Consider the following 115,343-nt stretch of genomic DNA (forward strand, 5'->3'; position numbering starts at 1 on the left):
CACCATTAAGCTGAGGGACGTTGGTCACATTCACTGTTAGCCCTGCTTCAGGCCCTGATTGCCCTGTCGCTTTGACATGGATCCCTGAAGCCGAATCGGTGATGTTTAGTTCAACGGCTGAAGCTGACATTGAAGCGACAAGTAAAGTTGATAGCGCGATTGACTTAAGCATGTTGTATTCCTTCTATGGCTGACTCTTCTTGATTTCGAAACTAAACCGTTTCGTTTTGTTGTTTTTAAATCTAGAATTGATTATTGAAACTGTCAAGGGTATAAAACTAATTAGTTTCGTTTTTATATTTCTGGTTCGGAGGGTGAAGGGTATGAGTCGTCAAGAAGAGAAGAAGCGCCGGGCGATTGAAGCCACGCTGGCGCTATGTGTGAAGCACAGTTACCACGGTACCAGCATGGATACCATCACGGCTGCTACCGGCATGTCGAAAGCAACGATTTACCGCCATTTTGGCTCCAAAGAAGCCTTAATCGCCGAAGCTTTGGCACTCTACAGCGAGCAAACACTCTCCCATTTAACCCAGTTGTTTGATGATCCTGACTTGTCGCTGGAAGAGAAGTTAACGGCCCGCTTTACGACATTAGAGGCCCTGGTCGAAGCCAGTGATTTCAATGGCTGTATCTACCAGCAAGCCTTTAACGAGTATCGCAACGAAGATGAGCGCATTGCCGATGTGTGTGTCTCGTATAAACAAGAGCGAATACGCCTGGTCACCGAGCTGCTATTAGCCCACGACATTAAGCAAGCTAAAGAAAAGGCAACCCGAGCCGAGCTGGTGTTTAACGGTCTGCTGGCCTCGCTGGAAATGGGAGCAGATCCAAAGCTAATGTCACTCGCCAAACAAATGTACTTTGAACAGCTACAGATAAAATTGCCTTAATTTTTTTCTTAGTTATCAGGCGTGAATGACTGGTACATATCAACCACATCTTGATAGTAACCAGACCGTTTAAGGTAAGTTTCGACCTGCTGGTTGATACTCGTCGCAAGGAAAGCACAGACAAACATCCCTTGATCTAGTGAGATCAACTTTGTCGACATCTTTCCTGTAGTATCAACCGCATCAAACCAGCCATATGGCGACTCAATTTCCGGATGCTGCTGCTTAATTGATTGAAGACAAGTTACTGCATCCGTAGGGTTAACCATATAGGACAAAGCCGTCGCATGGGGCGTTCCGGTATTGCCCCCCGCAATAGACAAGCTGAAACGGACCGAGGCCTCGGAAAGTTCAGGTACACCAAATGCAGCATAGCTGTCATCGGTTGTTGCAGCTGAAGATACAAAAGGCATGTTGTTTTGCTCCGAATGACACAGTTGTACCTTCGTCATATCTTCGATAATTGAATAGTCAGGGATAAGCTGTTTTTCGTTGAGCCAAATAGCAGGCAACATGCCCTGGAAATACGCCCCATCCCAAGTCAGCATCGGTTTAAGTGTCTGCTGGTTTACTTCGAATGAGCCGGTATACAGCTCCATATTTTTAAAAGCTGACTGGGGAACAGGGTGACTGGTGCCTTTGGTGATCAAATGGGCCCAAAGCGGGGCCAAGCGGCTTTCATTTGCTTTTCGGTCAATGTAGTAGCCAAGAGGTGCATTGTCCTTGGTAGACCAACCGGCATATAGTAGATCCTTTTTTGGATCATAGAGTTGTTGCCAGCCAGCTACTTGCCTCTGCAAAATATTATCGACTTTATTAACGGCACTGACCGCTAACGCATCATCAGAATCAAGATAAGCTCCCGACACTGCAGCCAGCGCAAATGCCAAATTAGCGTTATCAACAGCAGGAATTATCCCCTCATCCTGAGGCTGTAGTTGGCCATCGACAATATCGTATGGCCAATAGAACAAACCATTCCAGTTTGGTGCGCCAAGTAAAACATCTAATGTTTCATTGATCCTAACAAGAGCTGCTTCATTGCCATTTAAATGAGCCTCAGTCAGGATATTCAGATACAACCCGATCTCGGTGGTATTGACGTAATACTGGGGATCAATATCAGAGCCTGTGACAAACAAGGTATCGTAAGGCACCTTTGCTTGCTCATCGACACCAACTCCATCTAAAAAGAAATCCAAATTGTTTTGTAGCTCTTGCTCAAAACCTGATGGATAAAAGTGCTTTCGCAATACCAACTCGGTAACTTTAGCGCCTTTCGCTTGAGGCGAATGAGATGAAATAGAAGCTCGGGTGTGTTGTGACATAGTCTAAGAATGCTTTACAGAGTCAATCAGAAATTGGCCCGAACATACCATAGGCTTCCCGTAACTCATCTAACCCGATTTATGATTTGTGCCTATACCAACAGTCCTTACAAAAAAAGCCCCTCATACATAGCGTATGAGGGGCGATTTCTATTAGACTAATCAGCTTTTATGATTTTCCTGGCTTTGCAGAAAATTAGAAGCCCAATTTTTCACGTTCTTGACGGTTCATGAACGGGTATGGCGCTTCGAAGTAATCTTCAGGCACATCATAACGCTCACGGGCATTCTCAAGCTCAGTGGTCATCATCGCACGTACTTCTGCGTACTCAGGATCTTCGTAAACATTGTTTACTTCATTTGGATCTTTCACCAAATCGTACATTTCGAAGAAGCCTTTACCTTCATTCTGAGAATAGAAGTCAATCAGCTTGTAGCGATCGCTGCGCACACCGTCATGGCGAGGTACATTGTGTGCACCTTCCATGTAGTAGTGGTAGTAAACCACTGGGCGCTCTTCCTGCCACTCTGCATCAGACGTCTGCCCCTTAAGGACTTTCAGGAATGATTTACCCTGCATTTCTTCAGGTGTCGGCAATCCAGCAGCATCAAGGAACGTTGGGCCAAAGTCCATATTCTGGATCATTGCCTGTGGACGTTGGTTAGGCGCGATCTGACCCGGCCAGCGGATCATAAATGGCATCTTGAAGCCTTCTTCGTACATGTAGCGCTTCTCAGCCCAACCATGCTCACCGATGAAGAAACTCTGATCCGAGCTATAAACAACGATGGTGTTTTCTGCCAGACCACTTTCGTCTAGGTAATCAAGAATACGGCCAACGTTTTCATCGATAGTCATTACCGTACCCATGTAGTCACGCATGAAACGCTGGTACATGTACTCAGTACGGGCAACTTTCAGATCACGTGGAACATTACCCCAACGACGCTTGTACATTGGGTCTTTCATCTTCTCCCAGTAATCGACGTTGACGTCATCGTACGCTTCGTGGAATGCCGCTTTTTGCTCGTCAGTCAGGCGGTTCATCCACTGATCGAAGTGCCAGCGCTGATCGCCGTCCATGCTCTTGATCCATTCTTCACGAACACGGGCTTTCTCAGGCGTCGTCGGTGCAGGTGGGAAGGCGTTGATACCTACCGGCGTCATACCGTATAGCTGCATCCACGCATTCTCTGCATGTTCGCCACGTGTTTTGTAATCGTCAAACAAGGTATCAGGGATCGGGAAGTTATGATCCATGAAAGTCGCCATGTGACGCGGTGGCGGGCGTCGTGGAGTATGTGGCGCTTTGTACTGAACTTTCAGCAAGAATGGCTTATCTTCATCCCAAGACTCTTCAAGCCACTCCAGCGACATATCCGTGATCAGATCTGTCGAGTAACCTTCGATTACTTGAGTTTTACCTTCCTGATCAATGAATTCTGGGTTGTAGTAAGTACCCTGACCACCAGCACCATTCAGTACTAATGAATAACCAAACTCATTAACTGGCGTCGGGTGCATGTGCCACTTACCGATCAGGGCAGTTTCGTAACCACTTTCTTCCAGCAGTTTAGGGAAGATAACCTGATTAGGGTTCCAACGAGAGGTGTTATCAAGCACGCCGTTCTTGTGAGAATGCTTACCAGACATTACCGATGCACGGCTTGGCTGACAAATAGAGTTGGTAACGAAAGCGCGCTCGAAAATTGCCCCTTCATTGGCAATACGATCAATGTTCGGCGTTTGACCTAAAGTCGGGTTGTATGCACTGATAGCCTGGTTGGCATGGTCATCAGAAAAAATAAATAGAATGTTTGGTCTTTCTTGCTCGGCTGCAACACTAGTCATTGCAGACGAAGCCAATAATAAGCCAATCCCCTTCGAAAGGGTTGAGCGTTTAATATTCATATTGTCCTTGCCTAATATAAGATTAAACAACTTGATATCACCAAGCTATTTTTTACTTTTACGCATATCGATAAAACAACAGTAAGTGCTTTTCCATGCACAGACGACTCAGTAAAATAACAGGCCAAACTGACAAGTTAATCGCATCGAGTGAATCATGTCCTTTTACAACTCAAAATATAAACGTTTCGACTGAGAGCGTCAATTAAACAGACTTAAAGTGTGATCCGGGTTAAGTACTATCAATAACATCACGACTTACCTGTAATAAAATGTTTATGGCTGTTAACCGGCAATAAAAACAGCTGTCGAAATTTATATTTTATTAATAAAAAAGCTCCCAACCAATTCGATTGGGAGCAAACAACAATGATGCAAAGATTGAAAATTACTCTAATAAACAGCTAAATACATCTACTACTCGAAATAGTTGTTGTATTTATTGAAGAACTCCATACCTAAGTGCTCAGGCATTGCAGCAATGCCAAACAAAAACGTTGAGAAATCAACACCTTCAATAAAGTCAGCTTTCCACTCCGGCTGATCATGGCTATAACGCCACAAGATTTCATAACCGCCTTCAAGCTCATGTTTAGCATTGATAGTGTTATCACGATAAGTCGAAATCAAATCAGCTTTCGCCCTATCATTAAATGGAATATAACCAGCAAGAATATGAGGAGACACCACTAAATTATGGTTGAACTGACGATCACCTTCGAAATGGAAACGGTCTACACAATAACCATTTGGACAAGAACCTGCACCACTACCCCATTCATATTCTTTTAATTCAACACCTTCAACATCGACATCTCGCCAGAAAGCGAAATCGGCTTTTGCTGAATTCTCAAGTGCAGTAACAAACTCTGGATGATTAGAGAAATCATGCATTAAATAGTTATTGAACAAGAAATTAAATTGCGAAGTAAACCACGTTTTACCTTCTGAAAGAACTGGAATACCGTTATATTCAGCTACTGGCAAGTATTTGGTCGATGCGTACCAAATATCCCAGAACTTTTTCGCATTACTTGCATTAACGGCGTTATCTAAATCTTTCGCCTGCTGGTTGGCAATACCAGCCACAAGCATATATTCATTGAATGCTTTAGTACGGTGCGGCTTAAACGTACCGTCGGTATGCTGGGCTAGGTAAATACGGCCAGTGCGAACATCAGCAATATACTGGGTTAAATCTGTATTGCGGTACAAGAAGTCAGCAAGCTCAGCAATTTCCTTGTTTTCGCTGAAGTAGTTCTTAACGAACAAAGCACCATAAATCATGATAGCACTGTCAACCGGACTCCAATCATCCCCTACAGCTTCGCCCGTTTGCGTATTGTAGAAATGAATAAAGGTGTTAGTCGCGTTCTGTGGAACCGTGAAGTTCGGATCACGACCAGCTAGCTTACGCAGTGTTACCAGAGCAAGCTCTTCCGCTTCAGGCTCCCAGCCATTAGCGTGGCCGATAGTTAGGGCAACCAGACCCATACCTGAGTTGGCAATAGAGCCGACATAGCTACGGTCACCATTTAGGAATAGCTTATCTTCATAGGTGCCATTCTCGTTTCGCAGTTGCTGCCAGTAGGCATAGCCACCGCGGTAAAGGCTATCAATGATCTCTTGATCGCTTTTCACTGATTCGCTGATGACCGTTTCATTCGCTGCTGTTTCAGCGAAAGCCATACCTGGCAGTAGCATGGTACCGATCAGCAGCGCAGCTAACTTCTTTTTCATTTCTATTCCTTCAACTTTAAAAGGGATACGATAAAGTAATCTCTGATTGCAAATATAAACGTTTCGACTAAGTATTCAAATCATAGCGGGGATAGAGTGTGCGATAGGTCACGCGATTTAATTGTTGCAGTTTGTAAATTAAAAAAGGCTTGCCAAACATAGCATGACAAGCCTTAAACAAAACCAATTAAAACATTAGCTTAGTTCTTAATAAGACCGAGTTCACGACGCTCTTTACGATTCATATATACATATGGCACTTCAAAGACATCATCAGGAACCTCATATTTATTTCGAGCTTCTTTCAACTGGTCATGCATCATTTCGCGAACATCTGAGTAATTTGGATCGGCGTAGACGTTATTGACTTCGTAAGGGTCTTTCTCCAAGTCATAAAGCTCGAATTCCCCTTTACCGCCGTTCTGCGAATAGAAGTCAATCAGCTTATATCGCTCCGTTCTCACGCCATCATGTCTTGGAACATTATGAGCACCATGCATGTAGTAATGGTAGTAAACGGCAGGACGTGCTTCTTGCCATTGCTCATCAGACATCTTTCCTTCTAGCAAGGCTTTGAATGATTTTCCTTGCATCTCTTTTGGAATCGTTACACCCGCAGAATCAAGGAATGTCGGCGCAAAGTCGATGTTTTGAATCATGGCATCCGGACGTAAGCCTGCCTCAATATGCCCTGGCCAACGGATCAAGAACGGCATTTTCATCCCTTCTTCATACATGTAACGCTTCTCAGCCCAACCGTGCTCACCAATAAAGAAGCTTTGATCCGAGCTGTAAACCACAATGGTGTTATCAGCAATGCCTGCCTCATCAATGTAATCCAGCACGCGACCTACGTTCTCATCAATCCCCATAACAGTCGCAGCATAATCACGCATGAAACGCTGGTACATGTAACTTAGACGATCTGCTTTTTGCTCGGTAGTGAGATTCCCTCTCTGTCTGGCGTACTTAGGATCTTTTTGCATCTCCCAGTACTCGACATTAATGTCATCATACGCAGCATGCCATGCATCGCGCTGCTCCTTATTCATCCGGTTCATCCATTCTTCATGCTTATTACGCTCACGAGGGTTCATGCTAGCCAACCACTCTTCACGAACCAGCTTGCGCTCTGGCGTAGTTGCTGCCGGTGGGAACGCATTAATACCTACAGGTCCCATACCATAAAGCTGCATCCAAGCACGTTGGGCATGATCACCACGGGTACTGTAATCGTCATGCAATGTTGCTGGCTCAGGGAAGACATGCCCCTTGAACGTAGTTAGGTGTCTAAGCGCTGGACGGCGAGGTGTATGTGGCGCCTTGTACTGGATCTTCAATAGAAATGGCTTGTCAGAGTCCGCATGTTGCTTCATCCAGTCTAGGGACATATCAGTAATAACGTCTGCCGAGTAACCTTCTACAACCGTTTTTTTGCCTTTCTGATCGACAAACTCTGGTTGGTAGTAAGTCCCTTGGCGACCAGAGCCGCTAAGCACGATGGAATAACCAAATTCATTAACAGGTGTTGGCCTCATATGCCACTTACCGATTAAAGCAGTCTCGTAACCTGCTTGTTCTAGCAGTTTAGGGAAAGCAACCTGATTTGGATTCCAGCGTGCTGTGTTATCAGTCACTCCATTCTGATGCGAATGCTTACCTGTCATAACCGAGGCTCGGCTAGGCTGACAAATTGAGTTGCCAACAAAGGTATTGTCAAAAATCGCCCCTTCATTGGCAATGCGATCGATATTTGGCGTTTTCACCAACTCAGAGCCATAAGCACTGATAGCGCGGTTGGCATGGTCGTCAGAAAAAATAAAAACAATATTCGGCTGTTCAGTCGAAACTGGTGCAGCTTCGACGGTTTCAGGCATGGCAACATTCGTAGCCATCAGCACCGCCATCCCCTTGACTAATTTAGAGTATTGAAAATCCATAGGAAGAAGAAAACCTTTTATTTATCATGAACTAACATCAAACATTGTACGTCCAGCAAAGATTTCCCGGTCAAACATTAGCTAAGGACAACAATCAATGTATGCGTGATGAGTGAACACCCTCAATATAAACGTTTCAACAGGCTCATTCAAACCGTTATTTCATTTTTGTGAAGCACGTAAAACAATGTAATCAAAACAAAAAAGGAAACAAGCAGTTATAACTTGAAGAAGTATGAAGAAAATCCGTCAGAGTAAAACAAGAAGGGAATATCAGAAACAATTAGACATATATTTTACGAGCAAAGATCAACTCATAACAAACCTGTAAAATCGATTTCTTTTTAATATTGTGTAATGGTCAGCGCTGCTTTCTGAAGAATAAGTATAGGAAAGTAGTAGTAAACAGCACTTATACAAATCAAAAAAGGAAAGTAGGTGACCCTCCTTTCCTTTTTCATTTTGACTATATGGTGATATTAAGCCCAACGCGAACTTGCATTTCCTGCTTATCGCCACCACTGTAATCAGGTGCATGCGCAGGTGAATGACGTTTATTATCACCATATTGGAAGTTAGCGACCAAACGTAAATTATTATTTATACGCTTGTTATTGTTTACATTAACTCTGACATACTCATAGCCATTCCAATACCTGCCGCTTTCTTCACGGCCAACAACGGCATTGAGCTCAGTTGTAATACCGTAGTAATGATTGAAACGCACAAAAGGCTTCACATTGTAGTTTTTACGGCGGAACTCATAGTCAGAATTATCTACCGTCCCATTGTAAGAAAAGCTAGCACCGTAGTTAATCTGGCGGCTCTGGCGGTATACATAGTTCACATCGGCTGAGTAACCCTGCCAGTTATCATTGTCTCTGTTTTCAGTTCTGTCATAGCGCTCACGCCATTTAAACTGGTAATCCGCAGTTGTTGAAATGAAATGTTGACCATATGTTAATTGTACACCTGGCTTCAATTTAAGTTCTTGGGTTGCGGTACCTTGTGCTTCAACTTGGCGGATATAAACGGGCTCAGCAAACCAACTGAAACTCGGGCTGACCCATTGCTCATAACGAGGAGCAAGAGTAAAACTCACACGTCCATCATTGCTATAACCATTATCACCTTTAACATCGACCCAAGACTCGGATAATACATGACGGAATCTGAAATTCTCATTTATTCGGGTAGAACCATCTAAATAAACAAGTCGATACGATGAGCGCTTAGGAGCATTGTCAAATACAGATTCGTTATAAACTAAACCTGTAAAAAAGTTTGTTCTTCGCTGGCTTGGACTTGAATCAGAACGAACTTGGATTGTATCAATATCACCATCCATATCAATCTGGTAAGAACTTGAATCAACTTGTGAAGCCAAAGCGCCACCAGAAAGCAATATTGTACCTATGCTTAATACCAATTTTTTATTCATTGTAATCCTGCTCTCACGTATTAGATAAAATTATAACTCGCTTGAATTTAATAGTTGATGACTGGGAGTTGGGAATAAGTAACAAAAAATATCTTAGTCTGGCAGCCATCGATTTGTTACGCACAAAGATAAACGTTTCGACTACAAAGTCAAAGGAAGCACTTTTTCGCTAAATTGATGTATAAACCCTTGGTTTGATTAAGATATTCATCAAAACCATGAATTTTGATAACAATTCTAAATTCTCACAATATGAACCAAATCACATGCATAATTTTACACTCATCAATATAATCTTTTAAAATCAACAAGTTGCAATCATCGATTTTTGAGTTAAATTGTACGCAAATATACTCTTAACTTAATTGATAGATTGAAAGCAAACTAATGCTAAGTAAGTAAACCACCAAACTTTAATTGCTAGAAATATGGCTTTAACACGAGTTACATCACAAAATTAATTAAAATCTACCCTATTTTTTTCTTGTTGAGGGGCTGGTGATTGAACCGTTTAAATATCTTATGTATGTTTCACTCAACATTTAATTGAAACGTTTTTACGACACAGGTCTTCTTGGAGATTCCCGCTATGAAAAAAATGATTGCTACCTGCTCTACTGCACTGTTGATGCTTATTTCAAGCCAGGCCCTTGCTTACAACGACCTTTCTCCAAGAGATCAAAAACGCATCTCAACTGAAGTTCATGAGATGCAAGTTTTCCTAGAACTTAGCCAGGGTGATGCAGACAAAGTTAAACAACTAAAAGCGGATATGGCGAAAGCCAATGCCAAGCTAATCCAAGAACACGGACGTGGTACCGATGCGTTCCGCGAAGCACGTAAGCCATATTGGAGAACTTACCAGTCAGGTTTGCATAGCGTCATCAGCCGTGAAGATCTACGCCGCTTTAATGCCTCGAAGAAAGGCTAAACCTGATTACCGAATTCCCCAAAGATTTACATAAAGGTTCCCTACAATGACTTATAAAAAATCCTCTCTAGCTTTATTGATTGCATCTACAGTCGCTTTGACTGGTTGTTTGGATGATAACTACGACTACAGTGGCGGTGGTGGTAATAACGGTGGCGGTGGCGGCGGTGCTACTGGATCTAAGTTAACGGCGCAAGTTCCTCTATATCATAATGATCCTAAATCCCATACTAGCCCTTATATAATGACAGCTGTTGATGTACATGGTATGGAAGTCGATGTCGATGGTCATGAGAACGGCGCTCTTGAGAATATTCAAGTGACAGGTGAGTTCCACAACACGAAACCACTCACAGTAAAAATCACTGACGATAAGGCTTCGCTTGTTTTCAAAGACGGCAAAGAGTATGACATCACAGCAGCTAATAATAGTGCTGATGGCCAAGGCGGTACTGTTCAATTTTATGTAGAAACCAGCCATTACGATATTGGTGAAGGCCCGGAACGCAACAAGGTAATGCTGACCATGGGGAATGGTGAGCAGAGTTATGGCATCGATATTTCAAGTGCCATGGCGGCGGCAGCAAAAACTGAGACAGGTACTGCCCAGTGGATACGTGTTCCTCTAAGCTGCTTCATTGAGCAAGGCCTTGATCTAACAAACGTTGACTACGCAATGGGTATAGAGAGCGAAGGGGCAATTGAGTATAGAATCAGCCAAGCGCGTTTGGCTTCTAACTCAGTACCTGAAGTCACAGGTACCAACAATATTCAAGGTTGTTTGAATAACAATAACAGCAAGATTTTAATCGATGACACAACAAACTTGTACTTACGCTCTCAAGGTGAAGGTGACAGCGATTGGGTAGAAGAAGGTGAGACGCTGAATGTCCGTGTTAATCGCGGTTCCGCTACCAAGCTAACACCATCGTATATTGTTAATGATAAAAAAGTTAGCTTCCAAGGTATCATATACGATGATAAGTTTGTCTCAGACAAACGCAGTACTCTTACGTTTGCAATTGACGCAGGAAGTAATCTAGGAAACATGGATATGTCTCGCCTAGATATGAGTCATTACCTAGATAAAGGTGAGTTACAAATGGCATTTTTCATTCCTGGCGCGGCAACAGTTCCTTCAGGAGATTTAAACCTTGTAGTTTCACTTGAGTCTCCATCAGCCAACACAAGTGGCGAGCCAACGCCAGGACTTCCTATTGGTGGCTACGGCAACTCTGAAGCTGTATCTTATAACCTAACTGAAGCAGGAATGACTCCAACTAAGATCCATCATGTGAGTATCCCTCTACGCGATCTATTTACTAAAACTAACGCCAATACCGGTGCCGAAACCATATCTCTCAACGCATTACAATATGTTGAAAAAATCGTAACTCACATCGAGCAGACTGATGCTAACGGCGACGCTGACTTCTCTCAACTTGCTGGATTAAGATACGGGCTTGCTGACATCAAACTGGTCATGAACCCAACTGGTGAAGAACCAGTTCCAGACGCACAATAAAAACCAATAACACTCTTTAACGGCCATTCCCCAATGGCCGTTTTCTCATTTCGCTCAGGAAACCAATAACATGAACTCAGCTCTGAAAAAGCATGGGATCACACTCGCAGTGGCAACGGCTCTAAGTGGTCCGGCTTTAGCGCAAGAAGCGCCTTCTACCCCGCAACAACCCAATGTACTCTTTATTTTTGTCGACGACATTGGCTATGCCGATATGGGCTTTCAAAACCAAAGCCAGGATATCGTTACACCACACATGGATAAGATCGCCGCAGAAGGTGCGATTTTTTCTGCTGGCTATGTAACAGCATCGGTTTGTGGCCCGTCCCGTGCCGGTTTGATGACTGGCCGCTATCAGCAGCGTTATGGCTACCATGACAACACAGCGCCCTTTATCAAAGAGCCGGGCATTGTTCAGGGCCTCGACCTGAACGCCAAAACCATTGGTAACTACTTCCAGGACGCAGGTTACGTCACAGGCTTTATTGGCAAATCTCACGACGGTGATGCCAAGGAATATTGGCCACACAATCGTGGCTGGGATGAATTCTACGGTTTCAACAACGGTGCTGCCGATTATTTTGTCAGTGGCTTTAATAATATGAATGCCGAAGAAAGGGCCTATTCATCAATCCATCGAAACGATGAACTGGTCGAAGATTTTGATGGATACCTCACGGATATCTTTGGCAACGAAGCGGTTGAATTTATCGACCGCCACCATGACAAGCCATTCTTCCTGTATGTGCCATTCAATGCTTCCCACGGTCCAATGCAAGCCAAGGAAGAAGATCTGGAGAAGTTTGCCCATATCGACGACGAGCTGCGTCGCAAGATGGTCGCCATGACCTATAACATGGACCTCAATATCGGCAAGATGGTAGATAAGCTTGAAGAGCATGATCTGATGGATAACACCATGATCATCTTCATGTCTGACAATGGCGGCAAACCTAATGGTAACGGTTCTTTCAATACCCCATTGAACGGTGCGAAGAATACCTACTGGGAAGGGGGTATTCGAGTACCGACAACCATCACTTGGCGTGGCACTATTCCAGCTAAGCAAGTGATTGACACCCCAATGATTTCCCTTGATATCTTGCCAACAACACTGGCAATGGCTGGTATTGAGCAACAAGAAGAGTGGCAACTGGAAGGCGAAAACTTACTGCCATTGCTAACTGGCGAAGTGACCGAGATGGATGAGCGCTTCCTTTACTGGAAAACCATCAACAAGAGCGCCATTCGTGATAACGATTGGAAACTGGTGATCCATAACACCCTAGTAAAACATCCTAAGCCAGAGCTTTACAAAATATCTGAAGATATCAGCGAAACCAATGACCTGGCCGCCCAGCATCCAGAGCAAGTCGAGCGTCTGCTTGCCGCCTTCGAACGCTGGGATGCCGACAACCAAGAAGCCAAGTGGGGATGGAACCGCAACCTGTTTCCTCATGCCAATGGCTGGCGTGGTCGCAACTAATTTCTTCGAATCTAAAAAACACAATAATTAACGTGGATATTCACTATGAAACACATAATGAAAAAAACCGCTATTAGCATGACCGTTCTCGCGGCACTGGGCAGTGGCGCTGCTGTGCAGGCTGAAACTCCCTCACAGCCAAATGTGGTGATCCTTTTTGCCGATGACCTAGGTTATGCCGATGTGGGCTATCACAACTCTAGCCAAGATGTCGAAACCCCTAACATGGATCGCCTTGCTGCCAGTGGCGCAGCGCTAACCGCAGGCTATGTTACCGCGCCAGTTTGTGGCCCCTCTCGTGCAGGTTTAACCTCTGGTCGTTACCAGCAGCGCTTTGGTTTCCACAACAACACAGGGCCTTTTGTCCGTGAAGAAGGGATTGTTCAGGGTACGCCAGATGAGATGCTGAACAATAACTTCGGTTACTACTTCCAGCAGGCAGGCTATGTCACCGGTATGGTTGGTAAACACCATGATGGCAAACAGCGTAAGTTCTGGCCTCACCATCGTGGTTTCGACGAATTCTATGGCTTCAACAATGGTGCAGCCAACTACTTTGTTGGGCCGCAAAACCAAGAGACAGCCGCTCGCAAGCCGTTCTCTGTGATGTACCGTAATGACAAAGTCGACGACAACTTCGATGAGTACCTGACCGACCGCTTCGGTACTGAAGCCATCAGCTTCATCGAACGCCATAAAGACTCGCCGTTCTTCTTGTACGTGCCATTCAACGGTGTTCATGGTCCTCTTCAGGCAACAGAGGAAGATCTTAAGCGATACGAGCACATCGAGGATGAAAAGCGTCGTAAACTTCTGGCGATGAATTACAATGTCGACCGCAACATTGGCCGTATTCTCGATACGCTGGAAGAGAATGATCTGACTGAAAATACCATTGTCTTCTTCCTGTCGGACAACGGCGGTAAGCCAAAGGGCAATGCGTCTTACAACCTACCTCTTCGCGCCCAGAAAGGCACCTTGTGGGATGGCGGGATCCGTATTCCGTTTGCTGTTTCTTGGCCGGGAACCATCCCTGCAGGCCAGACTATCGAAGATCCAATCATTTCGCTAGATATCCTGCCAACCATGGCAGCAGCAGCCAATATCGACGTTCAGGCAGAGTGGCAACTTGACGGGGTAAACCTACTACCGCTGCTAACAGGCGAAGAGAAAGAGCTGGAAAACCGCTTCTTGTACTGGAACACCAGCATGGCCGGCGCGATTCGCGACAACGACTGGAAACTGGTGATGCCAAACATTCGCAACAAGCGTCCACGTGTTCAGCTGTTCAATATCAGCAACGATATTTCTGAGTCGAAAGACTTAGCGAAAGAGCACCCAGAGCAAGTGAAACGCCTGCAAGAAGCATGGGATGCGTGGGATGCCCAGAACGAAGATGCAATGTGGGGCTGGAACCGCAATATGTTCCCTGTCGAAACGAACTGGCGAAATCTAAACAGCCTTTAAGCCGACAGGTAACTAACCAAATACAAAGGCAGCGCAATGCGCTGTCTTTTTTTACCCGGTTTTATCATTTCGACTACATTCTAGATTCAGCTCACATTCCCAAGGATGCAAACCACGCAAAATTTGTGGCTCGGTAGGCTTTGCGGTAACCTCAAATCAATTCGAAACGTTTATACAAAATAATAAATAAACGCTCTCAACTGGTAGTCAAATCATAGGTTGATGTTTCGCGTTCTAGCCCTTGAAAAGATGCTAAGGCACGTTCTGGGTTAACCCTAAACCTATGCAAATAACGTGAAAAGGTAAGCAATGTCTACATTAAAACAATGCCATGTCATGGCGAAACCAAGCAGCTCAGTATGTAACCTTGACTGCACCTACTGCTTTTACCTTGAGAAAGAAAAACTTTACCCTGAACGCAGAAGCCGCTGGCAGATGTCAGAAGAAACACTCGAGGCTTACGTTAAGCAATATATCGATGCAAACAGCGGTAGCGAAACCATTGAGTTTTCATGGCAAGGCGGCGAGCCAACCCTAATGGGGCTCGACTTCTTCCGTAAAGCGGTAGAACTTCAGCACAAATACCAGCAGAACCACCGTATTACCAATGCCTTCCAAACCAACGGTTTGCTGATTGATGATGAATGGTGTGAGTTTTTCAAACAGAACAACTTCCTGATTGGTGTTTCCATTGACGGCCCTGCCCGTCTACATGACCACTTCCGTGTGACCCGTGCCGGCAAGGCTAGCCACGAAAAAGTCATGGCGGCCATCACCAAGATGAAAAAGCACGGTGTCGATTTCAACACCTTGACCGTGCTAAACAGTGAAAACGTCAAATACCCTGAAGAGGTTTACGACTTCCTGGTCGGTATTGGCTCGACCTTCTTGCAGTTCATCCCAATCGTAGAGCGCGAAGCCAAGCAGGAAACAGAAGAAGGGCTATTCCTAGTCAGCCCTGAATACCAGGCAGAAGCAGACGTAACCGAATGGTCAGTACCGTCACTAGCCTATGGTGAATTCCTTAACCGCGTTTTCGACCGTTGGGTTAAGAAAGACGTCGGCCGTATCTTCGTCAATACCTTCGACTCAACCCTTGCAACATGGTGCAACGAGCCATCAGGCATTTGCGTGCAGTCAGAAACTTGTGGCCATGCCTTCATTCTTGAATCCAACGGCGACATGTATAACTGTGACCACTTTGTTTACCCAGAGCACAAACTGGGGAATATTCACAGCGACCCTATCCGCGATCTGAACCAGACCGACAAAGCCGTTAAGTTCGGTATGGATAAGAAAGACAAGCTCACCCTGCAGTGCCGTCGTTGTCCATACCGCATGCAATGTCATGGAGGTTGTCCTAAACACCGCTTCGCTCGCTCAGAGGCTGGCCAAGAAGGCCATAGCTACTTCTGTGCCGGCTACTATGCCTTCTTCAAGCATACCGAGACCAAGATGAAGCAGATGCGCGATCTACTGATGCGCGGCCGCCCAGCTTCGGACATTATCTATCTCGATCTGCAGAAGAAGATGGCGGCTAACACCTTTACCGGTGGCCGTAACTCCCCTTGTCCATGTGGTAGCGGCAAGAAAGTTAAGCGCTGCTGCCAGATTGTATAAGTCGATTATCACTCAGTAATTAACGAGCCTGTATTCAATGAAGTTAAACATGCAAGGAAACAAGAAAAGGACCTCATTAGCTTTTGCGATTGCAGGCTTGATTTACTCGGGTAATAGCCTAGCAGACCAACAGGTTGAGCCGCCTCGCGAAAACCTGAAAAGCCAGCCAAATGTCATTGTGATCTACACCGATGACCAAGGCTGGGGCGATGTCGGCTATCACGGTTTCGATGACATCCATACTCCCAATATTGATGCGCTTGCAGCCGGAGGCGTCCATTTTCCCCAAGCTTATGTCAGCGCCTCGGTGTGTGGCCCATCGCGGGCTGGGTTGTTGACTGGTGTCTACCAGCAACGTTTCGGAGTTTACGGCAACTTTGCTCAAAACCATGTGCCAAAAAGCCAGCCATTAATGATGGAGATGATGCAGGGTCTGGGTTACACCACCGGCGTCATTGGCAAATGGCATATGGGTGAACCTACAGGCAGACCGAATGAACGCGGGGCTGACTTCTTTTATGGCTTCCATGGCGGTTCGCACAACTACATGTTTTCTGATTCAGAGGAAGGGGGCAAGCCGTGGCTGTCCCCTCTTTACCGTAACACTGAAACAGAGCCGCCGATCCAAGAAAGTAATGGCTATCTGACCGAGTTATTTACCGACGAAGCCGTTTCCTTTATCGAAAACAATGCTGACAAACCTTTCTTCCTTCATGTTGCCCATTTTGCCGTTCACCACCCATGGCAAGTGCCTGAAGGGTATATCGAGCGATTGGAACACCTCGATGTTCATCATGAAGAGCGGCGTTTCTTTGCTGCACAAACATTGGTCTTGGATGATGGCATCGGTGCCATTATGGATACACTGAAATCCCACCAGCTAGATAAAGACACGCTAGTCTTTTTTATGAGTGATAACGGCACGCCTTCCGGACAAGGTTTTGAAGAACCTCGCAAGAAAAAGCGGGGGGAAACAACCATGTCTAGCCCTGGGCCATTTAATGGATTTAAAGGGGATACGTATGAAGGTGGAATTAGAGTGCCATTTATTATTCATTACCCTGCTCAAATAAAACCGGGAATGAAATATGAGCCTATGGTTAGCTCATTAGATATATTTCCGACCATTGCCGCCCGTTTTGGTATTAATAAAATAGAAACAACCACTGACGCTGAAGCTATCCCCTTTGATGGTGTTGATCTTTTCCCTTATTTATTTGGGGAAAAAGAAGGTGAACCGCATCAAACTCTATACTGGCGCAGGGATAATGACTATGCCATTCGAGATGGCCAGTGGAAGCTTGCCGTCAATGATGACAATGGTCCACGCACTATTCGCTTGTTTGATATGGAAAACGACCCGGGTGAGTGGCATGACCTAGCTAACGATAAACCCGATATGGCTCAAGCGTTGAAAGATAAATTTGATGCTTGGGAAGCGACTCTGCCTGTAAATAAACTCAGTGAAAAACCAACCAATCGAAATATTGGCTTTAACGATGGCAAAAGAATAAACGTGAAAGAGTTTAATCAGCAAATGAAATAATGACTCGATACTCTGCCGCTTAATGGATTGTTAGCGGCACCCAACAATATTAAATACCTAATAACCACCCGATAAGGTTTGTGGGAGCCTGCTCATGCCTTCAAGTTCGCGCGCGACGCTGTTTCTCCGCGCTTCTGTAATTACGTTGCTCCTCAACGGTTGTGTCCAAACACCGCAGGAGCACACCGATATTGCGCCCGTTGTTGCACCATCATTCAGTATTTCCGGTGATACACAAGCCGATGAATTCTGGTGGCGGGAATTTAACGATCCGCAACTCAATCAATTAGTCAGTACTGCCCTGAAGTCAAACTTCAGCCTGCAATCAAGTATCGCCCGTGTACAACGAGCAGCAGCTACAGCTGATGTGCGAGACGCAGGTCGATATCCTACTGTCACTGGTGTGGTTGGTAGCAATGTTCGCCGCGAACGTGACTCAATCGGCGGTGAAATTACGCAAGAAACGACAGAAAATCTCAGGCTCAACGCGAGCTGGGAGCTTGATTTATGGGGCAAGAACCAAGCCAGAGCTTCTGCGGCTTATTTCAGTTACCTAGCCAGCGAAGAGCAAATGCAGGCAGCCGCCCAAACTCTTGCAGGAAATATCGCTAGACGCTGGTATCAGCTAATTGAACAACACCAGTCCTTAGCCATACTCGAAAAGCAAATTAGTAACACCAAGATTATTGCCGAGATCACTAGTCACCGCTATCGAACCGGCCAAGGCAGTATTAGTGCCTTGTGGCGTCAGGAACAGCTGCTGGAAAACTTAGAAGCGCAAGAGAAACAAGCCCGTAAAAGCCTGCTGATTCTAGAAAGGCAAATGAATGTCCTGCTCGGGCGCTCGCCAACAACAGCCGTTGACTGGGCCTATTCGACTTTCCCAGCTTTGCCTGCATTGCCGGAAACAGGCTTACCGGCAACTTTATTGGATAGAAGACCCGATGTCAGAGCACTCTGGTACCAATATGAATCCAGCCAACAGGATGTCTCGGCAGCCGCCGCGGCCCGACTGCCAAATATCTCCATCAATAGTTCAGCTGTCAGCAGTGACTGGTCAAATGCCTTTGATATCTGGCGCTTGGATTTGGGTGCGCAGTTAAACGTTCCGATATTTAACGCAGGAAAACTCGAAGCGGAGCAGAAAGTCGCCGAGGCTTCGTCTGATTTGGCCTTCTACAACTACACCCAGGGTGTACTCAGTGCGATAGAGGAAGTGGAAATCAATGTCCTCTCTGAGCTAAGCCAGCAAGAGCAACTCGACTCATTACGCCGCCAAACCCGTCAGGCCGAGAATATTCTCGAGGTCGAATCTATTCGTTACAGCCGAGGTATGCAGGGCTATCTTGATGTCCTCAATGCCCAGGAAAAGCTTTTCACATTACAAAAACAATCCCTGAATGCCCAGCGGCAACTGTTCCTGCGCCGCATTGCCACCTATCAGTCTCTAGGCGGACAACTTATATCTCTATCAGCAGACGGTGCAGTTGAGCTGCAACCAAGAATGGAATCCTGAGCATGACCAGCCCCATCCAACAATCTAATTCCCGAAAATATCTGGCAACAGCGCTCAAACTGTTACTTCCCTGCCTGATCCTGGCTGGCGGAATCTACGCCAGCCACCAGTTTATGCAAGGTAAACCTCACCGCCCTGCTCGTCCCGGCCAACCACCTAGCCGCACCGTTGATGTGGAAACCATCATGCTTAGCCGTGATATCCCACAAATAGTGGTACAAGGCGCGGTCGAGCCCAAGCGAACAATCAGTTTACGCTCGCAGCTCCGCGGTCTGGTTACCACTATGGCAGAAGATCTGGTACCTGGCGGTTATGTAAAAGCCGGAGAAACCCTGCTTAATATTGACCTTCGCGACCACGCCCTGGCCGTAAAGGAAGCACAAGCCACTTTGGATCGTCACCAGGCCCTTTATCAGGTGGAATATGGCCGCCGACGTGCCGCCGAGCTGGAATATGCGCTTTCAGGACAATCATTGGCAGCAGACGACCTTGATTTGGTTCTACGTGGTCCGCAGCTGGCACAAATCGAAGCCGATATCGCCCGTAGTCAAGCCGCCTTACAGCGTGCTGAGTTGAATTATGAACGCACTCGCATCACCGTACCGTTTGATGCACAAATTGTCTCGTTGGATGTTGCAAAAGGTAGTTTGCTACGAGATAACTCATCGATTGCTGAACTTGTCGCCACCGATACGTTTTGGCTACGAGTCAGTGTTCCCGCCCACCAACTGCAATGGATCACCGTTCCCGACAATGGCCGTGCAACCGACTCAAAAGGAAAATGTTTAGGCTCTGCTGTCACCATCCGCAATCCTCATGAGTGGGGACCGAGAGCTAACCGACAAGGTTGCGTGGTCAGCTTACTGCCTACCCTCGATAACAAGGTCAAGTTGGCCCACCTGCTGATTGAGATCCAAGATCCTCTGGCGAGGCAGCCCCAAAATAGTGGCAAACCTAAGGTTCTGCTTAATGCCTTTTTACAAGCAGAAATTGATACCAACCCGTTTGAAAATGTCGCGCGTATTCCACGTCGCCACCTGCAGCAGGAAAGATTCGTCTGGCTAATGGCCGAAGACGGTACCCTTGTTGCCCAACCCGTATCAGTGACCTTCCGTGCCCAAGACTATGTATTGATTGATGATGGCCTAAATGATGGCGATCAATTAATCACCACTCCGCTTCCCGGTGCCGTGGAGGGGATCCATCTGGAAGTTCGTCAAGTCCCTCTCGAGTTTGATCTTTCAACAGCAGATAGTCCTCCGACTGACCCTCAGGTTAGCCAACAAGGAGAGCCAAGCTGATGAAAAACCGTCGCGGTGCTATCGCCTGGATGGCAGGTAATGGAGTGACCCCTAACCTGCTGATGCTGTTCTTTATTATTGGCGGCCTGTTAATGGCGTGGCAAATTAAGAAAGAGGTCTACCCGAACTATCAGCACAACTCCATTCGCATCTGGGTACATTACCCAGGTTCCACCCCAGCAGAGATGGAACAAGGGGTGACCCTGCCGATCGAAAATGCCATCAATGGTATCGAAGGGATCAAGGAGATCCACGGTTGGGCAAACTCCGCAGGGAGCAACCTCACCGCTGAACTGATGAATGGCGTAGATGCCGAACGAGTACTGCGCGAGGTCGAGAGTGCCGTCAATCGGGCCCCCTTGCCCGCCGGGGCCGAAAAGCCACGAATATTTCGCAACGAAACCCGCGATCAATCTTTTGAACTGGTGCTCTATGGTGATGCTGACCTCATTGCCTTGAAAGAGACCAGTACCGAGATACGCAATATCCTATTGAGCTCGCCAGGGATAACCCAAGTAGAAATCGGCGGTTTTTCCAAATACGAAGTGCAAGTCCAAGTCGATAGCCTGACCCTGCAGCAGTATGGCTTGGGACTCGACGATATTGCCAACAGTATCAGTCGTCACGCCATCAACCAGTCGGGGGGACGGCTGGAAACCGCTGGCGGCGACATATTGCTGCAAATTGACGAAAGTCGAGGCTGGGCAGAGGATTTTAGCGATATTGTCGTTATGCAAACCCCGAGCGGCAGCAAGCGTTACTTGGAAGATATCGCCACCATTCGAGATGGCTTTGCCAACCGCCACAACCGTAATTTCTACAATGGCTACCCTTCTGCCAGCATCCGGATCTACCGTATTGCCGATCAAACACCCGTCTCTATTTCAGAGTCGGTCTATGCCCTGATGCCGGAACTAGAAGCGAGCTTGCAACCGGGCATTTCACTGGAAGTCGTCGATGATGACGCGGTGATTTACCAGCAACGCATGTCACTGCTACTCAAAAATGCCTTTAGTGGCTTGATATTAGTACTATTGGTTCTGGCATTATTTCTCGATGTGAGGCTTGCATTCTGGGTGACAGTGGGTATCCCGACGGCTTTCTTAGGCGCAGTGCTGTTCCTGCCAAGCATGGATGTATCGATAAACATGATATCCATGTTCGCCTTCATTATTGCGCTTGGCATCGTGGTTGATGATGCCATCATCGCCGGGGAGAACATCCATGAAAAGATGAGCCAGGGAATGCGCTTTACCGACGCCGCCATTGAAGGGGCAAAGGATATCGCAACCCCACTTACCTTTAGTATCCTTACCAATATCGTCGCCTTTATCCCCATTTGGTTTTTGCCCGGAACACTGGGCCTGACCTTTAAAGTCGTCCCAATTGTGGTCGCTGCGGTATTCATCATCTCGTGGGTCGAAGCGCTGTTTATTCTCCCTGCCCACGTCGCCCATATTGACTATCGTAAGCCTCCCCGTTGGACAAAACCGTTTAATGCAGTGCAAAGCAAAGTCGACGCCGGACTGCAGTGGTTTATACGGCGTATCTACAAGCCAGCATTGAAGCACTTACTCGCTGGTCGCTACATTGTGGTCGCAACAGGGTTTGCCATGCTGATCAGCTCTATTGCCTATATTTCAGGTGGCCATATGGGCTTTACCACCATGCCTAGAATCGAGGCTGAATTTTCTGTCGCCCGCGCCTTTATGCCAGTCGGAAGCTCTGCCGAAGAAGCCGAAATGGTCAAAGAGCAACTTGAAAGCGCAGCAAAAGAGGTCGTTGCGACTAACGGGGGTAAAGCGCTGGCAAAAGGGATCTCGAGCCGGATCTGGAGCCGGGATGGCGAATATGTTGTGATGACACGGATCTTTTTGCAACCTGGCGAAGACCGCGTCCTGAGCACTCGTCAGGTCTCAGCACAATGGCGAGAGCTAACCGGTGAAGTGCCCGCAGCGAATGCAGTGCGTTTCTCAGCTACGGGCAATGGCCCCGGCGCGGATGTCGCAGGGGTAACCTTGGAGCTCACGCACCGCAATACCCATGCACTACGTGCGGCTAGTGAAGAATTAACCGAGATCCTCGGCAACTATGCCGGTATCGTTGATATTGAAAACAGCTTCATGTCAGGTAGTCAGCAGATCCGACTTGCCCTTCGTCCTGAAGGGAAAAGCATGGGACTGACAGAGCAAAGCTTGATCCGCCAGATCCGCCATGCGTTCAGCGGTGTGCGAGCAATTCGCCAGCAACGCGGCAGCGATGAGGTCGACGTCAAAGTGCAGCTGCCTGATTGGCAGCGAGCCAGTGTTTATCATCTTGAACAACTGCCGATCAAAGTTGGCGATCAGTTCATTCCGTTATCGCAAATCGCAGACGTGTACCGTGAATACTCGGCCTCAGCGATCCACCGCCGTGATGGACAGCGCCGTATCAGCGTCAGTGCCGATATTACGCCTTCATCAGAGGCCATGAACCTTACCCAGACGTTGCGCCGTGAGGTACTGCCGGTCCTTGAAGAAAAATACCCGGGTTTGGACATTGGCTTCCGCGGTGATCAAGCCGAGCAAAAAGAGAGCCTGGAGAGCCTAGCTATCAACGGGGCTCTGGTTATGCTGGCACTGTACTGTCTGCTGGCTATTCCGTTCAAGAGCTATACCCAGCCACTTATCATCATGACCATTATCCCGTTTGGTTTGATTGGAGCTGTGCTTGGTCATGTCCTGCTCGGCTATGTGCTGAGTGTAGTGAGCCTACTCGGCATTCTGGCCCTCAGTGGTGTAGTGATCAACGACAGTCTGATTCTGGTAACGGAAGTTAACCGTAACCGCGACGCTGGCAAACCGCTCGTTGATTCAATTGTCAACGGCAGTGCACGACGCTTCAGGCCAATAATGCTGACTACTTTGACCACATTTGGCGGGCTTGCACCGATGATCTTGGAAACCTCCAACCAAGCCCAGCTGATGATCCCAATGGCGATTTCGCTCGGATTCGGCATTCTGTTCGCCACCCTCATTACCTTGGTACTGCTGCCCTGCCTATACCATGCGCTTGAAGATATTAAGGCCTTTTTCCAATTTGGCACCGAGCCACAAAAGACAGCGCTGCACACTGAACATGACACTCACGCGATAGAGGATATTTCCCATGCAGCCTAAGCAAAGTCTGAATCAAAAAATGTCTCGCACCTACAAAATAAAGTATCAAATAGTGGCCCTTGCCGGCTTGTGTATTATGGCTATGCCATTAGATGCTCAAGAAAGAGCAGCTCAAGACGGGCCAGCACAAGACGGACTAAGCGATGAAGAAGTTACCCTGAATCATGTTGCCGCCGAAGTCGACCACGCTTCAGCGCATCCCAGCACTCACAATACGCAACTAGCCAGTAGTGAGTACCAGACGCCATTGCAGCGAAATGACGGCTTAACCACCGCAAACATGAATGATCTAGGTATCGAAACCCAGCAGATCACACAGCTTCGCCAAGACATTGCGGCCGGTAATTACGGCGAAATAGATAGCCTGTTGATCCATTACAAGGGAGAACTCATTGCCGAGGATTACTGGCGCGACGGTGCAATCGATGAGCCGCATTTCATATTTTCCATTACCAAAAACATGCTCTCTAACGCTATCGGCAAGGCCATCGAGCTCGGATACATAGACAGCGTTAACGATCCGGCAATTAAATACCTGTCTATTGCCGACAAGGAGCAACTTGCACCGGGTACTGAAGCCATCACCCTCCATGACTTACTGAGCATGCAATCGGGAATCTCAATTCCGAAGAGCAAAACAGGGGATGCTTTACCTGCAATAACCCGTGAGAATCATGCCTCACTGTACCTGTCCCTCACCGATACAGTTACCCCCGGGCAGACCTTCAAATACCAAGGGGCCGATCCAGATATTCTTAACCATGTACTGTACAACACCACAGGCAAAGATCTTGCGACCTTTACCGATGAGCACTTCTTCAAACCCATGGCCATAGCCAGTGCCCATTGGGAAACATCCGTCAGCGGACTCACCAAAGCCAGCTCAGGACTGCACTTCACCTCAAGAGATTTGGTGAAATTCGGCAAGCTAGTCATTGGCGAAGGCCGGTACATGGACAAACAGCTAATCAATAGTAAGTGGTTACACACTGCAACAACGCCAAAAACAAAGAATGGTAAGTATGGATACTTTTGGTGGACCGAGAACTTCCAATACAACGGGAAGGAAATAAAGACCATCTCTGCCAGAGGAGCCCGAGGGCAGTTTTTGTTCGTCATGCCAGAACTCGACCTTATCGTCGCTGTCACCAGCAGCAATCGAGGCTCCCAGCGTCGTGTGCCATTGCAGTTTGTCCCTGAGTACATAATCCCAGCTTTTATATAATAACAATCTAAGGTAACAGCTATGCGTAAATTAGCACTCGCTCTACTCATCAGTACCCTGTCAGCACAGGGGATTGCTGATACGCTCGAAACTAACAGCACACAACAAAGACAATGGCTAGCCGGTGAGCACCACGCCCATACTCACTGGAGTGTAAAGTGGGATAAATCCACCTCTCCTTGGTCTCCGATCAAAGGTGGAGATAGCAAGCATAGCTATCTCGATAATGCCCAAGCCGCCCAGAAATATGGTCTGAGCTGGTTAGTCAACACTGACCACGGTGGCCCGGAGCACTCAAAATTACTCGACAATAAAGCCTATCCGGAATTATTGGCCGCCCGCGAATCCGTGCCGGATGTCCACCAGTTCTTCGGTATCGAACTTGACGTGCCTGCCGGAGAACATGCCACGGTCATGATGCCTATCAATAGCGATGAGCGCGAAGTACTGGTCAACTTCCAACGCGATTACTCTATTCGCGAGTACCGCAAAGAAACCCGTAACCGTAACAATGTCGAGCACATGCAAAAGGGTATTGCTTATCTCGCCAGCCAAACTGAAAAGCCGATCATCATTAAGAATCACCCAAGCCGCCAGGCAACCGGCCTCAACGAATGGGCAAGGGTAACCCCCGAGAAACTCATGACCTGGCACCAGACCGATCCCGAAGTATTTATCGGCATGGTCGGCACTCCTGGCCACCAGGCGGCCAGAGGTGCCCGGGGTAGTTATTTCAAATATGGCACCTTTAGGGGGGCCGACCAAATGACCGCCGTCGTGGGCGGGGTATGGGATCATATCCTTGGCAACGGCATGCGCTTTTGGATCACATCTTCGGCAGATTCACATACGCATACCAGTGTTGGTGGCCGAGATTTCTGGCCAGGTGAGTACAACAAAACCTATGTCTATGCCCGTAACGAGTCGGCTGACATCATGGACGGGCTCCGTCACGGGCGAAGCTTTATCGTTTTCGGCGACTTGATCAGCGGTCTTAATGCCGAACTGACTGACGGAAATACCGATAAACATACAAACAATAGCGCTTCTCTTGGTGAGACTCTGGTGGTAAGCAGTGACGAAGACAAACTATCGCTGCAGCTAGAACTCAATCTCAGCGAAGGAAAGAATGCCAACGGTGATATTCCGGTATTAAACCGTATCGATGTGATTACCGGAGCCGTTGATCCTGCCATCGCCAAAGAGCCGAACGCCAATAGCACCACTCAAGTCATCCAGCGAATTGACCAGTCTCAGTGGCAGGTCAAAGACAACACCATTGCCTTGACTATCGATATCCCGCGGGAACATCAGAATGGTTATCTACGCCTGCGGGGTACCAGTACCGACATCTTGGAGCCAACAAGGCAGCAAGGAAACCAATACCCTTGGCAAGACTTGTGGTTCTACTCCAACCCTATTTTCTGGCAACAACAATAAATTAAAGAGTATCCTCCATGAAAACATTTACCAAAGCAGCATTGGGCCTCGCCTTGCTGCCCGGCTTGTCAGTCGCTGGCCAGCCTAGTGCTGAACAATTACCAGCAGAAGCCGATACTAACTTCATCGTGGTATTAGTTGACGACCTCGGCTATGACGAATCAGGCTTCATGGGCGCCGATGATATGTTCACGCCCAATCTCGATAAAATTGCTGCAGGCGGTACCCACTTTACCCAAGGCTATGTCACCTCATCGGTATGTGGCCCGTCTCGCGCCGGGTTGATCTCAGGGCGCTATCAAGACCGCCTCGGGATTTGGGGCAACTTTTCTCGTAATGCCAAAATCGGTTTCCCGACCAACCAGCCAATGATGCAAGACCACTTCAAGGCAGCAGGCTATACCACAGCAGCTATCGGCAAGTGGCATTACGGTCATTTCGAAGAAGAGCACAAACCGTGGAATCGTAACTTGGATTACTTCTACGGTTTCCTTGGGGGTGGCCATGACTATTTCAATGCCAATACTCATTACAACGGCAAGAACAACCGCTCACCGATTTATCGCAACGGCCAAATGGTTGAATACCCCAATGGTACCTACCTAACCGACGAGTTCAGCCGCGAGGCCGTCGAATTTATCGAGCGTAACCACGACAAGCCTTTCTTCCTGCACCTTGCCTACAACGCAGTGCACGCCCCTTACCAAGCTCCTGAGCACTATCTAAAACGTGTTGATGAGTTGATGGACGGTGAATTTGCCACCTGGCACCGCCGCGTTATTGCCGCCATGCTGCTGGCCATGGATGATGGCTTGGGCGATATCATGACAACGCTGGAAGAAAAAGGGATCGCCGATAACACCGCCATCGTGTTCTTGTCTGATAACGGTTACCAAACCATTGTTCGCCGCAAGGAGCCGGTTAACCTCGCCGGTAACCCAGCCGATCTCAGAGGCTTTAAAGGCGATACCTTTGAAGGCGGTATCCGGGTGCCATTTGTGATTAATTGGCCGGGTGTTGTCCCTGCCGGAAAGCAGTATACCAAGCCGGTTATTTCGCTAGATATATTGCCGACACTGACACGGAATATTCCTTTGGTCGAAAATACACCTGAGCTGGACGGCGTTGATCTGGTGCCTTTCCTCAACGGTGAAAAAGAAGGTAGACCGCATGAAACGATGTTCTTCCGTTTCTTCCACGATATTGCCTACCGCAAGGGTGATTGGGTACTAACTTGGAATGACCAACACAAAGTAGCCGGCGAAAAACGCGCCAACCGCGAGTTAGTCAAAGAAGAGGTCAAAGCTATGCTGTTCAACCTCAATGATGATGTTGCTCAGCGCCGCGACCTGAGGCATGAAGAGCCGGAGAAATTCCAGGAGCTATTCAACGAATACCTAGATCTTTTAGAAGAATTCCCAGAGCCTGAATTTCCAGCCCTGTTCCAAACCCCTTACACCGTGGAGTTTACAGAGGATTTGTAAGGTTAACCCGTTGATATAATAACGTTAAGTGACGTGGCGGCTTCCTAGCCGATGCCTTCCGGTCGACCTGAGGTTAGCTGGTACTCAGCTAGGAACGCCACTCCTTTTCAGTAAACACTAAAGGAAATTAATGAAAGTCTTCGGTTTATTATGTGGCTGTTTATCTTTAGTCTGTGTTGGAGTGTCAGCGGCCACCTTCCCGGAAGCCCGGTTAGCAAACGACGCCGTTGAAATGGCGATCTATCTGCCAGATGCGGAAAACGGTTCTTATCGCTCTGTTCGGTTTGATTGGTCAGGATTGATTCACTCATTCAAATTTGAAGATATTGAATACTTCGGTCACTGGCGACCAGAACCCATTCATGACCCGGAAAAGCACTTCAGCGTAAATGGGCCGGCCCAGATATTCGATAACTTGGGGTATGGTGATACCGATACTTTTGTTCGTATCGGTATCGGTGTTCTGAAAAAGCCCAAGGGCGAAAAGCGGTTTAACTTCACCCACCCCTACCAGATCCTTGACCATGGTGATTGGCAGGTCCACACCTTGGATGGCAGTGTAGAGTTCATACACACGCTACAGTCAGATACTGGTTACGGCTATCGTTATCAGAAGACCATAAGCCTCAATGAGCAGGGGTTTACCATGGAACATCAGCTGGAAAATACTGGCGAAAAGCCGATTGAAACCACCGTTTTCAACCACCACTTCTTTGTCATTGGCGATCAAAACGTTGATGAACAATACCAGGTGTCTTTTCCTTTTACCCCGAAAAAAGATAAACACGAGCAACGTATCAAGCTACAAAACAATAGCCTCAAGATACTGGATGCCATCCGCGACGATAAACGCCTTTATGTTCCACTCACTGGTTTTGCCAATACCCCAGATGATCATCAGTTCCGTATCCACCACCTTGGGCTAAATCGCGGCATTGATGTTCAGGTAAACCAGCCACTAAACAAACTGGTCGTTTGGGCAAACGATCGCGCGCTCTCTCCGGAGAACTTCATTGAGGTAAATGTTCCCGTCGGTCAGAGCTTCAGTTGGAGCGCAGAATATCGAGTGTATTGATGTCAAATCACTAACACTTTGGACATGGATAGCACTAGTTAAAAGCACCCATAATTAATAGCGACACTTGAATATTTCGCTTGTTAAAAGTTTACTCTTATACCTTAATTGAAAATGAACTGTGCCAGACTCAAAGTCTGGCACAAAGGTCGTCCAAAACTTACAGACTCTCACTAATTCATGAGTACCTGACTCACAGAGAAAGTGCCTCGTCGGTTTGATTTAAACTCAAAGCGCCATTGCCTTGCCGTTTTATCAGCCACAAACCCTTGATTGGCTATGTTTGCGGGTAAAGCTGTCAGTTTCTGCCAATCACCATTGGCATCAAGATATGTCACTATCAATTCAATGGAGTTGAAAAACTCTGTCTGCCCTAGCCGCTCCTCTATGACCGGCTGTATATGTTCAATGTGTTGCGGCTTTCCATAATCAATTTCGAACCACATGTTGTTAGGGTTTCGCGGTGAAGGTAACCACCGAGTCTGGCTGCTTCCATCCAATACTTTGTCTGCAAAATGCGCTTTTGGATGCTGTCCTTTGTCCACATAGTTATTATGGCTCCGCGCAATTGGGAACTCAGTCGCTAGTGGCTTTTCGCTGCTGGCATAAAATCCTGCTTCAAAAAGCTCAAGGCCATAAAAGTCGAAAGTGCCATTGGCTGATGTTTCTAAACGAATTTCAGTTACCCCTGATTCAGTCAAATCAATTTGACCTATGTGCAAATTTAGAGGCTCAGGAAATTCACCCGTCGCTTGCAAGGTAAATGGGTATGCCTTATCACCAACATAGAGGGTAACCTCCTGATCCTGTTCGCTACGATAAGTAGAAACGACATCAAAAACCCCGGTCTGACGTGTGACAGTGGCTTCCCACAACAGCACTTCTTTTTGCCCATCTAAGAATTGGCGAGCTCCGCGGTAAACCATCGCTTTACCATTATAATCTGCATTCATTGCATGCAAGCCAATGTTGCCATCCGGTCCTTGTATTGCGTCTCCCAACGGAAGAATAGTCAGCTCCCCCATGTTGACCCGAGTAAAACCTTCCGTAGCGGGAGTTAAGGTCAGGGTTTGCTCACCCGCCTGCGTAACCGTTATCTCCCCGACAATGGTCGGCGTCGGGTATTTGCGACGCATATTCTGATCATCCGTAGCTGGAATAATCAGGTGGGCCATATTGTCACCCAGTGTTAACTGCATGCGTGATTCATCCGCGTTTCCGTGGAACATCTGCACGGCATAGCGCCCGGGCTTAGCAAAATCAACACTCCAGCTGGCAGAACTTTCAGCCCCTGACCAGTCAGTTAAGCTATTTGACCAACTGTTGTAATGAACATGCTGAGTCTCAGCATCCAGAGAGCGCAACACCATGCCGTCGGCCGTCATCACTCCTGTGACTTCTTCAATGTCCAGCTTGCCGGCTACTTCAAGAACAACCGTTGAACTATATGGATCGGGAGCATTATCCGGGACAGCAATCTTCAGACCTTTGTCATTATGAACAATCTTCAGAGGCGTTTTTTCTGTATCCGCCAAGAGATAGGCTGACAGCTCCTTATTTGCAACACCGAGCACCTGTAGCTCACCATTTTTCGGCCACTCATAAACATGCAGATACAGCGTTACACCATCATCATGTACACGTTGTGTTGTTGCCCCACGAAAAGCTTGTTGGAATAAAAACGGGGTAGCCGTTGTTCCATGAATCGACTCGCCGTTGACTCGCATCCACTTACTAATATCCTTCAGACGGTCAATCGAAGCTTGTGGAAAACTACCATCAGGTTTTGGGCCAATATTAAGTAGGTAGTTGCCGCCTTTACTGACCACACCGGTCAGGTTATGGATCAATTCAGCCGTACTCTTCCAGTCCTGATCTGAGCGGCGATACCCCCAAGTGTTGTTCATCGTCATGCAACTTTCCCAGTATGTATCAAGCTGTGGCACAGGAGGAATAGATTGCTCATGAGTATCAAAATCACCAAAATCGAGTGCGTTTTGACGACTAGCAAGTCGACGGTTAGAAACTATTTGTGGTTGGTTGCCCCAGAGCGTATCAGCCATTGTTTGAACTTGGCTATCTGTGATGTTTTTTGGCATATCCCACCAAAACAAATCTAGCTTGCCATAATTCGTGGTTAACTCTTCAAGCTGCGGGAAAGCCACGTCATTCATGTAGCGGTTAAATCGCTCGGCCCACTTTGAGCGTTCAATTGATGGGTATGGCGAGTAAGAAGCATCCCAGTGTGCCCCACCTTCATCGCCATGGTTTCCCCAATCCAATGATTGGGAGTAATACAAACCAAAACGCAACCCTGCGTCATCGGCGGCTTCTTTCAGCGGGGTTATTGCGTCTTTGCCCCATTTGGTGTCTGTAATCCCCCAATGACTGGCTTCTGTATCGAACATGGCAAAACCATCATGGTGCTTAGCTGTTAACACCATATAAGTCATACCGGCATCCTTCGCCAGTTGCACCCATTCAACAGGGTCATAGGCAATAGGGTTAAACTCTCTCGCCAAATCGATATATTCCTGCGCCGGAATACGGGCGTTATTCCAAATCCACTCGGCATAACGAGGCGAGTCTACTCCCTTGTACTCACCTTCAAACATGGAATAAACACCCCAATGAATGAACATGCCAAATTTGGCATCTCGGAACCAAGCCATACGCTCGTCACGAGTCGCATTGAGATCTTGTCCGGCGGCAATTAATGGGGTCTCACTAGCGTGTAGCAGTGCTGGCTGAGCTAACTGGATTGCAAGTAACCCAGCTAACACAGAGAAGCGAAATGGTAATGCCTGCATCATTTCTTCCTACATTCTATTTTTAACAACGATTTCTGAGAGGAACAATAAACTCGCCGCTTATCAAAAACGGCGAGTATTACTTGGGCTAATTATTTGGTGTTAGACAGACAAGAGTTATTACTCAACCGTTATGGTATCGGTCAAAACAATATTATCCGACGCGTTACCTACCCGGATTTCGTATTTATCACCTAGCATCCAATCTTTGGTTTTCTCATCCCAGTAAGCCAAGTCAGCGATATCGAAGGTTAAGGTAATATCGCGCTTCTCACCGGCCTCAAGCGACACACGGTCGAACGCTTTCAAGCGCTGGATAGGTTTTTCGCTGCGCTCAAACATATCGGTCACGTAGACTTGGACCACTTCATCGCCTGCCACTTTTCCGGTATTTTCTACAGTAACCGTGACGTCGATTTGGCCGTCTTGAGTAACCTTGCTGCCCAGTTTCAAATCAGACAAAGCAAACTCGGTATAACTCAACCCATGGCCGAAGGCCCACAATGGCTCTTTGTCGAAGTACAAGTAAGTACGGCCTTTACTGATGTCGTAATCATTAAAAGCAGGCAAGTCTTTCCACGACTTCACAAAGGTCAGCGGAAGCTTGCCGCCTGGGTTATTTTCACCAAACAAAGTATTGGCAATAGCAGCACCACCTTGCTCACCTGGATACCAACTCTGAAGTATTGCCGGAACATTGTCTTTCAGCCATGGGCTTTCCATCGACGAACCAGACTGAAGAACGACAACGATATTAGGGTTTACCTCAACAACCTCTTTGAGCATATCGGTCTGTTCCCGTGGCAAGCCTTCAGCAATGCGGTCAATCGACTCACGCTCGTAATCAGTCGACAGTCCCATTAACGCAATGACGGCATCCGCTTCTTTTGCAGCGGCCAGCTCCTGCCCTGCACTCGCTGAATTGAGCTGTGGTAGCTGCCAGCCGAACATTAGCTCGTGGCCTTTTGCTCTAGGCAAACGCATTGAGTAAAGCTCAAGCTCATAGGTCTTCTCGCCGTCAAGCTCAATCTCAACCATTGATGGTAGACGCTTATTGGTATCACCATGGCTACGCAGCACGGTTGAACCATTGATGTTTAAGGTAACGTTAGCACCGAGGCTTTCGAAACCAAGGGTATACAGGCCGCTCTGTGGAGGAACAATCGTAGTGGTATAACGGACGGAGTAGCTATTACTGTCTTTGATATCAGCATGAGGTTTGGAAGCGGTCCAATTAAAATCAATATCACCTGCGGTGTTGGACGCTATCGGCTGACCACTAGCTCCGCGATTATTGAAGTAGTCAGCTTGCCAGACCCCCATCCCTTGGGTATCTAGGAGGGTAATGTTATCCATTGGAATCGCGCTTAAGGTATTATTACTACCTTGCCAAGGTACATATACCACCTCGACATCACTGCCTAGGTAATCCTTAATACCACCTAGCGCTGTGACTGGGTTTCTCGGGGTTCCTGAGTACGTGCCAAAGTTGAGCCTGTTGGCGTTAGGACCAATCACCGCTACTTTTTTCAACGCTGATTTATCCAATGGCAACAATGGCGAGCCCTCAACATCTTCGTTTTGCAGTAAGACCATACTCTTTTCAGCAAGCTCAAGTGCCAACGGCTTGAAGGTGGTCATGATCTCAAACGGCAGATCTTTCCATGGTGACATCTCTTCGGGATCGAACATACCCAGTCGCAAGCCGACCCGCATGGTATTTCGGAATGCACGGTCCAACTGCTCTGACGTTGTTTTGCCTTGCTTTATAGCCGTGATGGCTTCATCGCGAAAAATACGGGTATTGTCGAAATCCAATGTTTCGGCATTCAACACCGCCGCCGCAGATTCGACGTAATTGTCATAAATATCGTGACCACGAAAGCCTCGCTCTTCCCAACCTTTGGCGGTCATCAAGATAGAGCCATAATCCCCCAGCACAAAGCCATCGAAACCCCACTCGCCGCGCAAAATATCTTTGATCAGCCAGGTATTAGTCACTGCCGGTTCGCCGTTCAAGGCATTGTAGGCCGTCATGACAATCTGGGCATCGGCTTCTTGGACGACCTGCTTATAAGCTGGGAAATAATATTCCCGCAGTTGCTTCTCAGATATATCCGCGTTGCCATGAAAACGGTTGTGTTCTTCATTGTTAGCGACAAAGTGTTTGGCACCCGCAGCGGTCTTGAGGTATTTGGGGTGATCCCCCTGAAGACCTTTGACATAGGCACTGGCCATGACCCCATTAAGTAGCGGGTCTTCACCATAGGCTTCCTGGGTTCGACCCCAACGGGGATCACGGGCAATATTAATAACAGGGGACCAGAATGTCAGCGGGCCGCGCTTACCGTCTCTGATCACCGGCCCATTGTGATATTGGGCCCTAGCCTCATCCGATACCGCATCACCCATCCGCTTTATCGCTTGGGGAGACCAAGTAGCCGCCAAACCAATTGACTGAGGGAAAACGGTCGCCGCATTACGACGAGGTGCCGCAAGGCCATGTAAAGCTTCGCCGGGCATAAATGATTTTAATCCGTAACGCGGAACACCTTCGTTCCACAAGGTGATCATATTGCCTTTTTCTCTATCGGTTAACCGAGCACTGATATCATCCAAGCGCTCTTCAATCGGCAAAGTATGATCAAAAAAAGCAATATATTCACCGCTCTTCCCGGCGTTGCTTCCGGCACTTACTCCCATGGCAGCAGCAGATAAACTGACGCCAACGGCTAACATTTTCAGTTTCATTTTTGCCTCAATTTAAACGTTTCGACTAAATCAAAGGCTATCAAAAAAGATGTTTAATAACTAATCACTTAACACGTTATATGTCAGTTTTGAGAGCTAGGTTTCCCCTAAAAAAACATAAAAAAAACCTCTCTGGCTTTAGGGCGAGAGAGGCTCCTTGGTACAACAGGCTTTACGTGATAACTACACCGTAAAACGGTTCACTTCACTGGTGAGGGAATGGGCCAGTTTCACAATAGACTCGGATGCCTCTTGACTAGATTCTGAGTCTGCTGCGGTTTTATCGGCCAATGCATTAATTTCAAACACGTTGGTATTAACATCACCAGTCACCACCGCTTGTTGCTCAGCCGCCGAGGCAATCTGGATGTTCTTCTCTGCAATACCGGCAACTGTTTCAGTGATGGCCTGCAATGCTTCGCCTGCCTGCTTAGTTTTGACCGTGCTCTCTCGGGCATATTGATCACCGGATTCCATACGCTCAATGGCATGCTGACAACCGTTTTGCAGGCGAGCTATCGTATCTTGAATATCTTCCGTGGCGCTCTTGGTACGCTGTGCCAGGGTACGAACCTCATCTGCGACCACCGCAAAACCACGACCATAGCTACCGGCCCTTGCCGCTTCAATGGCGGCGTTCAAAGCCAATAAATTGGTTTGATCAGAAATCTCACGAATCGTATCTGACACACTACCGATATCTTGCGAATGCTTGCCTAGCTCATTGATAGCGACTTTGGCTTGTTCAATTTCATCTGCCAAATCAACAGATTGAGCAATTGCTTCGTTAACAACCCCCACACCGCTTTGGGCCAGCTCATCTGATTTCTGGGAAGCTTCAGCTGCTGCCACTGCGCTAGCCGCCACATCACTAACCGTTGCTGTCAGCTCTTCGGTAGCAGTGGCAATTTGTTGGATTTGTGCCTGCTGCGATGCGGCATTCGAGGCCGTCTGTTCACTGAGCTGGGTATTTTGCTGGGAGGCAATATTGAGCTGATTAGCCGAATCGCCAATCAAAGAGACTGTTTGTTGGAACCTTGCCGCAATGTTATTAACCGCATCACCAATGACGGTAAATTCATCCTGGCCCTGAGCCTGAGCTCGGCAAGTCAGGTTACCTTCGGCAATATTATTGGCCGTGGCCTGAAGTTCCTTGAGTGCAAAAACAATGCGACGGATGGTCAAATAGGCGATGCCGATTAACAGTAATGTACTCACAATCAGTGCTGTACTCATACTCCAGACAAAGCTCTGCCCGTCGCTGACCGCTTCGGTATAAGCATCCCTAGCACCAGTTGCACTTAAGTCATTCATGGTATGAAGCAAGGTTTTTAGTTGCTCAATCTTAGGGTTTACCTCGCTGAGCAACAGTACATTGGCTTGCTGGAATTCGCCTTGTTCTAGCAGATCAATAATGACCTCAAAGCCTGAAAAGAACAATTCATCAGTCAGAGAACTCGCCTGTGTGGCTGCCGCCTCAAGGCTTGCTCCCATATTGAATGTCATCAAATCAAAATACAGCGCCTGAAGATCATCATAGCTTTCATAGATCAAATCGATATGCACCGAAATGGGATGATCATGATAGCTGCCGCTAAAAGCATTCGGATCATGCTGTATCGCCAACAGGGAGTGTACCCTAGCCTGTTCTACCCGCTGCTGGATATCGCTAATGGTTATGACCTTTGCCAAATCATCCTCAACCAAGGTGGCGGTTTGATTAGACAACTGACTTAACCCGCTTAATCCTTCATACCCAACAAAGGCAATCGAGCAGAAAGCAATGGCGATAGTGACAACAAGCCGATTGGTGATTTTTCTCGTCCATGTGAATAGTGATGACATAATTATTCTTATTCTCTTCTGTAGGTATTTAATCATCAGGGCTTAGGGCAGAACACGCGGCCTAAGCCCTGATTCGTTGACATACGCAAAGCACGAACAGATGTATTTCGCTCACTCTTACTGGCAAGCAACCTGATAGCTTTCCGGGAAAAGCTCTTCCAGCGTCGGCGCTGGCTTATACTCAAGCGGTAAATTGACCCATTCCTCCCGTGGCGGTACATCGTACTTCGCCTCGAGCTTGCTGATCTCTGCTTTTAGCCGCGCGATCTCTTGCTGGTAGCGCGGATCGTTAATCGCGTTGTTCATCTCTGTCGGATCTTCTTCGATATCGTAAAACTCCCACTCATCGATATCGTAATAGAAGTGCATCAGCTTATAGCGACTATCACGGGTACCGTAATGCCTGGTCACATCGTGCATCGCTGGATATTCATAGAAGTGGTAGTAGAGAGACTGGCGCCAATCCGCAGGTGGTTCGCCATCGAGCAACGGCACCATAGATTCACCTTGGATATCCGCAGGTACGTCAAGGCCCGCATACTCAAGGAAAGTTGGTGCGTAGTCGATGTTCTGCACCAAGTGATCCACGACAGTACCCGGCTTGATCCGATTCGGGTATTGGATCAGCAAAGGCGCACGGAACGATTCTTCATACATAAAGCGCTTGTCGAACCAGCCATGCTCTCCCATGTAGAAGCCTTGATCTGAGGTATAGACAACAATGGTGTTATCTGCGAGACCGTTCGCTTCAAGATAATCAAGCACCTCACCCACAGACTCATCGACCGACTTGATGGTGGCCAGGTAATCCTGCAGATAACGCTGGTATTTCCAGATGGCAATTTCCTCTGCCGTCATATTGGCTTCATTGGCGTTGAACCAATCATTACGGTCTTGGTAGGCTTTATCCCATGCCTGACGCTGCTCCGGAGTTAGACGCGCCAGCAGAAACGGCCAGATATCTTCGCGCCATTCTGTTTCACCCACCCCCTTGGTCATTTTCAAATCATGGCCTTCCTGGGCATCCCGGTAGATTGTCATGGTTTGCATGGCAGCCGCCGCGCGGCCTTCATAGGTGTCGAAATAGTTATCCGGTACTGGGAAGGTGGTATTCTCAAACGCACGCATGTGTTGCGGGGCCGGCATCCAGTTGCGATGTGGCGCTTTGTGGTGAAGCAACAAGGCAAAGGGCTTGTCACTGTGCTGTTGCTCTTCCAACCAACGCAATGACTTCTCGGTGATCAGCTCAGTGGTGTATCCATGCTCACGCTTCACACCCTGGGCGGTAATAAAGTCAGGGTTGTAATACTCCCCCTGATCGTTCAGGACTTCCCAATGATCAAAGTCGATCCCTTCAGGAGTGAGGTTGATATGCCACTTCCCGATACAAGCAGTGGTATAACCATGTTTTTTCAGTAGCCTTGGCCAAGTCGGCTGGTGACCATCAAATAGTTGGCCGTTATGGTTGAAACCGTTTTTATGGCCAAATTTCCCCGTCAGCATGGCGGCTCTCGAAGGGCCACACAGGGAGTTGGTTACGAAGGATTGGTCAAACCGCGCACCGTTTTGGGCAATACGGTCGATATTTGGCGTCGGTGCCAAGTGGGCGATATCGCTGTTGTAAGCGCTCAATGCCCGAATCGCATGGTCATCAGACATAATGTAGATAATATTGGGGCGAGTCGCTGACGGCTCAGCCTGTCTTTCTTTCGTCATGATAGCTGGCTCCATCTGCACCCCGCCGATCTCACGGGGCGCCGTAGGTTGAAAAAAATTAGCCCTTGATGCGGATCAGTTCACCTCAACAGTTGCGCAAAGTGTGGCATTGCAGTCACCACCGACATACAGTTCGACCGTCGAAGGTTCCAGAGCGAAGGTTTTGTTGATGCCGTAGAAACGTAGCTTTTCAACAGGTAACGATAATACGACCTCTTTGGCCTCACCCGGCTCTAGAGTCACCCGACAGAAGTCTTTCAGCTCACGCACTGGTCGTGTAGTTGAAGCCATCTGCTGGCGGATGTAACACTGAACGACTTCTGTCGCAGTTAGCATGCCTTTATTACGCAAACTCACTGTTACATACAAGGTGTCACCTGCCGTCAGATCAGCTTGGCTCAAGCGCAAGTTGGAATATTCAAATTCACCATAAGTCAGACCAAATCCGAATGGGTATAGCGGAGTATCTTTCTGATCTTTGTAAGGCTGGTAGTCTTGGAAATCACGCATTTTGCCAAGTGGCTTACGGGCATAGTACATCGGGATCTGACCGGTACTGCGCGGCACCGACATCGGCAATCGACCTGACGGGGAGACATCACCGAATAGCAAACGTGCGACGGCATGACCTGCTTCGGTACCGGATTGCCATGCGTACAGAAGCGAGTCGGCAAACTGCTCTGTCGCTGCAGACGGTACTGGACGGCCGGTACATTGCACCACAACCAAAGGCTTGCCGACTTCACCGATAGCACGGATCAATTCTTCCTGGCCAGCAGGCAAAGTGAGCTCAGCAACATTGCGAGCTTCACCTGTGCGGCGGTGGCTTTCGCCGGTACACAGGATCACAAGATCGGCACGATGAGCACACTCGACCATTTCATCGGTAAATGCTGCTTCCTCAGTTAACAGTTCAATGGTGCAGTCGAGTTTAGCTGTCCATGCTTTGATGCCTTCATAAATGCTGGTCACATCCTCGGCACGACCGTCCAAACACCAAGAACCTAGGTGCTGACGCTTAGAGTGAGCGTGCGGGCCAATCACTGCGATAGTCATCGGCTTAGCCTCAATCGGCAACACATCATGGTTGTTTTTAAGCAGCACCATACTCTGCTCGGCAACAGTTAGCGCCTGTGCAAGGTGCTCTGGGTGACGCATGACACTCTTGTGCTTGTACTCATCGACATAAGGACGCTCGAACAATCCAGCCTTGAACTTGGTACGCAGTACCCGGCGGGTTGCCTCATCGATATGGGTAATATCAATGGCTTCTTTGTCCAGAAGATCTTGAAGGTGATCTTCATAGGCTTCATTGGTCATCGCCATATCAACACCGGCTTTAAGCGCCTCTGCAGCAGCACCCTCAGCGCCTTTGGCGACACCGAAATAGGCAAGGTCCGAAATGGAGCCCCAATCACTGATCACCATACCATCGAAATGCTGCTCTGATTTAAGCCAACCATTGATCAGCGATTGGCTACCCGAAACCGGCGTACCTCCCAGATCATTAAAACCGGACATAACAGTTTCGACACCTGCCTCAACAGCAGCAGCGAACGGTGGCAAGTAAACATTGTGCAGAGAGTTGTCGGAAATTTCCGTGGTGTCGTAGTCACGACCGCCCTCTGAAGCACCGTAGCCGACAAAATGCTTGGCACATGCCACCAAAGAGTCTTCATCTGCAGGTGAGTCACCCTGGAAGCCCTTTACTACAGCTTTGGCAAATTGGCTGGTTAGATATGGATCTTCACCGCTACTTTCAATAACACGGCCCCAGCGTGGGTCGCGAACGATATCGAGCATTGGCGCAAACGTCCAATGGATCCCGAGCGAAGCCGCTTCTTTTGCGATACAGCGGTATGCATTCTGAACTTGCTCTGGGTTCCATGACGCTGCCTGGGCCAACGGGATTGGCAAAACGGTTTGCTGACCATAAATCACATCGCGGGCAATGATAAGCGGAATGCCAAGGCGGCTACCCTCAACGGCTGCACGCTGGATTTCATTAAGCTGGGCAGGGCTCACCGTTTCACCTGGCGCATTACCGGCCCAAGCCGTATCGGCCAAAATACGCGAGCCCCAATGGCCCTGGCGGATACGCTCAAGGTAAGTATCACGGTTGATATTGTATTCAAGCATCGGGGATTGGCACAGCTGGCCAATTTTTTCTGCCACTGTCATTCGTGACAACAAGTCTTCGACTCTTTCTTCAACAGGTAAAGTACTGTTCTTATATGGGAATTCCATACAATACTCCGAAATCTATTTGTGCGAATTCATCTCAGCAGAGATCATCGAAAAAAGCCGCCCTAACAGGGCGGCAAAAGGTGAAAAATGATTTATTCAAAATCAAAGTAAGGGAATGCTTGGGTCAGAAAATCTTCCATCTCTGCAGCCAGCTCTTCATCACCAGTTTGCCGAGCACGCTGTAACTGTGCGAAGGCGACTTCTGGTACGTATTTGCTATCGAGCTGAACATAGATATCAATGAAGGACTGTAGATCTTCATCAGCAAATTGCGGGATTAACCGGCCTGGCGCAACCAGTGCTTCCTCATAAAAGGCAGGGCGGATGCCAAACAACGCATGCTCCCAGGATTCGATAACTTGCTGGTAACCACCAAGGTATTGCTCGTCGATACGCAGTTCCAGCTTGTTCATTCCTTTAAGCGCAATGACGTAATTTCCCGCGGCTTCTTGTTCTACCGCATAATCGAAATAACTTTTGGACAAGAAATACGCCTTGCCCCACGCCGCCCAATAAGCCACGAGAACAACGGAGAGTAGGAGAACGATTTTTTTAAGCTGAGATACATTCATTACTTAACTCCTACCCCAGTGAACGCCTTGATGAAGTTCTTCTGCATAAAGAAGAAAACAAACACAACCGGTACGGCAATCATCGTCGTCATCGCCCATACCTGTTCGAGGTTGCCGGCAGGAATATCTTGCTGGAACTTAAACAGTGCTAGCTGAAGGGTCAGCATAGAGTCGTCACGGATATACAGTAGCGGCCCCATGAAGTCGTTCCATGCCCCCATGAAGGTCAGAATGCCAACTGTCGCCATCGCAGGGCGCATCATTGGCAGGACAACCTTGAAGAAAATACGCATCTCGCTGGCACCATCAATACGTGCCGCCTCAAGGTAGGCCTCATCGACCTGAGTCATGAATTGGTATAGCAGGAAGATATTATAGGCACTGATCGCCCCAGGGATGATCAGCACGCGATAGGTATTCACCCAGCCCCAGTCATACATCATCATGTACACAGGAATGGTGAACAGAATCGCCGGTACCATCATCGAAGACAGAATCAAACGCAGCCATACTTGGCGACCAGGCATCTTGGTTTTGGCAATTGCAAAGGCCACCATGGCAGACAGCAGACAGTTAAGCACCATCACCGATACCGAAACAAAAATGGTGTTGAAGAAGATGCGCCATAGATTAACGCTGTCAAACACCTCGATATAGCCCTTGGCAGACCACGAGGTCGGCAAGGCATTCGGCGAGTGCATGATCTCTGAGCCCGACTTGAACGAGTTGATGATCATAAAGAAGAACGGGTAAAGCACGATCAGGCTGGCAGCTAACAAGCCGATATAAATGAGCAGCTTACCTTTATTGGAATTATTCATGGTTAGTCCTTACCCTTAGTCAATTTCAACTGAAGCATGGTCAACACGAAAATAACAATCGCAAGCAGTAGACCAATGGTTGACGCTTCACCCATCTTCATCTGTTCGAAACCGGTCTGGTACAAGTGAAGTACAGGCGTGAGGGCCGAGTTGTGAGGGCCGCCCTGCAAATCAAAGTTCATGAATACTTCGGTAAACATCTGCAAACCGTTAATCACGTTGATGGTCATAACAAAGACAATCTGCGGCTTGATCAGCGGCAAGATAATCTTAGTGATCTTGCGCCACCAGGTCGCACCATCAATATCTGCAGCTTCAAGCAAAGAACGGTTAATACTGGCAATACCACCAAGGAAAATAATCATCTGAACGCCGAACCACTTCCAGGCACTGAATACCGCGATCACCGGCATTGGTAACCACTTTTCAAATTTCCAGAAGATAGGCGAACTCAGCACATTCCAATCCATCATTAATGACTGAATTGGACCATTCGGGCCTGCAACAAAGTCAAAGATAATCATTGCAACCGTGATTGATGTCACAACCGGAATAAAAAGAACGGTTCTAAATAGGCTCGATAAAAAAGTAATTTCATTCAGCATCAGGGCTACGCCCATTGCACAGACGAAACTCAATGTGATGAAAATTATCTGATTGAAAAAGACATTAAAAAGAGATTTCCAAAATTTATAATCTGTCGCTGAATCCACCCAATTCCCAAGACCAACAAAGCGGGTATTTTCAGGGTTAAGAATGTTTATATCTAAAAAACTATTTTGTAATGACAAGAAGAACGGGTACAGCATAAATATTATGAAATATGCTACCCACGGCAACATAAACAGGTATGGCACCCAGTAACGTTTTATGTTCATGGCTTTTATTCCATTTAAAAATTAAAATCTTTGGTTGGCTGCAGCTAGGCCTGCAGCCGAATTCGCAATAAAGTAAACCGTTACCGGTGCATTATTTTCTTAACATCTTCTGTAGCTGCGCGAACTGCTTCTTCTGGTGTTAGCCTGTTCATAACAACCGACTGCGAATAGTAATTCAGTATGATGCTCGATACTTCCGAGACCGAAGCATTAGACTCGTTCATCACCACATGCTGTAGCTGGTCGACAAACGGTTTGATGTCCTCTGTTTGGAAGTATGGGTGCTCTTGCAGTGACGCCAGGGTCGGCAAGTTCTGCAGCGCCATATTCGCCTTGAGGTTGAAATCATCTTCCATCAGCAGCTCGATAAGCTGCCAGCTGCGCTCTTCAATATGACGAGTATTCTTAAATACCATCAAAGCTCGGCCATCAAGGTTGGAGTAGTGCGTATCACCTTTTTCACGAACCGGGATTGGGGCAATACCGACATCCTCACCAATCACCATTGGCTTACCTGCTGCGTCCTGCAGGTTGGCACGCCAGGCAATACCGTACTGCGGCCAAATACCGATGGTACGCGAGAAGAAGTTCTGCTCCATTGTCAGCGGGGCAAACTGCTGAAGCTGCTTCATGGTCTCAAGGAATGGCACCATGCCTGCTTCTTCTTTATCGAATACCGGGTGGGTACCGTAGCGGTTAAGTAGTTGGTACTCACCATCGTTGAAGTTGTAATACATTGGTGACAGCATGTTCCAGTACCAACCACCGCTTGCTAGCGCGTCGTTCCACAGGGCAACGCCATGAACCCGGCTGCCATTTGAACGTGCTGGCAAGTTATTAATTTTTTCAGCGGCAACTAACAATTCATCCCAAGTCTGAGGCGGCAACTCTGGGTCTAATCCTGCTTCGCGGAATAGGTCCTTGTTATAAATCATCATTTGCGTGGTAGCGTGCCACGGGATGTAATACTGGCGGCCGAAATGCTTTTCCATAAATTGCGGTTCGATGCGATCTGTCATTTCATCGAAGCCATCGAAATCATCAAGATACATCAAACGACCTAACTTGGCGTACCTCGGTACCATGTAACCAAAAATACCCGCATACACATTCGGATAATCACCAGCTGCCATGCGAGTTTCAAGGTTGCCGTCGTTAGTAAGAATTAATTCAACATCAGGATAACGCTTTTCATATTCGGGTTTAATGACTTCGTTTACAAATGCCATCTGGTCACCCGATGACACCATAAACTCTATTCTTTCTTTGGCACAAACAGAACTTGCCATGGCAACTAAGAGAACTGTAAGCCACTTGTATTTCATTTCGCTATCCTTATAAGGCTATATAAAATCGCCCCAAATCACAAAACATGGCTGTTGCCATGAATATTTCATGGCAACCAATTATTAGATATGTTTTTTGGACCTAAAAGAAAGAATAAATCAAAAATAAAAACTACACGGTTTCTCGTTCAACAATTTGAGTCGGTAGAATTGTCACTTGTTCGATTTCTTCTTCACTGTTCATTGCACTAAATAGCACTTCAACAGCTTTAACACCCATTTCATACTTATGATGAGTAACAGTACTTAATGCCGGTGTCGTTCTTTCAGATTCTCTGATATTGTCAAAACCAATCAGCTTTAATTGCTCTGGAATTTTAATACCATTTTCATTCGCAGCTCGGATAATACCGAGAGCCATTTCATCATTTGCAGAAAATATTGCTTTCGGTGCTTCACCTTGTTCAATAATTTCCTTCATTTTTAAATATGCGTCTTCTTCCGTGAAATCAGATTTAATAATTAAGTTATTATCAAATTTGACATTGTAGAAGCCAAGCGCGGCAATGTAGCCTTCCAAACGTTTCTGGTTGTCGTATGAGTCGTCTGGACCACAGAAGTAATGCACTTGCTTACAGCCATTTGAAATAAGCTGCTTGGTTGCACCAAATGCACCACCGAAGTTATCAATCAAGATGTTGTAGATATGCTCTGCTTTAACTTCACGATCTAGCGCGACAATCGGCAAGTCCTTGGAAGCCACAGATTTAAGGAAATCATCATCGAACGCGTTACTCAGGATAATGGCACCGTCAATCATCTGATCTTTCAGGTAACGGTGAGCCGTTGATTCCGCGCCGCCAAACAGGCTACATGCAATCAAGTCGTAACCCATCTCATGAACTTTACGCTCGATTCCCTGGACTAACTCACTGTAGATTGGACCGAACCAAGAGTTGAAGAAGATACCAATAGCACCCACATTCTTTTGTCTTAAGCGCTTAGCATTGCTGTTTGCTGAATAGTTCAGCTTCTTGGCGACTTCAAGTACATGGTTACGAGTTTTCTCGCTGATACGATCACTGTTGTTAATCGCGTAAGACACTGTCGAAATAGATACTTTCGCTTCTCTAGCGACATCTTTGATTGTAGGCCTCATTAGCTAAACCTTATTCCTCTCACTTAAACCGTAATTAGTTGCAGCCTTGCGTACTAAAAAATAATTTTTTGTATTTGTAGCTAGTTCTCAACGTAAATTATAACGGATCATGTAAAACGTTTCTACAAATCGAAAGTGAGTAACATTGACGCACAACACATAATACGACAGATGATTAGGTTGACACCCCGGAAACCGGGGTGTCAGGCCCTACGACTATAGCCAGATAGTCAGCTCGTTCTGCGTATCTTGCAGCATGGAAGCGACTAGTTGCTTCTCGATTAGCGCACCACCAGTTCGGTAAGCATTTGGCATTAGCGAAATAGCAAGCTCTTCACCATTTAGCTCAACACGTTTCGGTGTGTAAGTACCCTGCTCTGGGTTAATTACCAAGCGGCATGGCTTGCCGTATAGCGTGAAGTCCAGCGTCACTTTACCCATTTGCTTGGCAATCACTGGGTCGAGTACCAAAGACTCGTTATCGAAACGAATACCCAATACGTTACTGATCACCTGGTTGATGTAAATACCAGGGCCGCTTGAGTAGATACGCCAGCCACCTTTCACTGCGACTTCGCCTTTTTTCAGCTTGTCGAAATCACGGTACGCTTCGTAGCGGTCATTGAACTTACCGTCAGAGCTTGAGAAGTAAGCGTTAGACTGACGTACTTCTGCGTTCGGTACAGCCTTTTGAATACCCACAGGGACAATCTTGTACAGGTTCTGCGCAACTTCATCCGCTTTACCCATCTTACATAGTGCTTCGATGAAACGAATGTGAGCGTGACAGTACTGAAGACCTACTTCACGACCAAGGTTTGCAGCCAGTTCGGCACGCTTGAAGTAGCTCTGCTTACCACCTTGGTATTTCGCCATTTTCTCCATCAGGCGCACGCCGTCAGGGTGAACCAGGTTCTCTTCGATAATAGCCATGTGCTTGTCTGCCATCTCTTTGTCGAACGTTTCAGAGATGATAGAACGTGATGCTGGCAGCAGGCGGTACTTGATGCCTGTTTTCTTGTCTGACGGGTGAAGAAGGTACTCAACCTGATCGACGTCTTTGTTCGGTAGGTGGATAAAGCCAGCAATAACACCGTCTTTGATCAGCAGGTTGTTGTAATCCTCTTCCATTTCGATAGCCAGTTTATTGATCTTGTGAACAAAAACGGCGAAATCAGGGTTGCCTTCAAGAGCTGCGCTCAAAGTCTTCAACGCTTGTAGTGTTAGCGGGATAGTCCAGCCACTGACCATGTTTTCACGCAGGGCTTGGTTAGCCGGCTGCAAAGTATCATCCCAGTCACCGTCTCCGTAGCATGATAGCGATGTGCCAGGGATCAGGTTGTCGATGATGTGTTTAACCTGGCGCTCAACGTGAGCAAACAGGGTGTAAGTTTCAGTGGTGAAGGCAAAGCCGTCTTCGATGCTGGTGTATGGCACTTCGATGTTCAGTACATCCAGATCGCCTGTGGCCGTGATGTAATCAGCGATGGCTTTCAAAGGCCAAACTACGATGTCACCGTGGCAGTCTTCCTGCTGGATCTTGGCGTATTTATCGAACATGAACCACTGAGGCCAAGTACCGGTTTCGATATGCTGGTGGCTGTAGATGGTTTTCAGTAGGTCAACCACACGATCATAGCGCTGCATCGACATAAAGAATTCGAATGGGCCCTGAGAAACATCACGCGTACCCCACGCCGCACCAGAGTATTGCTCTAGGCCGTGTGGCGTGCTGTAGTGTACCAATGCGTTGTGGGTGAACCACTGCATAGTGTCATTCAGCTTCTGTGCGTTGTAGCTGTCGTTCTCGAAATCAATGTGGAAGTTATTGATCAGTGCGTGCTGTGAAGCTTGGTATTTTTCAATTTCAGCAGAAAAGTCCAGTGCTAACGGAGCCGTTACCTGTTCAGCGCTCACTGCACCTTGAATCGTCAGGCTTGCTTTGTCTTGTACCTTACCTTGGAACAGTACGTAACGAACACTGTCATCAGCTTTCACTAGCGACACTTCTGCCAGTGAAGCGTCAGGGCGAATCGCGTAGGTCAGCTCAGGGTGAACCGAGTTCATCAGCTCGAAGTCGCCAGAAACAGTCATGTAGTCATCTTTGTGCTCAACCACGACATTGGCATCATTTTCATTGTTACCCATTACCATTTGGTTGGTCACAATGACTTCAAGCGCATCAGATAGATTAACGGTTTCGATATCTAGCTGGATTGAAGAGGTATCCTGCGCACTGAAGCTGGTTACAACGATATAACCTTGCTGGTATTTGTATACCCAGCGCGAGAAGTTAAGACCTGTTTCGTAAGCTGATGGCATTGAAAGAATGCGGAAATCCTCACCTTCCTTCAACCAGATACGCTGACCGCTGTACTTGAATAGGTTCAGCGACGTACGGTCAACACCCAACAGTTTGTTGAAAGAGGTATTGCCAATAACGACATGAGAGTTAAACACACCATACATACCATGGGTTGAGCTCATCACGGCATTTTGGAAGTCCTGGCAGTTACCAGAAGAAACCATGTGACCAGTTGAACGCTCAAGCACACGCTCTTTGGCAGGGAGTGTTACATAACGGCTTTCGCCTTTTTGCTTGCCGTAGAAGAAAGACAATAGCTTGCCGTCTTGCTCTTCTGCAAAGCGACGCTCTTCACCGAAGAAATGTTTGATTTCTTCTGCGCTAAGCTCGTCACCAACAAGAACGTTATAGCCATTTAGGAAGAATGAAGGCAGTGTTTGCTCTGTTGCCGCTGTCATTGCCGGCACTGAATATGCCGCTTTGATAGTTTCAAGATCACCCGCTTCAGCAACATTCGAACCTTCTAGGTTAGTACCGAATGAGATGTAGAATACCGACTGAGACTGCTCTGCCGGAGCCAGTGTAATGTCCGCAGTTTGCAGCGCGACATAACCCATTTCAAACTGAAGTTTTTCGTTTGCTAGTGTTGGCTCAGAAAGTACTACTGGCGTTGGCTCAAAACGGTAGTTTTTGCCAAAGAACTGATAACCATCTGTTGAGTAACCAACAATTGAATCAGTCAGTGAGCCAATTTGAGAGCAAGGGTTACCCGTAGACTGAGGCAGGTTCTGGCGCGAGCAGATAACATAACCCGCTTGCTCTAGGTTAAATACCTGATGGTCTAGGTATTGGCTAACATAGCACTCATTGCTTTTTACGCCGCCTTCATCGGCAAGCGCAAGGTCTTGGCCAAACACCAAATCGTATTTCAGAGCACTTTTTTGCAGGTTTTCTACCTGAGTGGTAAAGAATACTTTTTCAGATTGTGCATCTAGGCTAATTACCACCGTTGCACGGAAAGCTTCTGTGGTGGTTTCCCAGCCAACCAAGCCAGCTTCAGTACGAAAAGTGCGCATATTGTGGTTAAGGTGCATAAGCGGCATGAATGACATGCCAGCGTCGCTTTTAACGCGAATATATACATTTGACAAAGCACCTTCGAATTCACTTGGCTCGTAAAGGTTTACCATTACATTACCAGATTTAATATTCTTCAGAACATTATGCTCAGTAAATTCTAGGTTTAGTAAGCCATTTGAGACTACATGGCTTGAGTCAGAAATAGTGTGAATCATGAAATTAAAATACCTATAATATAAATTTAAAACTGTCTGTTATTCTGTCGGAATAAAAATGTTTTCTTCGGTGCTTCTATCGAAAATATGGCACTTATCCATATTGAAATAAATTTGATGCATGCTTTGTTTACACAATGCAATGTCTGGGTTTACATATTTACAAATCAATTGTTTACCTGCGAAGTTTAGATAAACAAAAGACTCAGAACCCATTTCTTCAACTTCTGTAATTTTGGCTTCGCAGCTGTTGCTCGCTTCACCGATATTAATATGCTCAGGTCGCAATCCTAAAAATACTTCGTGGCCGTTATATTGTTCAGCTCGGGCTTGCTTCGCTTCTGGCAATTCGAATAGATGACCGTCAACTTCAACAGCCATTTTATTAGATTCGGTTTTTGTCAGTTTACCTTCCAGCATATTCATGGTCGGTGAACCGATAAATTCAGCAACAAACTTATTTACGGGTTTGTGGTACAGGTTCATTGGCGTATCAACCTGCATAATGGCACCACGGTTTAGCACACAGATGCGGTCGCCCATGGTCAATGCTTCAACCTGATCATGGGTTACGTAGATCATGGTTGCAGGTTTACCACTCTGCTTAAGTTCATCGTGCAAACGAGAAATTCGCATCCGCATTGAAACACGCAATTTCGCATCTAGGTTTGAAAGCGGTTCATCGAACAAGAAAACTTCTGGCTTACGTACCATGGCACGGCCCAAAGCAACACGCTGACATTGACCACCAGACATTTGGCCCGGCTTACGGTCAAGCAATTCAGTGATTTCCAGCAATTCTGCCGCTTCTGTAACACGGCGATGAATTTCTTCTTTCGACTTCTTGCGAGTCTCCAAACCAAAAGCCAGATTCTGACGCACAGTCATATGTGGATACAGTGCGTAGTTCTGGAACACCATGGCAATACCACGATCTTTCGGTAGGACTGAGTTGCAATGCTTATCACCGATATGAAGATCACCGCTGGTGATACTTTCAAGCCCGGCAATCATTCGCAGTGTGGTTGATTTGGCACAGCCCGAAGGACCAACCAGCACCATGAACTCACCATCCTTGATGTCCAGACAAAAATCATGAACAGCGTGATAACCATTCTTATAAATTTTGTTTATGTTTTGCAGCTTGACCTGGGCCATAACCGTACTCTTCGTAGAAAATTGTTTGTGTTGAAACGTTTCTACAGATAGTAAGTAATGCCCTATTTACTGTCAACAAAAGGTCGCAAATCAGGTACATGGGTCACACTTTTTTGTCAGCCGGAGAGCAAACCGCTTTCAAAAAACACTTAAAACATTAAAAATCAGCAACTTAAACCCAAAATAACCCTTTGTAGCACCGGCTAAATAGGCAAATACACAGCGACAATTAAGCACTATGTTGCTGTTAATTCGGCCATCATTAGTCAAAACTTTGATATAGCTCTAACTTTCTCAACGTGAAATTATTGAAATGGCGCTGCATATTTTTCACTCATTTCGAAACGTTTTATCTGCCGTGAACGATACTAAGAGCTCACGATGAATATATACAGTGTATGGCACCTACAAAAAAGCCCAACTACGTAGCAGTTGGGCTTCTCTCTTACAAAGCGATTAATCGCTAACTATTAGTCAATTAATAACACTGTGCGCTGTGGTTACAGTAATTATCGTCCAGCAACTTTTGCTGGTATACCCGCACATTATCCAACGTTACGAAGCTCTCACCGGTATAACCTTCGTTTTGCTTCATACGGAACACAAGATTCAGCGCCGTTTCACCTGGCCGCTTACGGACTGTCACCGTCATCTCTTCAGGGGTATCATCATCTATAAAGCCAACATCTCGCCAATCCCCCGTTGGGTTAGCACTTGAGTTAGGCGGGCTCTGCGGGTTCTCGATATCGAACTTCACTTCGAATTTCGCATCAGCCAGTTTGCGCTCATTACCCTCACTGACATTAAAACGAATCAAGTAGCGCGTCCCGTCGGGATCACCTGAAATATCGATTTTCCGCTCAACACTTTCCCAGCTTGTATCACCACCGCTTAGATAAAAGTTAAATGATTCACTGCCATTTCCTAAATCATCATTAGCAGAAGAGTGAAGAGCCCCAAAAGATTGTAGCGCTGTGTTACCAAACACAAATTTTCCGTCGCTTTCGGTAAGATACTCAATATGCAGATAGCTGGCATTCGCAGGTTGCTTAATATCCAGCGATACAAGTTTGGCGTCCCAATTACCGAATACGTTACCTGAAGTCACTTGTGTTGCTTCATCAATATCAGCAATATCACCCGTACTAGACCAACTTAAACGCAGTTTCGCACGTCCTGACTCACCTTGTGGTTCAATAAGCGTCGACACACGGTACTGACTGTCTTCAAGTCCATAAGGCAGGTGAACCGCCTGAGTAAGCTGCGCATCACGGCTTAAGGTAACCCCTAGAGCCTTATCAATCTCATGCATACTACCGCCATGATCAGCTGTTCCAGCAAGCAATTGCCAACCCACTTTCGGGTCTTGATCGAAGTTCGGGTTACTAAAGATCACCTCACGGCCTTCTAGTGGCGCGGTAATATTGTGGATACCAACGATATCATCTAGCTCAACCCAATCTCCTTTTGGATCTTCGACGCGGTAATCAACAAAATCCGCATTGACCGGCAATGTAAACGGTGAACGGTGGTAACCAAGCTCATGTTCTTTACCGTCAGCATCAACACCAAGAATCAAACGTGGTGTCATCGTCGAAAAGAGCAGCTGTTGACGCCCAAACTTATCGCGCCCCTGTTTCACATCAGGACGGTAGAAAGTATTTCTAAATGGCTGCACCACGCCTGGCTGAATAGTCTCCGCAAGCCCAATGGCACCGTACCAAAAGTCCGCAATCCCCACGCTCATCTTGTCGTAGTCTGGCATGTTAGCCGACCAACGCATCAGAAGGTGGGCATCTTCATCACCTGCACTGTTCATGGTCTGGCGGCGGCCGTCGCGGTAGGCCATGTAAGCGCCGACAACGGCATCGGTTTTGCCTAGCTGGCCAAAGCCGCTCACCGCAGGGAAATGGATAAAATCATCGGGGTGGTCGGTCGGGCCATCGTTGTAGTAGTTACCGTTCGAGTTAGGGCTATGGCCTGCAGAGAATCCGGCAAAATAGGTAAAGCCCAGCTCATCGGTTTCCGATTGGGTCAGTGCATAGTAGTTATTATTTTGTTCCGCCCACGACTTACCATGGAAGTGGTGGTCCAAAATAAGCGGTCCCCCCATGATAATAAACGCCGAGTGCGATGATTTAATCACTGGCTGATCGAGCAGCTCGTAGTCATAGAGGAAGTTTTCCCTTTCATAGGTGAATTTGCCATAGTTGCGGGTCGCAATGGGATCCTGGGCAGCGGCAATATCCCCGTATAGCCAGGTTTCATTGGACATTAGGCGATTAAGGCGCACCGGGCCAAAGTCATCCGAGTCCCAGGTGATACGCTGCTCTGCCCTTACCACATCCCCAGAGCGCTGGAACACCTGCTGCAGATATTTGGCATAGCTGACAATATTCTGGTTATCTGGGTACATCTCTGCCGCTTTAATCGCGGCAGGCAGGAATTTCATGCTGATGTACACCTGATATTGCGGATTGTTTGAGTTGATTGTTCCGTCGCTGTTGTAGTTTCGAACAAAGTGGCCATCGATACTTTTCTCCCCGCCCTTGCCGTCTTCATGCAAGCCAGCGTGGCGCTTAATCAACAGCTCAATATAGTGCTCAATCTCAGGGTCATATTCCACTTGGTCGGCAACCATCAGTAGATACAGAGCCCAGCCGACATTATCGGCAATAGGCGTGGTATTTGGATTGGTGTGCTCAAGCTTGCGATGCAAAAAACCTTCCGGTGATGCGGAATTGCCTGACATACCAGACGCTGTCAGGCCTTTGATAGCCTTAACGTATTGAGACAGCTCATCGCGCGTCCACTCATCAAAGCTCATCCGCTCATCTTTTTCATCACGCAACATGAAGGCGCTATCATCGACAAACAATAACTGACCATCAGCCGTTAGGCTGAAATCATGCCATGGGGTATCCGACAACAGGTACTGAACCGGTGATAGCTGGCCACTGCTCCGTACTTTGTCTATTGGTGAAAACAGTAGTCCAGTCTTGTCATCATGCTCCACGCTGATATACAGGCCAGCCGCCTCTTCGTTGCCAAAAACCCGGCTGAATGCAACACCCGTCAGGTTCTCTTGCTGGTACACTCGCTGGGCTGAACGGCTATTGTGCGCCAGTTTGTAGATGCTGTTTGGTGTCTGAAGGAATAGATTTCCCGCTTCCATATCTAGGGCAATGTCCTGCACTGAGCCAGTTACCGAAACCTTATCCACGTCCAGCTGACGGCCATTATTTTCGACCTCATAGGCTGCATTGCGATCCGCTTCAATGCGGTAAACCGCTGAGTCGCCACCGACAAATAGAGTCGACGAGAAATAGTTCATGCCGACGCGTGCCACATTGCCCGCGCCGCTTTCCTGCAGAGATAAACGGTGGAAAACGGTCAAGGTTTCGGTATTAGTGTTGTAAGCCAGAATCGCATCATCTTTCTGCCCACCTTCGCTATCACATACAGCCAGATAGAGGAAACGACCTGAAGGTGTGAAGGTCATTCCACACAATGCCGTATCATGGTTGAGGTTCATATCGGGCAGTAGGTCCACGATCTCCGACGCCTCAATACGGTGCTTCAACGCTTGATGAATATCCCTGATTTCGATATTCAAACCTGCCGTGTCAGCAACAGCATAGCTCCCCGCCAATTTTGCTGTTGTCACACTCTGGCTACTTCCGCCATTGAATGACCATGGGCTGATGGACACATCCTGTTCTGGCCATTCCGTATCAGGTGGTAGCGGTCCCGCGTTACCACCACCACCGCTACCTCCTCCACCACAGCCGGCAATGGCTGCAGCAAGTAAACTTATAGAAAACAGTTTCTTATAGTTATTCGTGACCGTTGTTGTCATCGTCACTTTTCCTCTTTCATCACGCTTGGATATAAACGGCAAAACCGGTAACCCTTCGGTTACCGGTTAAATGAATTATTTGAAGCTATCGGGAAACAACTCTTCTAAAGATGGGTTTGGGTGACGCTCTAGAGGTGCGTCTCGCCATTCTTTCAATGGGGGGACTCCGTATTCATCTTGCAATTCAGCAAGGCGGTGAATTAGACGCCCTATTTCTTCTTTGTAGCGAGGGTCATCAATGGCATTGACCATTTCGGATGGGTCAGCCTCCAGATCGTAGAACTCCCATTGATCATCAGGGTTATAGAAATGGATTAATTTGTACCGACCGTCTGATACCCCGTAGTGGCGGGCAACATCATGAAAACCCGGGTATTCATAGTAGTGGTAATAAAGCGCATCACGCCAACCACCATCGCCTTGCCCTGTCAGTAGTGGCAGTAACGATTTACCATGGACGTCTTGCGGGGTCTGCAAACCGGCAAGTTGCATAAAGGTCGGGGCATAGTCGATATTCTGCACCAGCTCATCGACCACTGTACCCGGTTTGATCACGCCAGGAAGCTGCATAACAAGTGGAGTGGAGAAAGACTCTTCATACATAAAACGCTTGTCGTAGAAGCCATGCTCGCCAAGGAAGAAGCCCTGATCCGAGGTATACACCACCAAGGTGTTGTCGCTCAGTCCATTCTCTTCCAAATAATCCAGTACCTCGCCGACGCTTTCATCCACTGCAACAATGGTCGCAAGGTAGTCTTGCATGTAACGCTGGTACTTCCACTCCGCCATCTGTTTTTCTGTCCAGTTGGCTTCATTGGCATTCATGTGATCATTACGGGCTTGATAAGCTTTATCCCATTCGGCACGCTGCTCATCGGTTAACCGCGCAAGCAAATGCGGCCAAATATCTTCACGCCACTCACCCTCACCTTCGGCGACAGTCATTTTGATGTCATGGCCGTCCTGAGTGTGGTTAGCAATCGTCATTGACTGCTTGCTTGCCGCTTTGCGCCCTTCGTAGTTGTCGTAGAAGTTATCTGGCAGCGGAAACTCAACGTTCTCAAACAGCTGAGTATGGCGAGGAGCAGGCATCCAGTTACGATGTGGTGCCTTGTGGTGCATCAACAGTGCGAAAGGTTTGGATTTATCCCGCCCTTCATCCAACCACTCTAGGGTCTTATCGGTGATCAAGTCGGTGGTGTAGCCCATCTCCATAGTCACGCCGTCTGCAGTGATGAAGTCCGGGTTGTAGTACTCACCCTGATCATTGAGGATTTCCCAATGGTCAAAGTTAAAACCATTGGGGATACGGTTGATATGCCACTTACCGATCATGGCAGTGGTATAGCCAGCATCCTGAAGCGCGTTGGGCCAGTTGAACTGGGTGCCATCGAAAATCTGCCCGTTGTAGGTAAAGCCATTTTCATGACCAAACTTACCAGTAAGCATTGCTGCACGACTCGGCCCGCACAGGGAGTTGGTGACATATGATTGTTGGAACTGTGCACCGTTAGCGGCAATGCGATCGATATTTGGCGTCGGAGCCAGCTTGGAAATAGGGTGACCATAAGCGCTCAGCGCTTGTACGGCGTGGTCATCAGACATGATAAACAGGATATTCGGCCGCTCTTGGCTCGCCCCGGAGCTTTGCTCTTCTGCAACCGCAGCATTGACTAAGGGTTGGGTAAATGCCCCTGCGACCAAGCATGAAATCAGCGCTTTTTTCATAAATGATTCCTTTGTAAAAGCCCGTCAAAGACGGGCTAACTTATTATTATTTTTCAACCAGTTCGAAGCTTGCTTTTTTCACATCGTCCGAGGCGGTACCGACAAAGACGTCAAACGAACCGGTTTCTACTCCCCAGCTCATATCGGCGCGGTAAAAGGCAAGATCAGCAGGCGTCAGAGTGAAGGAAATCGTTTTTGACTCCCCTTTATCGAAATGCACTTTCTGGAAACCTTTCAGCTCTTTAACCGGGCGGGTAATCGAGCCGACATGCTGGCGGGTATATAGCTGAACCACTTCTTCACCGGCGTAATTACCGCTGTTAGTAATATCGACAGATACAGTGAGCTCACCATCCACTGTCAGCTCTTCGCTGCTCAGGCGAAGGTCACCGTAGTCAAACTGGGCGTAGCTCAGACCATGGCCAAATGCGTACAGTGGCGTGTTCGGAGAATCATCGTAGCGAGACTTGTAATGCTCCTGGCGCTGGTTCGGGTTATCCGCAAAGTAAGGGCGGCCGGTATTTTTCTCGTTGTAGTAAATTGGCACCTGACCCACAGAGCGCGGGAAGGTCATTGGCAGTTTGCCTGATGGCGTAAAATCACCAGAGATAACATCAGCAATTGCGATACCGCCCATGGTACCTGGGTACCAAGCATGAAGGATGGCGTCGACATTCTCATCAGCCCAGCGCAAATCGTTTGGACGGCCACTCATAACCACCAGCACCATAGGCTTGCCAAGCTTCTTCAGCTCTTCCATCACCTGCTGCTGATTGCCCGGCAAAGTCAGTTCTGTGCGGCTTGATGCTTCACCGGACATGCGCTGCTCTTCACCCATCACCATGACAATCACGTCAGATTTTTTCGCTGCAGCGATGGCACGCTTCATCTCTTTCTCAAGTGACGAATCATCGGCTGTAATACGTGGAACACCGATACCCTGAAGCGCATCGATTTCTTCCTGTGAAGTGATATATTCGTAGCTTGCACCTTTGGCGTAGTTGATCTTGACGTTTTTACCAAAACGGTGCTTGAACCCTTCCAATACTGTCACTGGGTGCGACTTGCGATCCCCCGCGGCAGCCCAGTTACCAATCATGTCAAACTTGCTGTCCGCCAGTGGACCAATCAAGGCGATAGACTGAATTTCGTCGTCTTTTAACGGTAGCGTCTGGTTGTCATTTTTAAGCAGAACGAAAGACTTACGTGCAACATCGCGTGCTGCATTTTGATTTTCTACACTGAGGATTTCACGCTCGGCGCGAGATTCATCATTGTAGCGGTATGGGTCTTCGAACAGACCAAGACGCCATTTCATCTCGAGGATTTGGCGAACAGCTGTATCAACTTTCTCTTCAGACACTTTGCCTTCGGCAACAAGCTCTTCGAGGTAGTTGATATACAGCTGACCAACCATGTCCATATCAGCACCAGCATTAAATGCGATCTCTGCTGCATGCTTGTCGTCACGGGCGTAGCCATGAGGAACCAGTTCATTGATGGCGGTATAGTCGGTGACTACAAACCCTTCGAAACCCCATTGGTCACGCAGGATATCAGTCAGAAGGCGTTTGCTGCCTGTGGCTGGAATACCATTCAAGTCATTGAAGGAGGTCATGAAAGTCGAAACACCGGCATCTACCATGGCTTTGAACGGAGGCATTTGCGTCGTCCAGAGTTCGTGCTCCGACACATCCGTGGTGTGGTAATCACGACCAGCCTGAGACAGGCCATAGCCAACAAAGTGTTTGGCTGTCGCCATAATGGTGTCTTCTTGGCTCAGGTCATCACCCTGGAAACCCTCGACACGTGCAACTGCCATGGCTGTTGAAAGGAATGGGTCTTCACCGGCGGCTTCAGACACACGGCCCCAGCGAGGGTCACGGACTAGGTCAGCCATAGGGGCGAATGTCCACATGATGCCATCAGCAGATGCTTCCTTTGCAGCAACTCGCGCGCTAAGTTTTACGGCGTCAAGATCCCAAGTAGCGGCTTCACCAATTGACTGCGGGAAGATGGTCTTATGACCATGGATGATATCGTGGCCGACAATCAGCGGAATGCCCAGACGAGTTTCTTCAACGGCAATTTTCTGCAGTTCACGACCAAAATCAGCACCATAAGCATTGAAGATAGCGCCAACCTGTCCATCCTTGATTTGCTGCTCGTAGGACTCATTAATGAATGGTCCCGTCACATTACGGAAGCCACTTTGCAGATCTAACTGCCCCACTTTCTCCTTCAGTGTCATTTGGTTAATCAAACCACCGATGAAGGCATCCATCTTCTCTTTGTCATCTTGCCAATGTGCCGTTGACGCAGATTCTGTACGCTCAACATTGATCATGTCACTAAACATGGTTGAACTTGCCATTACATAACCACCCATTGTCATACTAAGCGCGAGCAAGGTCGGCTTTATCACTGTTTTCATACCATTCCCGAAAAATCATCAAATCTATCTGGAAGCCCTGTATCACGGAAAAAGGCGGGATTCTTACGCCTCAAAGCCGTATCGTTTCGAAAAACAACCCAAAACAACCAAAACCTTTAAAATCAGCAAATTAAAAGCATACTGACAATATTCAGCATGGATTTAAGCGCTGCACACAACCAAAATCATTATGGCGAATACTAATTTAGTCGAATCATTTCGACAACGACGTATGTTGAAAAATGAGACCCAATGCCCATTTACTCTGTGCGTAGTTGTCTAGATGCATATCAAGTCGAAGCTTGAAATGTGAAGGCCGTTAGCTTGTTAACAGGGTGGCTAAAATGAAAATGCCTGCTGACAGGATCAGCAGGCTTTGAGGCTCGGCGAGATGTGCACGGAATTTAGTGCACGAGATTTAGTAATCGTAGCTTTCGACGGTCGGTTCGTAAGTCCCAAGCTCCCAGTCATAGTTAAGCTGATTGATTTCATAATCGACCCAACCGATATTGTATTGCTCAGCGAAGTTAGGGTTTATCGCATCACAAGTGCCCTGATAGAACAAACCGCTCAGGCCTACATCATATCCATCTTGCTCACAAAATGCCTTTAGGCCAGAGACATAGCCTTTTTGGTAGGCCGCGACATCGACCGACTCGAGGCGAGAGGTTTCAATCATCTTGCCGCCGCTCATGGCGAGATCGTAGCCAAATTGCTCCCATGTTTCGCCTTTCTTCAGCGCGATAGTTGAAGAGCACCCCGCGAGTACAACAACAAGGCACGCAGTCATTAATTTTATATTAATCCCCATCATCTACTCCTCAATGATAAAGCTTCAATAAACAGGTAAATAACACTTTCTAAATTAGTGTTAATCAAAACAACTAGAATATTTCTACACGTGATAAGACTGGTATATTTCTGCTTATCAATAACTATAACATATACCAATATCATGACTTTATCATGGCTATAATTCAGGCTTGAGATACGAATCGATAAAGCTTACATCTCAACTTTCTTTCACTCATTTATCTATAATTTACGCCTATCACGTTGAAAATTATCGAAACAAGCCATTTACGTTCGACATGACAAAACGATAAAAACAAATTAAATCAAACAGATAAACACCAAAACTCAGCATCTTGATGAAATAGTGCTTGTTTAACACATCGAAATGAAATCACTTGGATAAACTATTTCAACTAAATAATGGGTTATTTAATTATATAAAAGGCAAATAATTTACATTGCTTTACTTAAACACAAGCAAATAACAGTAACGTTAATAGTGATTATTAATTTCAAATCAAGCAGCAACCAAGTTAAATATTGAATAGGTGCTGAACAAAAGACAAAAAAGCGGCCTGACTTCAGCCGCTTTAGTTATTAATTTAATTGTTAATTCTCTTCTTATGGCTCTATCGGAGCAAAGTCCACCTTGGCTTTTCTGCCCCGCTTCATCGCCTTTAGCTGAGTCAACACCGCTGCACGCTCTGACTCGCCATCCGTTGGTGTCGTACTATAAAACGCTGCGAAATAAGCATCCATTAACCGGCCACACTCCCCCTTCACCTCAGTATTTGCATTCCCCCAAGCCTTTACAACATCTTGGTGGTTACCTTGCTCAAGCGCAGTATGCAGGCTGCACTCTTCCCGAGACTGTTTGGACGCTGATGTGGTTTGCAGGCTTTGAAGGCGCTTATGGACCTGATACAGACGCATTAACGTGACCAACCACAGTACAGAGACAGTCAAGGTCGCATATCGCCAATAGCTGTGTTCAGACACTTCTGGCTCCAGTTCATCAAGTGCCAATGTCTGCGTCTGGTTCGGTAATATATTTAATGCCAGCTCTTCAACTGTAGCGACGGTGCTCTTGTTATTAACGGTATCGAACCAAGGGATCGACAAACCGGGTATTTCGAACATCCCTTCTTCGCGGGGAACTATGACCTGCCTCAATGTCATTTCCATTCCATCATCGATGGCTTTGAACTTTGGCTGTTCACTGTAGACATTCATGTTTTCAGGGTAATCCACCGTCAACTCGGGAAAGGAGTCTATGTTTCTACCCTGAATAGCCAAACGGAGTGTTCGGGTTATAGAATCTCCAACCTGCAACGCTGAAGCCTCTGTAGACCAGTGTTGTTCCAAGGTTACCTGATCCGAAGGTAACCAATACCCTCGGTAGTTTTCAGGCTTTGGGCGGCTTACCAAAGTAACGGAATTTGACCGATTTCTCACCCGACGACGGGTACCATTTTCATTGATCGCAACATGGGTTAAAGACGCGCCTTCCAAGGTTATGTCACCTATTTGTTTCGCCGAGATCAAAAAGCGGTAAGTCGAAATCCTGAACTCATCATTGCCAACAAAATAATACTCATGATCTTGGCTTCCTCGTCGAACATTAGCTCCCTCTCCCCGAGGTGGGTTCACACGAGAAAAATGAATATCCGCTCGCGATTCTACCCTTAAGATGTAATTCGCTTCCGTTTCCGGATAAACCGTATCGCGCACCAACTCTGCCGATAAGCCAATTAAGTCATCAAGTCTGTTCTCTTCCAGACTATCTGCCATCGCACCAAAAGATGTCATAACACTTAGCGGTGCTAGTACTAAGCCACACAACAAGACTAAAACTTTTCTTATCATTTTCGGTTACCACTCAATCTCGGTTTGTTCGGCAGGATCTTTCAGCTCAGCCTGCAATAGCAGTAGGTTTCTCAACAGCAAGGTGCGGTCATCTTGAATTTGAGTGAGACGGTTCAATACTGGATTAATTTCGCCAAGTTCACTCAATTGATGGCGAATCGCCTCTATATCCTCTTCGGTAGGCGTGCCAAAATCGATATCGCTCGCACCTGCTGTAAACTCATCGGCATCATACTCACCGGACTCGCCAGACTGTTGCTGCGGAGGGTGGAAATCACCACCACTGTCAGGCGAAAACTGCGGGTTTTCTGACTGGTTACCCTGTGAATCGCTGCTGCCAGTGCTGTCGCTTTCGCCTTGCTGCTCAGGAACATTCTCCGTGTCGGGATCCGATTCTAGGTTGTCCTCGCCACCACTATTGTCATCAGAGCCTGTATCATCACGCTCCTCGTCACCATCGCTTTCACCGCTTTCCTCCTCATCGGAATTGCCATCATCCCCAGCCTCACCACTTTGCTCTTGAGTCTCGCGGTCTTGGTTGTCAAGCGCCTGCAGCGCCCCTTCGACCAAACTGAGATTAAATATGGCCCCCTGATGCCCAGGATTGCTTTCTATCACTTCACGATATTTGACCAGCGCCTCTTCCAAGCGTCCTGCCTTGGCCAGCGCATTTCCTAGGTTGTAATCACTGCTACTATCCGTCACTTTAGAGAAAGCTTCTATTGCACCTTGGTAATCCCCCGCTTCATACAAGGCAGTGCCCTGCCAAGCTGGATCAACAAACAAGCTAGCGGCTTCTTGGTAATTGTTTTGCTGGTACTGTTGATAGCCCTGCCGATCCGCATTGCTCCATAGCTGGCTGATATCACTTGCCTCCGAGGGAGACGTAGGCAGCAACAGCACAAAGCCAAACGACCAAAGTACCCCACGCCTGAACGCTAACAGCAACAAACCAGCCAAAGGCCATAACAACCAATAGCCATCGTTAATAAACTGGCTCGATAAACCATCCGACAGCTCGCTCAACTCTTCGATACTGCGCATTTTTGCCAGGAATGAATGAAGCTGCTCAATATCTTGCTGGGAGTGCTGATAAGTCACCGAAATACCGCTAGTTTGTGCCGATAGCGCGCTCAGTCGCTCTGGTACCAGATGGGATTTAACGGGGTGGCCATCACTGCCAAGACGTGGATTACCATTCTTATCAACCACTGGTGCCCCTTGGGTAGTACTGATCGCATAGGTAGATAGTGAGTAAGGCGTATCAGCCATTAGTGCAGCGATGTCCGTCTTTTCCTTTTCGCTGATCCCTGAAGTCACCAACAAAATATCGCCATAGCCGAACTGGGTTTGCTCCAGTAATGCAATGGCTTCTGCTACCCCCGTCGCGGCATTCTTGCCAGTGGACGGCATCACATCCGGTGACAAGTGTTCAATCTGGGTCAGTACCGTGTTGTTGTCATGAGTCAGTGGGCTGATGGTGTACCCCGCATTCGAATAGGCCACCACGCCGGTATACCCCTCATCCACCAAGTTGATCAGGTCGGTCACTTTGTAAAAGGCCTGCTGAAACCGGCTTGGTGCGATATCTTGGCCATACATAGCCTGCGACATGTCCATCACTATCACCCGAGCCCGCTCCAACTCAGAATGAGGCCTGTCCTGCTCTCGCCAATGCGGCCCTGCCATGGCAACCATCGCAATAACCCAGGCAAGGGTGACCCAACAGCTGAAACGGTTTCGAGCATAAAAATGTTCTTGTTGAAGGTGCGGTGCGATCAAACCCTGCTGCTGTCGATGGTATTTCAACCACAGAAAAGCCGGTGCCAAGATAAGCCCCAACAGCCACAGCGGTGAGAAGAAATTAACCATAACGCCTCCGGTAGATCGCCAGCATTACCATCAGCAGCAAAGAAACAAACAAAGGATAAGAGTAAAGATCATCGCGAGGCTGCCAGGTTTGTTCGGTATCGGAGATCGGCTCCAAACCATCAATAAGTGAATACACTTCTGCAAGCTCATCTTGATTACGAGCTCTGAAGTATTGACCTCCTGTCAGTTCGGCGATGTCCGTGAGCAAGGATTCATCCAGATCCCAGGACGGGTTGGTTTCATGCAGCTCACCAAAGGCATTTTCGACCATCATGGATTCGGCCCCTAGGCCGATACTGTAAATGGTGACATTGCTATCCTTGGCGAGCTCCGCCGCTGCCATTGGCTCTACCGCGCCAATGGTATTACTACCGTCACTTAATAGGATCATGACCCGCTGTGGAGCTTCACTATCGATGAAAGTCTTAGTGGCAATGGCAACACCTTCACCTATTGCGGTCATATAGCCCACTAATCCCAACGTTAACTGTTCGATTTGTTGCTCCAGGTTGCGGATATCCAGTGTTAGTGGGGTATGGAGATAACCGTGATCGGCAAATAACACCAACCCTAGCCTGTCCCCTTCGCGCCGACGAACAAAATCTACAAGGACGCTTTTCATCGCCGTCATTCTGCTTATGGCTTCGTCTCCCCCTCCATTCATGTCTTCAATATCCATCGAGCCCGACAGATCAACTACCAGCATCACGTCTCGGTGCTCCATCGGAACACTTATTGGCTCACCGAGCCAAACGGGGCGGGCCAAGGCCGAGAGCAAAAACAGCCAAGCGGCAATACTCAGTAACATTGGCACTCTGCTGTTATGAATATTGTCATCGAGATCATTGGGAAGGCGGCCGAGCCTCAACACGGATATAGGCTCAACTTCGCGGGAAAAACGACGGACAACCCATGGCAGTGGAAGCATTAGCACTACGGCGAGATAATCAAACGCTAGCATTTACCCTCCGTCTTGAAGTGCAAAATCCAATGACGGCTGGCTGCGATACACGCCAGCCATTGATCTTGTTCCAGTGGCTTATTGCCATACAGACCGGATAGCCAGCTGTCTTTCAAATGCATAAATGTCGAGCTATCGAGCTGTTCATCACTTTTTTTATTCAACTGTTCATCGAGCCAAGCCAACCATGTTTCGCCAGATAGCCCAGCTACTTGATTACGCGGAAAATAGGTCAGAGCAATACGGCGCAGCAAACTATCAAGTGCTGGCAGATCGGGTTGGCCCTCCAACTGCGAAAGAAGACCCAAAGCTTTTCGTTTGAGCCTACCTTGGTAGTAACGATAACCAAGCCAGAGCAGTACAGCTAAAGCAAAGCCACCAAGTAACATCAAAGTTGATGCTGGCAATGGCCACCAGCTAGGCTCTGCGGGTAGATCCAAAGGAGCAAGATTCAGTGCATTATCCACGTAACCCTCCAAGCTGGTCGATCAAAGGTTTGCCAGCAGAGACATGGTAAACAGGTGATTGGAGTTGATTTGAGAGTGTTGCCAAACGCTGCTGATGACGCTCAAAATCATTTTGCAAAGACTGCAGGGTGGACTTGCGACCGAAGCTTATCGGCAGTGACCGTTGATGATCGCCAAGCCAATAGCGGCCCCGAAATGCGGTTTCGCCCTTTTCAATGGGGTCAAAAACATGAAGCAACCTCAACTTATTGTGCTGGGACAGTTGCTTCAATCGCTTTTCAGTACAGGCTGATAGCTGATTGAAATCACTGATGACAATAAGTTCGCTGCCTTTCGGGCAGAGACGGTGTAACTGGTTCATTGCCAATAAAAATGACTCTTGATGCTGCTCTTGAGCCACCTTTAAGCTTTTGTCATGAACACGTTTAATCGCATTCATGATCTGTAGCGGCCCTTGCTGGCGGGCTGTCGGCGGACAATCAATTACCTGCTTACCACCAATGACAACCGCGCCAACCCGATCTTTTTGCGCCACCGTTAGCCAGCAAATCAAACTGGCGATATGCGCCGCTTGAACCGACTTGTACAACAACCGAGTGCCGTATTGCATGGTCGAGGATAAATCAACCGCAAGCATCACCGGGCACTCTCTTTCTTCGGTATATAACTTGGTATGGGGCTTACCCGTTCGGGCTGTAATACGCCAATCGATTGACCGAATGTCATCCCCCTTTTGATATGGACGTACCTCGGCAAAGTCCATGCCCCGCCCTTTACCGGCACTGTCATGCTGGCCACTGAGATAGGACCAGATGCTGCGGGCAGGAGGTAGCCAGCGGACTGACTGCTTTTGGTAATGCAACAGCTCCGCAAGCGACAAATGAATACCATCACTATGGGCAGGTAGGATCATGCGCTCGTTACCCAAGTCAATAACTGCTTGATGATGAAATCGTTATTGATACCTTCAGCCTGAGCTTCATAACTAAGCAGCAGTCGGTGGCGAAGTACAGGATAAGCCATTGTCATTACATCATCCGGCGTAACAAAATCTCGTCCTGCTAACCACGCATGGGCACGGGCACAACGGTCCAAGGCTAACGTCGCACGTGGGCTCACGCCCATCTGTAACCAACCCGCTAACTGATCGTCGTATCGTTCAGGTGTTCGTGTCGCCATGACCAAGCGGATGATGTACTGCTCAATTTCCTCGGCCATATACAGTTCCAACACCTGTTGGCGGGCAGTAAAGATATCCTGCTGCGAGATATTCACGGCTTCCTCACTTTTCACGCCTAGCGCCTCCCCGCGATTGAGACGTAGAATCGCCAACTCGCTGTCGCTATCTGGATATTCGACTTGAAGCTGTAATAAGAAGCGATCCAATTGCGCCTCTGGCAACGGATAGGTCCCCTCTTGTTCGATCGGGTTTTGTGTTGCCATTACGAGGAACAAATCAGGCAGTTCATACGTTTTCTTGCCCACGGTGATCTGCTTTTCGGCCATCGCTTCCAGCATCGCCGACTGCACCTTAGCCGGTGCCCGGTTGATTTCATCAGCAAGCACCAGCGAATGGAAAATAGGCCCTTCCTGAAAATCGAAAGTCCCGGTCTCTGGGCGATAAATATCGGTACCGGTCAAATCTGCAGGCAAGAGATCGGGGGTAAACTGCATACGCTGGAAACTGCCTTCAATACAATCAGCTAGCACTTTTACCGCTCGCGTTTTTGCCAATCCCGGCGGACCTTCTACCAAAATATGGCCATCAGCCAATAGAGAAATCAGCAACTGTTTGACCAGCTGTGGCTGACCAATAACCTGAGACTGAAGGTAGCGGTTTAAAGACTGAAAAGTCTCGATAAGAGAGTGAGCTGACATTGAAAGACCTCTGGGATACTGTTGTTACAATCGCCATTCGAAACGTTTATACAATTTTCGAGAAGAATAGCAATTTATCCGCATCGGTGTAGCCATGAAATCGGATTATGTGAATGTAATCTCACTATTTAATTTCACTATAGGCAGCCTATACAAAAGATTACTGAGGCATAAAAGAGAAGAATATTTATCATCTTCTTTAGTATGGCTCTCCCCAACCTATAAAAACATTTCGAAGATCTATTAACTTATGCTTCTGCTAAGCCAGAAGATCTGTAACCAATACGTGGCGCTCTTAGTCCGAAGCATGCTTTTACAATTGCAATTTGAATTACAATTCTTAAAAAATTAAAATACTGTTTCACATATTCACTTCTGTCTTCTACAGGTAACTACAGTGACGTACCTCGACTGGGCCATGCTCGCCCTATACTTTGTGTTCATCATCAAAGTGACTCAGGCTTTTCGCCATAAAGCGACCAATGCCAGCGGATTTATCAGCGGCGGCGGAGCCATGACATGGTGGATGGCAGGCGCGACGGCTTTCATGACTCAGTTTTCAGCCTGGACTTTTACCGGGGCGGCGGCAAAAGCGTATGCCGACGGGCTCAGTGTGATGTTTGTTTTCTGGGGTAATGCGCTCGGTTTCTTTATTTCGGCGCTTTACTTTGCCAAGCGTTATCGCCGCTTACGTGTCGATACAGCGATGGATGTAATAAAGCTAAGGTTTAACAAAGCGTCTGAGCAGACATTTACCTGGCTGAGCTTTCCTATCACACTAATTGGGGCGGGCATTTGGCTTAACGGACTTGGAGCATTCTTATCTGCAACGTTTGGGATCAGCATCGATATGACCATCATCGGCATTAGTTTGCTGGTCACCTTCATCGCTATCTCAGGGGGAGTCTGGACAGTCTCGGCAACGAATGTCATTCAACTTGTCCTGCTCATTAGCATTACCATGATTGTTGGCTTTACAGCAGCAAGTGAAGTAGCAGTGTTACCTGTCGAATCCTTATCCCATACCATCATGGGTGAAGGCATTGCTATCTGGCAGATCTTCGTATTGTGGATAGGTGCAATGCTATTGAGCCAAACCCTCAATACCAACAATGCTCTTAGCAGCTACCGGTTCCTTATCACCAGTAACGAAAAAGAAGCTACCCGAGCAGCCACTCTGGCTGGCGTATTGTTCTTGTTTGCCCCGCTGCTATGGTTCTCGCCTCCTTGGTTTGTCGCCTCGCTCGATATTAATCTGATCGACAGCTATCCAAATCTGGGAGCCGGTGCTGATAATGCCGCCTACCTCTATTACATCGACCACTATATGCCTAGCGGCCTACTCGGTCTGGTCATGGTTGCCATGTTAGCAGCGACCGTTTCACCAATGACAACGGCACTGAACCGTAATGCGGGTATCGTGGTAAACAATATCTACCTGTCTCTGATCAACCCTAAAGGGACAGACCGACAACAAATGCTACTGGGAAAATGGGCGACGCTATTAACCGGAGTAATGGCTTGCGCCGTGGCACTGTTCTTCTCTCGGCTTGAAGGATACAGCCTGTTCGATATCATGATGCTATTCACCGCCATGATTCAAATGCCACTATCAATCCCGTCTTTCTTGGCGCTGTTAAACCTACGAACCCCGGGTTGGTCTGGCTGGGCAACGATATTGGTTGGCCTTGTTGTTTCCTTCATCGTCCATTTTGGCTTTAATGCCGAATGGTTTGCCGCTCTGTTCGACTACACCTTAACAGCGCGTGAGCAAGTTGATCTTAAGATTGCCGCTACCTTTATCTCCCATGTCATCTTTACCGGTGGTTTCTTCATGCTGACGCCTTGGCTATCGAGAGCGAAGAAAGATACCAGTGAGATCCGCCGCCGCTTGGACACACCAATGAGTATTGAGGAGCAAAGCCCGATTGATCATACCAACGGGATGTTTATGGGCCGTGCCTTGTCTGTACTGGGCATACTTGTCAGCTTGATTGCGGTTTCTACCGATACGTGGCGAGATGCCGCAATCTTCCTTGGCATTGGTGGATTGATTTTACTGTGCGGCTTTGGACTGGCATATAAATCGAGCCGGCTGCATAAGCTATCAATGGCGACTTAAGCCCTAGCTATAGCTCATTCCAGTTCAGCCCGAGGATGATGTCATCTTGGGCTTTTTTCTATCGATTTTCTTCACTTACTTTATCAATGACATGATCGACGAACAGGCGGATGTTCTGGGTGAGGTACTTATGGGATTGATAAATGATATGCATGTTGCCGGCAGGCATATCATAGTCCTCCAAGACTCGCTTAAGTGCCCCACTTTCGAAATACGGTTCAACCAGTGGCAGTGGTGCTCGAGCAATACCTAGCCCTGCTGCAGCGGCTTCGAGTAACAAATGGTTGGTATCCGAAGCAAAACGGCCTGTCACCGGAACATCTATCTTTTCATCCCCATCTTTAAACTGCCAGCTGTGATTTTGCAGCCTATCTCCCCACAAAATACATTGATGTGCCGTTAACTCCCTTGGACTATTTGGAGCGCCATACTGAGCTAGATAACTCGGGCTTGCACAGCACACATTATGCTTGGCCGTTAACTGACGGGCTACCAAATCAGAATCCTTTAGTACGCCGGAGCGAAAGGCGATATCAATTCTGTCATCAATCAAATCAAGCTGATGATCCGTCACTTTCAGCTCAATGTTGATCTCAGGGTACTTTTCGAGAAATTCATTGATCCAAGGCTGTGCATAAAGGGAAGCGAAATCGAGCGGAGAGGTGATCCTCAAGGTGCCTTTCGGTTCTTTCTGCAGTTGAGTCACCAATAGGTTCGCTTGTTCAATGCCAAGCAAGTGTTGCTGGCAATGCTCAAAATACACTTTCCCTTGATCGGTTAGAGACAGCCTACGAGTGCTCCGGTGCAATAGCCGAACACCCAAACTCTCCTCTAGTTGCTGTACTTTACGGCTGACCGTTGTCGACGGCATACCTAGCGCATTACCCGCACCGACAAAGCTGCCCGCTTCAACCACTTTAATGAACACATTCACTTCGTTGAGATCAATCATAAATTACTAACATTTTCGGGATAAACACTCTTAATAATACCATCTAATCAAACAATGGTTACCTGCCTAGAATGAACCTATTCCAGCAAACAACATTCACAAACGGGCCGATAATAGCGACTGCTAGGCCAAAGAGAGGTAACCATGAATCACACTACATTCACTCCAGAAAACTCAGCCATGCTATTAATTGACCATCAGGTGGGCACCATGGGCTGGGTAAAATCTGCTGACTTAGAAGAGGTTAAACGGCACACCGTTGCCTTAGCCCGTTCAGCACAAGAGACAGGCATGCCGTTGGTGTTAACTTCAAGCATGGAAGATCAGGTTCAGGGTCCACTGTTTGAAGAGCTACAACAAGCAGTACCGGAAGCCTTTGAGCAACGTATCCAGCGGGCAGGGATTGTTGATGCAATGAAAGATGCGAAATTTGCCGATGCGGTCAGAGCCACGGGGAAACAAAACCTGATCATTGCCGGGATCACCACCGATGTCTGTGTCGTTTACCCAGCTATTACTGCGGTATTGCAGGGCTACAATGTCCAGGTCGTTGTCGATGGTTCTGGCTCACCAAGTACCATTGCCGATGAAACGGCGTTACGCCGAATGGAGTCAAACGGGGTAACCCTCACAACCACCAACCAGCTGATTGCCGAACTGGCCCAAGACTGGAGTAGCGAACACGGTCAGAAACTGATGCAGGTACTGTTTGAAGAAGTACTTTCAAAAATGCACGATTAAAATTGCATTAGATAGAGCTTTTTAATACGAAGGCTACAGAGCACCACTCTCTCAGAGAGAAGCTGGTGCTCTGGAGTAATAAGAAGTTAACTCTGCGTGGAAACCAGCAACTTCACGCCGAAAACACCAAACAGGCTTGCTGCAAGCCGACTAAACCACTTTCGGACAGATTGGCTTGCAGACAGCTTCCGGCTCATTGTTGCCGACACCCAAGCGATAAAGTGACACCAAATCATTCCAGTAAAATTGAAAATCAGCCCGAGCACCATAAAGGCGAGGGCCTTGTTGTCGCTGGAGCTTGAAATAAATTGTGGCATAAATGAAAGGAAAAACAGCGCCACTTTGGGATTGAACACATTAGTGATCAGCCCCTGGGTATAGATACTCAGCAGTGGGCTCTTTTTCGATACTGCAGATGCCGACTCATTAAACGTCGATTCAGCCTGCAAACTACTGTCTTTGAACATGCAAAAGGCCATATAAAGCAGGTATAGACCACCGATAATTTTCACAACGGTAAAAGCTGTTGCCGACGTGGATAAAATTGCCGACAAGCCCAGCGACGCTGCGACAATGTGGACAAATATCCCGCTACCGATACCCAGCGCAGCAGCTGAGCCCGCCCTAAAGCCTTGGCTTGCCGCGCGCCCTGCAATAAGCACAGAATCAGGTCCAGGGAGCATGTTTAGAACAATGCCAGATAACACAAAAAGCCAAATATTTTCTATTCCAAACACTGCCTCAACTCCTCTTCCTTGTAATATCTTTTCGGTATTAACGGGCTTGCAGAAGCTAGATTTTACTCAGATGGCTTTTGACGATAATTGACCACTAAGCTCATCGATATCAATGAGATCGACCTCTCTACCCAACACCCGCTTGTAACGTATCAAATCGCTAGCAGGGATCGTAGGCACTTCTACGCCCATATAACTGCCTACAACAGACTGGGAGAAATCAGTGTTGAGTTCAACCCAGCTACCACTGCCTGCTGCTTTTATTTTGGTGCCGGGAGATAAGCCAATTTCAATTTTCTGCTCATGATAACTCAATTGAAAATATTCCAAATCCCATGAGCCTTCAACATAATGAGCTAGAGGCTTAGAGATATAGCTACTCACTAGCGGTAGGATTTTGTCGGCATCTGCTCTTTGGATGTATAGATCAATATCAGCTACCTCACGGCTACCACCATGAATAGTTGCAGCTAAGCCGCCTACTATCTGGTACTGCACCTGTTGTGAATCAAGGATATCCTTCAGCCACACCAGCGCATTTCTTACTTTTTCGCTCATCCTGGACCTGTCTCCTTTTTACCCTAAATACCATCAATGAGTGCTACGAGCCGATCTCAAATACACGCTGACACTTTTTACCCTCAAATCCGACAGCCTCATAAAATAGATGAGACTCTAGCCTTCTCTCATTACAGCGAACTCTTAGCTTTCCCTTGTTTGTTGCTACTGCATAATCTACTAAAGCGCGGCCAATGCCATTACCACGGAAATCAGGGTTAACAACAAGCCCGCCTATTTCGAAAAAATCTTCAGACGCTAGCCGGCGGGCATAAAACAAATGTAGCCAACCGACAACAAGTCCCCCCACCTCACAAACATAAACTTTATCAGATGTGGAATTGCACATTTGATGCAGTTTGTCACTTACTTCATCATCTGAAATCCCAGAATAGCCGAGATACTTTGAAACTTGGTTGATCCCTTCAGCATCTGCCACTGTCGCTAATCGACATATAGTATTCAATCTAACCTCCTTGTCAGTCTCGCCAAACAACCTATGCTATACCTTTCCAATTACTTCCTTTCGAGAGCAAGGCTCAGTGACATTTATCAGCACATTCTCAGATCCTTGTGTTTCATTGTCGAAAGACAGCGTCTCATTTAGAGGCACATTAGTCGATATATTTAGGGAAGAGAGGTTTACTCTGCTAGAATCCCGAGCCCATACCACATAGCCCAGCCAACCTTGGCTAAGTTAGATACTTAGGAAATCGTTATGATGACGGATGAAGAAAGAATTGAATTACAGCAAAACAACCCATTACACGGTCTTAAGTTAGAAACTTTGCTGCAAGAGTTGGTGGACCACTATGGTTGGGAGATCCTAGATACTGCAATGCGTATCAACTGCTTCCATACTAACCCTTCTATTGCGAGCAGTGTGAAGTATCTAAAGAAAACAAACTGGGCGCGAGAGAAGCTTGAAAACTTCTACCTATACCGTTTCAAGCGCATGCCACGAGCATCTGCAGAGGAATACAATCTACCCCCACGTGCTCGCACCTTCCCGCATGGCCTTAAGCCCAAAGAGCCGATGGAGCTGACGGTGGAGTCGATATTGAAGTCACAAGCCAAAGCAGCATCAGCTCACAAAGAGCGTTCATCTCGTGGTGGCCGTCAACGCCGCTGATCGATTCAATTGATTACAGAATAAAAAAGCCAAGCAGGGAAAACCCTACTTGGCTTTTTCAATTAACGATTTATTTATCGATTACTTAGCTAGGAAAGCTTCAAGCTCTTCGCTGCCACCAATGTGCTGACCACCAATGAATACCTGAGGTACTGTGCTACGGCCAGAAATTGCACGTAGGCTAACAGTTGTTGCGTCTTTGCCAAGAACCACTTCTTCATAATTCAGGCCGTTGTCGATCAGGTTCTGCTTCGCTTTAGCGCAGAATGGGCAACCAGGCTTGGTAAATACCGTGATTGATTGTTGTAGCTTGTGCTCTGGAGCAACATAAGCCAGCATAGTGTCGGCATCAGAAACCTTGAACGGGTCGCCCGGCTCGTCGTTTTCGATGAACATTTTCACTACAACACCGTTCTTAACCAACATGCTGTAACGCCATGAACGGTCACCGAAACCTAGGTCGTTTTTAGCAACTAGCATGCCCATACCTTTCGAGAACTCACCGTTTCCATCTGGGATAAACGTGATGTTTTCAGCTTCTTGATCTGCTTTCCATGCATTCATCACGAACGTATCGTTGACAGAAACACACAGGATGTCATCAACACCGTGCTCGGCAAATACCGATGCCAGCTCGTTGTAGCGAGGAAGGTGGCTAGAAGAACAAGTCGGGGTGAATGCACCCGGCAGTGAAAAAACGATAACCGTTTTATTTGCGAATAGTTCTTCGGTAGTGACGTCTACCCACTGATCACCTTGGCGAGTGTGGAAAGTAACCTGTGGTACTGATTGACCTTCTTTTGATTCAAACATAATGGATTCCCTAAATATTAATAAATCTTTGTTGTAACCGGAGCATTTTCTTCGTTGCTCCCTGTTGATGAGTTCATTATGCCAACTTATGAAAATAGGTCACGCGGTTTATACTTATCGTTTCAATAGGTAATATCTATCAATAGGAAATCATTGTAGCGGAGCGCTCTAGGTATTAGAGGATTTGAACCCTAGATTCCAGATGCAAAAAAGCCCAACATTTCTGCTGGGCTTCTTCAGAATGTGGCGGAGTGCTCTGGGTATGGCGGATTTGATTCAAATACCTTACTCGGAACATTGCGCGCACAAAAAAGCCGCTGATTTCTCAGCGGCTTTTTCAGAATGTGGCGGAGAGATAGGGATTTGAACCCTAGATACGCTACAAACGTATGCCGGTTTTCAAGACCGGTGCTTTCAACCACTCAGCCATCTCTCCGTAAGTGCGGCGTATAGTAATGGGCTTGAGCCTTGCTGTAAACCCCTGAAAAGACCAACCGCTTACTTATTCAGCGCCTTGCTATAAATTAAAACTCAAGCTCAGAGGCGAGGCTATTCATTCATGAAAGGCTGCTCTGTCACAACCCAGTTTTGGATCGAATCCCGATAGTCAGAAACGTAGCGAAAGTAGATATGATCTATTGCCATTAGAATAGGCATCTGGCCAGAAATCATTCCGGTCGATTCTTCACCATTGAGCGACGCTGTCAATATCGATGCATCCGCTATTGGCAACAGCTTTGACTTCTCATTGGCTGTCACACAAAGTACTTTGATCCCCCGAGCTTTCATCTCCTGCGAATAACGGATCATTCGATCATTTTGCCCTTTTAGCGTCAGCAAGATCACCAAAGCACCAGGAGTGAGGATGGAGCTCACCATTTGCATTGAGTCGCTATCTTGTACCACTTCTACAAATTTACCTAAGCGGGTAAAACGAAACTTTAGGTCCGCACCCGCAAGTGCACTGTAGCCAGAGCCAAACACATGGATTACATCATGATCATGAATTGCCTTACTAAACTGGGCAACCTGCTCTGCATTCAATCGTTTATCAAACGCTTTTAACACATCGACATAATCATGATGCAAACTGCTCGGCTCAACATGCTGTGGCTGCTCTTGCTCAAGTTGTTGCTGGTAGAGAAACAAAAACTCCTTGAAGTTATTCAGACCAACCTTTTTACAAAACCGCGTAATCGACGCTGTTGACACCCCAATCTCTTCTGCCAACTCTTCAATGTTTTTCACCGGCTTACGAGCAAGAAAATAATCGGCAATTTTATTATCAGTACTGGTGAATTTAATTCGGGCATACTCAAAAAGCAGTTGGAAATCTTTGTTCATCTTCTCTTCCATGCAATACAGCTTTGATGGTTCAACAAAGCACTATCAGCAATTTATAACGAAAAGAATTTCATAACAACAGCATCAAACACATGTTATTGCATAATAAGTGAAAAGATTTACAGTCGGAGGGTGGGAAGCACATTAGTTGGACAGGAAATGTGCTTCCCGGGGGATTCTGTTCAGCCTCAAAGCCAAACGGCGAGGTGGTCGTTAGAAGTAGTATTCAACCCCAAGTCTTGCTTCGGTGATATCAGACTCATCAATTTCCATCGCCTTCAAGCGAAGGTAAATTAACGCATTGTTATCAATGAAGTAGATCGTCTGACCAGATATAACATTGTCCGCAGTACCATCCACTTTCTTACTGTCAATTTCCAAATCGCTGTTAGCGGCATAGCCAATCTTAAACTGCCAATAACCTACGTTATACAAAGCCCCTACAGAATAAGATGTCTGATCTTGTTTATCTCCTATCAGGTTTTCTATCGTGCCTGATCCAGCGCCAGCGTTATCATAGTTTGAGTATTCAGCCGACATCACTTTGTAGGCACCAAAAAAGCCAATACCGTTATCGAAATTCAGCTCAAAACCTGCCAAATAGGTCATATAATCCGAGGTCGCAGAGAGTGTCGAGTCACTGGCCGCATCTTCAATTTCAATCACCCGTCCCGTGCCATATTCATACCCAGCATGCAGCAAAAGTGGGCCGGTAAGATAGTGGGCTGCCGCGCCATAAAAGTTACTGTCTGAATCTTCTGGGTTATTGCCTCGCCCTGCAGCCAACGTCATGGTAAATCCTGCCCAGTTTGGGCTGTCCCAGCTGATCTGGTCCGATTGGCGGCTATAGTTAGCCCCACCATCAATATCCGATCCCCAGTCGAACACATTTCCGAGCCCGGGATTTGAGTAAGGCCAGTCAATGATACGGTAGAGTGGAGTATCAAACCGGCCGAACTTGATCAGCCCCCAGCTATCATCACGAAAGCCTGCATATGTATCACGTAAACCAAGCTGGCCATCGCCTTCGTTATCACTCCAACCAACATTATTTCCTTCGATTTGCCAAACTAACGTTGGCGCACGTTCCATATCTTTCGTACCACGGAAACCAATACGCGATTCATTTTCAATGCGGTTCACCGTATCTTTGCCGTCTTCGGCAAAACTAAAAGCTGATATAGCCACCTGACCATAAAGCTCGATAGCATCATTTTCATCATTTGCATATATTGAAAAAGACGCCAAAACTGCTATTGCAGAAATAGCAATATGCTGTTTACTAAACATGTTCATTCCTTTATTTTGTTTTTCGTTAAATAGAAATCAAGTGCAATTCATGCCTGCTGTAATCGTTGTTTACTGGCATTTAATCACTAAACACCAAAGACTAAATATCGAGCTATACATAGCGGCCAATCGATATCTAGCAGGAGATTTATTCCGTCTGGATATTTTTTGCAGGATGAATATACAAATTTGAAATCATTCTTAACACATGACATTCCTATCAAATACAGCACAAATGAACAGCTAATTTAAAAACATGATCTAATCCATGTTTTTAGAAATTAGAATTAAGCGGATATACAGGGAGGTAATGATAACGATAATTCACAAAAATAAAGTTATGCTACATATGTCTAGTATTTTATATATATATCCTCTCCCCTGTTTTTTTCATGATAAATATAATGATAGGTATATTTACTCAAAATCATGTCAGGAGTTCATGGTGTCGACATTATTACTCGACGGTGAATGGCAACTCACATCACCACAACACCCACATATCAATATCGCCTGTCCATTGCCAGGGGATATACATTCAGCACTGATCACAGCGAAGCAGCTTCCCCCTCCCTACCTTGGTTGCAATGAAAATGACGTGCAATGGGTAGGAGAGAGTGACTGGGTACTGCGCCGGACAGTTTACCTTGATAGATCAACGTTAGACGCTCAGGCTGTCGACCTCTGTTTAGAGTTTGTCGATACCATGGCAGACATATCCATCAATGATCACCCCGTCCTGCAATGCAGTAATATGTTCCGCCGCTATCGAGTGGACGTTTTACCGTACCTTGTTGACGGCGAAAACCAAATCGAAATCAAATTAAACCGTAATGATTTAGAAGCCAACAAGCGCGCTGAAAAACTGCCCTTCCCAGTACCATGGGCGGTTGGTAACAACAAAGTTCCGCATATGAACACCCTACGCAAAACCCAGTGCCACGCTGGGTGGGATTGGGGGATCTGCCTATTGGCAAGTGGCATCTACAAATCGATTATTTTGTTACCTGTTCATCAAACCCGCTTAACCCAGGTACGCACCAGCCAACACTGGCACCTCGATGGCAGCTGTGACCTCAACATTTCGGTTGATTACGATATAACGTCGCTGTCGGATAAACCGCAGCAACTCGTTATCAACTTCGATCAGCAAGAGCACCTGATTCAACTGCCAACCGATGTATTGGGCCCACAGCAGGCCTGTTATACGATCACCCTAAGTAAGCCACAGCGTTGGTGGCCAGCAGGATACGGAGAGCAAACGCTATACCCACTCAGGGTTCAACTCAACAACCATAGCATCAACAAGCGAATCGGGTTGCGAGAACTCGAACTTGATACAGCGAAGGACAGCATAGGCAGTGCCATGACCTTCAAGGTCAACGGGAAAGCTATCATGGCGAAAGGAGCGAACTGGATCCCACTTGATGCATTACCCTCAGCCCATACCCCACAGCGTTACCGCCAGCTACTGGAAGATGCAACGGCGGCGAATATGAACATGATCCGTGTCTGGGGTGGCGGCATGTATGAGCACGATGTCTTTTATGATCTTTGCGACGAGTTGGGCCTGCTGGTTTGGCAAGATCTGATGTTCGCCTGTGCCCTTTACCCGTCAACCCCTGAATTCTTAAATGATGTCGAGGCCGAAGTACGCGATCAGGTACGCCGTCTTGCCGATCACCCATCACTCGCCTTATGGTGCGGCGACAATGAAGTTATCGGGGCTATTGGCTGGTATTCCGAATCGAAAGCCAACCGTGAGAAATATGTCGTCAACTATGACCGCTTAAACCGTGTTCTGGCCGATGTGGTCATGACCGAAGATCCTACTCGACGCTTCTGGGCAAGCTCCCCGTGTAACGGTGAACTCGACTTTGGTGATGCTTGGCATGACGATAATTGCGGTGACATGCATTTTTGGGATGTTTGGCACTCTGGCAAGTCTTTCGATGCCTACCACAGCGTAAAACCACGATTCTGCTCGGAGTTTGGCTTCCAGTCCTGGCCATCATTACCCACTGTCAAAACCTACGCCGACGAAAGTGACTGGAATGTAACTTCTCCCACTTTCGAGCAGCATCAGAAGAATGGCCGCGGCAACAGTATTATTACTGAGATGTTCACCCGCTACTTCCGCTTCCCGAACAGTTTTGACAACATGCTCTACCTTAGCCAAGTCCAGCAGGCATTGGCCATCAAAACGGCCAGTGAATATTGGCGAGCCCACAAAGCACACTGTCGCGGCATCCTATACTGGCAACTTAATGACTGCTGGCCGGTAAGCTCATGGTCAAGCATTGAATACACGGGCCGCTGGAAGCAACTTCACTACCACGCCAAGCGTTTCTTTGCCCCACAGCTCGCCACCTTTATCAAAGATGCTGATGAACTTGGACTTCATCTGGTCAATGACCAGCATCACAGCTGTACGTTAGAAGGGCATGTTCGCCAGATACAATGGAACGGTGAGGTAGTCGCTCAATGGCCTATTAGCACAACGCTTGAAGCGGATGAAGCGAGTTGCGTCTGGCAGTATCCGACAGATGATGCAAAGGCACTTGAAAGTAAAGACTCGTTCTTACATGTGCAGCTACACTGTGGTGATACCCTGGTCGAAAATAGCTATTACCCGGCCTTGTTTAAGCATGCTAACCTCCAGCCAACGACAGTCAAATGGCAGGTAAAAACAGATAGCAAGGGGATCTACGTTGAGCTAGATAGCCACATCCCCGCCTTATTTGTTCACCTCGAATTCGATGGCCCAGGCCGCTTTGATGATTCCAGCTTTACGTTGCTCCCTTCAGCGATTACCAGCGCCCCTAAGCAAGTTCGTTACCATGGTACTGTCTCTGCTTATGAGATAGCAGAAAAGCTACGCATATATCACTTACGCAACACTTATTAAGGTTCACTCTGCACTTTTCTAATAAGAATCCCAGCTATTAAGCTGGGATTTTTTATTATCCCCTCAAATGTTATTTATACCCAATGACTTCATATTAAAGTTTAAAAACACTTAACAAATAAAGTAATAATAAACATCAGAATTAGATATTCTTTTTTTAACTGAACACATCATCACAAAAATATGGGTTTAGAGATATAAAACAAAAAAGCCGGCATTGAATGCCGGCAAAAGGTGGTTAACAACGTGAAACTCTATTTTTTGTGTAGATGATGCCTAAATAACTTTCACTTATAACGAATAACGAAACTCCGTATTTGTTTAGGCTTAAACTCGCCGAGCTCAACCATACCGTGAATTTCACATTCAATAGATTTTTTTCTTTCCATCAAATCAACTTCAACAATATTCGAAAACGCTATGGGTAAAGTAAGCGTGCCCGATGCCTTAATACACTCAGAACTTGGATTATAAAGCCTTACCAACACACCGGTATTGTCTTCTGACGGTTTAACCGCACTACACACCAAACTATCGGAATGCAAATCAATGCCTTGTTGATAATCAGCGACCGTATTATACAGCGGGTGCATCACAAAATACTTAAGGGTGTTAGTGAACTGGTTGAGGGATTGATTCTGATACACCAATGGCTCAACCGCATAGTGTTGCCAAGCCTGTTGAAGATCAGCGGGATCAAAGTGCGGTTCAACCAGCATCGCACACTCAACCTTCAGCCTCCCTTGTAACTGGCTATCGGGTGTTGGGATATATTTGAATTGCTGCCCAGAGGCAATTCCCGGACGGCGTTGTAAGTCAGGTTTTCCTAGCCAGCCCACCGAGCGGAACATGGTTAATGCCAGCTGGTTATCCGCCCGAACCTCATACTCTTTCACCCCTTTCGCCATCAGCGTGATGCTGGTTGTTGCGTTATGCACGTTCGCGTAATGAAGCATCGGGTAAATTGAGCTCGGCTCTTCCTTCCAGCCAGCCTGGCGCCAATCATCAAGGTGTTTGTGTTGATTGACGCGCTCGACAATACCAAACGGGGTATCAGCCCACGATGTCTGGGTCTCAAATGGCATCGTTACCACCAGTTGCAACCGGTGATCTTCGACTTGATTATCAAACTCTGCATCAATCACAATTGGCGAACGATTCAACTCAGGCGAACCGCCATCACTCGCCGTATCCAACTGCAATTCAATACGGTAGCCCAATTGCCCAGAGCACTGCTTGTTCGCACGCTCTGCTAAGTTTTTCGGCAAGTGCCATATCCCTTCAACCACAAGGGATTGGCCACATTGCCCCTTGTTAACGCTAAGCGTCGCTTCATGCCAGTCCAGTGTTACCAGCCAATCCTGCTCGGGCGGGGAGTAATCATAGGTATCACCATCATCCCCCATATCCAAAAGCGTAAGGCAGTTGTTCCACCATTGCTGCTGTTGCTTGTCAAACAAGCGGAACTGGCCTTGGCGGTATTCTAGCCGGTAGCGTTCATTCTCTATGTGCGCTTCAGATACATCGGTTTCACGGGTTTGAATATTGGGTGACGAAGGCTGTTCAGTTTCAACAACTTGTAAACTAGTAAAGCCAGAAGCAGGCAAAGGATAAGCAAACGCGATCTCAGTCTGGTAGTAATACAGGCTAGGATCATTTTCCTTGCTGTCGCGCTGTATCGAACCGCGGTAAACATGTTCGGTATTGAGCACATCATACGCGATGTCATTACCTTGAAGATCGCACAAGGTAAAGTGTGGCTTCACGGTTGATATTGTCGTTTTGATCAACACCTCACGCGCATACGGTAAGGTATTGAATAGGGTTAAACGCCCATCGATACCTCCCTGCTCAGCTGTAGGTTGTGACTCTGCTAGTTTCCGTACCAAGTAATCCACCGCCGAGCCAGACATCTGATCTGCCTGCTCATAGCGGGCCAAGATAATTTTATTGGTTTTATCAGTATTACACCCACCCGCACTGTCGTGGGCATGGTTGCGCAAAATGGTTTTCCATATATTGGCCACCATTGCCGGTTTCGCCTCGATCCCCCACGACTGGGCCATAACCATTAATGGCTCCAGCTGATAGCTCAGACGGCGTTCAACCCGGTCATTGAGGTATTTATGATCATAACGTGACGAATAGATAGAACGGTGGATCTTCGAGACTTGGCCATCAATGAACTCACCGCTAAGCGTCGGCAGCGACAATTTCTCATCCGCAATGGCCTTGAACAAGCGATCGTAACTACTCTCAACCAAGGTATAGTCCGTACAATTTTGATTATTCACCGCTAACCGCGCTTTGATATTGCGGTCGACATAGCGCTGATCTCCCCCGAGCGGAATAGCAATATGATGCCCTAGGACACCGTCCTCCGCTTGATGGCAAAGTGGGGTTGGATCATCATTATCGATTAGGTATGAGCCAACGAAATAGCCGTTCTTGATGTTATAACCTAGTACCTCGCTACCGTCTTCAGATTGCCAGTTGAACTCGCGGCTGGTGCATATATCGGTTGATAGCCCACGCCAAAACACCGTTTTATCGATCCCAACCCCCTGATATATTTTAGGCATATCGATGCTTTGCCCAAACGCATCAGGGACATAACCAATATTCATCACCGAGCCGAACTGCTCGCCGAGACGGATCCCCGTCATTAAGTTTCGGACAATGGATTCACCCGAAATAATCAACTGATCAGTCTGGGTATACCAAGGGCCAATGAGCAGCTTTCCCTGCTGAACCAAGTTTATTAAGCGCGCTTTCTGCCCAGGACACTGTTCGAGATAGTCCTCGATAATACTGAGCTGGCCATCGAGCAGATAAGTGTCATTTTCTCCTGACTCCAGCGCTGACATCACTTCTTCCATATGGTAAACCAGTTGGATCAGTGACTCATGTGTCGAAAAATACCATTCGAAATCCCAATGCGTATGCGGGATAACATGAAATGTTTTCTGCATCTTTACTTCTCTCTTCATCCGCTATCAAGCAATCGCAGTGGCAATCGCCTCTTCGACCTCAAGGCTGTCAGCCTGACTTAACGTATCGCGGAATGGCTGATGCATCATTTTGCGCGACAACTTCGTCAGCATATGGACACTCTCTTCATTGCCACTGGCAGGAATACTCAGTGCCACAGCAGTTCTAACCGGTTGCTCATCCATGGTCTCCCATTCAATGGGATGGCTAAAACGAATGACGAAAAGTCCAGCGTGGGTAGCCGCGGTATTCTTACAGTGCGGGATCGCGATTCCCCCGGTGAATCCAGTGCTTGATGACTGTTCGCGGGCATTCAGACCTGATTCGTAAGCTTTAGCATCCGAAACGTATCCCAGCGCCATGGCTTGCTTGGCAATAAATGCAAACGCCTGCTCCTTGGTGGTGGACTCACTATCAAAAAGGACATGCTGAGAGTGAAAAACAGGCTTTGTTTCTGCACGAGCTGAATGGTTCGCCGCTTGTGTGGTTAGGCTGTCAGCCGATACTGGTTGCGTATCTGTCTTTGAGGATGGTAAAGGGGTTTCAACACCTATCGGTTTGCGCCACAGTCCAATGATCAGGGCGGTCAGGGTGATACCCGCAAATGTACACAGGATCCAAGTAACAAACGGAATAGGTTGCTCAATATAGCCAACAAAGGTGCCCAACGGCGAGCCAATTCCCCCGTAGAATTTAACATCGAAAAACCCGACTAAACCACCCGCCAAGGCAGAGCCCGCAACACTGGCAGTAATCATCTGGACAGGATGCGCCGCAGCAAACGGGATGGCACCTTCCGTCACCCCAACAATTCCCATACCAAACGCTGAGTTAGCCGCTATTTTTTCCGTCGAGCTAAACTTGTTCTTAAATAATTGGGAAGCAACGAAAATCCCCAATGGCGCGACTGAAATCGCCGCCTGTGCTGCCGTACCCGGTACAAAGTTGGCTCCTTCAATACCGTATTTAGCCACGGTATCGGTAAACACCGCCGTACCAAAAATCAACGCGGTTTTATTCACCGGGCCGCCAAAGTCAAAGCCGATCATTGCACCGATAATAGCGCCGATAATAAAGGTCGAGGCCGAGTAGTTAGTGGTTAGCCATGTAAGCCAATCGTACATCGCTCCCATGCCTGATGCGATCGGGCCACCAATCATGTACTTCACCACAATAGTGATAAAGAAAGTGGCTATCAGCGGCAGAATCATGATCGGCACCAGCGGTTGCAGCAGCTTCGGCCAGCGGATCATTTTCAGGTAACGTACGAAATACCCAACGATGAATGCCACAAGGATGGCCGAAAGGAAACCACCACCGGTTTCGGTTCCCAGGAAACCGGCATCATTGGCGATATAGGCGCCGATCATCGCCGGAGCAATCGCAGGGCGGGAGGCAATAGAATTAGCAACAAACCCTGCAAACAGCGGGATCATCAGGGTAAAGCCGACTTTACCCACCAAGAACAGGTGGTACATCAAGTCACCCAACGGATCGGACTGATCAAACCCCCAGGCGACCATACGGCCAAGTTCATCTTTTTGGAAAGCAAAAATATTGGCAATTGCCAACAATAGACCCGCAGAGATAACCATAGGCACCATGTACGATATCCCGCTCATGATATGCTGGATAAAACCATTTTCATTGGTTTTACCCAAGGTTATGTTACCGACCTCAGTCCCTTTGGCACCGAAAACTACCGCTTCCTTTAACGCGACATCCACCAAGGCTTTCGCATCTTTAATCGCCACCTTCGGACGGGTTTTGTAAATCCGCTTGCCGGCAAAGCGGGCAAGTTCAATCTCAACGTCTGAAGCAATAATCACTACATCTGCAGCGGCAATATCTTGCTCAGATAATATGTTCTCAGCGCCAATCGAGCCCTGTGTTTCGACTTTCACCTTAAGGCCATGTTCTTGCTCTAAGGCTTCAAGCGCTCTTGCTGCCATATAGGTATGTGCAATACCTGCAGCACAAGCAGTAATTGCAACTATGGTGTGACTCATTAAGTGGCACTCCTGTCAATTTTTAGTCCGTCCAACTGCTGTCTATTGTGTTAATTTTTTCAGATTGCTTTTGAGATCAACCACACAAAACAACAAAAACTGAAAATATTTTCACTAAAATTAGATCTGATAAACAGATAGCCCGTCGGTAAACAGGTAGTTTATTAATAAGGCAGTGCACCCAGAGCCTAAAAAATAACGTCGCTAGGTTTTGTAGCTGATGAAAATATTTTTACTCGACTCCGGTAGCACTTTCATTTCCCATCGCAGCAGAAAAGAATAGCGGATACGTCTCATGAGCCAGGCAGAACAGCACCCTGATAGTAAAGATCCAATCATTCATCAGCTCACCAAGTTGGTCGATAACACCTTGGCTATCAGAAAGGTCTATGTGGCAGCGGAAAACCTTTCCGCTCCAGCACTTGCTTGGCAAATAGATATTCCACGTATCGATATTGTGCTTTCAGGTACTATTGTGACTCACTACTCCGTTGACAGCAGCCACCATATACAACAGAACCTAGAAGCTGGTGATGTGGTGTACTTTCCCGCCAAAGCCTGGAGCCAGCCCATGTGGCAAGAAGAGGTCACCATCCTCAGCCTAATGATCAGCTCGCATAAAGTGGGATTCAGCCTGCAGAGATGGAATGGCGAGGGCTTTACCGAGGTAGCCAAACGCCCAACGATCCGGCATCAGCTAAAAATCGGTAACGGCTTGCTGCAAGCCCTTGAAGAGTTAGGGTATGACAGAGCCGATCACCACACAATCAGCTTGGTCATTCGCTCTCTCCTTAGCCATATCATGGTAATGAGCAAGGTGCCTGATTGCCTACCATCAAGGCAAGAAGAGCTGTTTCAGAAAATTACCGGCTATATCGACCAGCATTTTGACCAGCAGTTGAATCGCGAGATGATTGCCGAACATTTCTACATTTCCGTCAATTACCTTTCCCATATCTTCCAGCAACAGGGTAAAACCAGCTTCAAGGACTACCTTTGTCACCGCCGACTCGACAAGGCCCAAACACTACTGGCCAAGGATCAATGCCGGATAAAGCAGATATCTGAGCAATGCGGATTTACCGACAGCAACTACTTTTGCCGCCTGTTCAAGCAAAAACTGGGGATGACACCTTCACAATTTCGAGCTGGGTTAGCAACAGGCTCAGCCTAAGCTGAGCCTGTCATATCCACTGAAAATATTAACGATTTAGTTAAATGGTCCTTCCGCTGTCCAAGACGGCGGGAAGGCGTCAGGGGTCGAAGCCCAATTATAATTGGGTTCATTGCCCATCTCGAATACCAGTTCACCCCCTTGGGTGATTTCGCCATGGCTGATCCATGAACGATCCAAGCTGCTGCCGTTTAGCGTGGCGGATTGAATGTAGATATTCTGATCCGATACCTGTTCGGCTTTCACCGTGAAGGTCTTTCCATTAGGTAAATTCAGTGACACTTCTGGGAAGAGCGGGCTGCCTATCACATAGCGCTGATCGGCAGGGTTGACCGGGTAGAACCCCATTGCGGTAAACACATACCAGCTCGACATCTGCCCGTAATCATCATTACCGCAGATCCCTTCTGGCTTATCGGTATAGCACACATCCACCACTTCCTTGAGCCACTTTTGGGTTTTCCAAGGCTGGCCTACATAGTTGAACAGATATGGCGCATGGTGATCAGGTTCATTACCTTGCACATATTGCCCCACCATCCCGGTGCTGAAGATCGGTAGCTCCTGATCTGGGTCGGGTGTTGTCTCAAACAAATCATCCAATCGCTGGATAAAGGCTTCTTGGCCCATCTGCTCGACTAGTCCTGCAATATCATGCTGAACATGCCAGAAATACTGCCAGGCATTACTTTCTGCAAAGCCTGCTTCATAGCGCTCAGGATCAAAATCAGAAATGAAGTCGCCGTTCTCCAGCCTCGGAACAAACCAATCACGGCTGGTATCGTATTGGTTCTTCCAGTTTTTAGCCTGCTTAATAAAGTGCTGGAAATCAGACTCCTTACCCAGTGACTGCGCCATTTGCGCGATAGCCCAATCATCATAGGAATATTCCAACGCACGTGACGCCGCCCAGCCATCACCGCCTTCTTCTTCACTATATGGCACATAGCCCTTTTCACGATAGGCAACGATTTCAGAACGATCTGATGCCGCGGATGCCTTCATTGCTTCCAGCGCCAACTTAGGATCAAAGCCTTCGATCCCTTTTAGCCACGCATCGGCAATCACGGGCACTGCATGGTAGCCCAGCATCATGTTGGTCTCGTTGCCTTTCATTGACCACACCGGTAACAAACCGGTTTCCTCATAGTGAGCCAGCATGGAATTGACCATATCACTTACCCGATCAGGCTCAACCAGCGTCTGGAATGGGTGGGTTGCTCGGTAGGTATCCCACAGAGAAAAGGTATCGTAGCGGTCAAAACCATAAGCACGCTGGATTTGGTGATCGGCACCTTTATAACGCCCGTCAACATCGGAGTGCAGCGTTGGGCCTAGGTAAGAATGGTAAATCGCGGTGTAGAAGATCCGCTTTTTGGTTTCATCGTCACTGGTCACCTCGACCTTTTCCAGCTCACGCTGCCATGCATCATGTGCGGCTTGGCGGGTGCCATCAAAATCCCAGTCTTTAAGCTCTGCATCGAGGTTTTTATATGCACCGGCAACATCCACTGAAGACAGGGCCACTTTCACTAAGACTTCCGTTTGATCGGCGCTGGTATCAAAGCTGAAGTACCCGCGGGTTTTGGTGCTTTGAACTTCATTACCGCCAACAACCTGGCCTGTTTCATCATCTCTAAGCTCAAAGCCGGTCATGGGTTTCGAAAATTTAATCACGAAGTGCTCGCGCTGATCGGCCGCCCACCCTGTCGAATAGCGATAACCTTCAAGCGTTGTCTCATCAACCACCTTGATCACGGTATCTGTCGGTGCGTCCCAATTTAGGGCATACCCTAAGTTCACGACAACCTTGGAGTCAGCATCTTTAGGGAAGGTATAGCGATGAAAGCCAACCCGGTTGGTAGTTGTCAGCTCAGCTTCAATCCCGTAATCATCCAGCCTCACTTTATAGAAGCCGGCCTCTGCCGTTTCGTTATCATGGCTAAAGTGCGATGCTTCACTGCTGCCGCGCATTTCATCCGAGCGGCTGTTAAATGGCATCAACAGAATATCGTTGAGATCGCCCGCTCCCGTACCGGACAACTGGGTATGACTAAAGCCCACCAGCCGATCATCATGGTAATGGTAGCCGCTAATGTAGTCCCAACCACCGGTCCCATTATTCGGACTAAGCTGCACCATGCCGTGCGGTACTGTCGCGCCGGGATAGGTATTGGCCAAGCCACCGGTACCTATCATGGGATCAACATACTTTACTAAGTCAGCTTTCGGGAGTTCTTTTCCATCATCAGTATTGCTATCTGAGTTGCACCCCACCAAGCCAATAGAAACCCCAATCGCCAAGGCAAGTAATGAGCGTTTAAACATATATCCTCCAATCAATTGATATCATTAAAATTGCACGCCGTGAGTATTGGCTCATGCGTCCGGCTTCTGGTTGGTCATAACAAAGTGCAGTTCGCCACCGGCGTTAAAGTCGGTATACGGCACGAAGGCGAAATCATAACGGCAGTACCGTTCAGAACGTTGAAACATGTTACCTCCATGAACATTTTCTTCAGATACAGCAAGCCCTTACCGCTATTCCGACACATCGGGACCTGGCAATACCTGTAGATGTAATAACTAATTGATGAACTGCACTCGGTGGTGCAGAAAATGGGGCGTACAAGCAGGCAAGAGAACTTCCCTTACCTGCTTAGTGCCTCTGCTTGAACTTTGTGTTAGATGTTTCGTTAGTTAACGGGTTTCTGGTTGGTCATAACAAAACGCAACTCGCCACCTGGGTAAATTTCGCTGTGAGCGAATGTATTGTATTGATCCAGCGGTTTGCCGTTAATGGTCACCTCTTTCACATAAAGGTTATCCGGGCTGTTATTCTCGGCTATCACTTTAAACTCACCTTCAGCCAGGTGTACCGTCACTTCATCAAACACAGGGCGGCCAATGGTGTAGGTAGGATCCCCTGGGGTGATTTGATAAAAGCCCATTGTGCTCATGATGTACCACGCCGACATCTGACCGACATCTTCATTACCAATCAAGCCGTCAGGGCCATTGTGGTAAAAGTCTTTGTATACCTGATCCAAGTACTCCTGTGCTTTCCAAGGCTGATTGGTGCGGTTGTACAAATAAATGACATGGTGCGAAGGTTCATTGCCGTGGACATACTGGCCAATGTAGCCGGTCATATCTTGCAAGTCGCCTTCATTGGGTTCAGCGTTGAACAGCTCGTCAAGCTTCTTATTCAAGCCATCTGTGCCGCCCATTAACTCTGTGAGCCGCTCCAAGTCTTGCATCAATGTCCATTGCCACTGCCAGGCGTTACCTTCAGTAAACCAGTAATGGTCAACTTTATAAGGGTCAAACTCTGCCAGCTTGGTCCCGGTATCGTCCACCGGGACAAAGAACTTCTCTACCGGATCCCAATGGTTTTGCGACCACGTACTGCGATCCATATATTTGTCGTAGTTCTGGGTATCACCTGCAGCCTTCGCTATTTGGGCAATGGTCCAGTCGTAGTAAGACATCTCAAGTGCATAGGAGACCGAGTTCCAGTTTGGCACATGGATGAACTGGTATTGCTCGTAGTAGCTGTACTGGCCTGGCATCACCGAAGCCAAAATCTCATCGGGAATTTGTGGGAAATCTTCTGGGTGGTATGTTGAGCTTTCCGTTGCCGCCAGCAAGGCATCATTCGGATCCACCTCCATCCCCTTGACGATCGCATCGGCAATGATTGCCACCGCCGGGTAACCAATCATAGTACCGGTATAGCTTGAATGGGCTTCCCATTTAGGCAAGATCCCGGCATTTTGTTGTTTGCGGATCAAGTCGTTAGCAAAGTCTTCAGCGCGCTTCGGATAGATAATAGTTTGTAGCGGATGCACCGCCCGGAAGGTGTCCCACATCGAGTAGATCGAATAATTGGTCAGGCCATCTTCCTCACGGATATAGCCCAACAGATCTCGGTATCGACCATCAACATCTTCAAACACTATAGGCGCGATTTGGCTGTGGTAGAAACCGGTATAGAAGTTGGTTTTCTCAACCTCGGTGCCACCTTTTAGCGAGATGACTGAAAGCTCTTTCGCCCACGCATATTCAGCCTCTTCTTTGACCTTGGCAAAATCGAAATCAGGGACTTCCTCTTCCAGGTTTAGCTCAGCACCTTTCCAATCAACCGGTGAAAGGCCCACGCGAACTTCTATCGGATCATCGTTCTCTGAACCAAAATCGAGATAAGCCGCTATTTCAGTGTCCGAGCGAACCGCACCGTGTGGTAATGATCGCTCCGCGCCATCTTGGTTCAACATAAATGCATTGGCGATCGGTGCTGAAAACTTGGCATAAAAGAAAATATTATGATCTTTCACCCAAGAGCCACTGACTCGGCGTCCGCGAATAGTGTAATCATCCACCACTTCAATTTTATTTAAGACACTTTCACCACCATTAGCTTGAAGCGTATGGCCAATGTCTAATTTAATTTTTCGATCACTGCCTTTCGGGAAAGTATATTTATGGTAGCCCACCCGGGTTGAAGCGGTTAATTCAGCCTGAATATTGGATTCATTTAACGTTACTTTATAATAACCAGCAGAGGCAGCTTCCGAAACTTTATCGAAGGTATTTTCTTCGGCATTACTTTCATCGGTAAATGGCAATATTAGAATGTCGCCCAAGTCAGTCACACCAGTTCCACTGAGGTGAGTATGGCTAAAGCCATAGACCGGAATATCTTTGTCAATGATCTCGCCTTTTTCATAATCACTGGCATCATGATAACCACTGGCAGAATGCCAACCATCCAGCGTGGTATCAGGGCTCAACTGCACCATCCCTTGAGGAACGGTTGCGCCTGGGAAGGTATGGCCAGATCCTGCGGTACCGATAAATGGGTCAATATAATTCAGTATCTCCATATCAACGACAATTTCATTATCTTTATCGTCGCTGTTATTTCCACTGTCGGAGTTACATCCACCTAAACCTAGCGCTAAAGCAATTGCCAATGGTATATATTTCTTTTGGAACATAATGCCACCTTATTTAACGGATGTTGTGATTCCAAGAGAAACAAAGCTCCTAAGAACAACGACCCCGTCTGTTTTATTTTACGTTATATTCAATAAACGATATTGGATTATCTGGCACATATTATTAATTAACGGCATTAATTGAGATATAGGACAATTTACGCATTCACTATAAAATTGTAACCACCCCAGAAAGCTGTGAGTAATATCCCATTGCCTTATAAACAACCACAAAAAACACCTCCATAACGGAGGTGTTTTTTAAGTGCTATTCAGGCTTTTTATCTGTCATCACAAAGCGCAACTCGCCACCAGCGACAATATCACTGTGATTAAACACCCACCCTTCACCAAGTGCATTACCGTTAATAGTCACGCTCTTCACATATTTGTTGGCTGGGCTGTTGTTCTCAGCCACCACGGTAAAGGTGCCGTTGGGTAGATTGAGTTCGACCTTGTCAAACAACGGACGACCAATGGTATATTCTGGGATCCCAGGGGTAACTTGGTAGAAGCCCATCGCACTCAAGATGTACCATGCCGACATTTGGCCGACATCTTCATTACCAATCAAGCCATCTGGGGTCGGCTTGTAGAACTCTCGCATTACCCTATCTAAGTACTCTTGGGTTTGCCACGGCTCATCAGTACGGTTCCACAGGTAGATAATATGGTGTGACGGTTCGTTGCCATGCAAATACTGCCCAATGAACCCCGTCATATCCGGTAGATCTTCACCACTGGTAGATTCGTCGGCTTTAAACAGGGCATCAAGATCCTGCTTGAACCCATCCTTGCCGCCCAACAGCTCTTCTAGCTTATTGAAATCATGAAATGTTTGCCATTTCCACTGCCAGGCATTTCCTTCTGTAAAGGCAAACTCATCGACATGGTAAGGATCAAACTCCTCTTCTCCTTCCGGTAAGTTAAATGAGCCATCAGAGTTAAGAGCGCGGAAAAATCGAGTCTCAGCGTCCCAATATTTCAGGTAATGCTCTGAGCGCTCAAGGTAGGTTTGTTGAGTCGCACTGTCACCTGCCAAGCGTGCAATCTCTGATACCGCCCAATCGTAGTAGGAATATTCGATACCGTATGAAGCCGAGTTCCAATAGCCATACGGCACAAAGCCATCTTCAATATTGGCTTTCATCTGCAGATCTTGCACATAAGCCAAGGTATTTGGGTCCCAATCAGGGAACCGTGACAAGTCGTAAATGGTGGTTTCTTTCACCGCGTGCAAAGCATCGTTAATGTCGATATCGAAACCTTTAGTCAGCGCATCCGCAATGATGGAGACCGATGGGTAACCAATCATGGTGCCGGTGTAGTGGCCATGCAACTCCCACTTCGGTAACAAACCGCCATCTTTCTGCTTACGGATCAAGTCGTTGACGTACTGCTTTGCTTTATCGGGATGAATGATGGTTTGTAACGGGTGGAATGCCCGAAACGTATCCCACATCGAGTAAACGGTATAATTGGGCGTATCATCTGCCTGTTTAATGGTTTTAGCCGGATCCATTGCCCGGTATTGGCCATCGACATCCTGGAAAATCATCGGGGCAATTTGAGTGTGATACATCGCGGTATAAAAGTTGGTTTTTTCGGTTTCTGTTCCCCCTGACACCTCAACGGTACTCAACTCATCAGCCCACGCTTTTTCAGCCGCACCATGGACCTCTTCAAATCCCCAACTTGGTACTTCTGATTCTAAGTTCCGCTGCGCACCTTCAATACTGGTCGGTGAAATGGCTAGTTTGATTTCTAACGGCTGATTGCTAGGTTCAAACTCGAAATATGAAACAACTTCTTCGGCTTCGATGTTGACGTTATTCGGCACCTCATCAACCTCAACTCCATCTGCCACGACTCTTTTAGCAATAATAGGCGATGAAAATTTGGCATAGAAATAGACACTCTGGTTTTTCGACCAAGAGTCACTTTTACGGTGCCCCCTTACTGTATAGGCATCTACAATTTCTAGTTCATTTAATAAGGATTTATTGCCCCAGCTTTTGTTTAAGGTATGTGCCAGATCTAATTTAATAGAAGGCTTTTCACCATATTCAAAATAGTACTTGTGATAACCCACACGTGGCGACACTGTCAGTTCCGCTTTTATATCACCACGATTTAACGTTACGGAATAATAACCCGGGGATGCTATCTCGTTACTCTTATCAAAAGTGTTGTAACGGTTATTTTCATCATCGGTATAGGGCAAAATAAGAATATCACCCAGATCCGTGATCCCTGTACCACTTAAATGAGTGTGGCTAAAACCATAAACGGGAATATCTTCTACCGTACCATCATCGAAATAACCCGCTGCCGATCCCCACCCTTCCATTGTTGTATCAGGGCTCAACTGCACCATGCCTGATGGGAAGGCCGCTCCGGGGAATGTGTGGCCATCAGGCCCGGTGCCAACAAAAGGGTTCACGTAATCTAGCACTTTGTAATAGTCTGGCCGTTCATCAACTTTACCACTACTGTCACCATCAGAGTTGCAACCGGTCAATCCGATAACACCGGCAACCGACAGTGCCAATATTGCACGTGTATACATAGAAACTCCTAGTCATTTAGTTACCCAATATTCTCGATATGAATAAGTTCGTACTGGGCTTGAATTATCACTAGAAATCTTAACGATGGAGAATATCTAAATTAATATGAATTTTAATTCATTTACTGGACTTTATTACCCTAAAGAATCTTTTGTGTAGGGGATCTCAATTAGCTTCCGCATTAGCAATTGTTTATTCATTGGAATAAGAATCACATTGTCACCCTTTGGGCACAAATATCCTATAAAGGGCACAAATATCCACTATTAACCTTTTCTATTCGTCCGATAATAACTATCAAAATTCGTTACTCAGATAAAAAACATAAATAAAAGCACTACGTTTCATTTTTATCATTTCCTTTTTACATCACTTTATTTTCATATCCAGAGGTCTGTTATGTTTAATAAACACATACTGGCAATCGCTCTTACAGCAGCATTGGCCCCCCTCGTAGGTTGTAATTCTGACAGTAGCCAATCCGACGATGGAGGCAAAACCCAGCCTACCGACATCTTAGAGTATGTTAACCCTTTTATCGGTACCGGTTTTAATGGCCACACCTTCCCTGGTGCCGTCGTACCCGAAGGGTTTGTCCAGCTAAGCCCCGATACCCACCTAACAGGTTGGCACTCGTCCAGCGGCTACCATTACGATGACACCACGCTCTACGGTTTTAGTCACACCCATTTAAGCGGAACAGGTATCGGTGATCTCGGTGATATTTTATTCATGCCTTACAGCAAGGATGATCAACACCAGCAGTCAGCATTCAAAAAATCGAACGAGCATGCCACTGCAGGATATTACCAAGTGACACTCGATAACTCGGGCGTCATGGCTGAGCTAACCGCCACCCCAAGGGTCGGCCTGCACCGTTATCACTACCCATCTGATCAACCGCAGAAGCTCAAGATCGACCTCGGCCATACCTTAAATGAAGACTGGGGCGGTGTTAGCCTAGAAAATGAAATCACCTTCATTGATGAAAAGACGGTCATTGGTAAAAGGATCAGTGGCGGCTGGGCTGCCGATCAACATGTGTATTTTGTTGCGACCTTTTCTTCCGCAATCAAACAGTACCAGATCACCGATGAAGGTCATGATGTAAGCGGCAATACTGCCAATGGGAAAAACGTCGTGGCTTTCATCGAATTCGAGCCATCAGAGCAGCCGCTAGAGATAAAAGTTGCGCTTTCCCCAGTCAGCACAGCCGGCGCTGAAGCCAACCTCGCCGTCGAAGCGGATGACTTGAGTTTTGACCTTGCCCACCAGCAAGCGGAGAAACGCTGGCAAGAAAGCCTAGAGCCATTCCACATTCGAGGTGGCAGTGAGGATCAAAAAACCATCTTCTATACCGCCCTCTACCACACCAAGCTCGCGCCAATGCTCCACCAAGACGTCGACGGTCAGTACCGGGGGATGGACAAGGCGATTCATACCAACCCTGAAGGGCAAACCAACTATACGGTGTATTCGATGTGGGATACCTTCCGCGCGTTACATCCCTTGAAAACTATTACCGAACACAACCGCGCTGTAGAGTACGCACTTAACCTCATTGAAAAACAAAAAGAAGGCGGTCTGCTGCCAAAATGGGAATTACATAGTAACTACACGGGTACCATGGTCGGTTACCCCGCTGTCGCCATTATTGCTGACGCAATGATCAAGTACCCCAACGCCTTCACTCAACAGCAAAAACTAGAAGCACTTGAAGCTGGTATTGCCAGCTCTACCTGGCACCCGGAAGATTTCCAGCACTGGGATCAAGACTTGCTCAATAAAGTCATGACCCCGCATATTAAGTACATTGAAGAAATAGGTTATGCGCCTGCGGATGAGACCAAGGAATCGGTCTCTTACGGTTTAGAAAATGCCTACTACGACTGGTGTATCGCCCAAATAGCCAAACTTGCAGGTAGCGATCCTGCCTACAACATGTACATGGAGCGGGCGAAAGGCTATCAGCGATATTTCGATTTCAACCCTGCGGAATATACAGAGCATAGCGTCACAGGCTTCATGCGCCCGGTGATGTTGGATGGCAGCTGGCGAACGCCTTTTGATCCTTACAATGCCGAGCATGAAACCGGTGACTACACCGAAGGCAATGGCTGGCAATGGACCTGGTTCGCCCCGCATGACATAAATGGATTGAAGTCGGTTATGGGTGGTGAAGCGGCCTTTAGAGAAAATCTTGATGCCTTATTCAATGCCGAAGAGCAAGAAGGCACCAGCGATATGACAGGGCTGATAGGCCAATATGTGCATGGTAATGAACCAGACCAGCATGTGCCTTATTTGTATAACTTCACCACGACACCTTGGAAGACTCAAGAATATGTCGATCAAATACTTAAGGAATTCTACCTTGCTACCCCTGAAGGAATTGTCGGTAACGAAGATGTGGGAGCGATGTCAGCGTGGTATGTCATGAGTGCATTGGGCATTTATCAAGTCACGCCAGGCAGCACAACCTACACCATAGGTCGCCCACTGTTTGATGAAGCGACAATACCCGTAGCCGGTGGCGAATTCACCGTTACCGCAGAAAACAATGGCCCAGACAATCTCTATATTGACTCTGTCACCATTAACGGCAAACCACTGACGAAAGATTTATTCTTCGATCACAGTGAATTCAAGCCAGGCGGCAACCTGCACTTTGTCATGACATCAACACCACCACAGCCGTAAGTGTAACGATACCGCTTATCTCCACAAACGCACACCTCAGCCGCTTGCTGCGGTGTGCTCCGATGTTCTGAACTTTTTCTCATCTTTCTAAGGAAGGAATTCATGCCCAAATTAACCGCATTACCCACCACTAACGTTCTGAAAACCGTATTTCTCGCCGCCTCATTAGGCATCGCCAGTTGCTTGCAATAGCAGCAGTGATAGTACTGATTCTAAAACCACTACAAATACTGAACTAATCGGCCATTTTTTTGGCATTTTCGACGACAATTGGGATAAACGACTACGGGAAGAGACTCCGTTTGATCTGATGGACTTCGTCTATATCGCGTTTGCCCATCCCTATGATGAAGATGGTGATGGAATTTATGAACTTGGCTATGAGAACGCCCACCAGGAAGCCCCCTATACCGATCAAGAACGCATCGATCAAATTGTTACTCTGGCACGCGCTAAAAACCCTGAGATCAAACTACTGATCTCCGAAGGCTGGAGCATGCAAGACTACTGGAAAAGTGCTCAAGACCCTGATGTCTTTGCAGAAAGTGTTATTACGATGATCCGTGCCCATAAACTCGACGGCTTTGATATGGATTACGAAATAGGAACCGATCCAATCAACCTCAGCCAGTTTACCGATCTGGTTTTGGCCTTGAGAAAACGCATCGATCTCGCCAGCATAGAAGATGGCCGAGGCAATAATCCTTACCTGCTTACCATCACGCCAGACCATACCTCTCTCGACGTTTGGGATGGTGAGTTGGTTAACCAGCACTTCGACTATGTCAATTTGCAAACCTACTGGGGTAACCGCTTTGATTTCATCGACCAATTTGAAGAAACCGGCGTTGATGTATCGAAAATGCTGATCGGCCTTGCCAGCGAAAGCTATGATCGACCAGCAGACGCACCAGCAGCCTTTGTGGATATTGCCAAACAACGCGGTGCTCGGGGCATTTTTGCTTGGCGATTGGATACCGACAGCTTGGATCAGCAAGGCACACCGCACTACAGCATAGCGAAAGAAATGTGGCAATTAATGGGCCGCGACAATACCCAATAGCCTCGATAAACGCTGTCATCAACCCACAGCATGCGCCAAATAGCCTTTCCGTCAGCGTTATTTGGCCTTGCAATACCGACGAGATAATTTCCAGTTTTGGGCTAAAATTCATGCAAAATCATTAAAGTAAAATATCGCTTTCTGATATCTTGCTACCAACAACACAACTATATAGCGTGGCTCAATGAATCTTCACCCGTACCTTCCGTTGTTTATCTCCGCTTTGATGTCCGCCAGTTGTCTCTCAGCCCCAACAGCGGAAAAGCTCCTGATCAATAGCACCATCTATGGCTTGCCACAAGCAGATACCATTGCGATAGCTAACGGCAAAATCCTTTCTGTGGGATCCGCTCAAGATATGGACAAGATTACCGGTGATAGTACCGAAATCATCGATCTAGACGGTGCCTTCGTACTGCCCGGTTTTATCGATAATCACAACCATGTGTTCGAAGCGGCATCACCGGTTGGAGGAGACTGTCTACTCGACGCTGATACATCCTTGAAATCACTCATCCCTGCTCTACAAGACTGCCATGATAATACCAGCCGCGATCGGTGGATCATTGGTTATGGTTTTTCGCTAGACGCAATATTGGATGAGCACAACGCCTCAACACCGCTCACCGTGCTTGATGCCATTTTCCCTAACCAACCCGTAATTTTCATGGAGCAAACTTCTCACTCTATGTGGGTCAACTCACAGGCTCTCGAGCGAGCAGGCCTCGATGAGCATTCCCCTGACCCACAAGGTGGAAGGATACTCAAAACAGAATCAGATGAATTGACAGGCATCCTGCTCGATAATGCTGGCGACATAGTAATGGAGATCGCATGGAACGAAAGGGCAAGCTACCTTAGCCAGCACGACAGAAAGTCCACAGGCAGAGCCATAAGCAACAACCCCAGCTATGATGGCTTGCTCGCGGGCCTAGAGGAAGCCGCTGCCCATGGTATTACGACTATCGGTGACGGTAGAATGTATTGGAAAAGGGGCTGGTTTGATGTCTGGCTGCAAGCGCAATCAGACAATATGCTCACAGCCCGCGTCTCTGTGAGGCCTTGGATATATCCAGATGATGAGATGTCTCCTCAGTTAAAATACCTAGCAACCATTTACGCAAGTTCAGAAAGCAACCCCTCTAGCCTGCTCATCGTCGACCAAGTAAAGATGTACAGTGACGGTATTTTCATTAACGGTACCGCCAAAACACTGGCACCTTACCTATTCACTTATCTTCCAGATGATGCTAAAGGAATCAACTATATCCCGCCCAAACAGATGTCCGTATGGCTCAAGGCGCTTGCCGAAATAGGTTACGGCGCTCATATCCATACCATAGGAGACGGTGCAATCCATGAGTCTCTCAATGCTATCGAGTCGATGCGCAAAGAGAGCATGAGCAAGCCCTATACCCTTACTCATGTTGAATTAATTTCTCCGCAAGACGTTCCCCGCTTTGAAGCACTGGATGTCACCGCCGACTTTCAGGTGGGATCAGACTATGTTGCCTACCATCAGCACCACTGGGCAGAAGCATTTCTAGGGGCTAAACGCACAAGAGCTTTGATGAAGTTGGACACAGTCTACGAAACAGGAGCAAATGTCACACTCAGCAGTGATTGGAATGTACACAGTATTAACCCCTTAGAAGGCATCGCCAATAGCCTCATCATGGGAAAGACAGGGTTACCATCAATTAAAGCCGCCATCGATGCATATACCATTAATGCTGCTCATAGTCTTGGAATTGAAAAGATCACAGGAAGTATAGAGGTCGGAAAATCAGCTGATTTTGCAATTTTAGATAAAGATATTACTCAAATACCCGAAAATAGAATCGCATCCTCAAACGTAATATTAACCATTTTACAAGGTGAAATAGTTTTCGAAAAACAATAGCAAAATGTCTTATACACCTGAAGATTATCAACAAGAGGGCTTAATATGATTATAGCTTGTACAAAAACCATTCAATCCACAGCAATAAATCGCCATCACGTTAAAAATAATGAAATTATGCATGTACATTAAACCATACATGCATATTTATTACCCTTCGTAAGAATCCCTTTTCTGCCCATACCTCCTTGCACAGAAGAAATACTCATCGGTCTAAAAATCCATACGTCATATAAACGCAACAAAACTCATATTTATTTTTGGGACAAACATCACAGAAACACCACTAACAGTCAGCCAATATCGTGACACTAGTTCCATAAACCATTAGATCGACAATAAGAATGTCAGACGAAATTTGTGATTGCCAACTTATCATATGCCCTAAGTGTGGGCAGCGCGATAGTTATTTAATAAATACTGAACAGCATATTCTTATCTGTATCTGCGGACATAAATCAACATTACCTGAATGCATTTGCAATTGAAAAATAGAAAAGGATTTTTATGAACTTTTATCAATGCCCAGCATGTAAAACCTTTGTTCACTTTCACCGTGTACGTGTAAGCACATTAACAGATGTGTTTAAAAATAAAGTTTCTAAGTATCAATGCAGTAACTGCTCATCTTCCATTCTTTCTCATAATTCCTTAGAGGATGAGAAAAAATAGTCAGAACTTCATTGGAGGCTTCAAATGCTATTCCCAATGATGATTACAATGAAGATCATTACCTGACTAATATTCAGTGACTACCAAAAAAGGCAGTCAGCCCCTCAAACGTTGAGGGGCTTAGACTCGCATCCCTTAAAGGGGGTCACAGAGCAAGCTTCCACAGAGGCCTTCCTCCCCAAAGCAGCCAAAACACCAACGAAGGCACGTACTTTTTCTTTCGCCACAGAAATTGCGCTTGGTGTTTGAGGAAGGCCGCTTTCAAAAATGCATCAGCCAGTTGCTCTGACTCACGGGCATTAACTGCTCTGAGCTCTTCAAGCTCACTGCCGGCTAATAACTGACGCTCTTGCCCTTGCTCTAGCCATTGCCGTATTTCAGATTCAGCCCTTTCACGCAATTCCGCTTTTGGGACAACCTCTTGAATTAGCCCAATCGCTTTTGCTTGCTGGGCGTCGGGTTTCCAGCCCTCGCTGCCAAGCATGCGTGCTGCGTTTTCTTCCCCAATTAAGCGGGGCAAATGTACACTGGAACACCCTTCTGGCGTTACACCCAAAACGGCAAACGGCGTCGAGAAGGTCGCGGTATCTGAGGCAATAATCCCATTGGCCAAAGTCGCCGAGGTTACACTCGCACCTATTGCTGGTCCATTCACCGCTATCAACAATGGCTTGGTACAACCGAGGAATACTTCAAACAAAGCTTGATTATTTTTAGCAATCAACTGGCGCAGTTTACGTGGGGCCATCACCTTTAACGTACCACTGAGGTTCACCCCTGCAGAATAGTAGTCGCCCGAGCCAGTGAGGATAATAGCTTTGACCTTGGCCTCAACATTGGCCTTCTCAAACACTTCTTTCAGGGCGTTCATCATAGCCATGGTCCAGCCATTTAATTTGGCCGGGCGGTTCATGGTTATTGTCAAAACGCCTTGCTCCAACTGAGTCAATAAATGATCAGCAGAGACTTTATTTAGCTGCATGTCGTTCACAGTGAACACCTCCTTCCAATGGCGGGTAATTTGCTATTCCAGTCAACCTTTTTTGTAACCCCCCTACAACACCGACTAAAGGGATATAACGTAGATCTAATCTTCAAATAAAGCTGTTTAATAAATCAGCAACTGCGGCGTTGATCACTCTATTAAACGGCTGTAGCTATTAGGGTAGAGATAAAAGTTAGAGCAAAGAAACTAAGATTCGCCGCTGCCTACAAATTGTTTGATTGGGGCTTAAATGAGCCCTTATTAAGCCTAAATTGAAAAGCCTGCTGAGATCATTTCTGTGCCATCTGTCTAGAAACTGATTTTAGCCCAGCAGTCTTTGCAATTTAGTATTGCGGAGTATGGCAGATGGAAAAACTTAAACGTGCAAAGGAACTATTCACCAGACCATTAACCCTAGACGAACTACACAAGCTGGATGAGCTTGAACGCCAAGCCAAAGGCAAGGAAAAACTGTATATCGCTTCCTTGTGGGACGCGGCGTACGCCCTCGTTGAACCAGCAGTCCTTCATCAAGCCCGTGAAGCTGGGCTGCTCTAGCCATAATCCTTATGGCTCTTCTTGTATGGGGAAAGGATTAGCTGTCTTTCCCCTTCTGCTCTCTATTCCCTAAAACTCATTTCAATTTTGATTACCCAACTTGTTCTACATAACTCAATTTAACAACAATTAACTTGAGCCACTTCATAATATTATTCCACAACACATTTATTTAATAATACAAATAAATCAACAGTAGCATTATATCGCTAAAGTGATTAATATCACCATTATCTCGCACAAAACCCCTATTTAAGTGATCAAAATCATGAAGATATACTTACAACAGTGATGAGTTTATCACTTTAATAAAACCCCCTTTGATCAGTCTAAAATAATACAATAGCTTGAGTGTGTACCGAGGATATTAAGGTGTAAGGATGAACACACAGAAGCAAATTGCGCTAGATGCAATCGAACTAGTTAGGCCAGCTATCGAGCGCCTATTCTCACGAACCAACCGTCAAGAACTACATATCGTAGTGATGGATCCCCGCCTTAAGCCCTGGGAGTCCAGTTTTGAGGAAGCCATTTTGGTTGAAACCTCTATCGGCCAGCCGGATGCATGGACGATCCCTTTTGACCAGCTTGCCCGCAAGAAAGCTCAGCAAGCTTGGCGTGATTCTCAGGCCAATATTAATCACCAAACCGCCCACCCATCGTCGCTTCGTGATGACGATGTGCTGTACTACGGCTCCTTCGTCTACGGCAATGTCGTGGTCGCCTGCAGCGGGGTGCAGCAATGGTATGACATGCTGATCAGTGGCTGGATTGCCTTGGCCATCGAGCAACTCACAATCAACGACTACCAAACCCAAAAAACGAATAACCCGACTCAAACCTACCGACGTGAACAATAAAATAGGTATCTAAAATATGAATAAATTACTAAAAGCAGTCATGATCTCCGCAGGTGTACTAGTTTCAGCAACAGCCGTTGCTGCTGATTACCCAACCAAAAACATTCGCTTGGTTGTCCCTTTTGGTGCCGGTGGCGGTACCGATGCTGTTGGCCGTACTTTGGCTAATAGTGCTAAGGATGTACTTGGCCAAAATATTTCGATCATGAACCGTACCGGTGGTGCAGGTGCGGTAGGCATGAGCTTTGGTGCCCAGCAGCGCGCTGATGGTTATACCCTAACAGTAGTCACCCGCGAGATTGCCTCGCTGCCACAAATGGGCCTAATGCGCCACACAGCTGATGACTTCAAACTGATCCGTATGGTTAACCTTGACCCTGCAGTCGTTTTGGTTGCTGCTGACAGCCCATACAACAGCATCAATGACCTGATTGAAGATGCCAAGAAAGAGCCAGGCAAAGTGAAGTTTGCTTCTACTGCCGCGCCTAACTTCTATCTAATGGCACTGGAAAAAGACCAAGATATCAAGCTCAACGCTATCCCTTACAACGGTGCTTCAGAAGCGATTCCAGCGGTACTAGGCAACCACACAGATGTCACTATGGTGACGCCGGGTGAGGCTATTGCACAGCTTCGTTCTGGTCAGCTAAAAGCCCTAGGCGTGATGTCTGAAGAGCGCATCGCCTTTATCGAAGATGTCCCGACTCTAAAAGAGCAAGGTGTCGATGTGGTAACCGGTACATGGCGTGGTATCGGAGCGCCGAAAAACACTCCTGACCACATTATTGAAAAGCTTGGTACGGCATTCGACCAAGCAATGGCGACAGAGGAATTCAAGTCATTCATGGAAACAGGTGCAATGACAATCCACAACCTGAACGCCGAAGAGTTTACCAAGTTTGTCTACGAAGATACGCAAGCACTAGGCTCTCTAATTAACTAATGATACCCAGGAGCCAGCACACCATGCTGGCTCTTTTATTGAACACGCTCAACACAAGGATGGATTCTATGTTGAATAGAAACTTTCTTTTCCCGTCCCTGATCATTTTATTAGGTGCCGCTTCCCTTTTCGTTATCAGCCAATTCGACAAGCCGATGTTCCAGGATGCTAGTGTCGATGCCGCCTTTTTCCCAACCGTTGTCACGATTGCCATGATGGCTATTTCGTCGGTGTTAGTCTTTCAGCATTGGCAAAACAACCAACGAGACAAAAAAGAAAATACCCAGGAGAAAGAATCTCCGCTATTTTCCAAGCTGTCTATTTTTGGTGTCGCCTACTTAATTGGCTATGCCTTCTTGATCCACCTTCTCGGCTACCTGTTTGCCAGCCTTATTGCTTTCGCTCTGTACCTGATTTACTTCAAGGTGAAGAAGCCCCTTTATTACGTGATTGCAGCAGTATTCGTTGTATCTGTGTATTACCTGTTTGGCGAAGTGTTTGTGATCGCGCTTCCTGACGGCATCATTCTGTAGAGGCCGCATATGTTAGAACATTTATTTTCAGGCATCCTAACCGCCTTCAGCCCTAGTGTTTTCCCCGTACTGATCTTCGGCGTACTGGGCGGGATCATCCTCGGAGCCCTACCCGGCCTCACCGCAACGATGGGTGTTGCCATCTTGCTACCTTTTACCTTTGGTATGGAGCCAACTGCTGCACTGGTCATGCTCATCGGTGTCTACATCGGTGGTATCTATGGTGGATCGATTGCCGCGATTTTGCTCAAGACGCCCGGCACCCCGGCCTCTGCGGCGACCGTGCTTGACGGTCATACCCTTGCAGCAAAAGGCCAAGCAGCCCGGGCATTGAGCATCTCAGCAGTTGCTTCGTTTATCGGTGGCCTTATCAGTACCATCGTGCTGATCGCGATTGCACCGCTACTGGCTGACTTCGCCCTCAAATTCAATGCGCCTGAATATTTCGCGCTGGCCTTGTTCGGCCTCACCATCATTGCCAGCGTGTCGTCGAAAAACATCCTCAAAGGCTTGCTTGCAGGCTGCATTGGCTTGCTAGTCTCCACTGTGGGTCTAGACCCTATCAGCAGCGTACCGAGATTTACTTTCGATGTGATGGATTTGTACAGCGGCATCAATGTGATTCCGGTTTTGATTGGCTTATTTGCTATCTCAGAGGGTCTAAACCAGCTTGAGAAACTCCATAGCCAGAAGAAAGCTGCACCACCAAAATTTGACCATAAGCTACTGAGCAAGAAAGATCTGAAAACCATGCTGCCAACCGCAGTGAAAAGTGGTTTGATGGGCACCTCTATCGGCTCGGTTCCAGGGGCAGGTGCCGATATCTCAGCATTCGTTTGCTATAACGAAGCCAAGCGTTCTGCCAAAAACCCAGATGAATTCGGTAAAGGGTCGGTGCAAGGCTTAGCGGCAGCAGAAGCGGGGAACAATGGCGTTACCGGTGGCTCGCTGGTTCCGCTACTGACACTGGGTGTCCCGGGTGATGCGGTGGCTGCCGTTTTACTTGGCGCTTTGATTGTACAGGGTCTGACGCCGGGGCCATTACTGTTCAGCCAAAGCCCTGAAGTGGTCTATGGGGTATTCAGTTCAATGCTGGTTGCCAACATTGTGATGTTGCTTATCGGCTTGCTCGGTATCCGCTTCTTCTGCCGCATAATTGAAGTGCCGAAGATCATCATGATACCGATCATCATCTTCCTGTCGGTGATCGGTGCCTATGCCATCAACAACTCGATGTTCGATGTGGGTATTGCAATCAGCTTTGGCTTGCTAGGGTTTATCCTCAATAAGATGGAAATTCCATCCTCACCTATCTTGCTGGCGATTATCCTAGGGCCAATGGCCGAAACCAACCTGCGAAAATCTCTGCTGATGTACGATGGCAGCTGGTCATTCTTGTATGAACGCCCTATCGCGCTGGCATTTATTGTTCTGGCAGTCTTCTCAGTCTACTCCACCATGAAGCTCAAGAAAAAGCAGGCGCAAAATCCTGTGACACCATAGTGCCCAAAAGCCCTATTTGAAACTATAAAGCCAGCATCACTGCTGGCTTTTTTCTGAGTATCACTATTGAAAACAATGATCGTAACCCGTTTTAATGTGACTTTACTCTGGCGCCAAATACTAAAATCACCAGGTACCCTAACGCAGGCACTGAGAACGAAATCAGCAAACCGATACTATCTGCCAACAATGCTTGGGCGAGTGGAACAACAGCACCACCAACACCACACATAATCAAAACAGCAGACGCTTTTCCAGCCAAAGCCCCCAATCCCTTCACCGCCATAGAAAAGATAACCGGGTACATCACCGAATTACATAAGCCAACCAAAGTGAGGCACCACGCTCCTAGGACACCGGGAAACAAAATCGCAAACATAACCAACCCTATAGCAACAAAAGCGTTTACCATCAGGATCTTCGATGCATTGATCTTTTTGAGAACAATGCTGCCAATTAGGCGGCCTACCAATGCTCCCCCCCAATACAAAGAGACAAACACCCCAGCATTAGAAGACGCTAGTGACAACACCTCTCCGCTGGTGAGGTAACTAATCAAGAAAGTACCTACTGCGACTTCGACTCCAACATAGCAAAATATCGCCAGCGCCCCATAAACAAACGTACAGTGGGAAAGCAAATCTTGCCAACGGCTAGAAGCTAGGGTGCTTTTATCATCGGCTTTTTTAGGCAACAATCGAAATGACATCGCTAGTAACAATGCCACGCCGCCCATCAACATATAAGGTAACTGAACCGATCCAACGGCTTCTTGCCCCCCTTTCACCAAGGCAGCCATGAACACCCCCATGCCTAGGGCTGATGCCAATGTTGTCCCAACAGAGTTAATCGATGAACAAAAAGATAACCTCGATGCCGCGGTATCAGCTGGGCCAAGTGAAACAGCGAAAGGGTTTGCAGCTACTTGCAATGCGGCTATCCCCAAAGCTAATACAAAGATAGCCAGCAAAAATAGCGGGTATGAAAACAGTGATGAGGCAGGTAGAAAAAGAAAACAACCAACAGTTAATAAGCTTAAGCTCAATTGGATTACGCTGACATACCCTTTTTTACCCATTATATATGCTGTTGGCAAGCAGACTATAAATGGGGCAATATAAAATGCCAACTGTATATACATTGACTCTACATGGTTTAATTCGAAGGCTGCTCTTAAAAAAGGAACCAGCATACTATTTAATGAGGTTAATAACCCCCAAATAAAAAACACCAAGCTCAGCAAAGTAATAGGCATTGTACTTTGTCGAGATAATTTATATGTTAATTCCATACTGTCTTTTTCATTATTCTATCTAGATACTGTTAACCATGCGGCACCACGTACACCGCTGCTATCACCATACTGTGCCGGCAAAATTTTGGTTTGGCACTCGTTGCTCATCACATAGCGTGTCAGCTGTTTGGGAATATCATTAAACAATGAAGCAACATTGGATAAGCCGCCACCAATGACGATGACATCAGGGTCAATCATATTGATGATCGTCGCGAAGCTACGCGCAATTTGATCCACTAACTGATAGTAGGCCAACCGGCAACTCATCTCGCCAGTCTGCATCCCCGCAATAATATCAGCCGCCTTCAGCGCCTCACCAAAGCGTTGTAGATACTGCATTTCCAGTCCGCTACCTGAGATATAGCGTTCGATACAGTTTCGATTACCACAATAACATTGCTGCTCTTGCCCATCGGCAGACTCTCTATACCCAGGCAGAGGATTATGCCCCCATTCACCGCTAATACCATTTGGCCCGGTTAACACCTGCTTATTGACGACTAAGCCTCCACCACACCCCGTCCCAAGGATAACCCCAAACACAACCTGCCCGTCACTACCTGCACCATCAACAGCTTCAGAAAGTGCAAAACAATTAGCATCGTTGGCAATAAAAACATCACGCTCTAGCCTCTGTTGTAAGTCTCCCTTTAAATCATGACCATTAATAAATGTACAATTGGCATTTTTCACTAGCCCTGTTTGGGCACAAATCGTCCCTGGAATACCAATTCCAACGCTACCTGTACAACTTAAATAATTTTCTGCATCAAAAACTAAATGGCAAATATCTGTAACAAAGTCTTGGTAATTATCCGGTGTCTTTATTCTCTGGTTATAAATACTTTCACCTTCAGTGTTGAAGGCAACAATTTCTATTTTTGTCCCGCCAATATCCAAGCCAAACCTAATCATGATTAGCGCCTATTTTCTATCTTAATGTGATTAAAAAAGGGCAGGAAACCCTGCCCTATACCATTTATACTTCTGGAAAATTAAAGCTCTTAATTAGCAGGTTCCAACATACCGTTTTTAGCTTTCTTTTTTGCGGCCTTATTGCCCCATGTGTATTCATATTCCCAACCAGTTAGCATTTCCACTACTTGCTTCGCTTCTGTTGGTACATCTTCCTTCGAGCCGCCCGCTTTCAAGCGATTCACTTCGGTAACCAAGACCTCGTGGTTTTCCTTATTGAGTTTGAATCGAATTGCCCCATATAGTGCAAACAGTGCCAATACCGTTGGTGCCAATAGGAACAGCCAGTAGATACCATTAATGGTGTCGAGTGTTTGTACTTCTGCGCCAGACTCGAAGCCAAGGTATTGCAGGCCGATACTTGCAATCAGCATAGCCGTCGCTTGGCAGATCTTACGTCCCAGCGTCATCACACCAGAGAAGATACCTGCGCGACGCTTACCAGACAGGGCTTCATCCACATCTGGAATAGAATTGAACACCACCCAAGGGATAAGATAAATACCCCCGCGAGCTAGGCCCATGATCACGGCACCCACCAGCACCAATACCGCCATTTCGCCGCCCAATCCTGGTAGCAGGCCAAAGTACGCCAGGCTAGTCAGCATGAAGACAATAGCAACTTTGAATGCATTGGAGTTACCTGCTTTCAACGCAACCCAAGTGAACAGAGTCACACCCACAAACTGCATCGCTGTCATCACGCTTAATGCTGTGCCACCTTGAGTTGGTGTAATACCAATTACCATGGTCATGTAATGCATGAATAGCGAGCCGAATATATCAAGTGCCACTGAACCGCCGATGTACATCATCAGGTGGAAACGGAACGCTTTCAGCTGGAATGTCGTTGCCATCTCTTTGTAAAGATGAATTAGCGTATCTTTAAAACCGCCGATATCTTCTTTAGGTGGTAACGATGCCGGATCGCACTCCCACGTATAGCGATAGATGAAAACCCAAGGAAGGGTAAACAGCACCGCAAATAGCGCACCGATGTACATAAAGGCTTCAGCCTGATCGGTGACCCGCGCCATGATTAGCCCAGGAATGAAGGTGACAAGGAAAGCCGTAATTTGGCCAAACGTCATTCGACAGCTGCTCATTTTGGTACGAGTCTGATAATCATCCGTCATTTCATTTGGCAGCGTACTGTATGGCGTCATTACTATCGTATTCATTGTATTGAACAATAAGTACGTCGCCAGATAGTAACCAAAGCCAAAGCCTGAAATAAACATTAGCCCGAACACTAGCAGGAATGGCGCGCCAAACAGAATAAATACACGACGGCGACCAAATCGAGTTCTTATATTATCCGTAATATAAGCCACAATTGGATCGGTAAAACCATCCCATACCTTTGCAATTGCAAAAATCAAACCTGCTTCAATCGGTGAAAGACCGGCGACTTGTGTATAGAAATAAAGCATCCACAAGCCAATAATAGTGCCAGCACCGCTACCAAATATATCTCCGGAGCCCCAGGCTATTATATTTTTCCATCCTACTTTTCGTTTCTCTGTGGTTGTTTTCATCACGTTGCCTATTTAAATTATTATTGAATCAGTTGTTGTAGGGTGAGCAATTATTAATTAATACCACTCTCCTTGAATAAGCTCAGTTACACACATCATGGCCAAAGCTTGCCCATAGGGAACCGGGGTGTTGGGAATATCAAAATAATATTGAATATCATGGCCCATCGCCGTGCCATCCGATGCTTCTAATAAAATACCTTTACTATCAATTCTTGAAATGACGGCATCTAGTGCTGCTAATCCAGACTGGGTTACCCGCAGCATCTTGTCTTCTTCAATCAATCCTGACCGGCAGCCTCGCAACATACCGTAAGCAAATCCTGCAACGGCAGAGGACTCTTGAGGCGAGCTGTCATCATCAAGTACGGTATGCCACATGCCGTTATCACTTTGACAGCTTACTAAGGCATCGACTTGCCTTCTGAATAGCGACGTTAGGTGCTGTTTCACCGCCGGATTGATTCGTTCACCCACTAATGCGAAAAGTTCAGGGATCGCCACTGTTATCCACGCATTACCGCGAGCCCAAAATACCTCGGCAAAATTATGACTGCCTTCAGAGGTCCAACCGTGAAACCACAAGCCTGATTTCTTATCGGCCAGATATTGGCTGTGGGTTAAAAATTGCAACTCAGCTTCATGAGTCAACTCTTGTCGGTTTAACAACCGCCCGGCTTGGGCAAGAAATAAACCTGTCATAAATAGCGTATCATCCCACAACTGTCCTTCATTCAACCTTTCCTTTACTACATGCTGAAATCCACCGTCATAAACCCGAGGCAAGGAATGAATGAGATAATCAGCCCAATCACTGATTAATTGATACCAATCTTGTCTATCGCTCTTTTCCGCTAATAAAGCCAAGGTGATCATTGGTGCTGTTGTATTAATTTGCGCTTCAGGCAGACCTTTATTAATTTGGTGCTCAAACCATTTTTCTAGTGCGTTAAATAAGTTTTTATTATTGGTATAGTCTGCATATTGGTATAAGCCATATATACCAACACCAATTTCCCACTCCCACTCCTCGAATTCAATTTTAATTTCATTTTCAGAACATGGATTAAAGTCACCAATACCTTTTAATCCACACAGACCGGAACTCAACTGCTTAAGAAGTTCAACATGGTTGTTATTCATTTTACTGCTTACCATTATTTTACAATCGGATTAACATCGGCATTTTCAGGAAATAACCATGGCTTATCATTGATATAGCATTTTCCAGACCAAGACAGAGTGAATGTCTGCTCTTGTGAAGAGGCCACTGTGGCTGTTAAGTCAGTACCTTCATCACTGAGCACAATCGTTTGCTGCTTCCACTGCTCAATAATGGATTTGAAATCGCCATTCAAGGTACCAACCGACACATACCAGGCTGTCTTAGCCCCATAGCAACGCACTTCTCTTCCGCGGGTAATGCCACTTTCAACCAGTTCAATCGGGTTTGAAGCCCCAATTACCGCATAAGCTTGGCCTGAGCGCACAAAGCACCAATGTGAATCCACCACGATCTCATCAAGGCTTTCCGCAGGTAAGTAAAGATGGGTATAACCTAAACGCGGGGCGCTGCCCAAGTCATAGACCATCATGGCACTATGCTGGTGCTGCATCACCCTTGGCAAAATACCATTACCCGCCCAATAGGATGGTCGGCCATCGCCACCGGGTACGTCCTCGCCCGGGTGGTTAATCCACAGGCGCGCTTTAGGGTTATGGGCAAATTGGACATCCAGTACATGTTGTTGGTGCCCTGGTTGCCCGGTATGGTGATCTACCACACATGACAGCGTTACGCCCTGTTGTTTCCATGCCATGACTTTGGCACAGCGATCCATTCCTTGGGTGTAATAAGCTTCCACGTTCTCACGCCCGGCCAAGGTGGCTACTTCATGGGTTAAATCCGATGGTTGGTACTGGCTAAGGCAAAACATTGGCAGCGATGCACACATGCGGGTATGCCAACCTTGCCCCCATGCAACATGACCAAACCCTGCCAGTTCTGTCATCTCATTAGCCATGAGTTCTTTTTCGTAAACCCGGCCCATGGTGCCACCCGCCACACCATCCTGATAATGAAGCGCCCCCATCAGCATCAACCGATCTATCACGGTTTTCGCTTTCTCACGAATAGACGCACACTCAGCCAGTTCGTAAAGCGCGAACAGTCCGATGTAGTCAATCGGGTAATAACAAGATGAATTCCATTCCGTTAAACCATGATCAAGAATATGGTCGAACCAACAGTGCAGGCGCTCGGTCGCTATTTCTTGTTGCTGCTGACCAGTACGGCCTGAACACAGGAACTGCTCACGTGGGAAGAATTGCCCTGCCAGAAGCTGTGACACGTGGAAGCAAAGCACATGGTTTTCACTCCAAAACCACATTGCATCGTTGCCCGGCTCATCTAGCCAATAGCGATAGCCCAAAATGGACGAACGGGTTCGATCCCACAGTTTATCCGGCAACTGGGTATAGCGATGCTTATGCCAAGCCCAAAGCACAGATACCATCCAAAAATCTGAACAGTCTTCACGCACACTTATCTTTTGCAGCGTTCGGTTCAATATCGCAGCGGCTTTATCAGGGTTCTGATTTAACTCCAACAATGCCAACAATTTACCGGTGATATCCATACCTTCTCTAGCGGTATAGGAAAGTGCATCCATTTTTCGCTCAGATAGCGAGGAGCTAGAGGGGGCTTTCTCACCAGGCATGATGTTAATGCCAAAGTGACGGGTTATTTCTATGCCCTGCCATAGGAAGGTCAATGCCACAGAGTAATGCGCCGGTTTCAATGAGGCGGGTAAATGAACACTGAAATGTGCTTCACCTTCCTCAATGACTTGAGGTGAAACTCGCTCATGGGTTTCTTCCTCATTCGACATGCCGGTTACCACACCCGATATACCCAATTGCCCTTGAAGCTGACTGGCGCAATCAAAGTACAGCTTATGGTCGGCAACATTCATCTCAAATGCCAACTGCGAGACAAAGGACTCAAGCGTTGCAACGTTTTCGCAATCAAATTTGGCAAGGCTCGTATCAATGGTACGCGGATCTAAAGAAGTCAGCTCAAATAGGAATTGGGTATCGCGCTCATAGAGCTCCTCGGCATGAACAACAACTTCGTTTGTCCCCGCATTCAGTGGCAAAGCCACTTCCGTTTGTTGCTCAGTATTTCTTTGAAAAGGAGTAAACGAACTAACCAACTTCCCATTGACCCAAATTCTAACCCCACCACAGGTAGATAGCCTAAAGCGATACTCACCCGCTTCAACAACAGTCAGCAAGGTTTCAGCCCAGCGTTGCTCATGGGTTGGAATATGAATAAAGCCAGAGAAATCGACCTTGTAGCTACCATTGGCAAAATAAACCTGCTCAGTCGGGGCCTTATCAGCCAAATTCACAGTCCGGTTTGCCATCGACTGCCAAAACACTTTACGGCAAGGTAAATCACCAACATCAACAAAGCCGTTCTTGAACTTATATTGCACACGGTCAACCATAGTTTCATGATCTTCAAACTGACCGAAGCGGCGTTGTATTGGCTGAGAAACCAAAAATCGAGTCAAGGTATCGCCTTGATTTATCTTCCAGCTAGCGTTTTGCATCGTTACTACTCAATTTCAAAATGTTGTTTCATTTTACAACCAAAGAGCTTGAGTGCAATATTTGCATTTATTGCATAATCTATTTTCGAGAGTACTGTCTCACACACTGTATTAAACCCGTCAAAATCAGTGATAAAGATCACATAAGAGGGCTGTTTTGACTATTAAAAGGCAGAGGGGCATCATAAAACCACTCGCATCAATGCAAAATTTGCACTAAATGAGCAATCAATGCAAAAGCTGTAGTTTTCATGATAAACTGCCCACAAGAGCGTCAGAAAATGAGAATAGATTCAGCGTGACTTTAAAAGACATTGCACAACAGGCAGGCGTTTCTGTCAGTACAGTTTCACGGGTACTAAATGGGACAGCAACCATTAGTCAGCCTGTCAAAGCCCAGATCATGGATATCGCACAAGCAACCGGGTATCTAGATAAAGTAAGAAAAAACAAAGCCGTTGAAGCCCCTTCCTTAGCAGGTAAAAAGCTTCTGCTGGTTACCCCCCGCGATGCAGTGCTCAATCGAAGCGGCAACATGATTTCCTACGCTTTGGTAGAGTCGATCAAAAAAGCATGCAATGAGCAGAATATCGCACTGACCTCATTCCTAACCGAAGCCAATCGCCTGTCAGTGCAAAAGTTGCATCAGCTTCTCAACAAGCAGCAGTACGACGGTATCGTGGTGGTCTGGGCTGATCAGTCTGAACTGCTTGCGGTCATCAGTGATCACCACATCCCCACAGTCTTGATCAATGGCGAGGACAGGGCGATGAATGTTGACTCGGTAGGGGTCAGCAACCGCTATGGCGCAATGGCTGCGGTGAATCACTTACTGGATAAAGGCCACCACAATATTGGCTTGCTTAGCTATTCTGGCCGCCAAACCATTTACCTTCGTGAAAATGGCTACCGTGATAGCTTGTATAATGCCAAGCAGCCGATTAACCCCGATCACCATATTACCGCCAATGACTTTAGCGATGATGCAGCTGAGGCCGCTGTCGAAGCATGGTTGTCTAATCGCGACACCCTGCCGGTGAGCGCGCTATTTTGCGTCACAGATGGCCTTGCACTCGGGGCCATGTCAGCATTGCAAAAACACGGTTATCGCATCCCCGAGGACATCTCCGTCGTCGGCATGGATGGCATTCTGCCGCTTGATTTGATCGAGCCAAAACTGACCACAGTCAAGCTACCTTTTGAATCCCTACCGACTGAAGCCCTTCGCATACTGGAAAGACAAATCTGCTTAGGTGAAAAGCGTGAATACCATATTCACCTAGAGCTAAGCTGTGAACTGATAGAGCGAGAGAGTGTAAAAACAATCAATGAACTGAACAATAAGCAGTAGATACGAAAAAGCCGCTGATTTCTCAGCGGCTTTCTCTAGTTTTTCGGAGCGCTCTGGGTGTTAGAGGATTTGAACCCTAGATTCCAGATGCAAAAAAGCCCAACATTTCTGTTGGGCTTTTTCTAAATGTGGCGGAGAGATAGGGATTTGAACCCTAGATACGCTATTAACGTATGCCGGTTTTCAAGACCGGTGCTTTCAACCACTCAGCCATCTCTCCGTAAGTGCGGCGTATGATATAGCGGTTTACTTCCACTGTAAACCCCACAAAGTCTGTATGGTTATCATTTCAACAGAATGAAAGTATCTGATTCAGATTAAATCAATATCCTTATTCGCTATATCTGATCGAACCCGTTTGGGATAGTCATAGTAAAACAGTGTTCCCTGTTCTTCGGCGATCGCCTGCCAGCAATCGACCTCAAAGCCAAATACCAATACTCCGCAAGTAGACAAGTTGTCTTCTTTGAATCCAAACATTTGGGCAAGTACGGTCATCGCTGGATTATGGCCCACCAGCATCAAGCGCTCAACCACATCACTGGTTTCACGGATAATATCCATCAGTTCAAATGCAGACTCGGTATAGATCCTTGGGTCTGATTCCAACTTAGGCGAGCAGTCTAACCCTTCAGAGAAAGAATAAGCCGTTTGCGACGCCCGCAGTGCCGAGCTGGTGACAATCAATTGCGGCCCTTGTTGCCAACCATTCAACCGATGAACCATCTTCGGAATACTTTTCAGGCCACGGTTATTAAGAGGACGCTCATGATCATCTAGGGACGGGTCGTCCCAAGAGGATTTGGCATGGCGCACTAAAAACAATAATTTCATTGCTCTCCCCCTTAGCATAACAGGCTGACCACCTAGCCTTTTCAGCCAAGCGGTAACCCATATTCAACTGTTATACATCCAGACATAGCCTGAGTGTTTGGTATAAGTATATAAAACATAAAGGAGAAGGCTGTTTCGATTACAAAAAAGGGCTGCCAATTTGGCAGCCCTTTGGATGAAATAAGTAAAATCAAACCACTACATGGCTGATTTCACCGCTCTTGCCAAGCGATCTGCGGCTTGCTCCGGATCTGCCATTTTTGCATTGAAGAAATTACTGACGACATCAAAGATCGCTGCCTGCACATAGCTGGTTGTCGCCAACCCCTGGGACACACTCGGTACCAAACCACCGGATTGACTGCTTTGCTTAAAGACCACCAGCGAATCTTTAGCACACTGATCAAACTCGGACAGATCCATATCCATTCTAACCGGAATCGAACCCTTGCTAAGGTTAAACGAGGACTGAAACTCCTTATCCAAAATGGCCCTAGCAAGATCCTTCTGGGCTTGGCTGTTGGCTTCATCGGTCAACTTAAAGAAAGCAAAGCTATCGATGTTGTAGGTGTACAGCCCCTGAGTACCCGGTGCAGACATACACAGATAATCTTTCCCCGGCACTTTACCATCAGCTTCGAATTCGCCTTTGGCCCAATCACCCATGATCTGCATGGCGGCTTCGCCACTGCTTACCATGGCTGTCGATGTACTCCAATCTCGGCCACGATAATTTGGCCCTACATAATCACGCATGCGACGGAACTGAGTGAATACATCCACCATTTTTTCTCCGCCGAGTACTGACATATCCAGTTCCACAAAGGCACGCTGATAATCCGCAGGCCCTAGTACCGCTAAGGCAACCGCTTCAAACAAAGTGACGTTCTGCCATGGTTGACCACCATGTGCCAACGGTACAAAACCCGCTTGTTTGATTTTTTCAGCAGCCACAAAAAACTCATCGAGCGTTCTAGGTACCTCAACACCCGCTTTAGCAAATACCTTGGGGTTAGCCCATAACCAATTGACGCGGTGGATATTGACCGGTACCGCAACGTAATCACCACCATACATCATGATTTGGCGGGCAACCGGCGGCAGAATTTTCGACCAATTGTCTTCTGCAGCGACATCGTTCAAATCGGTCAAAAAGCCTAAACGGCCCCACTCCTGAATATCATGGCCTTTGATCTGTGCTGCCGATGGTGGGTTCCCTGACACCGCACGGGTCTTAAGAACCGTCATCGCACTTTCACCACCGCCACCTGCAATAGCAAAATCTTTCCAGTGATTACCCTGAGCCTGAATTTTATTCTTCAGTAAAGAGACTGATCGCGCTTCGCCACCTGAAGTCCACCAGTGCAAGACTTCCACTTCTCCAGCAGAAGCCACACCGCTGGCGATCATCATCAAAGCCGAAATCAAGGTGTGTTTCGTGTTCATTGCATTAATCTTCTTTCAACAAGCGGGGAATGTAGACTTTGACTTCCAACCCGCCATCTACCGCGTTATGGATTGCCATATCACCACCATGAGCGTGGATGATATTACGAGCGATACCCAGTCCCAAGCCATGGCCTTCATCATCTTTTGCAACCCGAACATAAGGTTCGAATACCGCTTCAAGTGACTCTTTCGGGATCCCTGGTCCTTTGTCTTTGATAATCAGGATCAACGAGTCTTTTTCGTCAACGATGATCAAACTCACCTCATCACCGTATTTCACGCCGTTATCAATCAGATTGCTAAAGCAGCGCTTCAGTGCCAATGGTTTACCCATTAACGGCGCTATCTTGGTTTTAGGGATTCTTACTTTCACCTGGTGCTGGTTATGGCGCTCGGCAATGCTAAACAGCAGCTCTTTCAAATCCACCTGAGCCAGGTTCTCATGCAGATCGGTATCTTTTACCGTCTGCAACGCTCCTTTCACCATCAT

The 115,343-nt window shown here is 47.0% G+C and carries 77 protein-coding genes and 2 tRNA genes (2 of these 79 only partly in view); 28 read left to right on the top strand and 51 right to left on the bottom strand.

Annotation, left to right across the window (positions count from 1 at the left end; all coding sequences use genetic code 11):
- On the bottom strand, positions 1 to 172 hold the 5' portion of the coding sequence (locus ACXAD4_RS20750; RefSeq protein ID WP_475243832.1) for a hypothetical protein. Its footprint begins 140 nt before the window's first position; 172 of the gene's 312 nt are visible here — the first part of the coding sequence; it begins with the start codon at positions 170 to 172; its stop codon lies off the left edge, out of view.
- 151 nt (positions 173 to 323) lie between these two features.
- Between ACXAD4_RS20750 and ACXAD4_RS20755 the strand changes: the two genes are divergently transcribed.
- Entirely contained in the window at positions 324 to 893 is a 570-nt protein-coding gene (locus tag ACXAD4_RS20755; protein WP_475243833.1) for a TetR/AcrR family transcriptional regulator, read from the top strand.
- Between the two features lie 8 nt (positions 894 to 901).
- On the opposite strand, the gene ACXAD4_RS20760 is transcribed toward ACXAD4_RS20755, so the two are convergent.
- The 5 genes from ACXAD4_RS20760 to ACXAD4_RS20780 all read right to left on the bottom strand — a co-directional run bounded on the left by ACXAD4_RS20760 (position 902) and on the right by ACXAD4_RS20780 (position 9,254).
- On the bottom strand, positions 902 to 2,221 hold the full coding sequence (locus ACXAD4_RS20760) for a hypothetical protein (protein WP_475243834.1): 1,320 nt from the start codon (positions 2,219 to 2,221) through the stop codon (positions 902 to 904).
- Between the two features lie 196 nt (positions 2,222 to 2,417).
- Positions 2,418 to 4,133, bottom strand: coding sequence for a sulfatase family protein (locus ACXAD4_RS20765; RefSeq protein ID WP_475243835.1), 1,716 nt, complete (start codon positions 4,131 to 4,133; stop codon positions 2,418 to 2,420).
- 417 nt (positions 4,134 to 4,550) lie between these two features.
- Positions 4,551 to 5,873, bottom strand: coding sequence for a hypothetical protein (locus ACXAD4_RS20770; RefSeq protein ID WP_475243836.1), 1,323 nt, complete (start codon positions 5,871 to 5,873; stop codon positions 4,551 to 4,553).
- Positions 5,874 to 6,073: 200 nt separating this feature from the next.
- Complete coding sequence (locus tag ACXAD4_RS20775; protein WP_475243837.1) at positions 6,074 to 7,813, bottom strand: sulfatase family protein; 1,740 nt, start codon at positions 7,811 to 7,813, stop codon at positions 6,074 to 6,076.
- A gap of 466 nt (positions 7,814 to 8,279) precedes the next feature.
- A complete protein-coding gene (locus tag ACXAD4_RS20780) occupies positions 8,280 to 9,254 on the bottom strand; it encodes a hypothetical protein (RefSeq protein ID WP_475243838.1) in 975 nt (324 codons plus the stop codon).
- A 589-nt stretch (positions 9,255 to 9,843) separates the two neighbouring features.
- On the opposite strand from ACXAD4_RS20780, the gene ACXAD4_RS20785 reads away from it, so the two are divergent.
- The 13 genes from ACXAD4_RS20785 (at position 9,844) to ACXAD4_RS20845 (ending at position 29,028) form a co-directional block, all read left to right on the top strand.
- Positions 9,844 to 10,185: a hypothetical protein gene (locus ACXAD4_RS20785; RefSeq protein ID WP_475243839.1), complete on the top strand. Its 342-nt coding sequence runs from the start codon at positions 9,844 to 9,846 to the stop codon at positions 10,183 to 10,185.
- Positions 10,186 to 10,231: 46 nt separating this feature from the next.
- A complete protein-coding gene (locus tag ACXAD4_RS20790) occupies positions 10,232 to 11,710 on the top strand; it encodes a putative glycoside hydrolase (protein ID WP_475243840.1) in 1,479 nt (492 codons plus the stop codon).
- Positions 11,711 to 11,780: 70 nt separating this feature from the next.
- Entirely contained in the window at positions 11,781 to 13,196 is a 1,416-nt protein-coding gene (locus ACXAD4_RS20795) for a sulfatase-like hydrolase/transferase (RefSeq protein WP_475243841.1), read from the top strand.
- A gap of 57 nt (positions 13,197 to 13,253) precedes the next feature.
- Positions 13,254 to 14,663, top strand: a complete 1,410-nt coding sequence (locus tag ACXAD4_RS20800) for a sulfatase (RefSeq protein ID WP_475243842.1) — start codon at positions 13,254 to 13,256, stop codon at positions 14,661 to 14,663.
- A 309-nt stretch (positions 14,664 to 14,972) separates the two neighbouring features.
- On the top strand, positions 14,973 to 16,283 hold the full coding sequence (locus ACXAD4_RS20805) for an anaerobic sulfatase maturase (RefSeq protein WP_475243843.1): 1,311 nt from the start codon (positions 14,973 to 14,975) through the stop codon (positions 16,281 to 16,283).
- A 49-nt stretch (positions 16,284 to 16,332) separates the two neighbouring features.
- Positions 16,333 to 17,829: a sulfatase family protein gene (locus ACXAD4_RS20810; protein WP_475243844.1), complete on the top strand. Its 1,497-nt coding sequence runs from the start codon at positions 16,333 to 16,335 to the stop codon at positions 17,827 to 17,829.
- Between the two features lie 94 nt (positions 17,830 to 17,923).
- On the top strand, positions 17,924 to 19,345 hold the full coding sequence (locus tag ACXAD4_RS20815; RefSeq protein ID WP_475243846.1) for an efflux transporter outer membrane subunit: 1,422 nt from the start codon (positions 17,924 to 17,926) through the stop codon (positions 19,343 to 19,345).
- Between the two features lie 2 nt (positions 19,346 to 19,347).
- On the top strand, positions 19,348 to 20,646 hold the full coding sequence (locus ACXAD4_RS20820) for an efflux RND transporter periplasmic adaptor subunit (protein ID WP_475243847.1): 1,299 nt from the start codon (positions 19,348 to 19,350) through the stop codon (positions 20,644 to 20,646).
- Positions 20,646 to 23,804: an efflux RND transporter permease subunit gene (locus ACXAD4_RS20825; RefSeq protein ID WP_475243849.1), complete on the top strand. Its 3,159-nt coding sequence runs from the start codon at positions 20,646 to 20,648 to the stop codon at positions 23,802 to 23,804. Before ACXAD4_RS20820 ends, ACXAD4_RS20825 begins: the two co-directional genes overlap by 1 nt.
- A gap of 76 nt (positions 23,805 to 23,880) precedes the next feature.
- Positions 23,881 to 25,029: a serine hydrolase domain-containing protein gene (locus ACXAD4_RS20830; RefSeq protein ID WP_475243850.1), complete on the top strand. Its 1,149-nt coding sequence runs from the start codon at positions 23,881 to 23,883 to the stop codon at positions 25,027 to 25,029.
- A 21-nt stretch (positions 25,030 to 25,050) separates the two neighbouring features.
- A complete protein-coding gene (locus ACXAD4_RS20835) occupies positions 25,051 to 26,469 on the top strand; it encodes a CehA/McbA family metallohydrolase domain-containing protein (protein WP_475243851.1) in 1,419 nt (472 codons plus the stop codon).
- Positions 26,470 to 26,486: 17 nt separating this feature from the next.
- A complete protein-coding gene (locus ACXAD4_RS20840) occupies positions 26,487 to 27,953 on the top strand; it encodes a sulfatase-like hydrolase/transferase (RefSeq protein ID WP_475243853.1) in 1,467 nt (488 codons plus the stop codon).
- A gap of 130 nt (positions 27,954 to 28,083) precedes the next feature.
- Positions 28,084 to 29,028: an aldose epimerase family protein gene (locus tag ACXAD4_RS20845; RefSeq protein ID WP_475243855.1), complete on the top strand. Its 945-nt coding sequence runs from the start codon at positions 28,084 to 28,086 to the stop codon at positions 29,026 to 29,028.
- Positions 29,029 to 29,201: 173 nt separating this feature from the next.
- Here ACXAD4_RS20845 and ACXAD4_RS20850 read toward each other — a convergent pair whose 3' ends face one another.
- The 22 genes from ACXAD4_RS20850 to ACXAD4_RS20955 form a co-directional block, all read right to left on the bottom strand.
- Positions 29,202 to 31,841, bottom strand: coding sequence for an alpha-L-fucosidase (locus ACXAD4_RS20850; protein ID WP_475243857.1), 2,640 nt, complete (start codon positions 31,839 to 31,841; stop codon positions 29,202 to 29,204).
- Positions 31,842 to 31,958: 117 nt separating this feature from the next.
- Complete coding sequence (locus tag ACXAD4_RS20855; RefSeq protein WP_475243858.1) at positions 31,959 to 34,589, bottom strand: glycoside hydrolase family 3 C-terminal domain-containing protein; 2,631 nt, start codon at positions 34,587 to 34,589, stop codon at positions 31,959 to 31,961.
- A 183-nt stretch (positions 34,590 to 34,772) separates the two neighbouring features.
- Positions 34,773 to 36,434, bottom strand: a complete 1,662-nt coding sequence (locus tag ACXAD4_RS20860) for a methyl-accepting chemotaxis protein (RefSeq protein ID WP_475243859.1) — start codon at positions 36,432 to 36,434, stop codon at positions 34,773 to 34,775.
- A gap of 117 nt (positions 36,435 to 36,551) precedes the next feature.
- On the bottom strand, positions 36,552 to 38,150 hold the full coding sequence (locus tag ACXAD4_RS20865; protein ID WP_475243860.1) for a sulfatase family protein: 1,599 nt from the start codon (positions 38,148 to 38,150) through the stop codon (positions 36,552 to 36,554).
- Positions 38,151 to 38,225: 75 nt separating this feature from the next.
- On the bottom strand, positions 38,226 to 40,397 hold the full coding sequence (locus ACXAD4_RS20870) for a glycoside hydrolase family 3 N-terminal domain-containing protein (RefSeq protein ID WP_475243862.1): 2,172 nt from the start codon (positions 40,395 to 40,397) through the stop codon (positions 38,226 to 38,228).
- A 92-nt stretch (positions 40,398 to 40,489) separates the two neighbouring features.
- A complete protein-coding gene (locus ACXAD4_RS20875; protein ID WP_475243863.1) occupies positions 40,490 to 40,969 on the bottom strand; it encodes a hypothetical protein in 480 nt (159 codons plus the stop codon).
- Positions 40,969 to 41,790, bottom strand: a complete 822-nt coding sequence (locus ACXAD4_RS20880; RefSeq protein ID WP_039464854.1) for a carbohydrate ABC transporter permease — start codon at positions 41,788 to 41,790, stop codon at positions 40,969 to 40,971. Before ACXAD4_RS20880 ends, ACXAD4_RS20875 begins: the two co-directional genes overlap by 1 nt.
- Positions 41,791 to 41,792: 2 nt before the next feature.
- On the bottom strand, positions 41,793 to 42,395 hold the full coding sequence (locus ACXAD4_RS20885) for a carbohydrate ABC transporter permease (protein ID WP_237156886.1): 603 nt from the start codon (positions 42,393 to 42,395) through the stop codon (positions 41,793 to 41,795).
- A gap of 353 nt (positions 42,396 to 42,748) precedes the next feature.
- Positions 42,749 to 43,993, bottom strand: a complete 1,245-nt coding sequence (locus ACXAD4_RS20890) for an extracellular solute-binding protein (protein WP_475243864.1) — start codon at positions 43,991 to 43,993, stop codon at positions 42,749 to 42,751.
- Positions 43,994 to 44,126: 133 nt separating this feature from the next.
- Entirely contained in the window at positions 44,127 to 45,113 is a 987-nt protein-coding gene (locus tag ACXAD4_RS20895; protein WP_475243865.1) for a LacI family DNA-binding transcriptional regulator, read from the bottom strand.
- A 216-nt stretch (positions 45,114 to 45,329) separates the two neighbouring features.
- A complete protein-coding gene (locus ACXAD4_RS20900) occupies positions 45,330 to 48,713 on the bottom strand; it encodes a GH36-type glycosyl hydrolase domain-containing protein (protein WP_475243866.1) in 3,384 nt (1,127 codons plus the stop codon).
- A gap of 39 nt (positions 48,714 to 48,752) precedes the next feature.
- The gene (locus tag ACXAD4_RS20905; RefSeq protein WP_475243867.1) at positions 48,753 to 49,871 is read right to left on the bottom strand and encodes an ABC transporter ATP-binding protein; all 1,119 of its coding nucleotides are present in this window, start codon (positions 49,869 to 49,871) and stop codon (positions 48,753 to 48,755) included.
- A gap of 478 nt (positions 49,872 to 50,349) precedes the next feature.
- Positions 50,350 to 53,730 carry a hypothetical protein gene (locus ACXAD4_RS20910; protein WP_475243868.1) on the bottom strand — a complete coding sequence of 1,127 codons (3,381 nt, stop codon included), beginning with the start codon at positions 53,728 to 53,730 and terminating at the stop codon, positions 50,350 to 50,352.
- Positions 53,731 to 53,805: 75 nt separating this feature from the next.
- Positions 53,806 to 55,458, bottom strand: a complete 1,653-nt coding sequence (locus ACXAD4_RS20915) for a sulfatase family protein (protein WP_475243869.1) — start codon at positions 55,456 to 55,458, stop codon at positions 53,806 to 53,808.
- 46 nt (positions 55,459 to 55,504) lie between these two features.
- On the bottom strand, positions 55,505 to 57,892 hold the full coding sequence (gene bglX, locus ACXAD4_RS20920) for a beta-glucosidase BglX (RefSeq protein WP_475243871.1): 2,388 nt from the start codon (positions 57,890 to 57,892) through the stop codon (positions 55,505 to 55,507).
- A 418-nt stretch (positions 57,893 to 58,310) separates the two neighbouring features.
- Positions 58,311 to 58,703: a DUF2799 domain-containing protein gene (locus tag ACXAD4_RS20925; protein ID WP_317522310.1), complete on the bottom strand. Its 393-nt coding sequence runs from the start codon at positions 58,701 to 58,703 to the stop codon at positions 58,311 to 58,313.
- A gap of 605 nt (positions 58,704 to 59,308) precedes the next feature.
- Positions 59,309 to 60,553 (bottom strand): hypothetical protein, encoded by a 1,245-nt coding sequence (locus ACXAD4_RS20930; protein WP_475243873.1) that lies wholly within the window; start codon positions 60,551 to 60,553, stop codon positions 59,309 to 59,311.
- Between the two features lie 6 nt (positions 60,554 to 60,559).
- Complete coding sequence (locus tag ACXAD4_RS20935) at positions 60,560 to 62,425, bottom strand: VWA domain-containing protein (RefSeq protein WP_475243874.1); 1,866 nt, start codon at positions 62,423 to 62,425, stop codon at positions 60,560 to 60,562.
- Positions 62,418 to 63,386 (bottom strand): VWA domain-containing protein, encoded by a 969-nt coding sequence (locus ACXAD4_RS20940; protein ID WP_475243875.1) that lies wholly within the window; start codon positions 63,384 to 63,386, stop codon positions 62,418 to 62,420. Before ACXAD4_RS20940 ends, ACXAD4_RS20935 begins: the two co-directional genes overlap by 8 nt.
- Positions 63,380 to 63,853 carry a DUF4381 domain-containing protein gene (locus ACXAD4_RS20945; RefSeq protein ID WP_475243877.1) on the bottom strand — a complete coding sequence of 158 codons (474 nt, stop codon included), beginning with the start codon at positions 63,851 to 63,853 and terminating at the stop codon, positions 63,380 to 63,382. Before ACXAD4_RS20945 ends, ACXAD4_RS20940 begins: the two co-directional genes overlap by 7 nt.
- Positions 63,846 to 64,766: a DUF58 domain-containing protein gene (locus tag ACXAD4_RS20950; RefSeq protein WP_475243878.1), complete on the bottom strand. Its 921-nt coding sequence runs from the start codon at positions 64,764 to 64,766 to the stop codon at positions 63,846 to 63,848. The genes ACXAD4_RS20945 and ACXAD4_RS20950 overlap by 8 nt, the downstream gene beginning before the upstream one ends.
- Entirely contained in the window at positions 64,763 to 65,731 is a 969-nt protein-coding gene (locus tag ACXAD4_RS20955; protein ID WP_475243880.1) for an AAA family ATPase, read from the bottom strand. Before ACXAD4_RS20955 ends, ACXAD4_RS20950 begins: the two co-directional genes overlap by 4 nt.
- 397 nt (positions 65,732 to 66,128) lie before the next feature.
- On the opposite strand from ACXAD4_RS20955, the gene ACXAD4_RS20960 reads away from it, so the two are divergent.
- Positions 66,129 to 67,853 carry a sodium:solute symporter family transporter gene (locus ACXAD4_RS20960; protein WP_475243882.1) on the top strand — a complete coding sequence of 575 codons (1,725 nt, stop codon included), beginning with the start codon at positions 66,129 to 66,131 and terminating at the stop codon, positions 67,851 to 67,853.
- 58 nt (positions 67,854 to 67,911) lie between these two features.
- On the opposite strand, the gene ACXAD4_RS20965 is transcribed toward ACXAD4_RS20960, so the two are convergent.
- On the bottom strand, positions 67,912 to 68,805 hold the full coding sequence (locus tag ACXAD4_RS20965) for a LysR family transcriptional regulator (protein ID WP_475243884.1): 894 nt from the start codon (positions 68,803 to 68,805) through the stop codon (positions 67,912 to 67,914).
- 144 nt (positions 68,806 to 68,949) lie between these two features.
- Between ACXAD4_RS20965 and ACXAD4_RS20970 the strand changes: the two genes are divergently transcribed.
- Positions 68,950 to 69,546 carry an isochorismatase family protein gene (locus ACXAD4_RS20970; RefSeq protein ID WP_475243885.1) on the top strand — a complete coding sequence of 199 codons (597 nt, stop codon included), beginning with the start codon at positions 68,950 to 68,952 and terminating at the stop codon, positions 69,544 to 69,546.
- Positions 69,547 to 69,632: 86 nt separating this feature from the next.
- Here ACXAD4_RS20970 and ACXAD4_RS20975 read toward each other — a convergent pair whose 3' ends face one another.
- From ACXAD4_RS20975 to ACXAD4_RS20985, 3 genes are all read right to left on the bottom strand, one after another.
- Complete coding sequence (locus tag ACXAD4_RS20975) at positions 69,633 to 70,283, bottom strand: LysE family translocator (protein WP_475243886.1); 651 nt, start codon at positions 70,281 to 70,283, stop codon at positions 69,633 to 69,635.
- Between the two features lie 66 nt (positions 70,284 to 70,349).
- Complete coding sequence (locus tag ACXAD4_RS20980) at positions 70,350 to 70,841, bottom strand: MazG-related protein (RefSeq protein ID WP_475243888.1); 492 nt, start codon at positions 70,839 to 70,841, stop codon at positions 70,350 to 70,352.
- Positions 70,842 to 70,884: 43 nt separating this feature from the next.
- Complete coding sequence (locus ACXAD4_RS20985; RefSeq protein WP_475243889.1) at positions 70,885 to 71,307, bottom strand: GNAT family N-acetyltransferase; 423 nt, start codon at positions 71,305 to 71,307, stop codon at positions 70,885 to 70,887.
- Positions 71,308 to 71,559: 252 nt separating this feature from the next.
- On the opposite strand from ACXAD4_RS20985, the gene ACXAD4_RS20990 reads away from it, so the two are divergent.
- Positions 71,560 to 71,973, top strand: a complete 414-nt coding sequence (locus ACXAD4_RS20990; RefSeq protein ID WP_475243890.1) for a VF530 family protein — start codon at positions 71,560 to 71,562, stop codon at positions 71,971 to 71,973.
- Positions 71,974 to 72,054: 81 nt separating this feature from the next.
- Here the strand turns inward: ACXAD4_RS20990 and ACXAD4_RS20995 are convergent, their stop codons facing one another.
- The 4 genes from ACXAD4_RS20995 to ACXAD4_RS21010 all read right to left on the bottom strand — a co-directional run bounded on the left by ACXAD4_RS20995 (position 72,055) and on the right by ACXAD4_RS21010 (position 75,420).
- Positions 72,055 to 72,786 carry a glutathione peroxidase gene (locus ACXAD4_RS20995; protein WP_475243892.1) on the bottom strand — a complete coding sequence of 244 codons (732 nt, stop codon included), beginning with the start codon at positions 72,784 to 72,786 and terminating at the stop codon, positions 72,055 to 72,057.
- A 345-nt stretch (positions 72,787 to 73,131) separates the two neighbouring features.
- Positions 73,132 to 73,222: transfer RNA gene (locus ACXAD4_RS21000), tRNA-Ser, on the bottom strand.
- A 113-nt stretch (positions 73,223 to 73,335) separates the two neighbouring features.
- Positions 73,336 to 74,130 (bottom strand): MurR/RpiR family transcriptional regulator, encoded by a 795-nt coding sequence (locus ACXAD4_RS21005; RefSeq protein ID WP_475243893.1) that lies wholly within the window; start codon positions 74,128 to 74,130, stop codon positions 73,336 to 73,338.
- A 213-nt stretch (positions 74,131 to 74,343) separates the two neighbouring features.
- The gene (locus ACXAD4_RS21010; RefSeq protein ID WP_475243894.1) at positions 74,344 to 75,420 is read right to left on the bottom strand and encodes a porin; all 1,077 of its coding nucleotides are present in this window, start codon (positions 75,418 to 75,420) and stop codon (positions 74,344 to 74,346) included.
- A gap of 445 nt (positions 75,421 to 75,865) precedes the next feature.
- On the opposite strand from ACXAD4_RS21010, the gene ACXAD4_RS21015 reads away from it, so the two are divergent.
- Positions 75,866 to 78,328, top strand: a complete 2,463-nt coding sequence (locus tag ACXAD4_RS21015; RefSeq protein ID WP_475243895.1) for a beta-mannosidase — start codon at positions 75,866 to 75,868, stop codon at positions 78,326 to 78,328.
- A 287-nt stretch (positions 78,329 to 78,615) separates the two neighbouring features.
- Here ACXAD4_RS21015 and ACXAD4_RS21020 read toward each other — a convergent pair whose 3' ends face one another.
- Both ACXAD4_RS21020 and ACXAD4_RS21025 read right to left on the bottom strand, forming a co-directional pair.
- Positions 78,616 to 81,300, bottom strand: coding sequence for a glycoside hydrolase family 38 N-terminal domain-containing protein (locus ACXAD4_RS21020; RefSeq protein ID WP_475243897.1), 2,685 nt, complete (start codon positions 81,298 to 81,300; stop codon positions 78,616 to 78,618).
- A gap of 24 nt (positions 81,301 to 81,324) precedes the next feature.
- The gene (locus ACXAD4_RS21025) at positions 81,325 to 83,328 is read right to left on the bottom strand and encodes a fructose-specific PTS transporter subunit EIIC (protein ID WP_475243898.1); all 2,004 of its coding nucleotides are present in this window, start codon (positions 83,326 to 83,328) and stop codon (positions 81,325 to 81,327) included.
- Between the two features lie 295 nt (positions 83,329 to 83,623).
- Here ACXAD4_RS21025 and ACXAD4_RS21030 point away from each other — a divergent pair, with 295 nt between their 5' ends.
- On the top strand, positions 83,624 to 84,502 hold the full coding sequence (locus tag ACXAD4_RS21030) for a helix-turn-helix domain-containing protein (protein ID WP_475243899.1): 879 nt from the start codon (positions 83,624 to 83,626) through the stop codon (positions 84,500 to 84,502).
- Positions 84,503 to 84,538: 36 nt separating this feature from the next.
- Here the strand turns inward: ACXAD4_RS21030 and ACXAD4_RS21035 are convergent, their stop codons facing one another.
- The 3 genes from ACXAD4_RS21035 to ACXAD4_RS21045 all read right to left on the bottom strand — a co-directional run bounded on the left by ACXAD4_RS21035 (position 84,539) and on the right by ACXAD4_RS21045 (position 92,071).
- Entirely contained in the window at positions 84,539 to 86,830 is a 2,292-nt protein-coding gene (locus ACXAD4_RS21035; RefSeq protein WP_475243900.1) for a GH92 family glycosyl hydrolase, read from the bottom strand.
- Positions 86,831 to 87,198: 368 nt separating this feature from the next.
- The gene (locus ACXAD4_RS21040; RefSeq protein WP_475243901.1) at positions 87,199 to 89,502 is read right to left on the bottom strand and encodes a GH92 family glycosyl hydrolase; all 2,304 of its coding nucleotides are present in this window, start codon (positions 89,500 to 89,502) and stop codon (positions 87,199 to 87,201) included.
- 268 nt (positions 89,503 to 89,770) lie between these two features.
- On the bottom strand, positions 89,771 to 92,071 hold the full coding sequence (locus ACXAD4_RS21045; protein ID WP_475243903.1) for a GH92 family glycosyl hydrolase: 2,301 nt from the start codon (positions 92,069 to 92,071) through the stop codon (positions 89,771 to 89,773).
- 400 nt (positions 92,072 to 92,471) lie between these two features.
- On the opposite strand from ACXAD4_RS21045, the gene ACXAD4_RS21050 reads away from it, so the two are divergent.
- From ACXAD4_RS21050 to ACXAD4_RS21060, 3 genes are all read left to right on the top strand, one after another.
- Positions 92,472 to 94,772, top strand: coding sequence for a GH92 family glycosyl hydrolase (locus ACXAD4_RS21050; protein WP_475243904.1), 2,301 nt, complete (start codon positions 92,472 to 92,474; stop codon positions 94,770 to 94,772).
- Positions 94,773 to 95,028: 256 nt separating this feature from the next.
- A complete protein-coding gene (locus ACXAD4_RS21055; RefSeq protein ID WP_475245606.1) occupies positions 95,029 to 95,835 on the top strand; it encodes a glycosyl hydrolase family 18 protein in 807 nt (268 codons plus the stop codon).
- A gap of 184 nt (positions 95,836 to 96,019) precedes the next feature.
- On the top strand, positions 96,020 to 97,738 hold the full coding sequence (locus ACXAD4_RS21060) for an amidohydrolase (RefSeq protein ID WP_475243905.1): 1,719 nt from the start codon (positions 96,020 to 96,022) through the stop codon (positions 97,736 to 97,738).
- 817 nt (positions 97,739 to 98,555) lie between these two features.
- Here ACXAD4_RS21060 and ACXAD4_RS21065 read toward each other — a convergent pair.
- Positions 98,556 to 99,392, bottom strand: a complete 837-nt coding sequence (locus tag ACXAD4_RS21065) for an enoyl-CoA hydratase/isomerase family protein (RefSeq protein ID WP_475245607.1) — start codon at positions 99,390 to 99,392, stop codon at positions 98,556 to 98,558.
- 369 nt (positions 99,393 to 99,761) lie between these two features.
- Between ACXAD4_RS21065 and ACXAD4_RS21070 the strand changes: the two genes are divergently transcribed.
- The 5 genes from ACXAD4_RS21070 (at position 99,762) to ACXAD4_RS21090 (ending at position 103,792) form a co-directional block, all read left to right on the top strand.
- A complete protein-coding gene (locus tag ACXAD4_RS21070; RefSeq protein ID WP_107300554.1) occupies positions 99,762 to 99,953 on the top strand; it encodes a hypothetical protein in 192 nt (63 codons plus the stop codon).
- Between the two features lie 380 nt (positions 99,954 to 100,333).
- A complete protein-coding gene (locus ACXAD4_RS21075; protein WP_187464413.1) occupies positions 100,334 to 100,813 on the top strand; it encodes a hypothetical protein in 480 nt (159 codons plus the stop codon).
- Between the two features lie 16 nt (positions 100,814 to 100,829).
- The gene (locus tag ACXAD4_RS21080; protein ID WP_107300552.1) at positions 100,830 to 101,756 is read left to right on the top strand and encodes a tripartite tricarboxylate transporter substrate binding protein; all 927 of its coding nucleotides are present in this window, start codon (positions 100,830 to 100,832) and stop codon (positions 101,754 to 101,756) included.
- Between the two features lie 68 nt (positions 101,757 to 101,824).
- Positions 101,825 to 102,289 carry a tripartite tricarboxylate transporter TctB family protein gene (locus ACXAD4_RS21085; RefSeq protein WP_475243906.1) on the top strand — a complete coding sequence of 155 codons (465 nt, stop codon included), beginning with the start codon at positions 101,825 to 101,827 and terminating at the stop codon, positions 102,287 to 102,289.
- Between the two features lie 9 nt (positions 102,290 to 102,298).
- On the top strand, positions 102,299 to 103,792 hold the full coding sequence (locus ACXAD4_RS21090) for a tripartite tricarboxylate transporter permease (protein ID WP_475243907.1): 1,494 nt from the start codon (positions 102,299 to 102,301) through the stop codon (positions 103,790 to 103,792).
- Between the two features lie 91 nt (positions 103,793 to 103,883).
- On the opposite strand, the gene ACXAD4_RS21095 is transcribed toward ACXAD4_RS21090, so the two are convergent.
- The 5 genes from ACXAD4_RS21095 to ACXAD4_RS21115 form a co-directional block, all read right to left on the bottom strand.
- On the bottom strand, positions 103,884 to 105,083 hold the full coding sequence (locus tag ACXAD4_RS21095; RefSeq protein WP_475243909.1) for a sugar MFS transporter: 1,200 nt from the start codon (positions 105,081 to 105,083) through the stop codon (positions 103,884 to 103,886).
- A gap of 18 nt (positions 105,084 to 105,101) precedes the next feature.
- Positions 105,102 to 106,001: an ROK family protein gene (locus ACXAD4_RS21100; protein ID WP_475245609.1), complete on the bottom strand. Its 900-nt coding sequence runs from the start codon at positions 105,999 to 106,001 to the stop codon at positions 105,102 to 105,104.
- A 92-nt stretch (positions 106,002 to 106,093) separates the two neighbouring features.
- Positions 106,094 to 107,602, bottom strand: a complete 1,509-nt coding sequence (locus tag ACXAD4_RS21105; RefSeq protein ID WP_475243910.1) for an MFS transporter — start codon at positions 107,600 to 107,602, stop codon at positions 106,094 to 106,096.
- 57 nt (positions 107,603 to 107,659) lie between these two features.
- Positions 107,660 to 108,745: a beta-galactosidase BglB gene (gene bglB / locus ACXAD4_RS21110; protein WP_475243911.1), complete on the bottom strand. Its 1,086-nt coding sequence runs from the start codon at positions 108,743 to 108,745 to the stop codon at positions 107,660 to 107,662.
- A 14-nt stretch (positions 108,746 to 108,759) separates the two neighbouring features.
- The gene (locus tag ACXAD4_RS21115) at positions 108,760 to 111,219 is read right to left on the bottom strand and encodes a hypothetical protein (RefSeq protein WP_475243912.1); all 2,460 of its coding nucleotides are present in this window, start codon (positions 111,217 to 111,219) and stop codon (positions 108,760 to 108,762) included.
- 298 nt (positions 111,220 to 111,517) lie between these two features.
- On the opposite strand from ACXAD4_RS21115, the gene ACXAD4_RS21120 reads away from it, so the two are divergent.
- Positions 111,518 to 112,570 carry a LacI family DNA-binding transcriptional regulator gene (locus tag ACXAD4_RS21120; RefSeq protein WP_475243913.1) on the top strand — a complete coding sequence of 351 codons (1,053 nt, stop codon included), beginning with the start codon at positions 111,518 to 111,520 and terminating at the stop codon, positions 112,568 to 112,570.
- A gap of 129 nt (positions 112,571 to 112,699) precedes the next feature.
- Here ACXAD4_RS21120 and ACXAD4_RS21125 read toward each other — a convergent pair.
- The 4 genes from ACXAD4_RS21125 to ACXAD4_RS21140 all read right to left on the bottom strand — a co-directional run.
- A tRNA-Ser gene (locus ACXAD4_RS21125) sits at positions 112,700 to 112,790 on the bottom strand.
- A 92-nt stretch (positions 112,791 to 112,882) separates the two neighbouring features.
- Positions 112,883 to 113,404 (bottom strand): SixA phosphatase family protein, encoded by a 522-nt coding sequence (locus tag ACXAD4_RS21130; protein ID WP_475243914.1) that lies wholly within the window; start codon positions 113,402 to 113,404, stop codon positions 112,883 to 112,885.
- Positions 113,405 to 113,602: 198 nt separating this feature from the next.
- Entirely contained in the window at positions 113,603 to 114,850 is a 1,248-nt protein-coding gene (locus ACXAD4_RS21135) for an ABC transporter substrate-binding protein (RefSeq protein WP_475243915.1), read from the bottom strand.
- 4 nt (positions 114,851 to 114,854) lie between these two features.
- Positions 114,855 to 115,343: the 3' end of an ATP-binding protein gene (locus tag ACXAD4_RS21140; protein ID WP_475243916.1), read on the bottom strand. It continues 957 nt past the right edge of the window; the window shows 489 of its 1,446 coding nt (coding positions 958–1,446); its start codon lies beyond the right edge, outside the window; the stop codon is at positions 114,855 to 114,857.

The organism is Photobacterium sp. AWH4_225 (assembly GCF_056158405.1).

Bases quoted from the DNA above. Each gene is read 5' to 3' on its own strand.
- ACXAD4_RS20755 (WP_475243833.1), top strand. From the start codon at position 324: ATGAGTCGTCAAGAAGAGAAGAAGCGCCGGGCGATTGAAGCCACGCTG.
- ACXAD4_RS20760 (WP_475243834.1), bottom strand. From the start codon at position 2,221: ATGTCACAACACACCCGAGCTTCTATTTCATCTCATTCGCCTCAAGCG.
- ACXAD4_RS20765 (WP_475243835.1), bottom strand. From the start codon at position 4,133: ATGAATATTAAACGCTCAACCCTTTCGAAGGGGATTGGCTTATTATTG.
- ACXAD4_RS20770 (WP_475243836.1), bottom strand. From the start codon at position 5,873: ATGAAAAAGAAGTTAGCTGCGCTGCTGATCGGTACCATGCTACTGCCA.
- ACXAD4_RS20775 (WP_475243837.1), bottom strand. From the start codon at position 7,813: ATGGATTTTCAATACTCTAAATTAGTCAAGGGGATGGCGGTGCTGATG.
- ACXAD4_RS20780 (WP_475243838.1), bottom strand. From the start codon at position 9,254: ATGAATAAAAAATTGGTATTAAGCATAGGTACAATATTGCTTTCTGGT.
- ACXAD4_RS20785 (WP_475243839.1), top strand. From the start codon at position 9,844: ATGAAAAAAATGATTGCTACCTGCTCTACTGCACTGTTGATGCTTATT.
- ACXAD4_RS20790 (WP_475243840.1), top strand. From the start codon at position 10,232: ATGACTTATAAAAAATCCTCTCTAGCTTTATTGATTGCATCTACAGTC.
- ACXAD4_RS20795 (WP_475243841.1), top strand. From the start codon at position 11,781: ATGAACTCAGCTCTGAAAAAGCATGGGATCACACTCGCAGTGGCAACG.
- ACXAD4_RS20800 (WP_475243842.1), top strand. From the start codon at position 13,254: ATGAAAAAAACCGCTATTAGCATGACCGTTCTCGCGGCACTGGGCAGT.
- ACXAD4_RS20805 (WP_475243843.1), top strand. From the start codon at position 14,973: ATGTCTACATTAAAACAATGCCATGTCATGGCGAAACCAAGCAGCTCA.
- ACXAD4_RS20810 (WP_475243844.1), top strand. From the start codon at position 16,333: ATGCAAGGAAACAAGAAAAGGACCTCATTAGCTTTTGCGATTGCAGGC.
- ACXAD4_RS20815 (WP_475243846.1), top strand. From the start codon at position 17,924: ATGCCTTCAAGTTCGCGCGCGACGCTGTTTCTCCGCGCTTCTGTAATT.
- ACXAD4_RS20820 (WP_475243847.1), top strand. From the start codon at position 19,348: ATGACCAGCCCCATCCAACAATCTAATTCCCGAAAATATCTGGCAACA.
- ACXAD4_RS20825 (WP_475243849.1), top strand. From the start codon at position 20,646: ATGAAAAACCGTCGCGGTGCTATCGCCTGGATGGCAGGTAATGGAGTG.
- ACXAD4_RS20830 (WP_475243850.1), top strand. From the start codon at position 23,881: ATGGCTATGCCATTAGATGCTCAAGAAAGAGCAGCTCAAGACGGGCCA.
- ACXAD4_RS20835 (WP_475243851.1), top strand. From the start codon at position 25,051: ATGCGTAAATTAGCACTCGCTCTACTCATCAGTACCCTGTCAGCACAG.
- ACXAD4_RS20840 (WP_475243853.1), top strand. From the start codon at position 26,487: ATGAAAACATTTACCAAAGCAGCATTGGGCCTCGCCTTGCTGCCCGGC.
- ACXAD4_RS20845 (WP_475243855.1), top strand. From the start codon at position 28,084: ATGAAAGTCTTCGGTTTATTATGTGGCTGTTTATCTTTAGTCTGTGTT.
- ACXAD4_RS20850 (WP_475243857.1), bottom strand. From the start codon at position 31,841: ATGATGCAGGCATTACCATTTCGCTTCTCTGTGTTAGCTGGGTTACTT.
- ACXAD4_RS20855 (WP_475243858.1), bottom strand. From the start codon at position 34,589: ATGAAACTGAAAATGTTAGCCGTTGGCGTCAGTTTATCTGCTGCTGCC.
- ACXAD4_RS20860 (WP_475243859.1), bottom strand. From the start codon at position 36,434: ATGTCATCACTATTCACATGGACGAGAAAAATCACCAATCGGCTTGTT.
- ACXAD4_RS20865 (WP_475243860.1), bottom strand. From the start codon at position 38,150: ATGACGAAAGAAAGACAGGCTGAGCCGTCAGCGACTCGCCCCAATATT.
- ACXAD4_RS20870 (WP_475243862.1), bottom strand. From the start codon at position 40,397: ATGGAATTCCCATATAAGAACAGTACTTTACCTGTTGAAGAAAGAGTC.
- ACXAD4_RS20875 (WP_475243863.1), bottom strand. From the start codon at position 40,969: ATGAATGTATCTCAGCTTAAAAAAATCGTTCTCCTACTCTCCGTTGTT.
- ACXAD4_RS20880 (WP_039464854.1), bottom strand. From the start codon at position 41,790: ATGAATAATTCCAATAAAGGTAAGCTGCTCATTTATATCGGCTTGTTA.
- ACXAD4_RS20885 (WP_237156886.1), bottom strand. From the start codon at position 42,395: ATGCTGAATGAAATTACTTTTTTATCGAGCCTATTTAGAACCGTTCTT.
- ACXAD4_RS20890 (WP_475243864.1), bottom strand. From the start codon at position 43,993: ATGAAATACAAGTGGCTTACAGTTCTCTTAGTTGCCATGGCAAGTTCT.
- ACXAD4_RS20895 (WP_475243865.1), bottom strand. From the start codon at position 45,113: ATGAGGCCTACAATCAAAGATGTCGCTAGAGAAGCGAAAGTATCTATT.
- ACXAD4_RS20900 (WP_475243866.1), bottom strand. From the start codon at position 48,713: ATGATTCACACTATTTCTGACTCAAGCCATGTAGTCTCAAATGGCTTA.
- ACXAD4_RS20905 (WP_475243867.1), bottom strand. From the start codon at position 49,871: ATGGCCCAGGTCAAGCTGCAAAACATAAACAAAATTTATAAGAATGGT.
- ACXAD4_RS20910 (WP_475243868.1), bottom strand. From the start codon at position 53,730: ATGACAACAACGGTCACGAATAACTATAAGAAACTGTTTTCTATAAGT.
- ACXAD4_RS20915 (WP_475243869.1), bottom strand. From the start codon at position 55,458: ATGAAAAAAGCGCTGATTTCATGCTTGGTCGCAGGGGCATTTACCCAA.
- bglX (WP_475243871.1), bottom strand. From the start codon at position 57,892: ATGAAAACAGTGATAAAGCCGACCTTGCTCGCGCTTAGTATGACAATG.
- ACXAD4_RS20925 (WP_317522310.1), bottom strand. From the start codon at position 58,703: ATGGGGATTAATATAAAATTAATGACTGCGTGCCTTGTTGTTGTACTC.
- ACXAD4_RS20930 (WP_475243873.1), bottom strand. From the start codon at position 60,553: ATGATAAGAAAAGTTTTAGTCTTGTTGTGTGGCTTAGTACTAGCACCG.
- ACXAD4_RS20935 (WP_475243874.1), bottom strand. From the start codon at position 62,425: ATGGTTAATTTCTTCTCACCGCTGTGGCTGTTGGGGCTTATCTTGGCA.
- ACXAD4_RS20940 (WP_475243875.1), bottom strand. From the start codon at position 63,386: ATGCTAGCGTTTGATTATCTCGCCGTAGTGCTAATGCTTCCACTGCCA.
- ACXAD4_RS20950 (WP_475243878.1), bottom strand. From the start codon at position 64,766: ATGATCCTACCTGCCCATAGTGATGGTATTCATTTGTCGCTTGCGGAG.
- ACXAD4_RS20955 (WP_475243880.1), bottom strand. From the start codon at position 65,731: ATGTCAGCTCACTCTCTTATCGAGACTTTTCAGTCTTTAAACCGCTAC.
- ACXAD4_RS20965 (WP_475243884.1), bottom strand. From the start codon at position 68,805: ATGATTGATCTCAACGAAGTGAATGTGTTCATTAAAGTGGTTGAAGCG.
- ACXAD4_RS20970 (WP_475243885.1), top strand. From the start codon at position 68,950: ATGAATCACACTACATTCACTCCAGAAAACTCAGCCATGCTATTAATT.
- ACXAD4_RS20980 (WP_475243888.1), bottom strand. From the start codon at position 70,841: ATGAGCGAAAAAGTAAGAAATGCGCTGGTGTGGCTGAAGGATATCCTT.
- ACXAD4_RS20990 (WP_475243890.1), top strand. From the start codon at position 71,560: ATGATGACGGATGAAGAAAGAATTGAATTACAGCAAAACAACCCATTA.
- ACXAD4_RS20995 (WP_475243892.1), bottom strand. From the start codon at position 72,786: ATGTTTGAATCAAAAGAAGGTCAATCAGTACCACAGGTTACTTTCCAC.
- ACXAD4_RS21005 (WP_475243893.1), bottom strand. From the start codon at position 74,130: ATGAACAAAGATTTCCAACTGCTTTTTGAGTATGCCCGAATTAAATTC.
- ACXAD4_RS21010 (WP_475243894.1), bottom strand. From the start codon at position 75,420: ATGTTTAGTAAACAGCATATTGCTATTTCTGCAATAGCAGTTTTGGCG.
- ACXAD4_RS21020 (WP_475243897.1), bottom strand. From the start codon at position 81,300: ATGCAGAAAACATTTCATGTTATCCCGCATACGCATTGGGATTTCGAA.
- ACXAD4_RS21025 (WP_475243898.1), bottom strand. From the start codon at position 83,328: ATGAGTCACACCATAGTTGCAATTACTGCTTGTGCTGCAGGTATTGCA.
- ACXAD4_RS21030 (WP_475243899.1), top strand. From the start codon at position 83,624: ATGAGCCAGGCAGAACAGCACCCTGATAGTAAAGATCCAATCATTCAT.
- ACXAD4_RS21035 (WP_475243900.1), bottom strand. From the start codon at position 86,830: ATGTTTAAACGCTCATTACTTGCCTTGGCGATTGGGGTTTCTATTGGC.
- ACXAD4_RS21040 (WP_475243901.1), bottom strand. From the start codon at position 89,502: ATGTTCCAAAAGAAATATATACCATTGGCAATTGCTTTAGCGCTAGGT.
- ACXAD4_RS21045 (WP_475243903.1), bottom strand. From the start codon at position 92,071: ATGTATACACGTGCAATATTGGCACTGTCGGTTGCCGGTGTTATCGGA.
- ACXAD4_RS21050 (WP_475243904.1), top strand. From the start codon at position 92,472: ATGTTTAATAAACACATACTGGCAATCGCTCTTACAGCAGCATTGGCC.
- ACXAD4_RS21060 (WP_475243905.1), top strand. From the start codon at position 96,020: ATGAATCTTCACCCGTACCTTCCGTTGTTTATCTCCGCTTTGATGTCC.
- ACXAD4_RS21065 (WP_475245607.1), bottom strand. From the start codon at position 99,392: ATGCAGCTAAATAAAGTCTCTGCTGATCATTTATTGACTCAGTTGGAG.
- ACXAD4_RS21070 (WP_107300554.1), top strand. From the start codon at position 99,762: ATGGAAAAACTTAAACGTGCAAAGGAACTATTCACCAGACCATTAACC.
- ACXAD4_RS21075 (WP_187464413.1), top strand. From the start codon at position 100,334: ATGAACACACAGAAGCAAATTGCGCTAGATGCAATCGAACTAGTTAGG.
- ACXAD4_RS21080 (WP_107300552.1), top strand. From the start codon at position 100,830: ATGAATAAATTACTAAAAGCAGTCATGATCTCCGCAGGTGTACTAGTT.
- ACXAD4_RS21085 (WP_475243906.1), top strand. From the start codon at position 101,825: ATGTTGAATAGAAACTTTCTTTTCCCGTCCCTGATCATTTTATTAGGT.
- ACXAD4_RS21090 (WP_475243907.1), top strand. From the start codon at position 102,299: ATGTTAGAACATTTATTTTCAGGCATCCTAACCGCCTTCAGCCCTAGT.
- ACXAD4_RS21095 (WP_475243909.1), bottom strand. From the start codon at position 105,083: ATGGAATTAACATATAAATTATCTCGACAAAGTACAATGCCTATTACT.
- ACXAD4_RS21105 (WP_475243910.1), bottom strand. From the start codon at position 107,602: ATGAAAACAACCACAGAGAAACGAAAAGTAGGATGGAAAAATATAATA.
- bglB (WP_475243911.1), bottom strand. From the start codon at position 108,745: ATGAATAACAACCATGTTGAACTTCTTAAGCAGTTGAGTTCCGGTCTG.
- ACXAD4_RS21115 (WP_475243912.1), bottom strand. From the start codon at position 111,219: ATGCAAAACGCTAGCTGGAAGATAAATCAAGGCGATACCTTGACTCGA.
- ACXAD4_RS21130 (WP_475243914.1), bottom strand. From the start codon at position 113,404: ATGAAATTATTGTTTTTAGTGCGCCATGCCAAATCCTCTTGGGACGAC.
- ACXAD4_RS21135 (WP_475243915.1), bottom strand. From the start codon at position 114,850: ATGAACACGAAACACACCTTGATTTCGGCTTTGATGATGATCGCCAGC.